111 protein-coding genes and 1 tRNA gene (2 of these 112 only partly in view) are annotated in these 110943 nt (G+C 60.4%); 49 read left to right on the top strand and 63 right to left on the bottom strand.

Annotation, left to right across the window (positions count from 1 at the left end):
* Window positions 1-894, top strand: partial view of a 2'-deoxycytidine 5'-triphosphate deaminase gene (locus tag ACS3QZ_RS03295; RefSeq protein ID WP_456036554.1) — the 3' portion only. 192 nt of this gene lie to the left of the window's left edge; the window shows 894 of its 1086 coding nt (coding positions 193-1086); its start codon lies off the left edge, out of view; the stop codon is at window positions 892-894.
* 33 nt (window positions 895-927) lie between these two features.
* On the opposite strand, the gene ACS3QZ_RS03290 is transcribed toward ACS3QZ_RS03295, so the two are convergent.
* The 7 genes from ACS3QZ_RS03290 to ACS3QZ_RS03260 all read right to left on the bottom strand — a co-directional run bounded on the left by ACS3QZ_RS03290 (window position 928) and on the right by ACS3QZ_RS03260 (window position 7690).
* Complete coding sequence (locus ACS3QZ_RS03290) at window positions 928-1143, bottom strand: hypothetical protein (protein WP_131814368.1); 216 nt, start codon at window positions 1141-1143, stop codon at window positions 928-930.
* Between the two features lie 87 nt (window positions 1144-1230).
* Window positions 1231-1887, bottom strand: a complete 657-nt coding sequence (gene scpB / locus ACS3QZ_RS03285; protein WP_456036553.1) for an SMC-Scp complex subunit ScpB — start codon at window positions 1885-1887, stop codon at window positions 1231-1233.
* Window positions 1880-2677 (bottom strand): segregation and condensation protein A, encoded by a 798-nt coding sequence (locus tag ACS3QZ_RS03280; RefSeq protein ID WP_456036552.1) that lies wholly within the window; start codon window positions 2675-2677, stop codon window positions 1880-1882. The genes scpB and ACS3QZ_RS03280 overlap by 8 nt, the downstream gene beginning before the upstream one ends.
* Window positions 2678-2689: 12 nt before the next feature.
* The gene (locus ACS3QZ_RS03275; protein WP_456036551.1) at window positions 2690-3676 is read right to left on the bottom strand and encodes a glycoside hydrolase family 3 N-terminal domain-containing protein; all 987 of its coding nucleotides are present in this window, start codon (window positions 3674-3676) and stop codon (window positions 2690-2692) included.
* Window positions 3673-4665: an SPOR domain-containing protein gene (locus ACS3QZ_RS03270; RefSeq protein WP_456036550.1), complete on the bottom strand. Its 993-nt coding sequence runs from the start codon at window positions 4663-4665 to the stop codon at window positions 3673-3675. Before ACS3QZ_RS03270 ends, ACS3QZ_RS03275 begins: the two co-directional genes overlap by 4 nt.
* 81 nt (window positions 4666-4746) lie before the next feature.
* A complete protein-coding gene (gene argS, locus ACS3QZ_RS03265; RefSeq protein WP_456036549.1) occupies window positions 4747-6492 on the bottom strand; it encodes an arginine--tRNA ligase in 1746 nt (581 codons plus the stop codon).
* A gap of 52 nt (window positions 6493-6544) precedes the next feature.
* On the bottom strand, window positions 6545-7690 hold the full coding sequence (locus ACS3QZ_RS03260) for a deoxyguanosinetriphosphate triphosphohydrolase (RefSeq protein WP_456036548.1): 1146 nt from the start codon (window positions 7688-7690) through the stop codon (window positions 6545-6547).
* A 98-nt stretch (window positions 7691-7788) separates the two neighbouring features.
* Between ACS3QZ_RS03260 and ACS3QZ_RS03255 the strand changes: the two genes are divergently transcribed.
* Window positions 7789-8112: a HesB/IscA family protein gene (locus tag ACS3QZ_RS03255; RefSeq protein WP_456036547.1), complete on the top strand. Its 324-nt coding sequence runs from the start codon at window positions 7789-7791 to the stop codon at window positions 8110-8112.
* 10 nt (window positions 8113-8122) lie between these two features.
* On the opposite strand, the gene ACS3QZ_RS03250 is transcribed toward ACS3QZ_RS03255, so the two are convergent.
* Genes ACS3QZ_RS03250 through ACS3QZ_RS03240 form a run of 3 tightly spaced genes read right to left on the bottom strand, consistent with a single transcriptional unit; the run spans window position 8123 to window position 11055 of the window.
* Window positions 8123-9064 (bottom strand): DMT family transporter, encoded by a 942-nt coding sequence (locus ACS3QZ_RS03250; RefSeq protein WP_456036546.1) that lies wholly within the window; start codon window positions 9062-9064, stop codon window positions 8123-8125.
* Window positions 9061-10140, bottom strand: coding sequence for a DUF6902 family protein (locus ACS3QZ_RS03245; RefSeq protein WP_456036545.1), 1080 nt, complete (start codon window positions 10138-10140; stop codon window positions 9061-9063). Before ACS3QZ_RS03245 ends, ACS3QZ_RS03250 begins: the two co-directional genes overlap by 4 nt.
* Window positions 10141-10197: 57 nt before the next feature.
* Window positions 10198-11055, bottom strand: coding sequence for a hypothetical protein (locus ACS3QZ_RS03240; protein ID WP_456036544.1), 858 nt, complete (start codon window positions 11053-11055; stop codon window positions 10198-10200).
* A gap of 391 nt (window positions 11056-11446) precedes the next feature.
* Between ACS3QZ_RS03240 and xth the strand changes: the two genes are divergently transcribed.
* On the top strand, window positions 11447-12226 hold the full coding sequence (xth, locus tag ACS3QZ_RS03235) for an exodeoxyribonuclease III (RefSeq protein ID WP_456036543.1): 780 nt from the start codon (window positions 11447-11449) through the stop codon (window positions 12224-12226).
* Between the two features lie 69 nt (window positions 12227-12295).
* Here the strand turns inward: xth and ACS3QZ_RS03230 are convergent, their stop codons facing one another.
* Together ACS3QZ_RS03230 and dksA are read right to left on the bottom strand one after the other, a co-directional pair.
* A complete protein-coding gene (locus tag ACS3QZ_RS03230; RefSeq protein ID WP_456036542.1) occupies window positions 12296-13480 on the bottom strand; it encodes an FAD-dependent oxidoreductase in 1185 nt (394 codons plus the stop codon).
* Between the two features lie 73 nt (window positions 13481-13553).
* On the bottom strand, window positions 13554-13976 hold the full coding sequence (gene dksA / locus ACS3QZ_RS03225; protein ID WP_456036541.1) for an RNA polymerase-binding protein DksA: 423 nt from the start codon (window positions 13974-13976) through the stop codon (window positions 13554-13556).
* 183 nt (window positions 13977-14159) lie between these two features.
* Here dksA and ACS3QZ_RS03220 point away from each other — a divergent pair, with 183 nt between their 5' ends.
* The 3 genes from ACS3QZ_RS03220 to ACS3QZ_RS03210 all read left to right on the top strand — a co-directional run bounded on the left by ACS3QZ_RS03220 (window position 14160) and on the right by ACS3QZ_RS03210 (window position 16959).
* Complete coding sequence (locus ACS3QZ_RS03220; protein ID WP_093093990.1) at window positions 14160-14999, top strand: AAA family ATPase; 840 nt, start codon at window positions 14160-14162, stop codon at window positions 14997-14999.
* A 146-nt stretch (window positions 15000-15145) separates the two neighbouring features.
* On the top strand, window positions 15146-15598 hold the full coding sequence (locus tag ACS3QZ_RS03215) for a GNAT family N-acetyltransferase (protein ID WP_456036540.1): 453 nt from the start codon (window positions 15146-15148) through the stop codon (window positions 15596-15598).
* A gap of 44 nt (window positions 15599-15642) precedes the next feature.
* A complete protein-coding gene (locus ACS3QZ_RS03210) occupies window positions 15643-16959 on the top strand; it encodes a DUF2927 domain-containing protein (RefSeq protein WP_456039300.1) in 1317 nt (438 codons plus the stop codon).
* Between the two features lie 14 nt (window positions 16960-16973).
* Here ACS3QZ_RS03210 and ACS3QZ_RS03205 read toward each other — a convergent pair whose 3' ends face one another.
* Complete coding sequence (locus tag ACS3QZ_RS03205) at window positions 16974-17138, bottom strand: hypothetical protein (RefSeq protein ID WP_456036539.1); 165 nt, start codon at window positions 17136-17138, stop codon at window positions 16974-16976.
* Here ACS3QZ_RS03205 and ACS3QZ_RS03200 point away from each other — a divergent pair.
* The 3 genes from ACS3QZ_RS03200 to ACS3QZ_RS03190 all read left to right on the top strand — a co-directional run bounded on the left by ACS3QZ_RS03200 (window position 17137) and on the right by ACS3QZ_RS03190 (window position 20335).
* Entirely contained in the window at window positions 17137-18321 is a 1185-nt protein-coding gene (locus ACS3QZ_RS03200; protein ID WP_456036538.1) for a vWA domain-containing protein, read from the top strand. The two genes, ACS3QZ_RS03205 and ACS3QZ_RS03200, sit on opposite strands and share 2 nt — an antisense overlap.
* Before the next feature lie 134 nt (window positions 18322-18455).
* Window positions 18456-19604 (top strand): M24 family metallopeptidase, encoded by a 1149-nt coding sequence (locus ACS3QZ_RS03195; RefSeq protein WP_456036537.1) that lies wholly within the window; start codon window positions 18456-18458, stop codon window positions 19602-19604.
* A 38-nt stretch (window positions 19605-19642) separates the two neighbouring features.
* Window positions 19643-20335: a M48 family metallopeptidase gene (locus ACS3QZ_RS03190; RefSeq protein WP_456036536.1), complete on the top strand. Its 693-nt coding sequence runs from the start codon at window positions 19643-19645 to the stop codon at window positions 20333-20335.
* Here ACS3QZ_RS03190 and ACS3QZ_RS03185 read toward each other — a convergent pair.
* The 3 genes from ACS3QZ_RS03185 to ACS3QZ_RS03175 all read right to left on the bottom strand — a co-directional run bounded on the left by ACS3QZ_RS03185 (window position 20332) and on the right by ACS3QZ_RS03175 (window position 23698).
* The gene (locus tag ACS3QZ_RS03185) at window positions 20332-22266 is read right to left on the bottom strand and encodes an acyl CoA:acetate/3-ketoacid CoA transferase (RefSeq protein ID WP_456036535.1); all 1935 of its coding nucleotides are present in this window, start codon (window positions 22264-22266) and stop codon (window positions 20332-20334) included. The genes ACS3QZ_RS03190 and ACS3QZ_RS03185 overlap by 4 nt on opposite strands.
* 137 nt (window positions 22267-22403) lie before the next feature.
* A complete protein-coding gene (locus tag ACS3QZ_RS03180; RefSeq protein WP_456036534.1) occupies window positions 22404-23042 on the bottom strand; it encodes a ChrR family anti-sigma-E factor in 639 nt (212 codons plus the stop codon).
* Window positions 23039-23698, bottom strand: coding sequence for a sigma-70 family RNA polymerase sigma factor (locus tag ACS3QZ_RS03175; RefSeq protein WP_456036533.1), 660 nt, complete (start codon window positions 23696-23698; stop codon window positions 23039-23041). The genes ACS3QZ_RS03180 and ACS3QZ_RS03175 overlap by 4 nt, the downstream gene beginning before the upstream one ends.
* 93 nt (window positions 23699-23791) lie before the next feature.
* Between ACS3QZ_RS03175 and ACS3QZ_RS03170 the strand changes: the two genes are divergently transcribed.
* The 10 genes from ACS3QZ_RS03170 (at window position 23792) to ACS3QZ_RS03125 (ending at window position 33121) form a co-directional block, all read left to right on the top strand.
* The gene (locus ACS3QZ_RS03170; RefSeq protein ID WP_456036532.1) at window positions 23792-25090 is read left to right on the top strand and encodes an NAD(P)/FAD-dependent oxidoreductase; all 1299 of its coding nucleotides are present in this window, start codon (window positions 23792-23794) and stop codon (window positions 25088-25090) included.
* Entirely contained in the window at window positions 25087-25839 is a 753-nt protein-coding gene (locus ACS3QZ_RS03165; RefSeq protein WP_456036531.1) for a DUF1365 domain-containing protein, read from the top strand. The genes ACS3QZ_RS03170 and ACS3QZ_RS03165 overlap by 4 nt, the downstream gene beginning before the upstream one ends.
* Entirely contained in the window at window positions 25839-26867 is a 1029-nt protein-coding gene (locus ACS3QZ_RS03160) for a cyclopropane-fatty-acyl-phospholipid synthase family protein (RefSeq protein ID WP_456036530.1), read from the top strand. The genes ACS3QZ_RS03165 and ACS3QZ_RS03160 overlap by 1 nt, the downstream gene beginning before the upstream one ends.
* An 8-nt stretch (window positions 26868-26875) precedes the next feature.
* The gene (locus ACS3QZ_RS03155; RefSeq protein ID WP_456036529.1) at window positions 26876-27457 is read left to right on the top strand and encodes a DUF3833 domain-containing protein; all 582 of its coding nucleotides are present in this window, start codon (window positions 26876-26878) and stop codon (window positions 27455-27457) included.
* Window positions 27454-28200, top strand: coding sequence for an SDR family NAD(P)-dependent oxidoreductase (locus tag ACS3QZ_RS03150; RefSeq protein WP_456036528.1), 747 nt, complete (start codon window positions 27454-27456; stop codon window positions 28198-28200). The genes ACS3QZ_RS03155 and ACS3QZ_RS03150 overlap by 4 nt, the downstream gene beginning before the upstream one ends.
* A gap of 373 nt (window positions 28201-28573) precedes the next feature.
* Window positions 28574-29278: a helix-turn-helix domain-containing protein gene (locus tag ACS3QZ_RS03145; RefSeq protein WP_456036527.1), complete on the top strand. Its 705-nt coding sequence runs from the start codon at window positions 28574-28576 to the stop codon at window positions 29276-29278.
* Window positions 29279-29346: 68 nt separating this feature from the next.
* Complete coding sequence (locus ACS3QZ_RS03140) at window positions 29347-30609, top strand: plasmid recombination protein (protein WP_456036526.1); 1263 nt, start codon at window positions 29347-29349, stop codon at window positions 30607-30609.
* 84 nt (window positions 30610-30693) lie between these two features.
* Window positions 30694-30939: a helix-turn-helix domain-containing protein gene (locus ACS3QZ_RS03135; protein WP_287262640.1), complete on the top strand. Its 246-nt coding sequence runs from the start codon at window positions 30694-30696 to the stop codon at window positions 30937-30939.
* Window positions 30939-32249, top strand: a complete 1311-nt coding sequence (locus ACS3QZ_RS03130) for a type II toxin-antitoxin system HipA family toxin (protein WP_456036525.1) — start codon at window positions 30939-30941, stop codon at window positions 32247-32249. The genes ACS3QZ_RS03135 and ACS3QZ_RS03130 overlap by 1 nt, the downstream gene beginning before the upstream one ends.
* Complete coding sequence (locus ACS3QZ_RS03125) at window positions 32246-33121, top strand: endonuclease NucS domain-containing protein (protein ID WP_456036524.1); 876 nt, start codon at window positions 32246-32248, stop codon at window positions 33119-33121. Before ACS3QZ_RS03130 ends, ACS3QZ_RS03125 begins: the two co-directional genes overlap by 4 nt.
* A gap of 9 nt (window positions 33122-33130) precedes the next feature.
* On the opposite strand, the gene ACS3QZ_RS03120 is transcribed toward ACS3QZ_RS03125, so the two are convergent.
* The 7 genes from ACS3QZ_RS03120 to ACS3QZ_RS03090 form a co-directional block, all read right to left on the bottom strand.
* Complete coding sequence (locus ACS3QZ_RS03120) at window positions 33131-34273, bottom strand: DUF4268 domain-containing protein (protein WP_456036523.1); 1143 nt, start codon at window positions 34271-34273, stop codon at window positions 33131-33133.
* A gap of 373 nt (window positions 34274-34646) precedes the next feature.
* The gene (locus ACS3QZ_RS03115) at window positions 34647-35582 is read right to left on the bottom strand and encodes an endonuclease domain-containing protein (protein WP_456036522.1); all 936 of its coding nucleotides are present in this window, start codon (window positions 35580-35582) and stop codon (window positions 34647-34649) included.
* A gap of 165 nt (window positions 35583-35747) precedes the next feature.
* The gene (locus tag ACS3QZ_RS03110; protein WP_456036521.1) at window positions 35748-36551 is read right to left on the bottom strand and encodes a metallophosphoesterase; all 804 of its coding nucleotides are present in this window, start codon (window positions 36549-36551) and stop codon (window positions 35748-35750) included.
* 56 nt (window positions 36552-36607) lie between these two features.
* Complete coding sequence (locus ACS3QZ_RS03105; protein WP_456036520.1) at window positions 36608-37105, bottom strand: hypothetical protein; 498 nt, start codon at window positions 37103-37105, stop codon at window positions 36608-36610.
* Complete coding sequence (locus ACS3QZ_RS03100) at window positions 37102-37260, bottom strand: hypothetical protein (protein WP_456036519.1); 159 nt, start codon at window positions 37258-37260, stop codon at window positions 37102-37104. The genes ACS3QZ_RS03105 and ACS3QZ_RS03100 overlap by 4 nt, the downstream gene beginning before the upstream one ends.
* Window positions 37257-37670 (bottom strand): hypothetical protein, encoded by a 414-nt coding sequence (locus tag ACS3QZ_RS03095; protein ID WP_456036518.1) that lies wholly within the window; start codon window positions 37668-37670, stop codon window positions 37257-37259. The genes ACS3QZ_RS03100 and ACS3QZ_RS03095 overlap by 4 nt, the downstream gene beginning before the upstream one ends.
* Window positions 37658-37948 carry a hypothetical protein gene (locus tag ACS3QZ_RS03090; RefSeq protein WP_456036517.1) on the bottom strand — a complete coding sequence of 97 codons (291 nt, stop codon included), beginning with the start codon at window positions 37946-37948 and terminating at the stop codon, window positions 37658-37660. The genes ACS3QZ_RS03095 and ACS3QZ_RS03090 overlap by 13 nt, the downstream gene beginning before the upstream one ends.
* A 74-nt stretch (window positions 37949-38022) precedes the next feature.
* Between ACS3QZ_RS03090 and ACS3QZ_RS03085 the strand changes: the two genes are divergently transcribed.
* From ACS3QZ_RS03085 to ACS3QZ_RS03055, 7 genes are all read left to right on the top strand, one after another.
* Window positions 38023-38247, top strand: a complete 225-nt coding sequence (locus ACS3QZ_RS03085) for a helix-turn-helix domain-containing protein (protein ID WP_456036516.1) — start codon at window positions 38023-38025, stop codon at window positions 38245-38247.
* Between the two features lie 134 nt (window positions 38248-38381).
* Window positions 38382-38630, top strand: coding sequence for a helix-turn-helix domain-containing protein (locus ACS3QZ_RS03080; RefSeq protein WP_456036515.1), 249 nt, complete (start codon window positions 38382-38384; stop codon window positions 38628-38630).
* Between the two features lie 97 nt (window positions 38631-38727).
* Window positions 38728-43629 (top strand): DEAD/DEAH box helicase, encoded by a 4902-nt coding sequence (locus tag ACS3QZ_RS03075; RefSeq protein WP_456036514.1) that lies wholly within the window; start codon window positions 38728-38730, stop codon window positions 43627-43629.
* 11 nt (window positions 43630-43640) lie between these two features.
* The gene (locus ACS3QZ_RS03070; protein WP_456036513.1) at window positions 43641-45527 is read left to right on the top strand and encodes an AAA family ATPase; all 1887 of its coding nucleotides are present in this window, start codon (window positions 43641-43643) and stop codon (window positions 45525-45527) included.
* Between the two features lie 373 nt (window positions 45528-45900).
* Window positions 45901-46101, top strand: a complete 201-nt coding sequence (locus ACS3QZ_RS03065; RefSeq protein ID WP_456036512.1) for a hypothetical protein — start codon at window positions 45901-45903, stop codon at window positions 46099-46101.
* Window position 46102: 1 nt separating this feature from the next.
* Complete coding sequence (locus tag ACS3QZ_RS03060; RefSeq protein WP_456036511.1) at window positions 46103-46306, top strand: hypothetical protein; 204 nt, start codon at window positions 46103-46105, stop codon at window positions 46304-46306.
* On the top strand, window positions 46303-47400 hold the full coding sequence (locus ACS3QZ_RS03055) for a site-specific integrase (protein WP_456036510.1): 1098 nt from the start codon (window positions 46303-46305) through the stop codon (window positions 47398-47400). The genes ACS3QZ_RS03060 and ACS3QZ_RS03055 overlap by 4 nt, the downstream gene beginning before the upstream one ends.
* Window positions 47401-47408: 8 nt before the next feature.
* Here ACS3QZ_RS03055 and ACS3QZ_RS03050 read toward each other — a convergent pair.
* Window positions 47409-47492 (bottom strand) — tRNA-Leu (locus ACS3QZ_RS03050).
* Window positions 47493-47545: 53 nt separating this feature from the next.
* The gene (locus tag ACS3QZ_RS03045; RefSeq protein ID WP_456036509.1) at window positions 47546-49162 is read right to left on the bottom strand and encodes an NAD(P)H-hydrate dehydratase; all 1617 of its coding nucleotides are present in this window, start codon (window positions 49160-49162) and stop codon (window positions 47546-47548) included.
* A gap of 174 nt (window positions 49163-49336) precedes the next feature.
* On the opposite strand from ACS3QZ_RS03045, the gene ACS3QZ_RS03040 reads away from it, so the two are divergent.
* From ACS3QZ_RS03040 to ACS3QZ_RS03025, 4 genes are all read left to right on the top strand, one after another.
* On the top strand, window positions 49337-49675 hold the full coding sequence (locus tag ACS3QZ_RS03040; RefSeq protein ID WP_093093975.1) for a P-II family nitrogen regulator: 339 nt from the start codon (window positions 49337-49339) through the stop codon (window positions 49673-49675).
* Between the two features lie 36 nt (window positions 49676-49711).
* On the top strand, window positions 49712-51118 hold the full coding sequence (gene glnA, locus ACS3QZ_RS03035) for a type I glutamate--ammonia ligase (protein WP_456036508.1): 1407 nt from the start codon (window positions 49712-49714) through the stop codon (window positions 51116-51118).
* A gap of 194 nt (window positions 51119-51312) precedes the next feature.
* On the top strand, window positions 51313-52035 hold the full coding sequence (locus tag ACS3QZ_RS03030; protein ID WP_456036507.1) for a hypothetical protein: 723 nt from the start codon (window positions 51313-51315) through the stop codon (window positions 52033-52035).
* A 165-nt stretch (window positions 52036-52200) separates the two neighbouring features.
* Window positions 52201-52686 carry a flavodoxin family protein gene (locus ACS3QZ_RS03025; RefSeq protein WP_456036506.1) on the top strand — a complete coding sequence of 162 codons (486 nt, stop codon included), beginning with the start codon at window positions 52201-52203 and terminating at the stop codon, window positions 52684-52686.
* 6 nt (window positions 52687-52692) lie between these two features.
* On the opposite strand, the gene ACS3QZ_RS03020 is transcribed toward ACS3QZ_RS03025, so the two are convergent.
* Both ACS3QZ_RS03020 and ACS3QZ_RS03015 read right to left on the bottom strand, forming a co-directional pair.
* On the bottom strand, window positions 52693-53895 hold the full coding sequence (locus tag ACS3QZ_RS03020) for a class I SAM-dependent methyltransferase (RefSeq protein ID WP_456036505.1): 1203 nt from the start codon (window positions 53893-53895) through the stop codon (window positions 52693-52695).
* Between the two features lie 91 nt (window positions 53896-53986).
* Window positions 53987-54733, bottom strand: a complete 747-nt coding sequence (locus ACS3QZ_RS03015) for a heme-dependent oxidative N-demethylase family protein (RefSeq protein ID WP_456036504.1) — start codon at window positions 54731-54733, stop codon at window positions 53987-53989.
* 124 nt (window positions 54734-54857) lie between these two features.
* Between ACS3QZ_RS03015 and dddP the strand changes: the two genes are divergently transcribed.
* Both dddP and ACS3QZ_RS03005 read left to right on the top strand, forming a co-directional pair.
* Window positions 54858-56201 carry a dimethylsulfonioproprionate lyase DddP gene (dddP, locus tag ACS3QZ_RS03010; RefSeq protein ID WP_456036503.1) on the top strand — a complete coding sequence of 448 codons (1344 nt, stop codon included), beginning with the start codon at window positions 54858-54860 and terminating at the stop codon, window positions 56199-56201.
* A 108-nt stretch (window positions 56202-56309) separates the two neighbouring features.
* Window positions 56310-57527, top strand: coding sequence for a bifunctional alpha/beta hydrolase/OsmC family protein (locus tag ACS3QZ_RS03005; RefSeq protein WP_456036502.1), 1218 nt, complete (start codon window positions 56310-56312; stop codon window positions 57525-57527).
* Here ACS3QZ_RS03005 and ACS3QZ_RS03000 read toward each other — a convergent pair whose 3' ends face one another.
* From ACS3QZ_RS03000 to ACS3QZ_RS02990, 3 genes are all read right to left on the bottom strand, one after another.
* The gene (locus ACS3QZ_RS03000; RefSeq protein WP_456036501.1) at window positions 57528-57791 is read right to left on the bottom strand and encodes a hypothetical protein; all 264 of its coding nucleotides are present in this window, start codon (window positions 57789-57791) and stop codon (window positions 57528-57530) included.
* A gap of 11 nt (window positions 57792-57802) precedes the next feature.
* Window positions 57803-58348 carry a hypothetical protein gene (locus tag ACS3QZ_RS02995; protein ID WP_456036500.1) on the bottom strand — a complete coding sequence of 182 codons (546 nt, stop codon included), beginning with the start codon at window positions 58346-58348 and terminating at the stop codon, window positions 57803-57805.
* Window positions 58349-58441: 93 nt separating this feature from the next.
* Window positions 58442-58780, bottom strand: a complete 339-nt coding sequence (locus ACS3QZ_RS02990; protein WP_456036499.1) for a hypothetical protein — start codon at window positions 58778-58780, stop codon at window positions 58442-58444.
* Window positions 58781-58858: 78 nt separating this feature from the next.
* Between ACS3QZ_RS02990 and purB the strand changes: the two genes are divergently transcribed.
* From purB to ACS3QZ_RS02955, 7 genes are all read left to right on the top strand, one after another.
* Window positions 58859-60163, top strand: a complete 1305-nt coding sequence (gene purB, locus ACS3QZ_RS02985) for an adenylosuccinate lyase (RefSeq protein ID WP_456036498.1) — start codon at window positions 58859-58861, stop codon at window positions 60161-60163.
* Between the two features lie 159 nt (window positions 60164-60322).
* Complete coding sequence (locus tag ACS3QZ_RS02980; protein WP_456036497.1) at window positions 60323-60493, top strand: hypothetical protein; 171 nt, start codon at window positions 60323-60325, stop codon at window positions 60491-60493.
* Between the two features lies 1 nt (window position 60494).
* Window positions 60495-60692 carry a hypothetical protein gene (locus tag ACS3QZ_RS02975; RefSeq protein WP_456036496.1) on the top strand — a complete coding sequence of 66 codons (198 nt, stop codon included), beginning with the start codon at window positions 60495-60497 and terminating at the stop codon, window positions 60690-60692.
* Window positions 60693-60974: 282 nt separating this feature from the next.
* The gene (locus ACS3QZ_RS02970; protein WP_110680249.1) at window positions 60975-61136 is read left to right on the top strand and encodes a carbohydrate-binding module family 14 protein; all 162 of its coding nucleotides are present in this window, start codon (window positions 60975-60977) and stop codon (window positions 61134-61136) included.
* A 77-nt stretch (window positions 61137-61213) separates the two neighbouring features.
* Window positions 61214-61756 carry a tetratricopeptide repeat protein gene (locus ACS3QZ_RS02965; protein ID WP_456036495.1) on the top strand — a complete coding sequence of 181 codons (543 nt, stop codon included), beginning with the start codon at window positions 61214-61216 and terminating at the stop codon, window positions 61754-61756.
* Between the two features lie 110 nt (window positions 61757-61866).
* Window positions 61867-62901: a flagellar motor switch protein FliG gene (locus ACS3QZ_RS02960; protein WP_456036494.1), complete on the top strand. Its 1035-nt coding sequence runs from the start codon at window positions 61867-61869 to the stop codon at window positions 62899-62901.
* A gap of 55 nt (window positions 62902-62956) precedes the next feature.
* The gene (locus tag ACS3QZ_RS02955; RefSeq protein ID WP_456036493.1) at window positions 62957-63835 is read left to right on the top strand and encodes a DMT family transporter; all 879 of its coding nucleotides are present in this window, start codon (window positions 62957-62959) and stop codon (window positions 63833-63835) included.
* On the opposite strand, the gene ACS3QZ_RS02950 is transcribed toward ACS3QZ_RS02955, so the two are convergent.
* Window positions 63832-64446: a DUF1223 domain-containing protein gene (locus tag ACS3QZ_RS02950; RefSeq protein WP_456036492.1), complete on the bottom strand. Its 615-nt coding sequence runs from the start codon at window positions 64444-64446 to the stop codon at window positions 63832-63834. The genes ACS3QZ_RS02955 and ACS3QZ_RS02950 overlap by 4 nt on opposite strands.
* 241 nt (window positions 64447-64687) lie before the next feature.
* Here ACS3QZ_RS02950 and acnA point away from each other — a divergent pair, with 241 nt between their 5' ends.
* On the top strand, window positions 64688-67372 hold the full coding sequence (gene acnA, locus ACS3QZ_RS02945; RefSeq protein ID WP_456036491.1) for an aconitate hydratase AcnA: 2685 nt from the start codon (window positions 64688-64690) through the stop codon (window positions 67370-67372).
* Between the two features lie 52 nt (window positions 67373-67424).
* Here the strand turns inward: acnA and ACS3QZ_RS02940 are convergent, their stop codons facing one another.
* The 11 genes from ACS3QZ_RS02940 to yajC all read right to left on the bottom strand — a co-directional run bounded on the left by ACS3QZ_RS02940 (window position 67425) and on the right by yajC (window position 75806).
* Window positions 67425-68573 carry a serine hydrolase domain-containing protein gene (locus tag ACS3QZ_RS02940; protein ID WP_456036490.1) on the bottom strand — a complete coding sequence of 383 codons (1149 nt, stop codon included), beginning with the start codon at window positions 68571-68573 and terminating at the stop codon, window positions 67425-67427.
* A gap of 113 nt (window positions 68574-68686) precedes the next feature.
* Window positions 68687-69223 (bottom strand): DsbE family thiol:disulfide interchange protein, encoded by a 537-nt coding sequence (locus ACS3QZ_RS02935; protein ID WP_456036489.1) that lies wholly within the window; start codon window positions 69221-69223, stop codon window positions 68687-68689.
* Window positions 69216-69365, bottom strand: coding sequence for a heme exporter protein CcmD (gene ccmD / locus ACS3QZ_RS02930; protein WP_456039299.1), 150 nt, complete (start codon window positions 69363-69365; stop codon window positions 69216-69218). Before ccmD ends, ACS3QZ_RS02935 begins: the two co-directional genes overlap by 8 nt.
* Window positions 69365-70096, bottom strand: coding sequence for a heme ABC transporter permease (locus ACS3QZ_RS02925; protein ID WP_456036488.1), 732 nt, complete (start codon window positions 70094-70096; stop codon window positions 69365-69367). The genes ccmD and ACS3QZ_RS02925 overlap by 1 nt, the downstream gene beginning before the upstream one ends.
* Before the next feature lie 103 nt (window positions 70097-70199).
* On the bottom strand, window positions 70200-70856 hold the full coding sequence (ccmB, locus tag ACS3QZ_RS02920; RefSeq protein ID WP_093093958.1) for a heme exporter protein CcmB: 657 nt from the start codon (window positions 70854-70856) through the stop codon (window positions 70200-70202).
* Entirely contained in the window at window positions 70853-71476 is a 624-nt protein-coding gene (gene ccmA, locus ACS3QZ_RS02915) for a heme ABC exporter ATP-binding protein CcmA (RefSeq protein WP_093093957.1), read from the bottom strand. Before ccmA ends, ccmB begins: the two co-directional genes overlap by 4 nt.
* A gap of 278 nt (window positions 71477-71754) precedes the next feature.
* Window positions 71755-72108: an Mth938-like domain-containing protein gene (locus tag ACS3QZ_RS02910; protein ID WP_093093956.1), complete on the bottom strand. Its 354-nt coding sequence runs from the start codon at window positions 72106-72108 to the stop codon at window positions 71755-71757.
* A gap of 10 nt (window positions 72109-72118) precedes the next feature.
* Window positions 72119-72874 carry a sulfite exporter TauE/SafE family protein gene (locus ACS3QZ_RS02905; RefSeq protein WP_093093955.1) on the bottom strand — a complete coding sequence of 252 codons (756 nt, stop codon included), beginning with the start codon at window positions 72872-72874 and terminating at the stop codon, window positions 72119-72121.
* A complete protein-coding gene (gene secF / locus ACS3QZ_RS02900; RefSeq protein ID WP_456036487.1) occupies window positions 72867-73835 on the bottom strand; it encodes a protein translocase subunit SecF in 969 nt (322 codons plus the stop codon). Before secF ends, ACS3QZ_RS02905 begins: the two co-directional genes overlap by 8 nt.
* A gap of 3 nt (window positions 73836-73838) precedes the next feature.
* A complete protein-coding gene (secD, locus tag ACS3QZ_RS02895) occupies window positions 73839-75500 on the bottom strand; it encodes a protein translocase subunit SecD (protein ID WP_456036486.1) in 1662 nt (553 codons plus the stop codon).
* 21 nt (window positions 75501-75521) lie between these two features.
* The gene (gene yajC, locus ACS3QZ_RS02890) at window positions 75522-75806 is read right to left on the bottom strand and encodes a preprotein translocase subunit YajC (protein WP_093093952.1); all 285 of its coding nucleotides are present in this window, start codon (window positions 75804-75806) and stop codon (window positions 75522-75524) included.
* Window positions 75807-76031: 225 nt separating this feature from the next.
* Here yajC and serS point away from each other — a divergent pair, with 225 nt between their 5' ends.
* Window positions 76032-77324 (top strand): serine--tRNA ligase, encoded by a 1293-nt coding sequence (gene serS, locus ACS3QZ_RS02885; protein WP_456036485.1) that lies wholly within the window; start codon window positions 76032-76034, stop codon window positions 77322-77324.
* 181 nt (window positions 77325-77505) lie between these two features.
* Here the strand turns inward: serS and ACS3QZ_RS02880 are convergent, their stop codons facing one another.
* The 4 genes from ACS3QZ_RS02880 to ACS3QZ_RS02865 all read right to left on the bottom strand — a co-directional run bounded on the left by ACS3QZ_RS02880 (window position 77506) and on the right by ACS3QZ_RS02865 (window position 82182).
* A complete protein-coding gene (locus ACS3QZ_RS02880) occupies window positions 77506-78492 on the bottom strand; it encodes a fatty acid desaturase (RefSeq protein ID WP_456036484.1) in 987 nt (328 codons plus the stop codon).
* Between the two features lie 154 nt (window positions 78493-78646).
* A complete protein-coding gene (gene der, locus ACS3QZ_RS02875; RefSeq protein WP_456036483.1) occupies window positions 78647-80128 on the bottom strand; it encodes a ribosome biogenesis GTPase Der in 1482 nt (493 codons plus the stop codon).
* Between the two features lie 49 nt (window positions 80129-80177).
* Window positions 80178-81476 (bottom strand): PQQ-binding-like beta-propeller repeat protein, encoded by a 1299-nt coding sequence (locus ACS3QZ_RS02870; RefSeq protein ID WP_456036482.1) that lies wholly within the window; start codon window positions 81474-81476, stop codon window positions 80178-80180.
* Between the two features lie 25 nt (window positions 81477-81501).
* Entirely contained in the window at window positions 81502-82182 is a 681-nt protein-coding gene (locus tag ACS3QZ_RS02865) for a tetratricopeptide repeat protein (protein WP_456036481.1), read from the bottom strand.
* A gap of 231 nt (window positions 82183-82413) precedes the next feature.
* On the opposite strand from ACS3QZ_RS02865, the gene ACS3QZ_RS02860 reads away from it, so the two are divergent.
* Window positions 82414-83658 carry an efflux RND transporter periplasmic adaptor subunit gene (locus ACS3QZ_RS02860; protein ID WP_456036480.1) on the top strand — a complete coding sequence of 415 codons (1245 nt, stop codon included), beginning with the start codon at window positions 82414-82416 and terminating at the stop codon, window positions 83656-83658.
* A complete protein-coding gene (locus ACS3QZ_RS02855) occupies window positions 83658-87410 on the top strand; it encodes an efflux RND transporter permease subunit (protein WP_456036479.1) in 3753 nt (1250 codons plus the stop codon). Before ACS3QZ_RS02860 ends, ACS3QZ_RS02855 begins: the two co-directional genes overlap by 1 nt.
* Before the next feature lie 9 nt (window positions 87411-87419).
* On the opposite strand, the gene ACS3QZ_RS02850 is transcribed toward ACS3QZ_RS02855, so the two are convergent.
* Entirely contained in the window at window positions 87420-88244 is an 825-nt protein-coding gene (locus ACS3QZ_RS02850; RefSeq protein ID WP_456036478.1) for an efflux RND transporter periplasmic adaptor subunit, read from the bottom strand.
* A 133-nt stretch (window positions 88245-88377) separates the two neighbouring features.
* On the opposite strand from ACS3QZ_RS02850, the gene ACS3QZ_RS02845 reads away from it, so the two are divergent.
* Complete coding sequence (locus ACS3QZ_RS02845) at window positions 88378-89601, top strand: 4Fe-4S double cluster binding domain-containing protein (RefSeq protein WP_456036477.1); 1224 nt, start codon at window positions 88378-88380, stop codon at window positions 89599-89601.
* A 12-nt stretch (window positions 89602-89613) separates the two neighbouring features.
* Here ACS3QZ_RS02845 and ACS3QZ_RS02840 read toward each other — a convergent pair whose 3' ends face one another.
* Both ACS3QZ_RS02840 and ACS3QZ_RS02835 read right to left on the bottom strand, forming a co-directional pair.
* The gene (locus tag ACS3QZ_RS02840; RefSeq protein WP_456036476.1) at window positions 89614-91440 is read right to left on the bottom strand and encodes an ABCB family ABC transporter ATP-binding protein/permease; all 1827 of its coding nucleotides are present in this window, start codon (window positions 91438-91440) and stop codon (window positions 89614-89616) included.
* A 76-nt stretch (window positions 91441-91516) separates the two neighbouring features.
* Complete coding sequence (locus ACS3QZ_RS02835; protein ID WP_456036475.1) at window positions 91517-93223, bottom strand: LysM peptidoglycan-binding domain-containing protein; 1707 nt, start codon at window positions 93221-93223, stop codon at window positions 91517-91519.
* Between the two features lie 98 nt (window positions 93224-93321).
* Here ACS3QZ_RS02835 and ACS3QZ_RS02830 point away from each other — a divergent pair, with 98 nt between their 5' ends.
* Window positions 93322-93873 (top strand): LOG family protein, encoded by a 552-nt coding sequence (locus tag ACS3QZ_RS02830; protein WP_456036474.1) that lies wholly within the window; start codon window positions 93322-93324, stop codon window positions 93871-93873.
* Here the strand turns inward: ACS3QZ_RS02830 and rarD are convergent.
* From rarD to ACS3QZ_RS02780, 10 genes are all read right to left on the bottom strand, one after another.
* The gene (rarD, locus tag ACS3QZ_RS02825) at window positions 93816-94730 is read right to left on the bottom strand and encodes an EamA family transporter RarD (protein WP_456036473.1); all 915 of its coding nucleotides are present in this window, start codon (window positions 94728-94730) and stop codon (window positions 93816-93818) included. The genes ACS3QZ_RS02830 and rarD overlap by 58 nt on opposite strands.
* Before the next feature lie 60 nt (window positions 94731-94790).
* Window positions 94791-95573, bottom strand: coding sequence for an enoyl-CoA hydratase-related protein (locus ACS3QZ_RS02820; RefSeq protein ID WP_456036472.1), 783 nt, complete (start codon window positions 95571-95573; stop codon window positions 94791-94793).
* Window positions 95574-95692: 119 nt separating this feature from the next.
* Window positions 95693-96292: a superoxide dismutase gene (locus ACS3QZ_RS02815; protein WP_456036471.1), complete on the bottom strand. Its 600-nt coding sequence runs from the start codon at window positions 96290-96292 to the stop codon at window positions 95693-95695.
* A gap of 90 nt (window positions 96293-96382) precedes the next feature.
* The gene (locus tag ACS3QZ_RS02810; RefSeq protein WP_456036470.1) at window positions 96383-96808 is read right to left on the bottom strand and encodes a hypothetical protein; all 426 of its coding nucleotides are present in this window, start codon (window positions 96806-96808) and stop codon (window positions 96383-96385) included.
* Between the two features lie 128 nt (window positions 96809-96936).
* Window positions 96937-97398: a hypothetical protein gene (locus ACS3QZ_RS02805; protein ID WP_456036469.1), complete on the bottom strand. Its 462-nt coding sequence runs from the start codon at window positions 97396-97398 to the stop codon at window positions 96937-96939.
* A 43-nt stretch (window positions 97399-97441) separates the two neighbouring features.
* The gene (locus ACS3QZ_RS02800; protein ID WP_456036468.1) at window positions 97442-97930 is read right to left on the bottom strand and encodes a hypothetical protein; all 489 of its coding nucleotides are present in this window, start codon (window positions 97928-97930) and stop codon (window positions 97442-97444) included.
* A 625-nt stretch (window positions 97931-98555) separates the two neighbouring features.
* Window positions 98556-99125: a sarcosine oxidase subunit gamma gene (locus tag ACS3QZ_RS02795; RefSeq protein WP_456036467.1), complete on the bottom strand. Its 570-nt coding sequence runs from the start codon at window positions 99123-99125 to the stop codon at window positions 98556-98558.
* Window positions 99118-102132 (bottom strand): sarcosine oxidase subunit alpha family protein, encoded by a 3015-nt coding sequence (locus tag ACS3QZ_RS02790; RefSeq protein WP_456036466.1) that lies wholly within the window; start codon window positions 102130-102132, stop codon window positions 99118-99120. Before ACS3QZ_RS02790 ends, ACS3QZ_RS02795 begins: the two co-directional genes overlap by 8 nt.
* Complete coding sequence (locus ACS3QZ_RS02785; RefSeq protein ID WP_093093933.1) at window positions 102129-102458, bottom strand: sarcosine oxidase subunit delta; 330 nt, start codon at window positions 102456-102458, stop codon at window positions 102129-102131. Before ACS3QZ_RS02785 ends, ACS3QZ_RS02790 begins: the two co-directional genes overlap by 4 nt.
* Window positions 102459-102597: 139 nt before the next feature.
* Entirely contained in the window at window positions 102598-103845 is a 1248-nt protein-coding gene (locus ACS3QZ_RS02780) for a sarcosine oxidase subunit beta family protein (RefSeq protein ID WP_456036465.1), read from the bottom strand.
* A gap of 187 nt (window positions 103846-104032) precedes the next feature.
* Here ACS3QZ_RS02780 and ccmI point away from each other — a divergent pair, with 187 nt between their 5' ends.
* Genes ccmI through ACS3QZ_RS02765 form a run of 3 tightly spaced genes read left to right on the top strand, consistent with a single transcriptional unit; the run spans window position 104033 to window position 105986 of the window.
* Window positions 104033-105268, top strand: coding sequence for a c-type cytochrome biogenesis protein CcmI (gene ccmI / locus ACS3QZ_RS02775; RefSeq protein WP_456036464.1), 1236 nt, complete (start codon window positions 104033-104035; stop codon window positions 105266-105268).
* The gene (gene ruvX / locus ACS3QZ_RS02770; RefSeq protein WP_456036463.1) at window positions 105268-105750 is read left to right on the top strand and encodes a Holliday junction resolvase RuvX; all 483 of its coding nucleotides are present in this window, start codon (window positions 105268-105270) and stop codon (window positions 105748-105750) included. Before ccmI ends, ruvX begins: the two co-directional genes overlap by 1 nt.
* Window positions 105747-105986, top strand: a complete 240-nt coding sequence (locus ACS3QZ_RS02765; RefSeq protein ID WP_456036462.1) for a DUF1289 domain-containing protein — start codon at window positions 105747-105749, stop codon at window positions 105984-105986. The genes ruvX and ACS3QZ_RS02765 overlap by 4 nt, the downstream gene beginning before the upstream one ends.
* A 112-nt stretch (window positions 105987-106098) precedes the next feature.
* On the opposite strand, the gene ACS3QZ_RS02760 is transcribed toward ACS3QZ_RS02765, so the two are convergent.
* The 4 genes from ACS3QZ_RS02760 to dusA all read right to left on the bottom strand — a co-directional run bounded on the left by ACS3QZ_RS02760 (window position 106099) and on the right by dusA (window position 109901).
* Window positions 106099-107049, bottom strand: a complete 951-nt coding sequence (locus tag ACS3QZ_RS02760; RefSeq protein ID WP_456036461.1) for a calcium-binding protein — start codon at window positions 107047-107049, stop codon at window positions 106099-106101.
* A 149-nt stretch (window positions 107050-107198) separates the two neighbouring features.
* The gene (locus ACS3QZ_RS02755; RefSeq protein WP_456036460.1) at window positions 107199-107957 is read right to left on the bottom strand and encodes a phytanoyl-CoA dioxygenase family protein; all 759 of its coding nucleotides are present in this window, start codon (window positions 107955-107957) and stop codon (window positions 107199-107201) included.
* Window positions 107958-107980: 23 nt separating this feature from the next.
* Window positions 107981-108808: a sulfite exporter TauE/SafE family protein gene (locus ACS3QZ_RS02750; RefSeq protein ID WP_456036459.1), complete on the bottom strand. Its 828-nt coding sequence runs from the start codon at window positions 108806-108808 to the stop codon at window positions 107981-107983.
* Window positions 108809-108890: 82 nt separating this feature from the next.
* Window positions 108891-109901 carry a tRNA dihydrouridine(20/20a) synthase DusA gene (dusA, locus tag ACS3QZ_RS02745; RefSeq protein ID WP_456036458.1) on the bottom strand — a complete coding sequence of 337 codons (1011 nt, stop codon included), beginning with the start codon at window positions 109899-109901 and terminating at the stop codon, window positions 108891-108893.
* Window positions 109902-110047: 146 nt separating this feature from the next.
* Here dusA and ACS3QZ_RS02740 point away from each other — a divergent pair, with 146 nt between their 5' ends.
* Window positions 110048-110943 carry the 5' portion of a tyrosine-type recombinase/integrase gene (locus ACS3QZ_RS02740; protein ID WP_456036457.1) on the top strand. Its footprint extends 136 nt past the window's final position, so 896 of the gene's 1032 nt are visible here — the first part of the coding sequence; the start codon lies at window positions 110048-110050; its stop codon lies beyond the right edge, outside the window.

Genomic DNA, 110943 nt, shown 5'->3' with positions numbered 1-110943 from the left:
TTCGAGATGCACCGCATCGACCTCACCGATGGGGCCGTGCTGGAAAAGGGCTGCGTCTATGTCGTGCCGCTCATGGAAGGTTTGGCGCTCCCCGACACGGTGCAGGCTGTCGCGAACGCCAAAAGCTCAACCGGTCGGCTCGACCTCCTGACCCGCACCATCACCGACGGCGGGACCGAGTTTGACCGCATCCCCCAAGGGTACACTGGCCCGCTTTACGCCGAAATCTGCCCCCGCTCTTTCTCGGTTCTGGTGCGCCCCGGCATGCGGCTCAACCAGATACGTTTCCGCGCCGGACAGAGCATCCTCACGGATGACGACCTGCGCGGCGTCCACGAGCGCACTCCCTTGGTTGATGGCGAGGCCGTGATCGACGATGGCCTGGGCTTTTCAGTCGATCTGAAACCCGCCTCGGGCACGCTGGTCGGCTATCGCGCCAAACCACACACCGGGGTGATTGATCTCGACAATATCGGCCATTACGACCCGGCCGAATACTGGGAAGAACTGCACAGCTCGGACGGCCAGATCATCCTTGATCCCGGCGCGTTCTACATTCTCGTCAGCCGCGAGGCCGTGCATATCCCTCCGGCCTATGCCGCTGAAATGGCACCATTTCTGGCGATGGTTGGTGAATTCCGCGTGCATTACGCAGGCTTTTTCGACCCCGGGTTCGGCCATGACGCCGCTGGTGGCACCGGGTCACGTGGCGTTCTGGAAGTGCGCTGTCACGAAGCGCCCTTCGTGCTCGAACATGGGCAGGTCGTCGGGCGTCTGGTCTATGAACGCATGGCGGATGTCCCGGATCAGCTTTACGGCGCGGGTATTGCTTCGAACTATCAGGGCCAGGGCCTCAAACTGTCCAAGCACTTCAAAACGCCGAAAACCGCCTGACGGCGGCTTGGCAATCCCTCAAAAAGCAAGAGTTCAGAACTTGCTGGCGCGACGCGCCATGCGCATCGCCTGACGTGCGCGCTTGGTGTCCATCTTTGGACCCTGCCCGCCGCCCTGTTTCTTGCGTGGCTGGCCACGCCCGGCGCTGTCCGGAGTCGACATGGCGTTCATGCCAGCGCGAATGCCGCCATTCACGGCCTTACGCACGAACATGCGGGTGATCATGTTGACGAGTTGATTGACGTTCATGACGCCCTCCATTTCTGCTCGTCATCCAAGATAGGGATCAATTGTGCCCAGAATAAGACCACAGCCCCACCAATCAACGGATTGTCCTCAATCCTCGAACAATTCACTTTGCCCTTCAGCCGCCTCTTCGTCGTCCTCATCTGACGGTGTCAATGGCATGGCACCGGGCGGCGGGCGGTTCTCAAGCAGACCAGCCGAGCGCAGTTCCTTTAGCCCCGGCAGATCGCGCGCGCTTTCAAGGCCGAAATGGTCAAGGAACTCGGACGTCACCACAAAGGTCACGGGTCGGCCCGGCGTCATACGCCGCCGTCCAAAGCGAATCCACTCCATCTCAAGAAGCTGATCCACTGTCCCCCGGCTTACCGATACACCCCGAATCTCTTCGATTTCAGCGCGTGTGACTGGTTGGTGATAGGCTATGATTGCCAGTGTCTCGATCGCCGCCCGCGACAGCTTGCGGGTCTCGACCATCTCTTTCTGCATCAGGAACCCAAGGTCCGGCGCCGTGCGCATCGCCCAGGCATCCCCCACCTTGACCACCCGTACCCCGCGCCCTTCATAGCGCTTGCGCAGATGCACCATGGCCTCTGCGGCATCACACCCATGCGGCATGCGGGCGTTCATTTCCTTGATCGTCACCGGTTCGGCACTGGCAAACAGAATCGCTTCACACATGCGTTCCTGTTCCGCCATCGGCGGCGCTTCAAATAGGCTTTCTTCTTGGGTTTCAATGTCTTCAGACATAACCTTCATCTTTCCTGCGCACTTGAATCGGTGCGAATGTCTCGGCCTGTCGGATCTCAACCTTGCCTTCTTTGGCCAGTTCCAGAGATGCAGCGAAGGTCGCCGCCGTGGCCGAGCGCCGTTTTTTGGGATCGCTCTCCCACCCAACGGGCAGATAGCTCAGGATATCCGTCCATGTCCCGGCAAACCCGATCATGCCCCGCATCCGCTCAAGCGCCTCTTCCATGGTGAAAACCGAATCCCGATCCATGACAAAGGGGCGAAACTCGTCCCGCGTACGAATACGCGCATAGCCCTGCATCAGGTCCAATAGCGAGGCCGAATAGGTCACCTTGCGCACCCGCATCACGTCTTCCGGGATACCCCGCACAAAGAAATCCCGTCCCATGCGATCCCGCGCCATCAGCTTGGCCGCCACATCCCGCATCGCCTGCAGGCGTTCCAGCTGAAAGGCCAGGTGCGCCGCCAATTCCTCGCCCGACGGCCCCTCTTCGGTTGGATCGGGAGGCAGCAAAAGGCGCGATTTCAGAAACGCCAGCCACGCCGCCATGACCAGATAGTCCGCCGCCAGCTCAAGCCGCAGCTGCTTGGCTTTTTCAACGAAAGCAAGATATTGCCGTGCCAGTTGCAGGATCGAAATCTTGCGCAAGTCCACCTTCTGTGTCCGCGACAGCGTCAACAACAGGTCGAGCGGCCCCTCGAACCCATCCACATCCACGATCAGGGCTTCCGCTGCCAATCGCTCGGCAACAGAAATCTGCTGTGTTTCCTCGAAGTCCGCCTCGCTCATACCCCAGCCCGTTCAGAACGCTTTAAGTTCCGCAGTGAGGGCCTCAATGTCAACCTCGTCGGGCGTTTTCCGGGCGGCAAGCACGGCTTCGGCCCGCGCCTGGGCCGCTTCGCCCATCCGCCCGGTGGCCTCTGCCACCTTGATCTTTTCGGACAAGAGGCCATTGCAATGCAAAACCACGTCGCAGCCGGCTGCAATCGCGCGCGCCGATCGCTCTGGAACGGTGCCCGAAAGGGCCTCCATCGAGATGTCGTCGGTCATGATCAACCCGCCAAAGCCGATCCTGTCGCGGATCAGTTGCATCATGACCGGCGACAGTGTCGCGGGGGCCTCTTTGTCGAAAGCTTCAAACACCAAATGTGCCGTCATGCCCATCGGCAGGTCATTCAAGGCACAAAACGGCGCGAAATCCGCTTCCAACTCGGCCTCGGATGCGGCCACAAAGGGAAGATCGAAATGCGTATCCAGCACCGAACGCCCATGCCCCGGTATATGTTTGAGCACGGGCAGAACCCCGCCATCCATCAGCCCGTCCGCCACCGAGCGCCCGATGTGCGCGACCTGCGCCGGATCATCGCCGTAACAACGGTTTTTGAGGAATTCATGGGTCTCTGCACGTGCGACATCCACCATGGGGGCACAATTGGCATCAATACCCAACGCCAGCAGCTCATGCGCGATCAGACGATAGCGCAAATACATGATCCGCGCAGCCTTGTCCCCCGCGGCCTTTACGTGCTCCAACGGCGCAGGCCAGTCAGTCGCCAGCGGCGCGCGTGCGCGTTGAACGCGCCCGCCTTCCTGATCAATCAGGATCGGCGCGTCATGTCCGACGCTCTCGCGCAGGTCTGCACAGAGGCGAATGACCTGATCACGGTCCACGATATTGCGCGCGAACAGGATGAAGCCAAAGGGGCGCACCTCGCGGAAAAAATCCCGTTCATCCGGGCGCAGCTGCGGTTCTTCGCATCCGAAGATGCACGCGCCAAATCCGCTCACCGGGTTGTCACCGGGATACAATCGGCGTTCTCCGCCTTGAGCGCCGAACACAGGCGGCGCGCATCGCTCACGTCGGCAAAGCCCATGGCACGCAGGCGATAGAACACACGCCCACCGCTCGTTGCCTTCTGGATCACGCGTGTTTTGTCGGTCAGGTAATCCTCAAAACGTGCATTCAGCTTATCCCACTCCGCGGCGGCAATCTCGGGGCTGGCAAAGGCGCCAAGCTGCACCATGCGCGTGCCAGCGGGGATTTCCGAGGCTTCAACCGCACGCGGGACGGCATCAATCGCACCTGTATCAGCCGAAGCCAGCTCGACCGGCTTCGTTTTGGTCACGGCCAGATCGGCCGGACGCGGCACCGGGCGCAAAGACCGCTTGATGCCGCCCTCGATCACCGGCTTGCGTGTTTCCACCTCGGGTTCCGACGCCGTCACATCCGCCAGCGCGGTCTTGACCGGGGGCGTCTCTACTTCTTCGGTTTGGCTCAGCGGTTTTGCCCCTGCCGCCAACTGCTCGGCCAGTTCCGCGACCGACAGGCTTTCCTTGTTCTCAAGGGGGGGGGGCGCGACAATCGCTGACGCGCGCGGCGCAGGCTTGGCAGCTTTCAACTCTTCGCTATCCACCGACGGCAGGTTCGACGGCGTGACCACGGCGTCATTTTCAGACAGCGCAATCGGCGGCGGCGCAAGCACAAGCCGATCCGCAGGCTTTTCTGCCGACCCGTCCGCAGCAACCTTGTTCACGGCCAATCCCTGATGTTCCGCGGGGAGCCCCCCCGGCGTTTCGGGTTTTTCCCGCATCGGTCCTTCGAGCGCGCGCACAACGGGCACACCGCTCACGTCCCGCATCAAGAGCTTGTAACCCCAGACACAGGTGCCCGCGACCAGCGCCATGGACAGGATCGCCCCGGCCCAGTTCGCAACCTTGCCAGCGCTATGAGTCTCATCCGGGTTGACGCCATGCGTCCCCAAGGGAATCTCTGCCATTATCGCCTCACTGCCACCGGCGATACGTTGTCGCCGGGGTTGTCTTGCCTTTGCCTCAACCCCGCGCGACGTACAGCTTGTTTACCGCATCTCCTGCGCAGGAGTTACGCCAAGAATACCAAGACCAGCAGAAATAACAACGGCTACAGCCCGCGCGAGGGCGATTTTCGCCTGACTTGTGGCGGCATCACCCTCCTGGACAAAGCGCAAGGCGGGATCGTCGTTGCCCCGGTTCCAAAGCGCATGCAGCTCGCTGGCCAGTTCATAAAGGTAGAAGGCCACGCGATGCGGCTCGTTCGTGCGCCCGGCAATTTCGACAAGACGCGGCCATTCAGCCAGCTTCTTGGCCACGGAAATCTCGGCCTCATGGTCGAGTTTCGACAAATCCGCACCGACCAGCGTAGCATCATCAGCCGCAATCCCGGCCTCTTGTGCCTTGCGCAACACCGAACACACGCGGGCATGGGCGTATTGCACATAGAACACCGGATTGTCCTTGGACTGCTCCAGAACCTTGTCGAAATCGAAATCCAGCGGCGCGTCGTTCTTGCGGGTCAGCATCACGAAACGCGTCACGTCCGGCCCCACCTGATCGACCACGTCGCGCAGCGTCACGAAATTTCCTGCGCGTTTGGACATCTTGAAAGGCTCGCCATTCTTCCACAGCTTCACCAGCTGCGTCAGCTTGATATCCAGCGGCACCTTGCCATCGCTGAGCGCCAACACGGCCGCTTTCATGCGCTTGACATAGCCACCATGGTCGGCGCCAAATACATCAATAAGAGCGTCGAACCCTCTGGAAACCTTATCATAGTGATAAGCGATATCCGGTGCAAAATAGGTCCATGCCCCGTCCGATTTCTTGACCGGACGGTCCACGTCATCACCGTGTTCCGTCGATTTGAACAGGGTCTGTTCGCGCGGTTCCCAATCCTCGGGCTTCTTGCCCTTGGGCGGCTCAAGCACGCCCTCATAGATCAGGCCCTTGTCTTCCAGCGCCTTGAGAGCCGCCTCGATCCGGCCCGTGCCGTAAAGCGACTTTTCCGAGTAGAAATTGTCCATCTCAACGCCAAGCGCCTTAAGGTCCGCACGGATCAGATCCATCATCGCCTCTGTGGCAAATTCGCGGATCTCCTCGAGCCAGACATCCTCGCCCTTGCCGACATAAGCGTCGCCGACTTTCGCCTTGAGCGCATCACCCACCGGGATCAGGTAGTCGCCCGGATAGGTGCCGTCCTCGAACGCGACCTCCTGCCCATGCGCTTCCAGATAGCGCAGGTACACCGAGCGCGCGAGCACATCGACCTGCGCGCCACCGTCGTTGATGTAATATTCGCGGGTCACGTCGAAGCCCACGAAATCGAGCAAACTGGCCAGCGCATCGCCAAATACCGCACCACGGGTGTGGCCCACATGCAGCGGCCCGGTCGGGTTGGCGGACACATATTCCACGTTCACCCGCTTGCCCTGCCCCATGGTCGAGCGTCCGAAATCAATCCCCTCTTCCAGCGCCGCCTTGACCAGCCCCTGCCACAACTCGGGGGCAAGACGCAGGTTGATAAAGCCCGGCCCGGCCACTTCCGCCGAGGTAATGCGCGCATCCCCGGCCAGAATGCTTGCCAGGTTCTGTGCAATATCGCGCGGCTTTGTCTTCGCCGGCTTGGCAAGAACCATCGCCGCATTGGTCGCCATGTCGCCATGTGCGGCATCGCGCGGCGGTTCAACCGCCACGTTGGTGAAATCCAGCTCTGCGGGCAGCGTGCCCTCGGCCTGCATGCGTTCCAGCGCGCCGATCACAAGCGCGCGCATCTCGGTAAAGAGGTTCATTTGGCCCCGTCCTTTTCGATTTGGATCGGGTTTATCACCATGGACGGTCAGGTCAATGAGGCTTGCCCAACAGGCGGTCGTGTTCCTGCAACGCAAAACGGTCCGTCATGCCCGCGATATAGTCGGAAACCTTGCGGGCCACCGCCACTTCATCATTGCAGGCCCGCAAATCGGGGTGCCAGCGTTCCGGCAGCAGCATCGGGTCAGCCATGTACAAGGGAAAAAGCGCGTTCACGACCTCTGTCACCTCGCGCCGCATCTCGACAACAGAAGGCGCCCGGTACATCCGGGTAAACAGAAAGCTGCGGATTTGCTTCAGATCGGACCACAGCGCGGGTGAAAACTGTACCACCGGCGCGCCATATTCGCGGATCTCTTCAACCGATTGCGCCCCGCTCTGCGACAGCAACCGCCGCGATGTGTCGATCACGTCCGATACCATCACCCCGAAGACCCGCCGCAGGGCCTCATGCCGCCGCCGGATATGCTCCAGCCCCGGATAAAGCCGGTCCACCTCTGCATAGGCATCTCCGACGATCGGCAGGTCCACGATTTCCTCTTCGGTGAACAAACCGGCGCGCAACCCGTCATGCAGGTCATGGTTGTTATAGGCCACATCATCAGACAGCGCTGCAACCTGTGCCTCTGCACTGGCATGAGTGTGCAGTTCAAGGTCGTGCTCGGCGTTGTAATCGGCAAGCGCATAGGGCAACTCACCCACCACCGGACCGTTATGTTTTGCAATGCCTTCAAGGGTTTCCCAAGTGAGGTTCAACCCATCAAACTCGGCATAGTGCCGCTCAAGCGAGGTCACGATTCGCACCGCCTGCGCGTTATGATCGAACCCGCCATAAGGCGCCATCAGCGCGTCCAGCGCGTCCTCTCCGGTGTGCCCGAACGGCGTATGCCCAAGATCATGAGCCAAGGCCACGGCCTCGGTCAGTTCCTGGTTGAGCCCCAGCGCCCCGGCCATGGTTCGTGCCACCTGTGCCACCTCTATGGAATGGGTCAGCCGCGTGCGAAAATAATCGCCCTCGTGTTCAACGAACACCTGCGTCTTGTGCTTCAGCCGCCGGAATGCGCCGGCATGAATGATCCGGTCCCGATCCCGCTGAAAACACGATCGGAAACTGCTTTCCTCCTCCGGAAAACGCCGTCCCCTGGCGCGCACCGGATCAGAGGCATAGGGTTCCTGCATGTCTGCTGGTCCTTGTAGCCTGTCCTTGGCCCTTCTATATTGCAGGGTGGCCCCGGTTTGAACCGGGGAAACGCGCGAAACGGCCTCAGGGTGATAAAATGCAACTGCCTCCCAAAGTGACCGAACGGGCCTTTGCCCGTCTGGCTGAAATCGGTGCCGCCTCTCAGGGGCAGGCGCTACGCGTGGCCGTCGAAGGTGGCGGTTGCTCGGGATTCCAGTACGAGATCAAGCTTGATGAACCGAAAGCCGACGATCTGGTGCTCGAACAGGACGGTGAAAAGGTATTGGTGGATTCCGTCTCGCTACCGTTCCTTGCCAACGCGACGATTGATTTCACCGAAGAACTGATTGGCGCCCGGTTCGTGATCAACAACCCGAATGCCACCAGTTCCTGCGGCTGCGGAACAAGTTTTTCCATGTAAATCCAAATATTTATTTGGCAAACTTTATCTTCTGACGAAGCGGCGGCCACAGCGCCATAATCCGCACCGCCCAGGGGTAAGGCTGTCCTTCCGGTTGCATCTGATCGTAGACAAGGAACACTCCCGACCCGATCACGATTGCAACACCGAGATAGATGTTCAGTTCGGGCGTTTCGCCAAAAAACACTGCGCCAAGAACCACCATCCAGACAAATTGCAGGTTCATGAGCGGCGTCACCGTATAGGCCGCCAAAAGCCGGAGCGCGATCACCGACACCCAGCGCGCGCCGAACAGGAACAGCCCATAGGTCAGCACCCACCCGAGGTCCGCCAACGGCATCGGCTTGTAAACAAAGGGCAAAACCACCGCCATCGACGCGGCCAAGGCAAGGTTGGGATAAAACACCTGCGCAAGTGCATTCTTTTCGTGCCGACCGATAAATCGGGCCAAAACAAGCGAAAGCGTGCCACAGACACAGGCAAACAGCGCCACCCAATGCCCTAGCGTGATCGCAGAAAGCCCACCCGGAAACAGGCACAACATGCCAACAAAGCCGGTGGCCAAGGCCAGCCACGACATCGGTCGTACATGTTCACCAAGGATCGGCGCTGAAAACAACCCAGAAAAAATCGGCATCATGCCAATGAAAACAAAGACTTCTGCGAGGGGCAGCAGCCGGAACGCATAGAAAAACGCGACCGACCCGATCACAGTCAACCCGGACCGAAGTGCCATGGCCCTGGGGCAGATCGTCCCCAGTCCCTGCCCCCCGCCGGAGAGTCGCGCCGAGGCAAGACTCAGTGCGACCACCAGAAGGCCCGACACCGCAAAAAGCTGCGGTGCCGAGTAGCCAGAGGCGATCAGCTTGGTAATCGCGTCCGCCGAGGAAATCATCAGCGTGTAAAGCACCACAAGAATAGTGCCGATCACAACCGGTCGACGCGCGGTCATCCTGCGCACTCCACCATCGTGTTGGCGCGGGCAAAGCCTTGGAAAAACTCGTCAAATACATCGCTTGAGCTTTCCGCACAGGCCACGACCACCTGTGCATCCGGGCTGAGGCTCTCGAGCACGACGGGGCGCATCTCGTCCCAGTCGCCAGAACGGTCCTCGTCCAGCCGGTACATGCATTCCGACAACTCGCGCAGCGCGCCGCCAGCGTTGTCCGGGCGGAAGAACCCGTTGCGTTCCGGCAGGAATTCCCGTTGGAACGGTGCTTTTTCCGTCGCCGCCAGCATCCAGTTGCACACGAGAAACTCGTGGTAGTCATCCTGCTGGGCCACATGATCGCCGGTTTCCACGTTAAACAGCGCAGTATGGCGCACCAGCCAGTTCTGCCAAAGCTCCGGCACCGCGATTCCGCCAAAGCGCATCGCCACACAGACCTCTGCCAACAGATCGGCATTCTGTTCCAGCAGAGCCAGAACCCCCGTGAACTCCAGTGATTTCGCCACATCCGCGTTCAATTGCGGATCTTTGCGCCCGTACTCGGAGAGATAGAACACCGCATGGGTCAACTCGTATGCCGCTTTCTTGTTGGGCATCGAGAATGTCGCGGACCGCGCCATGAAGCCCCGCATCCGCGCTTCCAACGTCCCGTCTTCAAAAAGCGGATCAACACCCCTGCGCAACATCAGGCGGCGCGCTTCCATGCGTTGAAGATCGGACAGTTCCGCCTGGGCAAACCCTTGGTCTGAAACCCATTCGCAAAGCTGCGCGCCCTTGTCGCCCGGCATGCCGAGATCTTCGAGATCAAGACAGATCGACAACAGAAAGCGATAATATTGCGGGAAGAACTGCAACCGTTTTTCCACGTTTTCATAAAAGCCCCGGTAGGCGTCCAGTGCGGGCGCATCCACGGCCGCCCCGGTGCATTCAAGAATATTGAGCAACTCCGCATTTTCCTTGAGCCAGAACACATCGTCGCCAAAGCGGCGATGGCGGGCAAAGCTCTGCATGAGCGCGCCGTGGCGCTCAGCAGGGGTTTGCCGCTGGGACGGGACGATCAGTTGCACGACATTGGACATCGGATTGTTCCTTTCTTGACCAAGGGCGCACCGCGCGCCCCGTTCCCATGCGCCAGATCACAGACCCGAGGTGAAAAGCTCGGCTCCTTCGCCGGCTTCGGCCTTGGCACCGGCATTCGGGGCAAGACCACTGGTGAACATCTGGACCAAGCCGCTGGTAAACATTTCCACCGCGTCACCGTCTTCGGCCGAAGTGCCGCTGGCCGACAGGCCGCTGGTGAACATTTCGACACCTTCGCCTTTGGTCACATCTGCCGATGCGGTCGGGGCAAGGCCGCTGGTGAACATCTGCACCAAACCGCTGGTAAACATTTCCACAGCGTCGCCGTCTTCGGCCGAAGTGCCGCTGGCCGACAGACCGCTGGTGAACATTTCGACACCTTCGCCTTTGGTCACATCTGCCGATGCATTCGGGGCAAGACCACTGGTGAACATCTGGACCAAGCCGCTGGTAAACATTTCCACCGCGTCACCATCTTCGGCAGAGGTGCCGCTGGCCGACAGACCGCTGGTGAACATTTCAAGGCCCTCGCCGCGGCTGGCATCCGCCGACGCGCTCGGAGCAAGGCCGCTGGTGAACATCTGGGCCAAGCCGCTGGTAAACATTTCCACCGCGTCGCCATCTTCGGCAGAGGTGCCGCTGGCCGACAGACCGCTGGTGAACATTTCAAGGCCCTCGCCGCGGCTGGCATCCGCCGACGCGCTCGGAGCAAGGCCGCTGGTGAACATCTGCACGAGGCCGCTGGTGAAAAGCGCGGTCGCGCCGCCATCCATCACATCGCCGGCCATTTCTGGCGAAAGACCCGACGTGAACATCTCGGTCGCCACGCCATCAAGTGGGCTGGCTTCGGTGCTGCGGGGCGAACGCTGTGCAAAGGTTTCGTTAACGATTTGAGTGGATTTTTGAGCGAGCATTTTTGAATTCCCAGTTGAGGTTTCGACCCCTTCACGCTTGCACTCATTCCGTGTTTTTCAAACTATTTTTTCTCGCTAATCGTGTTAAGCAGCGTCATATTTACATTAACTTTTGATCGCAACATTTTGTATTTAATTGAAGAAAGCACACAAAGTGCCGGGTCTATTTTTCGCCAGATTTGCGCCACATTCTCGCCGCATTTGCCGTAGTGTCCATCCAGTCCTGCACGGGTCTCGCTAAGAATCACCCCCCGAATCCGCAACGATCCGATCCAGCGCACAGGTGATTCCGGTCGGGGTTTCGGGACCCGATTCCCTCCCGCTTCCCCCCTTGCCGTCCCGTCTCATCCGGGGGATAGTCGCCCCAGACGGCGCGCAAAGGGGACACGTCATGAAGATCGCCACCTTCAACATCAACGGCATCAAGGCCCGCATCGACACCCTGCCGCGCTGGCTGGACGAGGCACAACCCGATGTCGCGCTGCTGCAAGAGATCAAATCCGTGGACGAAAACTTCCCGCGCGAGATTTTCGAAGAGCGTGGCTACAACGTCGAAACCCACGGGCAGAAAAGCTTCAACGGGGTTGCGATCCTGTCAAAATATCCGCTCGAGGATGTCACGCGCGGACTGCCCGGAGATAACGACGACGAACAGGCGCGCTATATCGAGGCCACGGTCGTGGGTGACAGGGCCGTCCGCCTCTGCGGTCTCTACCTGCCCAACGGCAACCCGACACCGGGGCCGAAATACGACTACAAGCTGGCCTGGATGGAACGGTTGATCGACCGGGCGCGCGAGCTGCTCACATCAGAAGAGCCATTCCTCATGGCGGGTGATTACAACGTCATACCCCAGGATGAAGACGCCAAGCGCCCCGACGCGTGGACCAAGGATGCGCTCGCCCTGCCCCAGAGCCGCGCCGCCTTCCGCCGCCTGCTCAATCTGGGCCTGACCGAAGCGTTCCGCGCTCGCACCCAGGGGCCGGGCCACTATTCTTTCTGGGATTATCAGGCCGGGGCATGGGACAGGAATGACGGTATTCGAATCGACCATTTCCTCCTGAGCCCGCAATGCGCCGACCTGATGCGGGACTGCCAGATCGACGCCAGCGAACGCGGACGGTCGAAACCCTCCGATCACGTTCCGGTCTGGATCGACCTCGCCGCCTGACGCCGATTGACTTGTGGGGCCAACGGCCCCTCAAGGCGCAAACCTGTGTGCCGCAGGCACGCCACTGGGTCAGGCCCCAGCGCGCTCCGAGGTGACATCGTGGCGATAGATCCAGTCGTATTGCGCCATCATCCGCCCCGGCGCGAGTGCCGATCCCAGGCGCAACCCCAAATGCGCCGCCGCCCGCAAGGGTGGTGTACTCAGGTGGTATTTCCAAGCGTTCTTTGAAGCAGTGTCGACCACCTTGCGCACCCGCCCTTCGCGACGGCGCTGATAGGCGACGAGGCCTGACGGCACGTCTTGCGCTGCAGCCAGTTCCTCGGCCAGAACCCAGGCATCCTCCATTGCCATCACTGCGCCCTGCGCCATGAAAGGCAGGGTCGGATGCGCCGCGTCTCCAAGCAGGGCAACATTGCCACGTTGCCAGACAGGGGCCACCGGATGCCGGAACAATCCCCAGCGCCGCACATGTTCCACCGCTTCCAGAAGCGCAGGCACATCCCCGCCGAAATCGGCAAACACCGCGCGCAGGTTGTCCGGGTCGTCCGCGATATGCCAGCCTTCCTCGGCCCAAGCGGCCCGTTCCTGAACCGCCACGATATTCACCAGTTCGCCGCCGCGCAGAGGATAGCTGACCACGTGACGGTGCGGTCCCATATGCACCTGCGCCACGGGGCCGTGCCCCATCGTATTGGGCACTGTCGCCCGCCAGGCGACCTGTCGCGTGAAAAACGGTGCCACCGTGCCATTCAGGGCCGCGCGCGCCCTGCTGTGCAACCCGTCGGCCCCCACCAGCAACGACGCCTTCACTTCGGAGCCATTTGCCAGATGCGCCACCGGCGCGTCTCCGGGCAGGATGTCCTGCACTTTCTGCAACAGGAAAACCTTGATTCCGGCATCGCGTACGGCGTCCGCCAACAGGTCGATCAGGTCGGCACGATGCACAAAGTAATACCCGGCGGCCTCTCCAAGGCGTCCCAGGTCCAGCCGCGTGACCAGACGTCCCCCGGCATAGTCGCGCAGTTCGACCGCCTGCGCGCGCACCGCTTTTTCCGCTAGCCGTTCTTCCAGCCCCAGCTTGCGCAGCACCGCCACACCGTTCGGGCTGACCTGCAATCCGGCCCCGACTTCGGTGATCGCGTCGGCCTGTTCCAGCACGCTGACCCGCGCGCCCTGCCGGTGCAGGGTCAACGCCGCGGTCAGACCGCCGATCCCGGCGCCGATCACCTTGGTTTTCAAGTCGTTCAATTCCATGCGCGACCTATGAAACGAAAAACGCCGGGACAAAAGCCCCGGCGCGATGTTTTTTTTCTTCATGCCCTGCGGTTTAGTCGTCGCGGTGCACTTTTTCGCGCCGTTCATGACGTTCCTGCGCCTCAAGGCTCATGGTTGCGATCGGACGTGCGTCCAGCCGCTTGAGGCTGATCGGCTCGCCGGTCACTTCACAATAGCCATACTCGCCCTCGTCGATCCGGCGCAGGGCCGAGTCGATCTTGAGCACCAGTTTGCGCTGACGGTCCCGGGTGCGCAGTTCCAGCGCCCGGTCGGTCTCTTCGCTGGCGCGGTCGGCCACGTCGGGGATATTGCGGGTGCTGTCCTGCAATCCTTCGATCGTGTCCCGGCTGCCTGCCAGCAGCTCTTCGCGCCAGGCCAGCAATTTGCGGCGGAAATATTCCACCTGGCGTTCGTTCATGAATGGTTCGTCTTCTGCGGGACGATAATCGTCGGGCAGGAAAAATTCTGCTTTCATTTCTGCTCCCTCATCGTGGTCAACGTCCATTGCGGTAGAATTCTCAGACATCGGACCCCCCTTCTCTGCGCCTGCCAATACTCGTTCGCCGTGGGATTGTCACTACCTCTTAACCCCGCATTGCGGACAAAATATGTCTAATGTAGGGTGCCGCTCGAATTAGCGAACGCGCGGGGAAACTTCATGAAATTCGAAGGCACCAAGGAATACGTGGCAACCGAGGACCTCACGGTGGCCGTCAACGCGGCCGTGGCGCTGGAACGCCCCCTTCTGGTCAAGGGCGAACCGGGCACCGGCAAGACCGAATTGGCCCGCCAGGTGGCAGACGCGCTCGGGCTGCGCATGATCGAGTGGAACATCAAATCCACGACCAAGGCGCAGCAGGGGCTCTATGAATATGATGCGGTTTCTCGCCTGCGCGACAGCCAGCTTGGCGACGAGCGGGTGCATGACATTTCCAACTACATCAAGCGCGGTAAGCTTTGGGAAGCCTTTGAGTCGGATGAAAAGGTTGTTCTGTTGATCGACGAGATCGACAAGGCGGATATCGAATTCCCCAACGACCTCTTGCAGGAACTCGACAAGATGGAGTTCCACGTCTACGAAACCGGTCAGACCATCCGGGCCAAGCAACGCCCGATCATGATCATCACCTCGAACAATGAAAAAGAACTTCCCGACGCCTTCCTGCGCCGCTGTTTCTTCCACTACATCCGATTCCCCGATGCCGACACGATGAAAAAAATCGTCGAGGTGCATCATCCGGGTATCAAGGAACAGCTGCTGACCACCGCGCTCACCCAATTCTACGAAATCCGCGACATGGCGGGGCTCAAGAAAAAGCCCTCGACCTCCGAAGTTCTGGACTGGCTGAAACTGCTGCTGGCCGAGGATATGGACCCTGCGGATCTCAAGCGCGACGGCGTGAATGCCCTGCCCAAACTGCACGGGGCCCTGCTCAAGAACGAGCAGGACGTGCATCTATTCGAACGCCTCGCGTTCATGGCGCGGTCCGGGCGCTAGGGTCCACGTAGCAGGATCGCATCTTCGGGGCGCGATATGCCCCGAGGCCACCGCGCCTTCACCGCGCAACTGCCGAACCTGCTCCAAAATCTTGCCCCAAAGCCCCCATATGCTAGGCTGACTTACCCGAGCACAAGGAATGCGACATGGCCGACCCCCAGACCAAGATTCGCCCGCTGACCCATGCTGACGAATCCGACTGGCGCCGCCTGTGGACCGGCTACCTCGCCTATTACGAAACCACCGTGCCGGAAGAGGTCTACGCCGCCACCTTTGCCCGCCTTCTGGGCGACGACCCGCAGGATTTCAACTGCCTCGTTGCGGAACAGGATGGCACGCTTGTCGGGCTCACCCACTTCCTGTTCCACCGCCACGCATGGAAGATCGAAAATACATGTTATCTTCAGGACTTATACGCCGATCCTGAAGTGCGCGGTACGGGTATCGGCCGCAAACTGATCGAGGCTGTCTATGCCGCCGCCGATGCCGAGGGCGCACCGTCGGTCTATTGGCTGACGCAGGATTTCAATACCACCGCCCGCCAGCTTTATGACCGCGTGGGCAAACTCACCCCCTTCATCCGGTACAACCGCCCGTGAAGCTGCGCTTTCTTTTCCCGGTCCTGCTGACCCTTGGCGCCTGCATGTCCACCGGCAATGTCGACACGCCCACCCGTGCCGCCATCTCGGACACGACCCTGCCCCCGATGAAGAGCTTCGCGACGCCCCAGCCGGCGCCGCCCGCGCGCTCCAATCGCGACATTGCCCGCGACTTCCTTGATCTCAGCTTCGAACTGGAAAGCGGGCGCAGCCTTGACACCCTCACCCGCTTTGAAGGCCCGATCACCCTGCGCGTCACCGGCAAGGCCCCGCCCGCCATGATGCCCGACCTCCAGCGCCTGATCACGCGTCTGCGGACCGAGGCGCGTATCGACATCCGCCTCGTGCGAGACGCCTCTGCCAAAATCACCATTCAGGCCGTATCGCGCCGCGAGATCCGCAAGGCCCTGCCCCAGGCGGCCTGTTTCGTGGTCCCCAATATCTCCAGCCTGTCGCAATACCGCTCGGCCCGGCGCAACGCCTCGACCAACTGGGCTCTACTGGAAAGCCGAGAAAAAATCGCGATTTTCGTGCCCAACGACGCCAGCCCGCAGGAAACCCGCGATTGTCTGCACGAGGAACTGGCGCAGGCGCTTGGCCCTCTCAACGACCTTTATCGCCTGCCCGACAGCGTCTTCAACGATGACAACATCCACGCCGTTCTGACCGGTTTCGACATGACGGTCCTGCGCGCCTATTACGACCCCTCCCTGAAAAACGGCATGACCCGCGATCAGGTCGCCGCCCGTCTGCCCGCCATCCTTGCGCGCATCAACCCGCGCGGTGAACACCTGTCGTCGCGCTACCTTCCTTCCACGCCCCGCGCATGGATCGACGCCGTGCAAACCGCGCTTGGCCCCGGCACACCGCCCGCCAACCGCCGCGCGGCAGCGCGCCGCGCCCTGCAGATCGCCCAGCAGCAGGGCTGGCAGGATCACCGTCTCGGCTTCTCCCACTACGCGCTTGGTCGCCTCATGCAGTCCCAGGACGGCAACGCCGCCCACGCCCATTTCCTCAGCGCAGACCGCGCCTATGCCCGCGTGACCCAGTTCGGACCGCACCGCGCTTTCGTCGCCACGCAACTGGCCGCACATGCGCTCTCGTCTGGGCGCACCCAAGAGGCGCTCAACCTGATCGCCCCCCAGCTCCCGCCCGCCGCGCAATACGAAAACGCGGCCCTGCTTTCAACACTCATGCTTTTGCGCGCCGAGGCGCTTGATGTGCAGGGCAAGCTGGACGAGGCCGGCGCCGTGCGGCTGGACAGTCTGGGCTGGGCACGTTACGGATTTGGTCCGGATTGGGCGGTACGCTCCAAGCTGCGTGAAATATCCGCGCTCAGTCCGCTGAACAGGAGATTCTGAGGCGCATGTTCGTACTAATCGGAGCCCTTCTCGGGGCCATAATCGGCGGTGGCCTTGCCAAAAAACGCGGCGGCAAACGGCTTGATATCCTTCAATATGCTGCGATCTATGCCATCGCTTTCGCGATCCTTGGCCTCTTCGTGACCATCTTCATTCACCGGATGAGTGTGTAAACCCATGTTCCTGCGCTTCTTCGAAAACCTACGATCCGGTGGCGTGCCTGTCTCGCTGCGCGAGTTTCTGGGGTTCCTCGAAGGCTTGCGCGCCGGGTTGGCCACCTATGATGTCGAGGCGTTCTATTACCTTGCTCGCACCATCATGGTGAAGGATGAGCGCAATATCGACAAGTTCGACCGCGCCTTTGCCGCAACGTTCGAGGGCCTTGGCGAGATCACCATGGAGCAGGTTCTCGAAGCCGTCGACATTCCCGAGGAATGGCTGCGCAAGATGGCCGAGAAACACCTGTCCCCCGAGGAAATGGCCGAGATTGAATCGCTTGGCGGGTTCGACAAGCTCATGGAAACCCTCAAAGAGCGGCTCAAGGAACAGGAAGGCCGCCACCAGGGCGGCAACAAGTGGATCGGCACCGCGGGCACTTCGCCCTTCGGCGCCTATGGCTACAATCCCGAGGGCGTGCGCATCGGCCAGAAAGAAAGCCGCCACCAGCGCGCGGTCAAGGTCTGGGACAAGCGCGAGTTCAGGAACTTCGACGACACCGTCGAACTGGGCACCCGCAATATCAAGGTGGCGCTCAAACGCCTGCGCCGCTGGGCGCGCGAAGGCGCCAACGAAGAACTCGACCTTAACGGCACCATCCGCGCCACCGCCGAACACGGTTACCTCGACGTGAAAACCCGCCCCGAGCGGCACAATGCGGTCAAGGTCCTTCTGTTTCTCGACGTCGGCGGTTCGATGGACCCCTACATCAAGGTGGTCGAAGAGCTGTTCTCGGCCGCGCGAGCGGAATTCAAGCACCTCGAATACTTCTACTTCCACAACTGCCTTTACGAGGGCGTGTGGCGCGACAACCGGCGCCGCTGGAATGCCCAAACCCCGACACACGAAGTTCTGCGCACCTACGGCCCGGATTACAAATGCATCTTCGTTGGTGACGCCTCCATGTCTCCCTACGAGATCGCCTATCCCGGCGGTGCCAATGAACACTGGAACGCGGAACCCGGTCAGGTCTGGCTGGAACGTGCGCGGGCTCAGTGGAACTCGAACCTCTGGATCAACCCGATCCCGGAAAAGCACTGGGGCTATACCCGCTCAATCCAGATGATCCGCGAGATATTCGAAGACCGCATGGTCCCGATGACCTTGCAGGGGCTGGAACAGGGTATGCGCGACCTGACGCGCTAACCCTTTGATCCGATAACAATACCGACGTAATACCGACACGATACCGACGTGTTACCGATCGCGGTTTTTTGCGGTTTTTCTTGCTCCAAACGCGCGCTGCGGTTTCAGTGGTTCCAACCACAGGAGCCCCAGCAATGCCGCATCACTTCAGCGAAGAAGAATACACCTCCCGGCAGTCCCGCGCCCGCTCGGCTTTGACCGAAAACGGTCTCGACGCAATCCTGCTCTTTGCCCCGGAAAGCCACTATTGGCTGACAGGCTATGACACGTTCGGATTTGCCATGTTTCAATGCATGGTCATGACGTCGAAGGGTGAAACTCACCTCCTGACCCGCGCTCCGGATCGTCTGCAGGCCCTGCAAACATCAACCCTTGCCCCGGATGAAATCCACGTTTGGATTGATCGGGAAGGTGTTGATCCTATTGAGTATTTATCGCGACTTCTCGACGACCTCGGGGTCAGATCGGGCACGCTTGGTGTTGAATCCCGCACCGCTGGCCTGACCGATTATTGGGGCCAGCGCTTGCGCGCATCCCTGCTCGATTTGCAGGACGCATCCGACATTTTCCCCGATCTGCGCCGCCACAAATCCGATGCCGAGGTTGCCATGCATCGCCGCGCCGCCGCCCTGTCTGATGACGCTTTGGATGCCGCAATTGCCCTGACGAAACCCGGCGCGTTCGAGGGTGACATCCTTGCCGCAATGCAGGGCGCCGTTCTTGCTGGCGGTGGCGATTATGCGGGCAATGAGTTCATCCTCGGGTCCGGTCCCGCCGCCCTTCTCTGTCGCTCCAAGTCTGGCCGCCAACATCTTGATAAAAATGACCAAATGACAATCGAATGGTCCGGCGCATACGCCCGGTACCATGCCGCGATGATGCAAACCCTGATCATCGGAACGCCCACCGACCAGCATCGCAAGATGCACGCTGCTGCCGAAGAAGCCCTGAACGCCTGCGAAGCCGCCATCCGCCCCGGCGCCCCCATGGGCGATGTCTTCGAGGCCCACGCAAACGTGTTCGACGCCCATGGTTTGCACCATGCCCGCCTCAACGCCTGCGGTTATGGCATGGGGGCGGTCTTTGCGCCGATCTGGGTCGACTTCCCGATGTTTTACGAAGGAAACCCCACCATCATGTTGGAAAATCAAGTCTTTTTCCTGCACATGATACTGATGGACGCGAATTCGGGCAATGCCATGTGCCTGGGCCATTCGGTTCTGGTGCGCGCCGATGGCTGTGAACGGCTCAGCCGCCATACCCCCGACCTGGTCACCTGCTAGCGCTTGCTCCGCGCCTTATCATACCCCATATCTGGAGCATGTTGCGCTTTGCCCCGATCCTGATTGCCATCGTCTATGGCCTGCTCCTGTTCCGCTTCTCTGCGTGGCGCACTGCCCGCGAACTCGATGCGCGCTCCACAGAGCTGGCCGACCCGCAACTGGTTCCCCTGATCAGGCAAATGGCCCAGGCGCTCGATCTGCCCCGCATCCGTGTGCATATCTACGAGATCGAACCGGTGAATGGCCTCGCCGCCCCGGACGGGCGCATTTTCATAACCCGTGGATTTTACAACAGATATCGCGCCGGAGAGGTCACCGCACCCGAACTTGCCAGCGTCATCGCCCATGAATTGGGCCATGTCGCGCTGGGTCATTCCCGGCGCCGCATGATCGACTTTTCCGGCCAGAACGCCCTGCGCACCGCGCTTGCCATGGTGCTCTCCCGCTTCCTGCCCGGCATCGGCCCGCTGATCGCGAACTCTGTCATGTCACTTCTGATGGCGCGTCTCTCACGTGGTGACGAATACGAAGCCGACAGCTATGCCGCCGCTCTTTTGACCAAGTCGGGTATCGGCACCGGGCCACAGAAGTCCTTGTTTCGCAAACTGGAAGACCTGACCCAATCCGGCGCCGCCCCGATGCCCGCATGGTTGCTGAGCCATCCGAAAACCCCCGAACGCATTGCCGCGATAGAGGAACTCGAACGGAAATGGGGCCTCTCCACGCCCTAGCCCTGTGTCCCGTTCCCGAGAAAGCTGCGCGCCTCTTCCGCCGTTTCGAAGATATGCGCCCCCCGGCCGCGCTCGAACACGTCGCCCAGCTTCATTCGCATGAAAGCAGAGCTGGAATACCGCGTGACCTGCCCGTAAAACCTGTCTTCCAATGCGTTCACCATGGCGCCATAGGCGTCTTCAACCTCCGGGTCGATCCGCGCCCCGTCATAGTTGGCAATCACGTCCACACGATGCCCAAGCGGTCCACATACCTCTTCTACACGGCGGCGGATCATCTCGACCTCCCTGAGTGACCTCAAGCGCAACTTGCCGAAATTGATGAACAGGACCCGCGCTGCCCCATCAAGCGCGATACGGTCCGCCAGATCGAGATGCAACAGGTCCACACGCAGTTCCATCGGCTCGGATTTGAAGATCCGCGCATCCATCTCCACCGGATCGCGCAGGATGGGGCGAAAGCCCATGTGATCAAGGATGTCGCGCTCGATATCCATGCCCGGCGCAACCTCGGTCAGTTCCACCCCTTCAGGCTTCAGCGAAAAGACACAGCGCTCGGTCACATAGAGTACGGGCTTGCCCAGCCGGGCCGCCCGCGCCCCTGAAAACGTGACCTGCTCGACCTGTTCAAGAAACTTTGCAACCTTGCCTTCGCTCCGGATTTCAAGTGCTCCATCCTTGACGCCAACATCCAGACCCACGGAGGTGAACGTACCCGCGAACACAACGGCTTGCGCGTTTTGACTAATGTTGATGAAACCGCCGGCACCGGCCAGCCGCGGCCCAAAACGTGACACGTTCACCGCACCGTCTGCACCAACCTCGGCCATGCCCAGAATGGCCAGGTCCAGCCCGCCCCCATCATAAAGATCAAACTGCTGGTTTTGTGCGACGATGGCGTCGGTATTGATGGCCGCCCCGAAATCCAATCCCGAAGCAGGCTGACCGCCGATCACACCCGGTTCTGCCGTCAACGTCAGGTGATCGAGTAGTTTTTCTTCGCTGGCAACGGCGGCCACCCCTTCGGGCATGCCGATCCCGAGGTTCACGATCCCCCCGACCGGCAATTCAAAGGCGGCACGCCGCGCAATGATCTTGCGCGCGGTCAGCGGCATGTCGCCTGCGCCATCGCCCTCGACGCGGAACTCCCCGGCAAATGCATGATTGTAAGGTGTGGCATAGGTCTGCATGTGGTCTTCGGGCGATGCCACGACCACCGCATCGACAAGCGCACCGGGAATTTCCACGTCCCGTGGGTTGAGCGCCCCACGCGCCGCGATCCGCTCGACCTGCACGATGACCACCCCGCCCGAGTTCTTGACGGCCATCGCCTGGGCCAGATTGTCGATGGTCAGGGCCTCCCGCTCCATCGTGACATTGCCTGCCGGATCGGCGGTAGACCCCCGCAACAATGCCACCTGGATGGGCCGCGCCGCATAAAACAAAGCCTCTTCACCGCCCACATCCATCAGCCGCACCACCTCTTCGGTGCTGATGTCATTGACCCTTCCACCCTGCAATCGTGGATCGACGAAGGTCTCAAGCCCTACATGGGTCAGCGTGCCGGGCTTGCCCGCCGCGATGTCACGGAACATGTGACTGATCACGCCCTGCGGCAGGTTCCAGCCCTCGATTTCACCCGCAACGGCCAGTGCGGCGACCTTGGGGATCAACCCCCAATGCCCGCCAATCACCCGCCTGAGCAGCCCCTTGTGCCCAAGACGGTTCAACCCACGCTCCTTGCCATCGCCCTGTCCGGCTGCAAACATCAACGTCAGGTCGCGTGGCGCACCGCTGTCCACAAATCGTGCCTCCAGCGCCTTGAGAAGCGCCTCGGGCACGCCGATACCGACAAAACCTGATGTGGTGATGGTGTCCCCATCCGAAACCAGCCGCGCGGCGGCCTCGGCTGAAATGATCTTGTTGGGCATGGTGCGGGTTCCTCCAGACCCCAGCCTTGCCAAGTCCGCCGCGTAAAGCAATCCCGTAGAACTCCGCGATCCGGGCAGCGCCTATCAGGCGATCCCGCCCAAATGAAAACCCCGCCAAATGGCGGGGCTTCACGAACCTAGATCTTGAATATCGGCTGCAACATGCGCGGTATCAGGCTGTTGAAGCGCAGCGGCGCATCGGTCGCCGCAAGGCAGATACAGGGCGGCCCGGTATCGGCCACCGGCGTGTGTTCAAGGTCTTCATCCCCGATTTCGACATCGCCCACACCGAACCGGCCTGTCTCATCGCTGAAACTGCCCTGCAGGACAAGGGTAAGCTCCAGCCCATTGTGACTGTGATCCGGCACCGCCCGCCCCCCGGGAATATGCAAAAGCCGCACGGACCCGGCATCGCTCGTTTCAAGAATGCATTGCTTCACGCCCATCCCTAGCGATTTCCAGCGTGGCGGACGCCCCTTCAAAGCCTCCATGACCGGCCCCGGATACACTCCCGATCGCCTGACCGGCGCCGGTTCCGGGTCAAACGGCGCATCCAGAAGCGCCAGCACACTTGCCTTGAGGTCTTTTTCAACGGGGGCCTTGACCATCTCGTCAAGCACCACCCCGCCCGCTGCCTCGTGGGCCTCAAGCGTAGCACGGCAAGTGTCACACATTGAAATATGGGTCGCGACCACCAGCGCATAGGGGCGCGGCAGGCTGCCCGCGGCATAGGCCGCCATCAGCGGCTCCGGGATATGATGACTGATCGCGCTCATTCTGCACGCATTCCTTTTAACTCGTGACGCAGTTTGTCCAGACCCAGCCGGATACGGGACTTGATCGTCCCGAGGGGCAAACCGGTTTTTTCACTCAACTCGCGATGCGACAACTCCCCGAGATAGGCCGCCTCGATCATTTCACGCTGAGCAGGCTTCAGACGCGCCAAAGCCTCTTTCAACTGTTTCGCTTCCTGCTCCATGCCAAGCACCTGGCTCGCATCCGGCTCGGCATCCGGCTCCTGTGCCAGTTCTTCCGGCATGGGACGACTTTCCTTACGGATTACGTCGATATGACGATTGCGCGCGATCTGGAAAATCCAGGCCGATACCTGCGCACGCTGCGGATCGAACATGGCCGCCTTGCGCCAAACCGTCAGCATGACATCCTGCACGATCTCGTCGGCCTGACCATGCCCGCACCCCTTGCGCATCAGCATGCCTTTCACACGTGGCGCGTAGTAATCGAACAGCGCTCCAAATGCGGCCCTGTCCTGACGGTCACGCACGGCCAGCATCCACGACGTCTGCTCCGTGTAGGATGAACTAGTTGGCAACGTCACGTTCCGACGTTCCCCGCGGGAGACCGCACGGCACGCTGCCGCGGAAGGTGCGTCATTTTCCAAAGGTTTAGTGTCATGGCTCAGTGTCAGCATACCCACTCTACGGACGCAACAAAAACCCGGATCATTTTTTGATCTGCCCTGAAATAAGGCCCGTAAACACCTTGATCAACGAGCGGAGTTTCCATGTCTTTCGACGCCCTTTCCTTTCAGCCGCAGCGCATTGCCATCGTTGGCGGCGGTATTTCCGGTCTCGCCGCGGCATATCTTCTGGCGCCACACCACGCGGTCACGCTTTTCGAAGCGGCGCCGCGCCTTGGAGGGCACGCTCGCACCGTGATGGCGGGGCGCAATGGGGATCAGCCCGTAGATACAGGGTTCATCGTGTTCAACTACGCGAACTATCCGCACCTGACGCGGATGTTTTCCGATCTCGACGTTCCGGTGATCAAGTCGGACATGACCTTTGGCGCATCGGTTGACAATGGCCGCGTCGAGTATTCTGTTCAATCGCTCGGAGCTTTGGTCGCACAGCGCCGCAACCTTGCGCGCCCCGGTTTCTTGCGGATGGTGCGCGACATCCTCCGTTTCAATGCCTGCGCCGAAGAACTGGCCCGCGATGATCTGACACCGTTGGGCGACCTCATGGATGAACTGGGCACCGGGGAATGGTTCCAGCGCTATTACCTCACACCACTTTGCGGGGCCATCTGGTCCACTCCGACAGATCGCATCCGTCAGTTCCCAGCGCAGGCACTGGTGCGCTTTTTTCGCAATCACTCCCTCTTGTCCGCGCGCGAGCAACATCAATGGTGGACGGTCAAGGGCGGCTCGATCGAGTATGTCAGCCGCCTAACCCACCACTTGCGCGGGCGCGGCGCGGCGCTGCGTCCCGGAACGCCGGTGACGTCTGTCAGACGTGGGCCCGACGGTGTATCCGTGTCGACCCGCGCTGGCGAACCCGAACAGTTCGATCAGGTAATCATGGCTTGCCATTCCGACCAGGCCCTCACCCTTTTGTCTGATGCCAACGCTGCGGAACGGGCCGCGCTATCACCGCTCAGATACCAGGACAACGAAATCTTCCTGCACCGCGATTCCCGCCAGATGCCCAAGCGGCGCAGCGTGTGGTCAAGCTGGGTCTACAAGGCGGACACCACGAAACCGGAACCCGCCATTGGCGTGACCTACTGGATGAACCGCCTGCAAAGCATTCCGGAAACCGATCCCATGTTTATCTCGCTCAACCCATCCGATCCGATCCCGGACGAGATGGTCTATGACCACAATACGTTCCGCCACCCGGTCTTCGATACCGACGCGATACGGGCGCAAGGCGCGTTGCACGCGCTGCAGGGCCGGAACAGGACATGGTTCGCTGGCGCCTATACCCGCCACGGCTTTCATGAAGACGGCTTTGCAAGCGCGGTCCGCGTCGTACGTCAGATGGACGAAATGGACCAGACACACAGGCTCCTGGCATGAATGTCTGGCCCGAACACGTTCGCGGCGTCACGACCCACACGCGCCGTGGTTCCATCAGGAACAGCTTTCGCTACGGCGTGGATTTCGTGCTGATTGATCCGGACAGCAGCGCCGGCCCGTGGCTTTTCGGGCGCAACCGCCCCGGACTGATCTCGGTTCAGGACCGTGCCCATGGCGGCGCGCTCGGTGCCGGGCGCGGCGCGGCATGGGCACGCGACGCGCTCAAGCTGCGCGGTCTTGCACCGGACAGCTACGAGTTGCGCCTCCTGACACAGCCGGGCTTTCTCGGACATGTCTTCAACCCGGTCAGCTTCTGGCTGGCCATGAAGGGGGACAATCTCATCGCTGTCATCTCCGAAGTATCTACCCCATTCAAGGACCGCCACTCCTACCTGACCCACCTGCCCGAATTTGCCCCGATCGCACCTTCCGACACACCGCGGGCGACCAAACGCATGCATGTCTCCCCGTTTCAGGACGTCGCCGGAGACTACACGTTTTCCTTTTCGATCCAACCGGACCGGATCGCCATCCGCATCCTGTTCCGTAACGGCCCTGAAGGCGTCGTCGCAACGCTTTGCGGTACGCGTCGCCGCCTCTCCAACCGAGCCATCCTTGGCGCAACGCTGCGGCGGCCATTCGGCACCATCCGCACCGTTGCCCTGATCCACTGGCAGGCGTTGAAACTCAAACTCAAGGGCGCCCTCTGGCGCCCCCGCCCGACCCCTCCGTCCGAGGAAATCTCCTGATGTCCATCTTCACCAAACACCGCAAGACCCGATTTCTGAACAACTGCGCTTCCATCTCTGACGGCGCACTGCGACTGACAACTCCGGAAGGCGATCGGTTCGACTTCGGCCAGGGCAGCAACGCAGCCGAGATGCATGTCTACGACTGGTCCGCCATCACATCGCGCTCGCTCGGGCGCACCTTTTCGGCTGGACTCTGGGACAGCCCCGACCTGCCCGCGTTGACACATGTTCTGTTGGCGAACCCGCATGCCTTCCGGACAAAGTTCCAAGCCAGCCCGAAGATCCCGAATGGCCTGGACAACGAGTTTTTCCAACCTTGGCTCGACCCCGGGATGAGTTTCACCTCCGCACTTTTTGCGCCTGGCGACACGGATCTCGCGCGCGCTCAAAAACGCAACCACGATCGAATACTGGGCATGCTAGCACCGGGAACGCGTCTTTTGGACGTTGGGTGCGCTTGGGGTGCAATGGCCGAACATGCGGCGAACGTCGGACATGAGGTGACCGGATTGACCCAATCGGCCGCCCAAAAAGGGTACGCCGACGCACGGCTTGACGGGCGGGCCGACATCCGCCGTCAGGATCCCCTGCGCGAAACCGCCATCTACGACAATATCGTTTCGCTGGAACAGCTCAACAGCCTGTCGCCCCGCATTTGGGGCCGCTATTTGGCGTCTCTCCGTTCGCGTCTTGCCAAGGGTGGGCGCATTGTCCTGCAGGTGGTGACCGCACCTCAGGCCACACTTAACACGCCCAGCCAAGCGCACCTGAACGGGATGATCCATGCCGCTGGCCTGCAGGTGCGCCACAGCTTCGCCTTCGCAGACAGCTACGCCCGTACCGCGGCGGACTGGCAGGATCGTTTGGCGGCACAATCGGCGCGCCTGTCCCACCTGGGGTTTGATCTGGAGTTACAGCGCGAATGGCGCTTCGCGCTGGCGACGCGGTCCGCGCGCTTCCGAACCGGCCAGAATGATGTGGTGCAGCTTGCCCTGTCTCACCGCGCTTCGGCCCGTAGCTCATGAGGATGACCATGTCTTTCTTCTGGATAATCGCAGTTGTACTGATCGTTGCAATCGTGCTGATCGGACGCACAAAGATCGGCTTTGCCGCGCAGGACCCTGCGCATTACGCCGACTCCAGCCCGGCCTTTGAACTGAACAACCACTTGAATGGCCCGATCCTCTGCGAAGGCGTCATCTACGGGCCACTCGGGCACGTGGCCAGCCGTTTCGTCGCCCGGATGCAGGGTAACTGGTCCAGTGAATCGGGGACGCTCGACGAACACTTTACTTACTCCACCGGAAACACGCAGTCCCGACAATGGCAGCTGGTTCTTGGCGAAAACGGGCGTTTCACAGCCACAGCCGATGACGTGATTGGCACGGCCGAGGGCATCGTGAGCGGCGCGTCCGTTCGCATGACCTATCGAATTCGCCTTACCGAAGAAGCCGGCGGTCATGTGCTGTCAGTCACCGACTGGCTCTATCTCACCGAGAACGGCACCATCATCAACCGCTCGCAAATGCGCAAATTCGGCATAAAGGTCGCGGAACTCGTCGCCACCATGCGCCCCGATCCGTCCGAACAGCAATCAGTGCGCGCCGCCGAATGAAACTTCATGGAAAAACCTATTGGATTGTCGGCGCATCCGAAGGGCTTGGGCGCGCGCTGGCGACCGGCCTTTCGCGCGAAGGCGCCCATCTTATCTTGTCCGCCCGCAACGCCGAAAAGCTCTCGGACCTTGCGGCGCGTTTGCCGAGCGCAGAGGCGTGTCCGCTCGATGTCACCGACCCGTCCTCGGCGCGGGACAAATGGATGACAGCTATCCGGGGCAATAGACTGCCGGACGGGGTGATTTATTGTGCCGGGGCCTATGATCCGATGACGGCGCAGTCTTGGGACACTGAGGCGGTGGAGCAGATGGTCCAGGTCAACTTCACCGGTGCGCTGCGCGTTCTCGGCAACCTGGTGCCTGCCATGATCCGGCGCGGTGAGGGTCATATCGTCCTCATCGGCTCCCTCGCAGGTCATCGCGGCCTGCCCGGCGCGATCGGGTATGGGGCGTCGAAAGCCGCGCTGATGCATCTGGGCGAGAACCTCCGTGCCGACCTGCGCGGCACGGGCGTTCGCGTTCAATGTCTGAACCCGGGCTTCATCCGTACCCGCCTAACAGACAAGAACAGCTTCGAAATGCCCATGCTCATGTCGCCGGAAAAGGCTGCAAACCACTGTGTTCGGGCCATGAAAACGCGCAGGTTCTCAACCTCGTTTCCTGCGCCCTTTTCATGGCTTTTCACCATCGGGCGGTATTTGCCCCTGTCGTGGTTCCAAGCGCTGTTTCGCCACGGAAGCTGACGCCAATACCGACGCAATACCGACGTTTTACCGACGCGAAACCGACCGGTGTTTTCCGTAAAAAATACGGTTCGAAATTCCGAGAAACCGTGGTGCGGGTGGAGGGACTTGAACCCCCACGCCTCGCGGCGCCAGAACCTAAATTGGGCGAAGTTCTCAGACGCTCAAACACTTGGCGGAAAAGTTTCGCAGGACATAGGCAGAACGCCTTGTGAACCTGCGAAACGCCAGATCGGGGATAAACCAAAGAAAAACCCCGACGCGCTGGCGGGCGCAATCGGGGCTCAATGCTCTTGGAAAAGCATCCTGTGTGATCAGGAGGTTATCACGCCTCGGGCCGCCCCCGCAACCTTTGTGACGACTGGAGGGTGCCATGGCTGACCTCAACCGTTACGAATGGCTCAAGGCCGTGCTCCAGCTGCCCGAGGTGGCCGCATCGACGAAGAACGTCGCAGCCGCCTTGGCGATTGAATTTGCCAATGATGAGACGGGCAAGATTTGCCCCGCGCTGCCGACTTTGGCGGAATATCTGAAGCTGTCTATTGCGACGATCAAGCGGGCGATCCGCGAACTGGTCTCTTTGGGCTGGCTGAATCGCACTGAGGGGCGTGGGGCCGGAAACTTCACCCGCTACCTGCTGAAATCCCCCTGCAAGATCATTCCGTTCCGTCACCGCAAAAAGAGTTCGTCACTGAGCCTTCAGGCGCAGGAAAAGGGGTCATCCGTGAGCGAAAAAGGGGTCAGGGGTGAGCCTTCCTATAAAGAACAATCCTTTGAACAAAAAAGCGCGGGCGGGCCGGATCGGCGGGATGGCAAGCCATCCGCCCCGCCGCGCGCAGGCTCTGCCCCCGTCTTTGTTGCGCAGTCTTCATGGGCTGGGAAATGCTGGCGAGAGTTTTGCAGTGACATGTTTGGCCGCGACCTGAATCGGCTGGTCGAGGAGATTATGTGGGACGGGAAGAGAGGGCATTTCTTGCCTTGTGCTGAGCCACCGTGGCGGCGTGCGGATTGGCCTGCGTTTCGGACAGACCTTCTGGCCGCCGGTTTTGGGCAGCCCCAATCGAGGGCCGCAGCATGAGTGGGGGCGGTTTCAAATCCTTCGTCCGCGCAGCGAATGTGAAGGCGGGATCGACGGGGAAAACGTCGATGGGCGGGATCGAAGCCCATGCCAAGCGGCTCGACAAGACCTCGTTGCTGCGCCGTGTCCGTGAGCTTGACCCCTTGGCATGGTCGAAGATGGGATCGGGTATCAACGCGGGCGGTTGCGACCTCTGGGATGCCTTCAAGCGGCGCAAAGAAGAGACCGGCGCGGTTGAACGCGGTGGCGCGTCCTTGGCCCTGCACATGCTGGTGGGCGTGTCGCGGGAGTGGCTGGAAGAGGACGGGCGCGATGCGCATTCGGCTCAGAACGACCGGATCCAGCGGCTGTTCGATGAAGCCAAGGCGTGGGCGGAAAGCTGGGCGGGCGAAGGCTCGGTCATTCACACGCGCTTTGATCTCGACGAGCAAGGCAGCGGCAATGTCGATCTGGTGGTCGTGCCGGTGCGTATGCAGCGCCGCAAGTCCCGCAAGAACGCGGCGGCAAAAGAGGTGCTGACGATCTCGACGCGGATGGCGAAGGAAGAGCTGCGCAAGGCGATGAAGGCCAAGAATTCCGGTCAGGCGATGCAGTCGAGCTGGAATGCGTGGTGCAAGGACCGCCTCGATCTGCGGATCGAACGGGGCAAAAGTTCGGATCAAACCCGCCGCAAACACATCCATGCCGATATTCTGCGCGCAGAGGGGGACAAGCAGCGGGCCGCGCATCAGGCGGCCATGGCGGCGGTGGAGGTTGAGAAGCAGGACGCTGCCGCGCGGGCAGAGGCCGAAGCCAAGGCCGCAAGCGAGGCGCTGTTCCTCTGGGCTAAGGCGGCCAGTGGCCCCTATCACGGGCTGCTGCTGGAATATCTGAGCGAGGCCGAAGAACAGGCCTATGACCTGCATCGCATGGTCGTGGGGCGCTATCGCGGGGCGCTGCGGGCGGAACGCGATGGGCGGCTTTACCCCGAGCAAAGCCGCTTTCTGTCGGAACTGCGCAATGCCGAACCGGACCCCGATCGCTATGTCGCGGCGGCCCTGACCGAGGAGACCAGCGGCGCGGGTATCGGCCTCGACATGATCGAGCGAATTTCGGAGCTGATGCGGCGGCTGTTGCAGCGCATCGTTCAGGCTGTCGATGCGCATCTGTTGCGCTATTGGACGCGCGAGGATGGCGGGCATAAATGGGATGTGACCACCGCGCGGCTGTGCTTGGGTTCCGCAGAACTGGTTGATCTGGAAGCGCGGACGGAGCGCGAGGCCGAAGAATTGCGAGCGGCGGAACCTGTCTATCGGCGCTTGGTCGATCGTGTGCGGGAGCTTGATGTATGATTTGCGGTGCGGCGTAAAATGTGAAAATTTACGTTGAGGCGTAATTCGTTTTGATTTACGCTTTGCCGTAAAAGGAGCCGCATCATGGACCTCTCAGCCAGAACTGCCGAACAGATCGGTGAAGCGATCCGGCGCGCGCGCAAGGCGCGTGGCTGGACGCAGGGCGATATCAGCGCGCGCACCAATCTGCGCGTGGCGACGATTTCGTCGCTGGAAAACGGCGATGCGGGCACCAAGCTGGCGACGCTTTTGGCCGTGATGGCCGCGCTCGGGCTGGAGTTCCGGCTGGTCGAACGTGGCGGCTCGGTCGAGATTGAGGACATCTTCTGATGGCGAAACGCGGGCGCAGCGGCACAATGCAAGTGCTTCTGAATGGGCGGCTGGTGGGGCATCTGCGCCTTGCCAGCTCCGGCGCGATCAGCTTTGCCTATGATCCGGGTTGGCTGGCGTGGGAACATGCCATGCCGATCTCACTGTCGCTGCCCCTGCGCGAGGAGGCACATCAGGGCGCGCCGGTCATCGCCTATCTGGAAAACCTGCTGCCTGACAATCAGGCGATCCGCGAGCGTGTGGCGGCGCGGGTGCGCGCGGGTGGCACCGATGCGTGGCACATGCTTGAAAAGATCGGGCGCGACTGCGTGGGGGCATTGCAATTCGTCTCAGGCGAGGTGCCGGAGGCGGGCGGGCTGGAGGGTGAGCCGGTGACGGACGCCCAGATCGCCGCCCTGCTGCGCAATCTGGCGAGCGCCCCGCTTGGCCTCGACGAGGACGAAGATTTCCGCATTTCCATTGCGGGCGCGCAGGAGAAAACCGCGCTCTTGCGCCACAACGGCGAATGGGTCCGGCCCTCGGGTATGACGCCCACGACCCATATCCTGAAAACCCAGCTTGGCGTGCTGCCGAACGGGATCAACCTGTCGGACAGCGTGGAAAACGAATTCTTCTGTATGAACTTCTGCCGCGCCATGGGCGCGGATGTGGCCGAGGTCGAGATCGTCGATTTCGAGGAGGTGCGCAGCCTTGTAGTGACACGGTTTGACCGGCGCTGGACCGCTGACGGGCGCTTGATCCGCCTGCCGCAGGAGGATTTTTGTCAGGCGCTTTCGGTACCGCCCAGCCAGAAATACCAGATGGACGGCGGGCCGGGGATTACCGAGGGCATCGGCCTTTTGGCGGGCAGCGATGATGCACTGGCCGATCAGCGCGCCTTCTTTCGCGCACAGGTGCTGTTCTGGCTCTTGGGCGCGACGGACGGCCATGCCAAGAATTTTAGCATCGCGCTGCGCCCCGGCGGCTTCCGAATGACGCCGCTCTATGATGTGCTGAGCGCGCAAAAGGCAGTCGATGGCGGGCAGATCCGCCAGAACCGGATGCGCCTCGCCATGGCGGTGGACGGGCATTATCGGATCAACGAGGTGGTGCCGCGTCACTTCCTGCAAGCCGCCAAGGCGGCGGGGTTCGGCGTGGCGCTGGCGGAAGAGGTGTTGACTGATGTTGCGGGGCGCGTTGAGGGGGCGCTGGAAGAAACGGCTGCCCGGATGCCTCAGAACTTTCCCGAAGATTTGGTGCAGACCATCGCGCAAGGCGTGAAGCAGCGTGCCAAATCTCTCCAGATCGAGGAAGGGCTCGGCGCGGAATGAAGAAGCTCGAACTCCCTAACGGTATTGTGTTGGAAGAGATAGAAGAAGGGCTTCTCGTGCGGCAAGGGGATGAGGCCTATGTCGCGCGTGATTGGTGCCTGACGGCACCTGTGATCGAGCTGGTGGAGAACGCAATGGCGGCAGGCCTGCACAGGATGATCCGCACCGATCACCCGCGCCGCAATGCGCGCTGGCCGAACCGGCGCGGTGTCGTCTATCTGGCATTCTCGCCATCAGAGCATCAGCAGTGGGCCTTGGCCATAGACACGATCCGGCCTGCAAGCGGCGACTTTGGCCATGGGGTGTTCAACGGTAAGTATCACGAGCAGTTCATGGCAGTCGGGCTGCCCTTCACTTTCGAAAAACGGAACAAAGGCGCCGGGCACTTGGTTGTCGCGCGCGAGCATGTCTTGCCGACCCTTACGGCCCTGCGCGGATTTGACCATCGGGTGCTCGATTTGGGTCGCACCGAGCGTAGTCATGCCGGTTTTACCACCGAATACGACATTCAGCGGGCCATCCTGAACCAATGGGCTGAAACGCCATTCGCCACCCGTCATGCAGTCGTGCAGGACGAATACCCCGTGGATGGCGGGCTGAACTCCCGCCGGATCGATGTGCTGGCGCAGGATCCGCAATCGGGCGACTGGCTGGTGATCGAGATCAAACGAGCCGAAGCCAATGCGGATGCCGTGCGGCAGGTCGAAGATTACCTGCTGGCACTGGGTCAGAAGGACGAATTTGCCTTTGGCAAACTTGACGGCGTGCTGATCGCTGAGCGTATATCGGCGACAGTGCGTGAGGCAGCACAACGCGCAGGGATCGCTGCATATGAGATCGAATGGCCTGTGATTCTGCGCCGGGTGGCATAGCGCAGCCGCTCAATCCTCGATCGCAACGGTTCTCAGCTTACGCGCGGCGGTTTTCAGGTCTTCGGAGATCGCCTTCTCCAGCCGCGCACGATGATCAACCAGCCATGCAATCATTTCGGGCCAGTTGTCTTTGTTGAAGCCGTCGCAGTCATGCGCGGCGACAATCCGGCTGACTTTGTTGTCGTCAAGCCGAAGCCACTTCAACGCCCCGCCAAATGCCGCCTCGATTTTGGCTTTCTGTGCTTCGAGCGCGTCGAAAATCGCTTTGTTCTGATCACGCTCCGCGCTTTCAAGGTTCAACTGAACACGGACCTCTTTGCTCGATAGAATAAGCGAATAGTGGCAGCCAGATACGCCAGAGCCGGTCGAAATCCAGTTGTCCTTCGACGGGCTGATATTGGCGTAGCGTGTTTGGCCCGCCGAACGCAGGGCGGCGAGTGTTTCCGTCCAGAACTCCAACCGCAGTCGGTGACTGCGCCGCACGGCCCCGGCTGCCTGCGCCTCACTCTTTTCCTTCCCCGCGATCCCGATCATGAATTCCTCTGCCTCGGGCGTCGGAATGATCTGCTGCATGTCGAGGATCAGCTCGTCGCCAAGGCTGTAGGGCGTTACTTTGAAGCACTGGATCGACAGCCCGTGCCCTAGCAGCCACATGACCGTGGCCGTCACCTCCTTACGGAAATTCGCCGCGACCATCATGATGCGCTGGCTGTTGCCCTCGTTCAGGACGGTTTCCTCCAGATCCGCCCCGTCGAGAAATTCGCTGATGATCGTGGCGGCCTCGCTCCCCGTGCCGCCATGGTGACGGTCGAGGTAGGAGCGGAAGATTTCGATGATCTGGCTGGTTTTCAGGCTGGAACAATAGGCTGCGTATTTCAGCGATTGCCAGACCAAATCCCGCCCGGAATCGTCGAGCTTGTTCTCGATCAGAACGAGTTGGCCGTTTTTATCGAGCGCCAGCAGGTCAAGTCGTTCGCGCGTCTCGTCGAAACCGTCGAATTCCTTCTGGATGATCAGCAGGTCTTCCCCGAAGGCATCGGGCGAACTGATCAGCCATTCCTGAAGGTTCTCCCGTTCCCGGAAGCCAAGCTCACCAAAACTGCGGTGTTTCAGGCGCGATAGACGGTTGGTGGCAGGGTCGATTTTGAACATGGATCAGGCTCGGAAAATGAAATTGGTTGCGATATTGTGTAAGAGTCTCAGGCGGATGGCGCAAATGCTCGCGCCCGGCTTTGGATCAACTTGATCCATCATGACCTATTTCCCACTTTTTAAGTGGTAACGCACTACCACTTATCCGGCGAGCCGGACCGCTCCGCTTAAGTTCATGCGCCCTGCGGGGCGGGTTTGCGCTGACAATGGCGGGGATTCCTCATTCCTCAATCTGGGTTTTCTGCTGCCGCCTCCGCCTTCCCCTGCCATGTGGGAGGCGATGTCAGGCGGGGCCGGGATGTGCAACGGTAGCCGGAAAATCCACATGAGCGAGACGCCAAGTATCGAGCGATTGTGGAGTTTCTGGCGGGCGTCAGCGCTTGCTCCCAAACTCTGCCGATAGCTGATCGAACATCTTCGCAAGCTCTGGATCGGCATCCAGTTCTGCTTGAAGGCGTTTCATTTCTTCCTCGGCTTCCTGAGCCACACGGTTGCGATCTTCTTCTATCCTTCGCGCAGCGCGCTCATTGAACCGTGCCATTTGCGCATTGAACTTGGTTACACCCGCCCCCATGCGATCAAGGCCAGTTCCAACAGAGGCCACGAGATCCGATACGCCGAATTTAGGCACCTGCGTGAGCCGCTTGTGATCGGCCATCATTCCATCCGCCACTTGCGCACGGCTGGCGCGCGCCTTTGCCTTGCGGGCCAGCCAGCCTGAGCGCGCTTGGCGAACCTGCTTGATCGCGTCTTCGGGCTTGTAGAGCGTGACTTTTGCGGGAATGCGCAGGATTTCATAGCCTTTCGCCGCGAGCGCTTTGTCTCGTTCGGCATCGCGCTCGACGGCTTCGGGCGAGGAATGCCATTGTGCGCCATCGACTTCGACGATCAGGCCGTCGTCGATCAGGAAATCTAGGCGGTAATTCATCACCGGCACCTGCATCTGCAAGGTCAGCCCGCCGCCGCGCAAGCGGCCCTTTTCAGGTGTGAGATTGAAGGCTTCGACCATAGCGTCGAGAAAGGCGACTTCCGCCGGAGATTCACAATGGTGCTGGAAATATCGGTGCCAGTCCTCGTCGTCTGCGGTCAGCGTTTCAAGCTTGCTGGGCGGATCGGGTTCATCTTCGTCTTTCGGCCTGATCCACGCGGTGACGCCCCAAATCACCACGAGCTGCAAGAGGATGAGCGGGGACGCGAACACGAAGGCAAAGGTGAAGGCGGTCCAGCCGAATGCGGCCCAGAAAAGCCAATCGGGCTTATTGTTCGCGGCCCCCAGAATTCGTGCCACGACCAGAGACGCGGCGATCATTGCCTGAAATCCAATTACTGCCAGTGAAAGCACAAAAATCCCCAATGCTATCGGCTAAATTTTTGGATCATCTTCATTAGCTTTGTGTCATTTCCAAGAAGATCAGCGGGTTATGTTCGGTCACTGCCCAATAGCGCTATAGCACTATCGCCCTATCTACCGTGCTCAGACCTCCAGCACGAAGGTCGGATCGAACGCCACCTCCTCGCCCGGATATCCCCGTTGGTTCGTGACGAAGCGGATCGGGCCGTGGTCGCCTTCGAATGTCCGGCTCTCTCCCTCGTGGCTGTGACCCCAGATCCATGTGTCGATGTTGAGGCCCCGGATTTCGTCCCATAAGTCGCAGGCAAACCCGTTACTCATCGCGCGCTTCTCATGGCCGCCGATGGTGCGCCACGGGGCGATCAGGTCGCGCAGCGGCAGGTGGTGGGTCATAACCACGGTCGGGCCGTCGTGCGGGGTGCGCAGGGCGGCTAGGATCGCAGTCTTGTCCTGCGCATGACGTTCCAGCATGTCGTCGATGGTAAAGTAGGTGTCGGGCGCGGTGCGAATGGCGCGGTAGTCCTGCATGTAGGCCAAGACCATGATCCGCGCGAGGTCGTCGAACTCGGGGTAGAGTTGCAGATCCGTCCAGAGCGTCGCGCCGATGATGCGGACGCCTGCGATTTCGGTCGCGGCACCATGTAGCACGCGGATATCAAGGCCTTCGGCGCGCAGTTCGGCAAGCTGGCGCTCTTCGTCCGCCAACAGTTCCGACCAGACCGAGCCATAGGCCTCATGATTGCCCCAGATCACGACGATCGGGCAGTCATATTTGCGTGCGGCCCGCGCCGGGATCTCCAGATGGCGCCCCCGCGTGTGCGTATCGCCCGCAATCAGAACCCCGTCCACCGGCGCGGACAGGTCAGGCTGATCGAAGCCGCCCCAGAATTCGTCATGCAGGTCGCTCCAGACCAAAAACCGCGCCATGCGATGCCCTCGTTGATCGTGTGATAGTGCTATCGCCCTATATCACCATCGCGCACCTAGCGTAGATACGCCCTGATCGCATCCAGTGCCTTCGCCGATCCCGTAAGGCTGAACCTGTGCGCCCGCCCGCCGAAGCTGACCTCGACCCATTCCGCTGCGCGGATGTTCTCGACGAACAGCGCGGTCGCGCCGATGCCTGCGGTGGAATAATTGTCGAACAGAACCTCACCGCCGCGCGCCTCAAAGTCCAGTGCCTCGCCGTTCGAGAACGTTATCTGCACCCGCTCTCGTGCCGCAGGAACCTGCCCGCCCAGCATCACTTTCACCGCGCAGTTGTCAAAGGTGCAGGCCCCGTTCGGACCAAGCTCGCTCACCTCGTCCGAGCGGATGATCCAGATTTCATCGCCCATCTGGCGGCGGGGGCTGACATCGCCTGTGGCGTTGGTGAAGGTCCAGAATTCGGCCCCGCCTTCCAGCGATGCCTCGAAATACCAGCCCTCGGCCATAATGGGGGAGGCAAGCGCCATCAGCGCGGCGGTGAACAACGATTTCATTTCTTTAAATCCTCTGCCGGAATATCGACGCCTGCATCGGCCAGCGCGCGGGCGATGAGCTGGCTCATCGACAGGCCGCGCTTGATCGCCTCCAGCCGCAGGGCCTTGTGGCCCTCGGCGCTGATGTAGAACGAGGTGTGTTTCTGCGCGCTCATGCGGCCGCCTCGCGGTGCAGGGCGGCGAAACTGCGCAGCGCCATGGTCAGGGCTTCAAAGCTCATCGCGTGGTCGGTGAACACGGTGTTGCCCACCGTGACGCGCAGATCATAGCCACCGCGCGCGCCCACGCGGATATCGAATTGCGCACCCGTTTCCGGCGCGTGCAGACGGCGCGGGCTGTGCCAGAATTGCGCGTCATCGGCGGGGACCAGATCGGCCACCAGCCCGAGGTGTGCATCGAGCAGGATATCCAGAACGATGTCCAGCACCTCGGCGGCGCGTTCCTGATCTTCGATCGTGGCGTCGGTCTGGGTCTGCGTGACCCATTGCGGCGCGGTGAATTGGACAAGAAAGGCCTGCAATCGGCGCTGAACGCCGTCCGGGTCGTGAAGGTTCAGCGATACCATTTTTCGCGCCCCTCCGATGCGACAAAGATCCCGGAGGCGATAGCGAAGGGGATCGCGGCAAGGCCAGCTAAAAGCATGAAGCCAATGACGTCGCCTGTGACAAGAAAACCAAGCCCGACGAGGAGCGGCAGCAGGCCAATCGCCGCCACAATGCCAGCTCGCACCTTCAGATCACGCCCGGTGAACCCTGCGCCCAGAACACCCTTCTTCGCGCCGCAGGACGGGCAAACGCGCGCCTCTTCGTGGACCTCGGTCATGCAGTGGGGACATTGGGGCATGGGAACTCTCCAACTCGTCGAATGTATGTTAAAACAGGTAGAGTTAAAAGCGTCAAAGCACAATAGCATTGTGCATGAAGACGACGCCCAAAAGCCCCCTGCGAGACATCGTTGCGCGCAACATGCGCAAGCTGCGCGCCGAGCGTGGCTGGTCGCAGGAGTATCTGGCAAACGAGGCCGGGCTGAACCGGACCTATCTCAGTGCCGTAGAGCGCTCGGAGCAGAACATCTCGATCGACAACCTGTATCGGGTAGCCGAGGGGTTTGGCGTTGAGGCTTGGACGCTGCTGAAGCCTTAAGGCCAGCCATCCTGTGCGAACGTGCGTCATCATGATCAAGTGCCTTGGTGCTTAAACACCAGAAGACATAACCCAAAATGGGATAATCCTCAAGCGGGATTATCCGAATTCCGGATTTATTCGGAGTTCAAAACATGGGAAGAACCCTACGCAGTCCGGGGCATCTGGCCCTCATGGCGGCATTGAAACAGGCGCGGTTGGATGCGGGGCTGACGCAGACCGAGCTGGCAGATCGCCTCGAACGGCCCCAGTCTTTCGTCGCGAAATACGAGAATGGCGAGCGGAAGGTGGAGGTCGTCGAATTCGTCCAGATCGTGACAGCCATCGGCTGTGATGGCCAAGTGATCCTCGATGCCGTAACGCGGGCTGAGGCCAGAGGCTGACACAATCACTGGTGGATTCCGATTGTCGTGCCCGCTAGAAATATGAGTGGTAGGAGGAGAATCCTGCTCACAAAAACACTTTGAGGCAGACGAGCAGATGTCGTTACAGGATTTGTTGAATTCATACCGGAGCGCCGCGCGCACCGAGCGCGACAAGGGAACCTACTTTGAGCGCTTGGCGGTCGCATTTCTTGCGCATGATCCGGTTCAGGTCGAGCAGTATTCTGACGTCAAACATTACGCCCAGTGGGCGCTCGAAAATGGCTGGGATGGCCGTGATACAGGTATCGACCTTGTAGCGAAGCTGCGTGACGAAGACGGTTTCGCGGCGATCCAATGCAAGTTTTACGACACGAATTATCGCATCCGCAAAGAGGACATCGACAGCTTTATCTCTGCCTCCGGCAAGGATCCGTTCAAACGCCGCGTTATCATCGACACCACAGAGAAGCCTTGGAGCGAAAATGCCGAGGCGATGCTTCGTGGCCAGAACATCCCGACAATTCGCATTGGGTTGAATGATCTTCAGGAAAGCCCGATCCTTTGGGAACGCTTCGGCGATCAGGGGACTGTCGTTCTGGCCGACAAAAAGCGCTTGCGTCCCCATCAGGAAGAAGCGCTGCGCGATGTTCGTTCCGGGCTGACGGATGCCGACCGAGGCAAGCTGATCATGGCCTGTGGGACGGGTAAGACGTTCACCAGCCTTAAGATCGCAGAAGATCTTGCCGGTGCCGGTAAGCAGGTTCTTTTCCTCGTGCCTTCCTTGGCCTTGATGGCGCAGACCGTTCGGGAATGGACTGCGGACACCGAAACGCCGCTTCGATCCTATGCTGTTTGCTCGGATACGCAGGTCGGCAAGCGGCGTGTCGGAGCCGATGATATTGCCGAAATCGATGTGCTTGATCTTGCCTTCCCCGCGACGACCGATCCGCGCAAACTTGCCGAAGGCGTCCTGCACCCCGCATCTGACAAGATGACGGTCATCTTTGCGACCTATCAGTCGATTCAGGTCATCGCAGACGCCCAAGGTGATCACGGACTCCCTGAATTCGATCTCATTGTTTGCGACGAGGCGCATCGGACAACCGGCGTGACGCTGGTGGGCGAGGACGATTCCAACTTCGTCAAGGTCCACGACAACAGCGTCATTCAGGGCAAGAAACGCCTCTACATGACTGCGACCCCGCGGATTTTTGGGGAGAATGCCAAGTCCAAAGCGGATGATGTTGGGGCCGAACTCTGCTCGATGGATCGCACCGATCTGTTCGGCGAAACGCTGTTCTATCGCGGGTTCTCGTGGGCGGTGCAAAACAACCTGCTGACCGATTACAAGGTAATCGTGCTGGCCATGGACGAACAACTGGTTTCGGACAGCGTGCAAAAGCGCCTGAACGATGGCGGCAGCGAACTGCGCCTTGATGACGCCACCAAGATCGTGGGGTGCTACAAGGCGTTGACCAAGGCTGATTTGCAGGCCGATGTGTCCACCGATCCCCATCCCATGCGCCGCGCCTTGGCCTTCTGCAAGGACATCAAAAGCTCGAAGCTGATCGAGACCGAATTCTCAGCCGTGGTCGATGAATTTCTGGGGAACGATCCGGTGCTGGATGACGACCCGGACGATGACAGCCTGCGCTGCGAGATTGAGCATGTGGACGGCACCTTCAACGCCAAGGAGCGCGGGCGTTTGCTCGATTGGCTCAAGGCAGATGCCCCGGACCATACCTGCCGGATCCTGACCAATGCGCGCTGCCTGTCCGAAGGCGTGGATGTGCCCGCGCTCGATGCGATCATGTTCCTGCATCCGCGCAAAAGCCAGATCGACGTGGTGCAATCGGTCGGGCGCGTGATGCGTCGGGCTGAGGGCAAGAAGATGGGCTATGTCATCCTGCCAGTGGGCGTGCCCGCCGGTATCCCGCCCGAACAGGCGCTGGCCGATAACGACAAATACCGCGTCGTCTGGCAAATCCTGAACGCCCTGCGCGCCCACGACGAAGACGGCATGGGTGCGACGATCAACCAAGCCTCGCTTGGCCAAGACATCAGCCACAAGGTCGAGATCGTCGGGATCACGGCCAACCACCCGGAACTGGCCGCCGTCACCGCAGTGGTCGATGATCTGCCGACCCGTGCGCAGCCTGCCAGCGCCAGTATCGGCACACCTGGGCGCGATCCCGTCACGACAGGGCCGGTGCAGGCCGAGATGGTCTTTTCCGTCGATGAGTTTTCGCGCGCGATCATGGCGAAGATCGTCAAGAAATGCGGAACGCGCGACTATTGGGAAGACTGGGCGGGCAACATTGCCGAGATCGCAGGCGACCACATCGTCAGACTGAAAAGCCTGCTGGACGCGCCCGACACCCGCGCACGCGAAGCCTTCGACGCCTTCCTTGAAGAGTTGCAAGACGATCTGAACGAAACCGTCACCCGTGAAGACGCGATCGAGATGCTGGCCCAGCACATCATCACGCGCCCCGTCTTCCAGACCCTGTTCGAGGGCCACCAGTTCACCTCAGAGAACCCTGTTTCCCGCGCCATGCAGCGGGTTCTGGATGTCTTGGATGAGGCCAATCTGGACAAGGAATCCGAAGACCTCGACAAATTCTATGCCGATGTTCAGCGCCGCGCCAAAGGCATCACCGATCCGGCGGCCAAGCAGAACCTGATCAAAGAGCTTTACGAGAAGTTCTTCAAAAAGGCCTTCCCGCGCACCACGGACAAGTTCGGCATCGTCTACACCCCGCCCGAGATCGTCGATTTCATCATTCATTCGGTCAACGATGTGCTGCAAACCGAGTTCGGCCAGACGCTCGGGTCCGAGGGCGTGCATATCATGGACCCGTTCACCGGCACGGGCACCTTCATCACGCGGCTCTTGCAATCGGGCCTGATCGCGCCCGAGGAGATGGAGCACAAATTCCGCCACGAGATCCACGCCAATGAAATCGTGCTGCTGGCCTATTACATTGCCGCGATCAACATCGAGGCGGTCTATCACGGGCTTCAGGGCGGGGACTATGTGCCCTTCGAAGGCATCTGCCTGACCGACACCTTCCAGATGTATGAAAGCGACGATCTGATCTCGCATTACATGCCCGACAACTCGGAACGGCGCAAACGGCAGAAGGCGACCGATATCCGAGTGATTCTTGGCAACCCGCCCTATTCCAAAGGGCAGGACAGCGCCAATGACGACAATGCCAATGTGGACTACCCCACGCTGGATGGCCGCATCCGCGACACCTATGCCGCGCTGACCGAGGCGCAGAACAAGAACGGCCTTTACAACAGCTATCTGCGGGCTTTCCGCTGGGCCAGTGACCGGATCGGCGATGATGGTGGTGTCGTGGCCTTTGTGACCAATGGCGGTTGGCTGGATGGGAACGCTACAACGGGCGTGCGCAGGAGCTTCGCCAGTGAGTTCTCCGACCTCTACATCTTTAATCTGCGGGGTGACGCACACCTGACCGGTGAACGCCGCCGCAAGGAAAAGGGCAACGTCTTTGGTGCGGGCACCCGCACGCCGATCACGATTTCGGTCCTCGTCCGCAACCCCGAGGCCGCACATCGCGGTCGCATCCATTACCGCGACATTGGCGATTACCTTGAAGAAAAGGAAAAGCTGGCGATCATCCGCGACTTCGGCTCGACGCGCGGCATTGCCGAGGCCGATGGCTGGACCCGGATCGAGCCCGACGAACATGGCGATTGGCTGAACCAGCGGGATGCGTCTTTCGATCAGTTCATCAAGATCGGTGACAAGAAGGACAAGACCGCTGAAACGCTGTTCGAGACATATTCCGCAGGGGTGAAAACCCAGCGGGATGCGTGGTGCTACAACCGCTCTCGTGCCGATCTGGAGCGCAACATCGGGGCGATGATCGACACCTACAATGATGAGCTGGCCAAGGCACGGCAGGCGCAGGATGCAGGCAAGCCAGCGCCGAAACTATTGGGCGATCCGAGGCAGGTAAGCTGGACGCGGGCGCTTTTGGCGGATCATGGCCGTGGCAAACCCTTGTCGATCGAGGACGGCCAGTTTGTGCCGTCGATCTATCGTCCGTTCGGGAAGGAATGGTTGTATTTCAGCCGCCGCCTGAACGAGATGGTTTATCAGATCCCGCGCCTGTTTCCTGATGCCGACAGCCCCAATCGCGTGATCGCCATGTCGAGCCCCGGCGCGCGCGGATCGGTTTCGGCGCTGATGACGGATTGCATCCCGAGCCTTCACGCCGCCGATATGAGCGGTTCGCAATGCTTCCCGCTCTACATTTACAACGATGCCGACACGGGCGCGGATGACCTGTTTTCGGGCGCGGATCAGGCCGCCCGCCGTGATGGCATCACCGACGCAGGCCTGCGCCATTTCCAAGCGGCCTATCCGGGCCAGCAGATCACGCGCGAGGATATCTTCTATTACACCTATGGCCTGCTGCATTCCGAAGACTATCGCGCCCGCTACGCCGATAACCTGACCAAGGAACTGCCCCGCATCCCATGCGTGAAGAAGGTCGAGGATTTCCGCGCCTTCGCGCAGGCGGGCCGTGATCTGGCCGATCTGCATGTGGGTTACGAGACGGTCGAACCCTATCCCGTCACCTTCAAGCAGGGCCATCCCGACACATGGGTCATCGACGATCCGCAGGCCTTCTACCGCGTCACCAAGATGAAATTCGCGGGCAAGCGCCCGAACCTCGATAAATCGACGGTGATCTACAACGCCAACATCACCATGCAAGATATCCCGTTGGCAGCCTATGACTATGTCGTCAACGGCAAGCCCGCGCTGGAATGGGTGATGGAACGGCAAGCGGAGCTGAAGGACAGCTACAACCCCAAGACCAAAAAGGGCAGCGACATCGTCAACGACGCCAACCGCTACGCCAATGAGACCGTCGACAACCCCGCCTATCCGCTGGAATTGTTCCAGCGCGTGATCACGGTCAGCCTGCGGACGATGGAGATCGTGCGGGGTCTGCCGAAGCTGGATATTGATTGAGGAATAACGCCATGGAACTAAAGAAATTTCGCGTCACGAATTTTCGCTCGATTGTTGATAGCGGCTGGATCGACGCGTCGGATGTCACCGCTCTGATCGGTGAGAATGAAGCAGGTAAGACCAACCTCTTGCTTCCCCTCTGGAAACTAAACCCGTCTGGCAATGGCGCAATCAATCATCTCGATGACATGCCTCGGTCGCGCTATGCCGAGATGCGCGAGGAACCTGAGAAACATAATTTCATCCGCTGCATTTTTGAACTGAGTGATGCTGAGCGCGATAAAGCAGCAAAATTTGGAGCGGATCGGAGCAAGACAGAAACCGTAGAAGTGGTTCGCGACTTCAAGGGGCGTTTTGGTATCTGGTTTTGTAACGACCGCACACTCAAACCCAGCGATATGTTCGAGGTGAAAGAGGCGCCAGAAGTCGCGGAAGGCGAAGAAGCCCCCGCCCCAGAAAAAGGCCCGAGCCTGTTTGCGCACTTGAAAGCTTGGCTCCCGAAGTTTGTCTATTATTCAAACTACGGCAACTTGGACGCCCAAATCTATCTGCCCCATGTCGTGGATAACATGAAGCGGGATGATCTGAGCGCAAAGGAAGCCGCAAAGACCCGCACTCTTCAGGTTCTCTTTGATCTTGTGAACCTCAGCCCAGAGGAAGTGCTAGAGCTTGCACGAGCGACAGGCGTCACTGAACGGATCAATCAGCATGGGCAACGCGTTGACGTTATTAAGAAAACAGATGAACAAATTCAGATCGACGACGAACAATTGCGGACACGTGCCGCTTTGCTTCAGTCAGCGTCATCCAAGCTGACAAAATCTTTCCGGGACTGGTGGAAGCAAGGCGACTACCAATTCAGATTGCAAGCTGATGGTAACTATTTCCGCATCTGGGTTGCTGACGACAGGCGACCAGAAGAAATTGAGCTGGAAAATCGCAGCACCGGTTTGCAATGGTTCCTGAGCTTCTTCCTCGTTTTCACATATGAGAGCGAGGACACGCACGACAACGCGATCGTACTGCTGGACGAGCCGGGACATTCGCTGCACCCGCTAGCCCAACGTGATCTGTCGGCCTTCTTTGACAATTTGTCGAAGACACATCAGATCGTGTTCACCACCCATTCGCCCTTCATGATCGACGCTGACCGTCTCGACCGAGTTCGTAAGGTCTATGTCGATGGAGACGGCGGCACAGTCGCGTCGAGCAATCTGGCCGCGAACAAGGGCAAGGGTGCAGATAAGGGCGCAGGAGCCACTTACGCGGTGCACTCGGCTTTGAACCTGACCGTTGCTGAAAGCCTATTGCTTGGATGCACTCCGGTGATTGTCGAGGGGCCGTCAGACCAACATTATTTGTCTGCGATCAAGAACATCCTGATTGCAAAAGGGCGTATCAATCCGACTGCCGAACTGGTGTTTCCGCCTTCAGGCGGGGCGAAGACGGCCAAGATCATCGCGGCAATTTTGATGGGGCGCGACGATGCACTGCCCTATGTCCTGCTGGATGGTGATGCTGCCGGCAGGCAGGCAGCAAAAGCGCTCCAAGACGGTCTTTATCAAGGGGCAAAGGACTTGGTCTTTACCATCGACGCCTTCACCGGGAAGTTGAAGGACACCGAGATCGAAGACCTGCTTCCCCCGCAACTTTTGATCCAAGTGTTGGATCGACTGGAGCGCCGCGCGGATCGTGACTTCGAGGATTTCTATGAAGCAGGCAAGCCAATTGTTCCTCAGATCAAGGCGTGGGCCGCTGGAGAGGGCTTTGATCTCGCTGACGACTGGAAAGTGCAGCTCGCACTGGGCGTGAAATCAAAACTACTGGCAAACCCCGACAAGCAAGTAGATGACGAAATGCTCGACCTTTGGGCATCGATTTTTGAGAAATTCAAATAGTTACCCTGTCGGCGTTTTGACTTGCTTCCTCTGCTATGCGGAGGCCGATGCAAATCGGCTTCGGCTGGAGGCGGCTATCTTCCGCTGGCTAACGAGCCTCGATTTGAGAAAAATCTCAAAAGCTTCTCCTGTTGGTTGAAAATTTAACGGTTTCGTATAAATGTTTGACAACGCTACAAAAATTTAAAAATACCTTGATCTCAAACTGCGCCCGCGCTATCAAAGCTCAGGCATCATTGAAATTCAGGTAGAGAGGGGCTTGCCCCTCGACAAGCGATCAAAAGTTGTAGCGTGAGAGCACTGCTCTCAAATCCCCATCAAGACATTGAGCGAAAACCGGTGCCTCTCCAGTAATTATATGGGCGGGCGAGCTATGCTTGATCGAAACACCTTGCAGCAGACATCTATCTATCTGCCGAAACATCTCCACGCCGCGCTGCGGATGCACTCTCTGAGCGAGAGCGCGACCATGTCAGAGCTGATCATCAGGGCTCTGGAGGGACCATGGAACCTGAGCGACAGCGAATTTGCGACGATCCTGCTCGAACGCGCTGCCAAGGCGCAGGGAGCATGACATGGCCAAACTCGAAAGGCTCGCCGTAGAGGCGAAAAGGGCGGCGGGGATGTTGTCGCTGACCGTGGGGGAGTTCCTGTTTCTGGTCGAACAAGGCGCGCTTCCGCCGCCGATCCGGCTTGGAAAGCGCACCCTCTGGGTGGTAGCCGAGATCGAGGCGGTCCTGACGGGCAACAAGATCGAGCCGGAGGCCTTTGTCGTATGAAACGGCCAGATCTCCCCTATCTCGAATTTCAGACCGTCAAGGGCAAGACCTACATCTACTTTCGCAAGGGCAAGTTCCGGGAGCGGCTGCCTGACGACCCGGACACCGAGAAATTTGCCCTGAAATACTGGTCAATTCGCAACGGAAAGACCCGGTTGATCACCACGACCTCGTGGGAAGCGCTGATCGTCAGTTACTATTCCAGTGCCGAATTCAAGGAGTTGGCCGCTGGCACCAAGAAGAACTATCGCCGTCATTGCGAGGATATCCGTGAGAAGAACGGCTCCAAGGATGTGCGTCACTTCAAGCGGGCCGACGCGCTGCGTGTACGGGATGAGCTGAAGGAGACGTGGTCGAAGGCCAATGAACGGATCGCCGTGCTGTCGATCCTTTTGCGGCGGGCAGTGGATATTGAGTGGATCGAACGAAACCCGGTGGTGGGTATCCGCAAGCTGAAGGGGGCGGCCTATGAGGCTTGGCCTGCGGACAAGCTGGAGGCCTATGAGCGGTATTGCGACGAGCATGGGCTGTCGGTCGCGCGCACGATTTACGAGCTTGCGATCGGCACGGGCCAGCGGCTTGGGGATTGCGTGGCAATGAAGTGGGATGATTTCGACGGCGAGTATATGTCGGTCGTTCAACAAAAGACGGGCGCGAAGATCGACGTTTACTGCCCTGCACGGTTGCAGGCATACCTCGCGGGACTTCCCCGGCGCGGAAAGCACATCCTTGCCAAGACCGCGACCGAGCCGCTTGGCAAGCGGCAGGTGCAGAAAGCTGTAGAGGACGTGCGCGAAGCGATTGGTGTCAAGGAGGGGCATGACAGGCTGGTGCCCCACGGATGGCGCTACACGGCAGCCAAGGAGATGGCAGATGCCGGTGTCGATATCCGCGACATCCAAGCCGTCACAGGGCACAAGACCCTTGAGATGGCACAGAAATATGCCTCGGGCGCGGATCAGAAAAAGGCGTCGAAACGGGCTCAGCAGAAGCGGGAACGAAACAGCGACAAACCGGGAAAGTGCGAAACAAATTGCGAAACTTTACCCGGGTCGCAGGACCAGACAGAGGAAGAACCCCAGAATGACAAATGATTTCAAAGTGGTGCGGGTGAAGGGACTCGAACCCCCACGCCAAAGGCGCCAGAACCTAAATCTGGTGCGTCTACCAATTTCGCCACACCCGCACGGTTCGCGCGTCTTAGCAAAGCCAATTGCCGGATGCGAGCAGAAAATGCGCCTAGAGCTCCAGTTTCCGGAATACTGCGGGTAGTTGTTCGGGCAGGTCTTCCGCGATCAGTCCCGGGCCAAATTCCAGCGCACATTCCACATGTAGATATGCCGCTGTTTCCGCCGCCTGCATCGGAGAAAAGCCGCGCGCCAGAAGCCCCGTGATGAACCCGGCCAGCACATCCCCCGACCCCGCCGTCGCCAACCAAGGCGCGCTGCGCTCATAGTGTGCCGAATTGATGCTGCATTGCCCCGTCGGGTCCGCAATCACCGTGTCCGGCCCCTTGAACAGAACGGTGCACCCTGCCCGCTTTGCCGCCTCGCGCGTGGCATCCACCTTGGAATAGGCCGGACCCTTGGTTGGCACCTCGACCAGCTTGGCATGGAGGTCCGGAAACAGCCGCCTGAACTCCCCTTCATGTGGGGTCAGTACACAACGCGCGTGTAACAGATCAAACAATTGTGCCGGGTCATCTGCAAAAGCGCTGAGAGCATCCGCATCCAACACAACGTAGGGTGCGCGCTTGGCACGCACCGCCACCGGAACCAGCTCCCGCGCCCGCTCCTGACCCAGCCCCGGCCCAAGGCAAAGTGCGTTGAAGCGCGCGTCCTCCAAAGCGCTTTCCAGCCCTTCCGAACCGTCCACCCGCCGCAACATAAGCGCGGTAATCTGGCTGGCAACCTCCATCTGCGCGCTTGGCGGCACGCCCAGTGTCACCAGTCCGGCCCCGATCCGAAGCGCCCCCCGTGCCGCCAACCGAGCCGCACCCGTCTTGCCGGGGCCGCCGGATAGGATCAGGGCGTGGCCGTGGGTGTACTTGTGGGCGTCTTCTTCACCCTTTGTGATTTGAAAAGTTTCATCCGTTAAATGGACTTTCTCCCTGTAAGACGGCACCTTTTGGGGTGAATTACCTTGGCTCATTAGAATGAGAATGTCCCGAGATAGTCCGATGCCCTTACAAACGACTCCCCCAGTGGCCGCTGGCCCGTTGGCAACAAAGTGACCTAATTTTCTTTGATGAAAAGTCACCGTTAGCGAAAACCTATCCAACCAAAAGCAATCATCCCCCCCGCCCAGTAATTTTCCGCTATCAGCACAGAGACCGCTCGGAATGTCGACAGCGATCCATTTGGCTTGGGACGGGAACACGCTATTTAGATTGTTGAGAGCCTGTTGCAGTTGGTCAGATAATTTCCGGGTCAAACCTGTCCCGAATATTGCATCGATCACGAGGCTTGGCTCATAATGCAATGGAAACGTGGAAGGAAAAGCCTCGTCGCTTGCCACGACAATCTGAGTACCGCCGCCTGAAGCCTCCCAACGCTCATAATTCACCTTCGCATCCGGCGGCAGTTTCTGGGCGTCTCCATAGAGAAATACCTCCACCTGCCAGCCCCGTTCCTTCAAAAGCCGCGCGACAACAAACCCGTCACCACCATTGTTGCCCGGCCCGCATAGCACCACGGCACCATGGGACCCATTCGCCAGTTCCGGCCACTCTTCAAAGATCGCCTCAACCACGCCCTTTCCTGCGCGCTCCATCAGCTCCAAACCGGTCACCTCACCCGACTCGATGGCCGCCTGTTCGATGGCGCGCATTTGTGCAGCGGTGAGTATTTCGCTCATTTCCAAATCCCTTGCGATTCAATTCAGCGCGTTTTTCGAGCGTACCGCCTAATTTTTAGGCATACCTATGAAATCCAACCCTTGCGCCCCGTCCGCGTCACCATAGCCAATTGTAGGCCGCCAATGAAAGTGATCTGAGCGTTGCCAAGGTATCAGGTGAGGAGGCATCTCCAGATGAAAAAGATCGAGGCAATTATCAAGCCGTTCAAGCTCGATGAGGTCAAGGAAGCGCTGCAGGATTTCGGCATCCAGGGGCTCAGCGTCATCGAGGTCAAAGGGTTCGGCCGCCAAAAGGGCCATACCGAGCTTTATCGCGGCGCGGAATATGTCGTCGACTTCCTGCCCAAGGTCAAAATCGAGGTCGTCCTTGATGACGACCAGGTGGACGGTGCGATCGAAGCCATCGTCGATGCCGCCAAAACAGACAAAATCGGCGACGGTAAAATTTTTGTCAGCCCCGTCGAACAAGCCATCCGCATCCGTACCGGTGAATCCGGCCCGGACGCGTTGTAACCCACTCCCTTTTCAGTAATCAGAAGGACAAAGAGAATGAGCGCAGACGCAGTTCTCCAGATGATCAAAGACGAAGGCGCAGCCTATGTTGACATTCGCTTCACCGACACGCGCGGCAAGCTGCAGCACGTAACCGTGGACGTGGACCTCGTGGACGAAGACTTCCTCGAAGAAGGCTTCATGTTTGACGGGTCGTCGATCGCTGGCTGGAAATCGATTGAAAACTCTGACATGAAACTGATCCCCGACACCACGTCGGCCTATGTGGATCCGTTCTATGCCGAGAAAACCATCTGCATTCACTGCTCGATCGTTGAGCCCGACACCGGCGAAGCTTATGAGCGCGATCCGCGCGGCACCGCCGAGAAAGCCGAAGCCTACCTGAAGTCCTCGGGCATTGGCGACGTGGCCTACATGGGTCCCGAAGCGGAATTCTTCCTGTTTGACGATGTGCGCTTCTCAAACACGATCAACAAAGTGTCTTACGAAGTCGACGCGATCGACGCTTCGTGGAACACCGACACCGAGTACGAAATGGGCAACACCGGCCATCGTCCGGGTCTCAAGGGCGGTTACTTCCCCGTGAACCCGACCGACGACGCACAGGATCTGCGTTCGGAAATGCTCTCGACCATGAAGCGTCTGGGCATGAAAACGGACAAGCATCACCACGAGGTGGCGTCCTGTCAGCACGAGCTGGGTCTGATCTTCGACACACTGACCAAGCAAGCCGACGAACTGCAGAAGTACAAGTACGTCATCCACAACGTGGCACAGTCCTACGGCAAATCGGCAACCTTCATGCCCAAGCCGATCTATGGTGACAACGGCACCGGCATGCACGTGAACATGTCGATCTGGAAAGACGGCAAGCCTCTGTTTGCAGGCGACAAATATGCCGACCTCAGCCAGGAAGCGCTGTACTTCATCGGTGGTATCCTGAAGCACGCGAAGACGCTGAACGCCTTCACCAACCCGTCGACCAACTCCTACAAGCGTTTGATCCCGGGCTTTGAGGCCCCCGTGCTGCGCGCTTACTCAGCACGTAACCGTTCGGGTTGTGTCCGTATTCCGTGGACTGAATCGCCGAAAGCCAAGCGCGTTGAAGCACGTTTCCCCGATCCGTCGGCGAACCCCTACCTCGCCTTTGCCGCTTTGCTGATGGCTGGCCTGGACGGTATCCAGAACAAGATCGATCCGGGCGAAGCCATGGACAAGAACCTGTACGACCTGCCCGCCGAAGAACTGGCTGGTATCCCGACCGTCTGCGGCAGCCTGCGTGAAGCACTGGAAGCCCTCGAAGCCGATCACGACTTCCTGCTGGCTGGCGACGTGTTCACCAAGGACCAGATTGAAGGCTACATCGAACTCAAGATGGAAGAGGTTCAGCTCTACGAGCACACCCCGCACCCGGTTGAGTTCGGCATGTACTACAGCTGCTAAGCCACGCTGGGACAGCGACTAAACACAGGGCGCCTCTCGGGGCGCCCTTCTTTTTTAGGTGGTCTTCGACAAACGTCTGTTTTGTGAGACTTAGCCGCCACTGACACTTTTCGAAATAAGTCTGCATTTTCTAATACGCTGCACATTAGATTGGTTTATCAGAACGGAGAAACCCGGGAAAAAGGACCAAAAGCGTGAATTTTCTTAAGTCTCTTTTTCAACGAAGGAAGCGAAATCACACGCTTCGGCAACTGAACACGGCCAATACCTTTCAAAAACACCAGCAAGAAAACATGTCGGCGCAACAGATCGAAAAGCGTCGTTGGCGTCAGGCAAATTCTCATCACAGACAGGAATGGCGTGAAAACGCGCGCGTATTGAACTTGCATGAAGTCACGCCGGATAGTGACGAAGGTCGCGCTTTTTTGGCCAAATTGGATGCAGGGGATATCCACTATCTTGCCAGCAACATCTATTTTGATGGCCCTTTTGATGAAGACTGGGCGATGGCCTGCCTGTTGCACCCAAAATGCGATCTTGGCACGGGATGGCTATTGTTTCTCGGCTCCGGCTCACCGCTGTCGATCGAAGAATATCTCTGGCAAATAGCTGCCAAGGACAAATCCTTGGCAATATTTGAAGCGGACGTACGTCGCAACGATGCCATTCTGAAGCGCATGAACGCCGAGAGTTTTGAGTCGCGAGACTACGCGCCGGCAAAGCCAGAACTTGTCCTGGCCTACAAAAAGGAAATGTATGCTGCGCTCTCAGAGGGCAAGGAATTGAGATGGCATATTCCAGAAAATGCGTTCACTGGTCTGAAAGGGTTAGATGCGAAATCGCGTTTCGAAAGAGTCGGGGATGACATCCTCGAAGCTTTTGAAGTCTGGCTGGCCAAGATTGGCCCAGATCAATGAGTGCGGCTATTCCTGCCGTACGCGCATACGAAAAAATGGGCTCGGCGCCGAAAATCGCCAAGTTCGCATCCCTCTTCCACATTGCATTCTGAGCAACAAACCCGCCCCTTCCCCTTCGCCCGTCGCCTGATATCCTGCGGCCCGCAACCGCCGGAACCGACCACAATGTCTGAACTCCTCATCGTCTATCATTCCCGCACAGGGGGCAGCCGGCAGATGGCAGAGGCCGCCCATGCTGCCGCCCTCAGCGAAATCCCAGCCACTCTTCTAACCGCCGACGCCACCCGACCGGACCACGTGCTTGGCGCTGACGGATACATCTTCTGCGCGCCCGAAAACCTCGCTACGCTGTCAGGGGTGATGAAAGACTTTTTTGACCGTTGCTATTACCCGGTTCTGGGCCGGATCGAAGGTCGCCCATATGCCCAGATGATTTGCGCCGGATCAGACGGTCAAGGTGCAGCCCGGCAACTGGCCCGGATCGCGACCGGCTGGCGTCTCAGAGAGGCGCAGCCGCCCCTGATCGTGAACACTGACGCCCAGACACCCGAGGCAATACTCGCGCCCAAAACCCTTGACGAACAAAAGCTTGCCCCCTGCCGTGAGCTTGGTGCGGCAATGGCTGCGGGACTGGCGCTCGGGGTGTTTTGAGTTTTCTCAGACCAGTAGCTTGGAATAGTTCAGCTCGTTCCATGGAACAAGCGCATCATGAACATGTCCCCAGAGCGATCCAAACAGCATTTCGTCCAGTCCGGTACGTTCACGCAAAACGCCCAGTGGAGTGCGCCCATCCACCAGAGACACGATCTGCGCAGTTTCTCTTGGCAGTTTGAGAACGGCGGTTTCCGTCTGGAAATCGAGCACGATCTTGCCTTTCTTGGCCACCAGTCCGGCAAGTTGCGGCCCAGCGAGACTCTTGAAATGCGGAACCGCCCAAGGATCCTTCGGGTTGGCCTGGGGCACGTCGCGCGCGGCTGGAACGGCATAAACGACATGGGTCTTGATCGTTCCGCGCAGTTTTTCGGCCACGTCCATGGCCGCAATGGCATCCATGCCCTCGGGGCGCTCAACACCCTCCGGCAACAGCCGGTCCAGATCATACTGGGCTGCCGGAAGAAATCCGGCAGGCTTGAGATCTGCTAGCCTCAAAGCCTCAGCCAGTTCGCCTACTGTGTAGGGACGATCCTGGGAATGCAGCAGCAGATCGTAGAATCCCGCATCACTTTTCTTATGGTCTACAAGCACCTGATTTCGTTTGAAAGAATGCGCGTCCGGCACGGCCTTGAGAACCGCTTTTCCAAGCTTGAGCCGATCCTTGGCCGACATTCCCTGTGACAAGGTGCCAAAGGCCGATTGCAACTGATAGACCCCTGCCCGTCCATATGGCGCATAGACCATCAAACCCATCCCCCCCTCGGGCGACAAGGCTGCGGACAAGGCCCGGAACCCCGCATCCGGATCAGGCAAGTGGTGCAGGACACCGCAACAGTCGATGTAATCAAACGTGCCAAAATCCGGCGCATCCAAAAGGCTGGCCGTGTGAAAGGTGACGTTTGAAAGCCTGCGCTCGGCAATCCGGGCCTCGGCAATCTCGCGCGCCTTGGTCGACAGGTCCAGATAGGTGATTTCATAAGGGCGCTTTGCGCTTGTGAGTGTTTGCGCCAGTTGTACAAGTGCATCCCCAGTTCCGCCGCCGGCCACCAGAATGCGAATGGGCGTCCGCCAGTTGCGTTTGCCTCCAAACAGGAAGTGATCCATCTCGACGGGATGCGACGGCGACCCACGGACCAGCCTTTTACGCTCATCTTTCGGATCGCGGGCTGGGTATGGGTAGGTGTCGTATTGTTCGGTAATGCTCATTCCGTTCCCCTGATTGTCAGGCGCCACATTTGCAGAGCGTCGATCTGGCGCCAAGCCTGTTTCGGACAGAAACTGGCGTACAGAAGAGCGCTCATTCTGTCGCCACGTTTTCACGGGCGAGGACGAAGGTGTGAATGGAAAACACAACGGCCTCACTCCGGGGCAAACGAAGTATGCTCTGACGTTCGGATCTCAAGTACGGCGCGCGGGTTATGTCCACGGGCGTGCGTCTTTCGTGTTCGCTGCGAGGCTGAAACAGGTCGGGGTTGTTGTACCAAAGCACATTCTTGCGCCACATGGGCCTTTCTGCCCGCACCCCATCAAACAGGCGCTGAACACGACGCGCGATGTTGTCGTCATAGCTGTCGACCGGCACATGAATTCCCGTCAGCGGTTTTCCGAATTTCTCGGACAAAGACCAGCTGGCCGGAAAGCACAACACCGCGCCCGTCAGCACGTGCTGATCCCCTTGGCGCTCCAGGATACACATGTCCTCCTGCACAAGCCGCGCGACGGTGCCCAAAGGGTCCTGACCATCAAGGGTGACCTTTCGTCCATCCGGACACGTAACAACCTTGCCAGACACCAAGAACCCTTCCTTCTCCTCAAGCAGCTCAAGGATCACGTCCAACAGTTCTGCTGCCGCAGGGCAAGCGCGTTCATCAAGTGCAAGAACATCCCCGCGTCGCCTTACCAGCAGTTCCTCTCGCAACGCCATCTGCCCGGCATAAGCCTCGTCGATGATCAACCAGTCAGTCATTTTCATCGGCGAGATGCCCGGCAAGGCCACTTCGGCAAGGGCGTCATAGGGGATGTGTGTCTGCAAAATATCCGTCATGAGACCTTTCTTAGCCGCGCGCCATCCGCCCTGCATCCCAAAACGGACATCCCGCGTCGGAAACAGGCACGACCTTGATGATTCGCCAGATCAGACTGGCCTTGTGGGAAAATGGGAGGCCATGATGAACGACCACTATCGCGACGTACGGAAGATCGACCCGACCCGGGGGTCCCTCCTGGGTGACAACACCCCAAATGACGGCGATCGGGTCGAAATCGGCCCGACGCGGCTGGCGTTCGGCGAATGGGCTGATGCAGGTTTGCACCTTCCCGACCTTCCAGCCATGCGCCGCCACCGTTGGCAGCGCCTCACGCAACATATCGTTGATCGAGACTATGCCGGTCTTCTGATGTTTGACCCGCTCAACATCCGCTATGCCACCGACAGTACCAACATGCAGCTTTGGAACACGCACAACCCGTTCCGCGCCGTGTTGCTTTGCGCCGACGGCTACATGGTCATCTGGGACTACAAGAACGCCCCTTTCCTAAGCAGTTTCAACCCCTTGGTGCGCGAAGTTCGTTCGGGCGCCGACCTGTTCTATTTCGACCGGGGAGACAAGATTGACGTGGCCGCAGATGCGTTCTCGAACGAAGTGCGCGCGCTTTTGCAGGAGCATGCTCCGGGCAACAAGAGGCTTGCCGTGGACAAGGTCATGCTTCACGGGCTGCGCGCGCTCGAGGCGCAGGGGTTGGAGATCATGGAAGGTGAAGAGGTCACGGAAAAGGCCCGCGCGGTCAAAGGGGCGGACGAGATCCGTGCCATGCGCTGCGCTCATCATGCCTGCGAGACCGCTGTTTCCGAGATGGAGCGTTTTACCCGCGAAAACGTCCCCCTTGGCAATACCAGCGAAGATGACATCTGGGCTGTTTTGCATGCCGAAAACATTCGCCGCGGGGGTGAATGGATCGAAACCCGCCTCCTCGCATCAGGTCCAAGAACCAACCCCTGGTTCCAGGAATGCGGGCCCCGCATCGTCCAGAATAATGAGATCGTCGCGTTTGACACGGATCTGATCGGGTCCTACGGAATCTGCATCGACATCAGCCGAACGTGGTGGATCGGCGACCAGAAGCCAACGAATTCAATGATCTACGCCATGCGCCACGCACATGAGCATATCATGACCAACATGGAGATGCTCAAGCCAGGGGTGACCATTCCTGAACTGACGGCCAACGCGCACAAGCTTGACGATAAGTTCTGGAACCACAAATACGGCTGCCTGATGCATGGTGTGGGCCTTTGCGATGAATGGCCATTGGTTGCCTATTCCGACAAGGCTGTGCCAGGGGCCTTCGACTATCCGCTCGAACCGGGGATGGTACTTTGTGTCGAGGCGCTGGTTGGGGAGGAAGGCGGCGATTTCGCAATCAAGCTCGAGGACCAGGTACTGATTACAGAAGATGGCTATGAGAACCTGACGACCTACCCGTTTGACCCTGTCCTCATGGGAGAGTCATGATACACGGCGCCTCCCATTTCGTCACCATGGCGTGAGATTGGCGACAAGGCCCTTGGCCAGATGGGCGGCGCGTAGCAGTTTGGCGGGGCGCAGATCAAAGGACCGCCCATGCCCAAAAAACGCCTCTCGTTTCCCGGACACGGCGGCGATACGCTCGCCGCTCGGCTGGACTTGCCCGAGGGCCCGCACCTTGCGACGGCCCTGTTTGCACACTGTTTTACCTGTTCCAAGGACATTGCCGCCGCCCGCCGTATCTCGGCCCGTCTCTCGGCGATGGGAATTGCCGTTCTGCGGTTCGATTTCACGGGATTGGGACACAGCCAGGGGGAGTTTGCCAACACCACATTCACAACCAACGTGGCCGATCTTTTGGCTGCAGCCTCGCATCTCGAAGCACAGGGCATGGCGGCGTCGCTCCTGATCGGGCACAGCCTGGGCGGCGCGGCGGTATTGCGGGCAGCGGCAAGCCTTGAAACCGTAAAGGCCGTTGCAACGATTGGCGCCCCTTTCGATCCCGGCCACGTCATCCACAATTTCGGGGCGGCACTTGAAGAGATCCGCCAGAACGGCGCGGCGGAAGTCAATCTGGGCGGCCGCCCATTCACAATCCGGAATTCCTTTATCGAAGACATATCGGCAGAAAACCTTGCCCCTTCCATCGCCAACTTGCGCCGTGCGCTTTTGGTACTGCACGCCCCGCAGGACGACATTGTGGGAATCGAAAACGCATCCGAGATTTTCCGAGCGGCAAAACACCCCAAGAGCTTTGTGACACTTGACAAAGCCGATCACCTGATAACCGCGCCGGAAGACGCCGAATATGTTGCAGAGGTCATTGCGGCTTGGAGCGCGCGTTATCTCGATCTGCGCGCCCCCGCGCCGCCTCCAGGCGCTCCGGAAGGGATCGTGCGCGTGGCCGAAGCCGATCCGAACGGCTTTCTGCAGGATGTGAATGCCGGGCCGCGCCATCATGTGCTCGCCGATGAACCGATGGCTTATGGCGGGACCAATCGCGGCATGACCCCTTATGGCTTCCTGTCGGCAGGGCTTGGCGCCTGCACGTCCATGACCGTGCGTATGTATGCCCGCCGCAAGGGCTGGCCTCTGGAACATGTCTGGGTCGATGTCAGCCATGACAAAGTACATGCGCGCGATGCAGAAGCCGGGCAGTCAGCCAAGGTGGATACGTTTCGCCGTGTCGTGCACCTGATCGGTCCGCTGGAAGAAGACCAACGCGCCCGGTTGCTTGAAATCGCCGACAAATGCCCTGTGCATCAGACATTGGAACGGACCAGCCGGGTGATCACCGAACTGGCCGATCCCTGATCAACGACGCGGCATCGGGCGGGCAACGGGCGGTCTTGGCGCTATCGGATGCACCGGGCGTGGTGGCGGAGCGATTGGATGGACCGGGCGCCCGGGGGGGGGCGGGGGCTTCGGGCGATAATAGTCGTTCCACATCATCGAGTCGTAATAGATTCCGACATGGGCGCCACCGGACACGTAGGGATCATCGCAGGCCGACAGGACCAGCCCCCCCGCCAAAGTGAGACCCATCGCGCGCAAAAGGAAATATCGTTTGGATTTCATTTGCATCTCCCTCACCGCGCCCGAATGGAATTGTAAATTGCGTTCACGTCCTCAAGCGCATCAGCCCTGTATCCCGGATGGAGCGCCGTCATGCTGAAAATCACGTTGCCGTTGGGTAGGTCGATGAGCGATACCGTGAAATGCACTGTCGTACCATTGCGCCGCCCCGTCCCGCGATACACGCGCGCGGGGTAACCCGCGATACGGCGGGACTCGAACTCGGTCACTTCGGTGTCCTTGGCGATCTGCGGTGCCAGCGAACGGGCATAGTCCGCCGCCTCATCCAGCGTACGCAGGCCTTCGGGCACGACAAAACCAACCCAGACACCGCTGTCGCTTTCCGGTTCAAGGCCGATAACACGCTCCACATCGCGGGGCGCGTCCTCGCCCGGTGGGGTTAATGTGCGAGCTCCCCCGACACGCACCGTCCAGAAATCGGGCACGTCCACGCTGAAGATCGTCTCGCTTCCATCCCTGTAATGAACCGGGGTATCCGCCAACGCAGCACTCGCAGGCATCAATCCCGCAATCAGCGCAACAACCCCCTGTAAACTCATGATTTTTCTCATACTTTCCCACCAATTGCACTTCTCGAACGAGGACCATACTAGACAGTGTTTGCCACCTGTCCAGCCTTACAGGCGCCTCTATCAAGGTGAATTTCGTCTCCGCCCCTTTGATATCGAGCCATCCTTGCCCACAAATCTAATTTCATCTTCGCCACGACGTTCGACCCCGTAGCAGTCCCAAATGCCGCTTGGCGGCCACTGGCTGCAATACTGCCCATCCCGCTCGGTCCAGTACCCCCAACTTTCCTGGCCCGCATTGTAAAGCGTTCGACCCGAGGCATAGAACCGTTGCCACGCCGCGTCGTATTCGACCATCTGATCGTTCAGGAAACCCGTCAGGTCCTCGCCGCGAAGCGGCACCCAGTCGTCCGCCATGCCGCTCCCTGCCCAGACCATCAAAACAAGGGCAATCCGTCTCATGTGTGCGCTCCTGCCTTGCCGCGACGATGCTGACAGTCTAAACCGCGCGCAATTGCTCCCAATACACAAGGCCGTGACATGATCCCTCGCTATGCCCGCCCCGAAATGGTTGCCATCTGGTCGCCAGAAACCAAGTTCCGCATCTGGTACGAAATCGAGGCGCATGCCTGTGATGCCATGGCCGATCTGGGGGTGATTCCACGAGAAAACGCAGACGCCGTCTGGAAAGCCAAGGATGTCGAATTCGACGTCGCGCGCATTGACGAGATCGAAGCTGTCACCAAGCATGACGTGATCGCCTTTCTCACCCACCTTGCCGAACATGTGGGTTCGGAAGAAGCCCGTTTCGTGCACCAGGGCATGACCTCGTCAGACGTGCTCGACACCTGCCTCAACGTCCAGCTGGTGCGCGCCGCCGATATCCTCCTGGAAGGCATGGACAAGGTATTGGCCGCGCTGAAGAAACGCGCTCTGGAACACAAGGACACCGTCCGCGTCGGCCGATCCCACGGCATCCACGCCGAACCCACCACCATGGGCCTGACCTTTGCGCGTTTCTACGCCGAGATGGACCGCAACAAAAACCGTCTGGAAAAAGCCCGCTGGGAAGTCGCCACGGGTGCGATCTCGGGCGCGGTTGGCACCTTTGCCAACATCGACCCGGCCGTGGAAGAGCATGTCTGCGAAAAGCTGGGACTGCGCCCCGAACCGATCTCGACCCAAGTTATCCCGCGTGACCGCCACGCAATGTTCTTTGCCACACTGGGCGTCATTGCCTCGTCGATCGAGAACATCGCCGTCGAAATCCGCCACATGCAGCGCACCGAGGTGCTGGAAGGTGCGGAATTCTTCTCGATGGGCCAGAAAGGTTCGTCAGCCATGCCGCACAAGAAGAACCCGGTGCTGACCGAGAACCTCACTGGTCTGGCCCGCCTTGTGCGCATGACGGTGATCCCGGCGATGGAGAACGTGGCCCTCTGGCACGAGCGCGACATCTCGCACTCCTCCGTGGAACGCGGCATCGGCCCCGACGCCACCGTAACGCTTGATTTCGCCCTGAACCGTCTGGCCGGCGTGGTCGACAAGATGCTGATCTTCCCTGAGAACATGCTCGACAACATGAACAAGTTCCCCGGCCTCGTGATGTCCCAGCGCGTTCTGCTGGCCCTCACACAGGCCGGCGTGAGCCGGGAGGACGCTTATTCCATGGTCCAGCGCAATGCACTCAAGGTCTGGGAAGAACGCCTTGATTTCCGAGAACTGCTGCTGGCGGACGCCGAAGTAGTGGCTGCGCTTGGCGAAGATGGTATCAACGAAAAGTTCGACATGGGCTATCACACCAAACATGTTGACACGATCTTCAAGCGGGTGTTTGGCGAGTAAGCCTTACCGCAGCTGAGATTTGGGGCCGTTGCACATGCTGTGCAGCGGCCCTTTTTCCTTTGATGACACCAACGTGATGCATAGGTGATCAGCTGCGGTGATCCGGCAGATGAGCCTCTTCGTACAGTGCTCAATAACCCTTAAACTCTTGGAGACATCATGCGCATTCCCCTTATTTTCACGGCTGTTCTCGTCGCCACCCCGGTTCTGTCGGAACCTCTGCACAGCACACCACTCACGATCCATTCGGAAGCCATCAAGGAAAACTGCAATGATGGGTACTGGTGGAACGCATCTGAAAATATGTGCATGTCGGGGAACGGACGGTAAGATGACACTCCAGTGCGGCAAACTCCACAGCATGTTTGCAGCAGGGCTATTGATCCTGTTCCTGACGCTGCCGTCGGTCGCTCTGGCCGGCGGCGCAAACACCAAAACCGGAGTCGGCAAAGGCAATGGAAAATCCTGCCCGGCGGGCTTTTACCATGATGCAGATTCCGGGAAATGCGTTGCCGCGAACTGGATCTGATCATCTAGAGGCGTATGGCACGAAACGCTCGGCCTGCGCCACGAAACCATGGAGATTTCCGATGTCCAAGTTGTTAAATGTGACGCTCCTGACAGCCTTTTTGGCCGGTTCAATTCTCGCGACCGCGGCAAGCGCCGACCAGCGCAAGAAATGAGCGCCCGGCAGCTATTGGGACCCGCGGGATCAAAAATGCATCTGGGGCAACGGGCGTTGACGCGCGCGTGATTTTGGCTGGGGCCGCATCCATGTTAGTCTGGCGGCACACGCAATTCGGAGGTCGTCATGATGATACGAAAAATGGCACTTGCAATGATCATGGTGGTCATGCCTGTGACCGCTTATGCAATTGGGTGTTCCAGCCAAGAGCAGCAAGTCATGTCCTGTGGCGAGGGCAAGGTTTGGGATGCATCCAGCCGCAGCTGTGTAGAGCAGGTTTCCAGCTAAGAACTGCCTGCCTGATGAAATCCGTATGAGGGCGCAAGGACCGCCCCGGTTATTTTTGTGTTGAGGAAACAGTTGAGATGATTTTGAGAACCTCCCTTTCTGCGCTTGCTATCGTGGGCCTTCTGCCCTTTTCCGCTTTTGCAGCGGGCGGTGACGAACCGGCCCCACAACCGACGCAGACCACGAAGGAATGCAAGAAGGGCAAGGTCTGGAGCGAAAAGAAAAAACGCTGTGTGAACCCGGACAACGCGCAACTGGGAGATGATGTGCTGTACGGGGCCGTGCGTGAATTCGCCTATGCAGGTCAGCTGGAAAATGCGCAGCGGGTCCTGTCGGCGATGTCCAATCAGAATGAAGACCGGGTTTTGACCTATTGGGGCTTCACCCATCGGAAAATGGGACATGCAGAGCTTGGCATGGCTTTCTATGAAAAAGCGCTTTCGGCAAATCCCGATAATTACCTTGCCCGATCCTACAAAGGGCAAGCTCACGTAGAAGCAGGCGACCTTGTTCTTGCGCGCAGGGAACTCGTGCAGATCCGCAAACGGGGCGGTGCCGGAACCTGGGCGGAACAGTCGTTAGCCGCGGCCATCGAGACCGGCGTGACCTACAACTTCTGAGAAGCGCGTTGAGGGTTTCTTTAGTGTTGGGTGCTTAAGTGTGCCCAATACCAAGGAGCCTGAAATGAGCAACCAGAACTCAGCTTGCCCGTCTCACACCGCCAGTGTCGATGGACCCTGCGCCGTCGCGTGGCAAAGTTCTCAAACTGAGCAAACGGCATAAGGCGGCGGTTATTGTTCGTTTTCTTCTGAACGAAGGCGCAGAGGTGTCCCTGAGCGATCTGCCCGATGATCTGCAAGCCGAGTTGACCTATCTGATGGGCGATATGGGTTATGTCGACCGCGATACGCTGGCCACGGTCTTGATGGAGTTTGCCCACGAGCTCGAGTCCATTGGCCTCTCGTTCCCCGGGGGGCTTTCCGGGGCGCTGTCCGCCCTTGACGGACGGATCAGCCCGATGACCGCCGCGCGCCTTCGCAAGGAAGCCGGGGTGCGCCAATATGGCGACCCATGGGACCGACTGCGCAATCTTCCGATTGTAGCTCTTCGTGACCTGATCGAGGCAGAAAGTATCGAGGTGGCCGCCGTAACAATTTCCAAGCTCGATGTCGGCAAGGCCGCCGAGTTGCTCAGCGCCCTGCCCGGTGAAATCGCACGCCGCATCACCTATGCCGTGTCCATGACGGGTGCCATCACCCCCGAAGCGGTGGACCGGATCGGGTTGACCCTGGCGAGCCAGCTTGACGATGAGCCGCCCAAGGCATTTGCAGAAGCTCCGGTGGAGCGCGTGGGGGCAATCCTGAATTCCTCGACTGCCGCGACTCGCGATGACCTGCTGCAGGCGCTGGAAGACACGGATGCCGACTTTGCAGGAGAAGTGCGCAAGACGATTTTCACCTATGCTCATATTCCGACCCGCATCTCCCCGCGCGACATGCCCCGCATCGTCAAGGAACTTGACGAAGACACGCTTGTGGCCGCGTTGGGCTATGCCACCGAAGGCGATGCCGGTGCGACAACCGAGTTCATTCTCGAAAACATTTCGGCGCGCCTCGCCGATCAACTGCGCGAATCCGTCGAGGAGCGTGGAGCGGTGACTGCGCGTGACGGCGAGGCCGCGCTCTCCGGCGTGACGACCGTGATCCGGGAATTGGAAACGAATGGAGAGATCAAACTAATCCGTCCCGAGGATCAGGAGGGCTAGACAGCACCTCGAAGGATGCTTAGCACATTCACTATATGTGAATGATCGGCTTCCCATGTTCTTATTGCCCTCCCGCGATACCCGTGCACGTGCCATCCTGCTCATGATCGGTGCGATCTTTTTCTTTTCGGCCATGGACAGCACGGCAAAGGCGCTTGCGCAGGAAATCGGCGTGCTGCCCACGCTTTGGGCGCGCTACGCCGGTCAGACGCTGTTTGTTCTGGCTTTGGTGGCGCGCCGTTTTCCCGGTGTTCTCAAGACCCGCTATCCGAAACTTCAACTGGCTCGCTCGCTGTTTCTGTTGCTTGCAACAGCGAGCTATTTCGTCGGCATCTCGAATATCGGGCTGGCCGAGGCCGCTGCCATCATGAACATAAACCCCGTCCTGATCACTCTTGGGGCGGCAGTGTTCCTTGGCGAAGGGTTGGGCATCCGCCGTATTCTGGGCATTGCCGCGGCCATGACCGGTGCACTGATCGTCATTCGCCCCGGCGGAGAAGTTTTCACGATCTACGCAGTCTTTCCGCTGGCCGCGGCTTGTTGTTATTCGGCCTATGCCCTGACCACCCGCTTTGTTGGCCGGGATGAGGATGTCTGGACATCGCTTGTCTATACTGGCCTGATCGGGGCCGGCATCCTGACCTTGATGGTCATTCCTGTCTGGATCATGCCCTCGACCAAGCAGCTGGCTTTAATGGCGCTGATCGCCTTGTTCGGCACGATTGGGCAGCTTTGCCTGATCCGCGCACTGTCACAGGGTGAAGCGGGCATGTTGGCGCCATTCGCCTATACCGGGCTGATTTTTGCGACCTTTTGGGGGTTAATCTTGTTCGATGAATGGCCCGATGAATATTCGCTTCTGGGCGCGGCCATCATTGCCTGCGCTGGCACTTATGTCTGGTACCGGGAAACATTTGGCGCGCGCCGCCCCTAGCGCAAGCGCGCCGCGGCAAGGATCGGACCGCTATCCACACCTTGAATCAAAACAACAACCGGCGCATCCCCCTTGACCCGCATTTCCATATCCAGCGGAGCCTTGCCGTTCCAGTCGGCGGCCACCTTCCAGTCACTGACAATATTGCCGTAAATCACCATACGCCCAGCATTTTCGCCACGCTTGATCGACACTTTTTCTTCGGGCTTATAGCGGACAACATGCACCTGCATGGCTTGTTGGCGCGACGCGGTTGCGGCAATCCTGATCCGGTTTCCCTGTCGTGACAGGTCCAGATCGACAGGTCCTGCCTGCCCGCTGTGCCGGCTGATCAGTTTCTCTACTTTTTCAGGGTGGGTGCCGACCACATGATCCTTGCCGTTGACAATCATCTGGGGCGTATAGACCGACCGGTGCCCCGAGGCGCGGGCATAGTTCTTCTGGCGAGCGGTATAGGCCGGGTTCGCGAAACTGTCCTTCCAGCCGATGTAATCCCAGTAATCCACGTGCAGCGCGAGCGCGATCACGTCATCGCGATTGGCCAGTTCCTTGTGAAAATAGTCATCTGCCGGAGGACAGGACGAACATCCTTGGGAGGTATAGAGTTCCACGACGACGGGCTGCTCCTGAGCGACCAAAGCGCCTGCCCAGCAAATCAACGATAAAACGAGTGCTGCAAAGGTTCGGTTCATTATCCTGCCCGTGTTCTGGTTTTCATCCCCACCCCTTTCTAGGCCCATGCGACGTTACAAGCCAATCAAGGTTTTGCGATCCGCGCTTGAATGCAGCAGGGTGATGGGCCACAATTTTTTCCAGCGAGACCCAACTATTTCTGATCTGCAGGAGGCCACAATGCCCATCAAAGTCGGACAGGATACTGCCAAGGCCCGCAAGACACTTACGGTCAACGGACAGTCCATTTCCTATTATTCGATCCCCGCCGCCCAAGAGGCTGGAATGGGAGATTTTTCCAGATTGCCGGCAGCGCTCAAGGTAGTGCTGGAAAACATGCTTCGGTTCGAAGATGGCGGGTTTTCCGTTTCGACCGAGGACATTCGCGCCTTTGCCGAATGGGGCACCAATGGCGGCAGGAACCCCCGCGAGATTGCCTATCGCCCTGCCCGCGTTCTGATGCAGGACTTTACCGGTGTGCCCGCCGTGGTGGATCTCGCGGCGATGCGCGACGGGATCAAGGGGCTCGGGGGCGACGCGCAAAAGATCAACCCACTGAACCCCGTGGACCTTGTCATCGACCATTCGGTGATGATCGACGAATTCGGCAATCCACGCGCGTTCCAGATGAACGTGGACCGCGAATATGAGCGCAACATGGAACGATACCAGTTCCTGAAATGGGGTCAGAGCGCATTTGACAATTTTCGCGTGGTGCCACCGGGAACCGGGATTTGCCACCAGGTAAACCTAGAATACCTGGCCCAGACCGTCTGGACCGATACAGACCAGAATGGCGAAACCGTCGCCTACCCGGATACGCTTGTGGGCACCGACAGCCACACGACCATGGTCAACGGCATGGCCGTACTGGGCTGGGGCGTCGGCGGGATCGAGGCCGAGGCCGCCATGCTGGGGCAACCGATCTCGATGCTCATTCCCGAAGTTGTCGGTTTCGAGCTGACAGGGGTAATGGTCGAAGGCACGACGGGCACCGACCTCGTGCTGAAAGTGGTAGAAATGCTGCGGGAAAAGGGCGTTGTGGGCAAGTTTGTCGAGTTCTTTGGCGAAGGCCTGGACCGACTGCCGCTTGCCGACCGGGCGACCATTGCCAATATGGCCCCGGAATACGGGGCCACCTGCGGCTTTTTCCCGATCGACAATGAAACCCTGCGCTACATGCGGACCACGGGGCGCGACGAGGGTCGGATCGCGTTGGTCGAAGCCTATGCCAAGGAAAACGGGTTCTGGCGCGGCGCGGATTATGCGCCGATCTATACCGATACACTGAGCTTTGATATGGGCACGATTGTTCCCGCGATTTCAGGCCCCAAACGCCCGCAGGATTTTGTCGCCCTGACCGAGGCCAAGAGCGCCTTCCGCCGCGAGATGGAAGAGACATTCAAGCGCCCCATGGACAAGGAAGTCACCGTCGAAGGAGAGGACTATACGCTTTCGTCCGGGGACGTGGTGATTGCCTCGATCACCTCCTGCACCAACACTTCGAACCCTTACGTGATGATTGGCGCCGGACTGGTCGCGCGCAAGGCCGCCGAATTGGGGCTGAACCGCAAACCTTGGGTGAAAACCTCGCTCGCGCCGGGCTCACAGGTGGTGACCGAATATCTGGAGGCCGCAGGACTGCAGGACGATCTCGACAGGATCGGGTTCAACCTTGTCGGCTACGGCTGTACCACCTGTATCGGCAACTCGGGCCCGATCCAGCAAGAGTTGTCCGAGGCCATAGCCGAGGGCGATCTTGTCGCGGTGAGCGTGCTATCGGGCAACCGCAACTTTGAGGGACGGATCAGCCCGGATGTGCGTGCCAACTATCTGGCCTCTCCGCCGCTCGTGGTTGCCTATGCGCTGGCCGGGACGATGGATATCGACATTGCCAACGACCCGATTGCCCAGACGCCTGATGGCAAGGATGTCTATCTGAAAGACATCTGGCCCAGCACCCGGGAAATCGCCGAGCTGGTCGAGAAAACCGTGACGCGAGAGGCGTTTGTCAGCAAATACGCCGATGTGTTCAAGGGCGACGACAAGTGGCGCAGTGTCGAGACTGCAGACAGCGAGACTTATGACTGGCCACCGACCTCGACCTATATCCAGAACCCGCCCTATTTCCGGGGCATGGCGCCGGAACCGGGCACGATCAGCAATATCGAAGAGGCCAAGGTGCTCTTGATCCTTGGCGACATGGTCACCACCGACCATATCTCGCCCGCCGGGTCTTTCGCGCAATCCACTCCTGCGGGGCAGTATCTGATCGAACGTCAGGTCGAACCGCGCGAATTCAACTCATACGGCTCACGTCGAGGCAATCACGAGATCATGATGCGCGGCACATTCGCCAATATCCGAATCAAGAACGAGATGCTCGACGGGGTTGAAGGCGGTTACACCAAGGGGCCGGATGGCCAGCAGACCAGCGTGTACGAGGCGTCGATGGCCTATCAGGGCCTTGGCACGCCGCTGGTGGTGTTTGGTGGCGAACAATATGGGGCCGGATCGTCTCGCGACTGGGCGGCCAAGGGGACGGCGCTTTTGGGCGTCAGGGCGGTGATTGCCGAAAGCTTTGAACGCATTCACCGGTCCAACCTTGTGGGTATGGGTGTGATCCCGTTCGAGTTCACCGGGGGCGACACGCGCAAGACGCTGGGATTGCGCGGCGATGAAACCGTGTCAATCCATGGGCTGGACACGATCGAGCCGTTGCAGGAAGTGCCCTGTGACATCACCTATGGCGATGGCACGACCAGAACCATTACGCTCAAATGCCGGATCGATACCGCGCCCGAAATCGAATACATTGAACATGGCGGTGTTCTGCATTACGTACTGCGCAACCTCGCCAAGTAAAGCTTTGAATTTGTGGGGAAAGTCCTGGTTCGGCGCCGGGGCTTTCATCGTGTCAAGTCGTGAGTTCTTGCGCCACCTGCTGAAACAGGGCCAGCGTTTCCAGCGTGCGCATGGGCCCATCATGGGTATAGTTCGGATAGGCCGCGTTCATGGCAATCACCACCTCGCGCGCCGGGTTCACATAAAGAAACTGACCATAGATTCCGATGGCGGCAAAGTCCCCGCCATCCTGTCGCGCCGGAAGCCACCACTGGTTCTTGTAGCCATAGGTGCTTTCAGCAAGGGGAGGCCCGACACCGGGCATCAGCGGCGTCCGGTCAGGCACCGCCATACAGCATAGCCAACCTGACGGCACAATCCGTGTGCCATCCGGCGCACACCCGCCATCCAATACCATCTGGCCGATCCGCGCCATGTCACGAAGTTGCATGAACATACCGCCGAATACCACCGGCTCTCCGGCCCGGTCGATCAGGACGTGCATATCGCCCTCGACCCCGAGCCGATCCCAGAGCCGCGTCGCCAAATACTCCGCGATTGGTACTCCCGTGGCGCGCCGCAGCACCCAGCCAAGAACATGGGTTTCGATGCTGGCATATTGGTGAAAACTGCCTGGCGCGCGGGCGCGGATCATCTGGCGCGCAAAATCATCCTGCGCCCCCAGTTGAAAAGACGTTACCGAGCGGACCACTTCGGAAGTGGGATCGTCATAGACTTCGCGCCATTGGATACCGCTCAGCATGTCCATGACCTGCTGCACGCTCACGCCTTCATAGCCCGTCCCAGAAAGCTCGGGCACATAATTGGTCACCGGCACGTCGAAATCCGGCAGCACCCCTTCCCCGTGCGCGATTCCCAGCAACAGCGCCGTGACCGATTTGCTGACCGACCAAAGAATCGACACGTCCGTCGCGGCGCGCCCGCGCCCGTAATCCTCGAACACCAACTGGCCACGATGCAAAACCGCCAAACCGCTCGTCCGCATGGTTGCCAGATGTTTGCCGGTATCCAGCGCGCGACGACCAACCCTAAACTGCTCCGGTAAAGAAAGTGTTGCGCCGTCGGGCAAATCCAGAACCCTGCCCGTCCGGGGGATGGTCACAGACGGCCATTCACGCCAGAGATTGCGGAAATTCCCGTCAATGCGATTGGGGGCAAAGATGCCGTCCCACCGTGCCACGGCCCTTGTGACGTCGTCCATGTTCACCTGCGCGCTTGCTGTTGCCCCCAGAGAACCAGCCCGCCCGGCATTTGCCAACCAAAAAGGCCGGCGTCATCCAGCGAGCCGGCCTTTTTGAGAATGATGAAAGACGCCTAGCGGGTCACATCGGCCATGGCCGGGCGTAGACGCTCGGTCAGCTCGCGCTCGGTCAACGGACCGGCAACCCGGAGGATGATCTTGCCTTCGCCATCAATCAGGTAGGTTTCCGGAACGCCATACACGCCCCAGTTCAGCCCCATGCGACCTTCGGGATCGGCGCCCACCGCGGCATATGGATCGCCCAGTTCTTCAAGAAAGCTCAACGCATTGCGCGCCGGATCCTTGTAATTGACCCCATAAATCGCGACACCCTCGTCCTGCAGGGCTTCAAGCGTGGGATGCTCTACCCGGCAGGGCGCGCACCAGCTGGCCCAGAAGTTCACCAGCTTGACCTGCCCGTCCGCCAGCGTTTCGTCGCTCCACATGGGCTTGTCGCCAAGCGGAACAATCTCAACGGCGGGGGCTTGTTTCCCGGCCAACGCCGAGGGCAGCTCATTCGGGTTCTCCCGGTTCATGCCGACAAGAAACAGCGCGGCCAAAGCCGCGAAAGCCACCGGCGGCGCCAGCATCAGCGGTGAGACCTTAGCCATTGCGGCGGCCCTCCACCTTGTCGAGTTCACGGCGCGCCTTGCGGGCGGCGACAATGCTCCACCAGACCAGCGCGATCAGCAGGAGGATCGACACGGCATATGCGCTCAGCACCGTGTCAGCGTATTTTCCAAGATCGGGCATCATCCCAGTCTCTCCCGTGCCAGCAGCGCCTTGGCGCGGCGCTTGTGGATTTCAGTGCGTGTGCGCAGGAACACCAGCGCGATGAACAGCAGAACGAAACCGGCGATACAGACATAGAGCGGAGTCGAAAACACGTCCGCCACGTTTTCTTTCTTGTCCAGCGACAACGATGCGCCCTGGTGCAGGCCCTGGTTCCAGAAATTGACAGCATAACGGCTAAGCACGGCAAAAACGGATCCGACGATACACAGGACCGCGGTCAGGTCTGCCGCCGTGTCCGGATTATCAATCGCCTCCCAGAGCGCCATGTAGCCAAGGTAGAACAGGAACAGGATCAGGAACGAGGTCAGACGTGGGTCCCACGCCCACCAGGTGCCCCACATCGGCTGGCCCCAGATCGCCCCTGTCACCAGCGCAACCAGCGTCATGACGATCCCCACCGGGGCCGCCCCCTTGGCGGCAAGCGCGCTGACGTGATGGCGCCGCACCAGCCAGACAAGCGAGGTGACGAGCATCATGAACCACACGTTGATCGCCATGAGCGCAGCGGGCACATGCAGGTAGATGATCTTAACCGTCGATCCCTGACGGTAGTCGTCCGGTGTGAAAAAGAAGCCCCAGATCAGGCCCACGATAAGCGTCACTGTCGCAAGGACGGACACCCAGGGCAACACGGCCCCCGCCGTGCGGCTGAACTTGACCGGATTGGCATATTCCCAGATTGATCCCATGAAGTCTTCCTAACTGCCTATCGGCCTCTTTTGCACTTCACATCGCCGTTAGCGGCGCACACGTCTTTGACATTCATCAACCACGCACTTCAACACATGCCGATTATCGCAGATTGACCCGCAGCACCAAGGCGCTGGCAAAGGGCAAAAGCGCGATGACACCAAAGGTGATCCCGGCCAGCATGAGCAGGGGCGTGGTTGTGGCAAGCCCCTCGGCCCCGCGCCGGGCCAGTTCCGCGCCAAAAATCAACGTCGGCACGTAGAGTGGCAGAACCAACAGCGACAATAGCAGCCCGCCCCGCTTGATACCCACGGTCAGCGCCGCCCCGAAGGTGCCGATCACGCTGAGCGCAGGCGTACCCACCATGAGCGACAACACCAGCCAGAGGTATCCCCCTTCCGGCAGGCTGAGCAACAGACCGAAAAGCGGTGCGGCCAGGGTGAGCGGTAACCCGGTGGTCAACCAATGCGCCAGCGACTTGATCGTCACCACCCCTTCGAGCGGCAGGGGCGACGTCGCCAGCAGGTCAAGCGAGCCGTCCTCCCAATCAAGCGCAAGGATGCGATCAAGTGACAACAAGCAGGCCAACAAGGCCCCGAGCCACAGGATTCCCGGCGCGATCTTGGACAACAAGACGCTGTTCGGGCCAACGCCAAAAGGCACAAGTACTGTCACGATAAGGAAAAAAGCCAAGCCGAGGCCAAAGCCCCCACCGGCGCGAAAGGCCAGTTTCAAGTCGCGGATCAAAAGAGAGATCATAGGAACCCCTCGTCGAACGCGCCCGCCTGCGCCGCGCGCGGCTTGGCCCGGAATGGCCCGACATCGAACACGTCGGCCTCTTCCAGCCCAAGGTCGATATGCGTCGCTATCAAGGCACTGCCGCCACCCTTGAGATGCGCGCGCACCGCTTCGGCAAACATCTGCACCGATGCTGTATCCAGCGAAACCGTCGGCTCGTCCAGCACCCAGATCGGTCGCCCTGTCACAAGCAGCCGTGCCAATCCAAGGCGCCGCTTCTGGCCGGCGGACAATGTGCCCGCCATGCGATCGGCCAGCGCCTCGAGATCAAAAGCAGAAATCGCGGCAGAAATATCTTTCTGTCCAAAGACATCCGCCCAGAACCTCAGGTTTTCGGTCACGCTCAGCATGGCCTTCAACCCATCGCTATGCGCGGCATAGGCAATGGTTTCCGGAGGGCAGTCGACACGCCCCTCAAGTGGTGGCTGCAACCCTGCCACGGTCCGCAGCAAGGTCGTCTTGCCGACACCGTTCGGGCCGCGCAATACCAGCGCCCGGCCGGGCTCCAGCGCGAAATTCAAACCCTCCAGCACGGGAATCCCGCCGCGGGTGATCGTCAGGTCTTGAACGCTCAAAATCATGGCTTCGGATTACCCGAAATACCCCCCCAACAAAAGCGAAATGGCACCGGCGCGGCCATGAAGTGCGAATCACACCCGAAGCGCCTGTGTTAACAGGCAAAACCGGCTTCGGTATCACATCGGTATGACGTCGGTATCGCGCCGGTATTTGCCTACGAAAGCGCCGGCATGAACGCACCGGGCGCAATCGCAACGCCCCCTTCATACTTTTCTTTTTCCAGAAATACCCCGGGGGAGTCGCAGCTTGCTGCGGCGGGGGCAGCGCCCCCTGCCCCTGCTCAGAGCGGCAGGACCACCGCGGCCACGCGCCGCCCTTCGGAGACCAGCACGTTATAGGTGCGGCAGGCCGACGGCGAGGCCATGGGTTCCACCCCGATACCGGCCTCTTCCAGTGCCACGCGGAACGGTGTTGGAACGGGGGCCATCTTTTCTCCTGTGCCCAGAAGGATGAAGTCGATCTCGCCTCGCATCGCCAGAACCGTGGCCGTGTCCTCGTACCCCCCCCAGCTGCGCGCACCGGCGGCGTGAAACATTGCGCCGCCTTCGATCACCTGCCCGTCGATGCGAAAGAACCCCGGACCATAGCTTTCGATGGGCAGCGCTTCGGCATAGGTGATCTCAGTCAGTTGCATGTGCAAACCCTCAACTGGTCCAGAATGGCAGGCCGGATATGGCCGACACCGCAATAACAAGATACGCCACCCGGCGATAGAGCCGTTCCCGCTCGGGATTGAAAATCGCGGTGCCAAGCGCAATCCCGGCAATGCTGGGCGGAATCAGGACGATCCCAAGCCAGATCGCACCCACCTCCAGAACCCCTTGAAGCCCCAGCGTGGCCAGCAGCAATACATCGAAGCCCCAGAGATACAGAAGCGTATTGGCGCGAATGACCGCCGGTCCATGCGGGCTGGCCATGTAGAACAGGATCACCACCGGCCCCGGCAAGCCCGCGACGCCCCCCAGAAAACCTGCGCCGCCACCGATGCCATAGACGCCGCGCGGGCTGACCGTGCCGCGGTAGCGAAAGCCGCTGATCAGAAGGCCGAGCATGGCAAGCGCAATGAGCGAAATCGCATAACGATAGATCGCCGGGTCGGTCACGCGAAGCACCAGCACCCCGAATGGTACCGCCACCATCGTCGCCAGCAAAAGCCGCCCGAGATCCCTGCGGTGACAGGCCCGCCATGCGCCACGCGCCGCCGGAAGCGGGCCGAAAACGTCCATCACAGTAAGGGTGATCACCGCCCAGATCGGCGGCATGACCTGTGCGGCGACAGGCAGATAGATCAGGGCCGTGCCAAACCCCGAAAAGCCGCGAACGATCCCGGCCACGAACGCGGCCAGGATCGCCCAGTACACGCCCGGCAGGTCAAGGACCTGCCAGAGTGCGTCAGGCATCAATGTTGGCGTACTGGTTGCCGGCCGTGTTGGACGGCTTGGTCCAGTCCCGTTTCACGCCAAGCTTCAAAAGCACGGCAGACGCAATGAAGATCGACGAATAGGTCCCGACAATCACACCCCAGATCATCGCAAAGACAAAGCCACGGATCACGTCCCCGCCCAGGACAAAGAGCGAAATCAGCGCCAGCAGGGTCGTGACCGAGGTCATCACCGTCCGGCTCAGGGTTTCGTTGATCGAGAGGTTCAGAACCTCTTTCAGGTCAAGCTTCTTGTACTTGCGAAGGTTTTCCCGCACCCGGTCGAACACGACCACGGTGTCGTTGAGCGAATAGCCGACGATGGTCAGAAGGGCTGCGATGATGGCGAGGTCAAAGCGGATCTGCAGTTCCGAGAACACGCCAATGGTCAGAACCACGTCATGCACAAGTGCGGCCACGGCCCCGAGCGCGAACTGCCATTCAAAGCGCAGCCAGATATAGACCAACACCGCACCGATGGCGAGCAGCACCGCGATCACGGCGGTCTTGATCAGCTCGCCCGAGACTTTCGGGCCAACCAATTCAACGGATACGAAGGTGATGTCCGGAGCAACGGTCTTGAGCGCGGTTTCGACGCTACGGATGATATCCGCGGAGACTGACTCGGCCCCTTCCTGGGCCTGGATGCGGATCATGGTGACATTCTGGTCATCCGCAAAGGTCGGGTCGAACACCTCGGTGATCGACACATCGCCAAGACCGAGCGGCTGGATTGCTTCGCGATAGGCGGCCACATCGACAACCTGCGCGCTTTCGGTACGGATCGTGGTCCCGCCCCTAAAGTCGATGCCGAAGTTCAGGCCCTGAATGAAGAAGCTGACCAAGGCCAGCACCATCAGCACACCGGAAATACCGAGCCAGAGCACGGGGCGTGAGAAGAAATCCCACTTGGTTTCCTTGGGAACAAGTCTCAGGCGCATGGCTTATACCTCGATTGTCTTGGGACGGCGGCGTTCGAACCACATCACGATCATCAGCCGCGTCACGTAGATCGCGGTGAAGACCGAAGTCAGAATGCCCAGCCCCAGCGTGATGGCAAAGCCGCGTACCGGGCCGGAGCCCACGGCAAACAGGATCACGGCGGTGATGAAGGTTGTGATGTTGGCGTCCAGGATCGCGGAAAGCGCCTTTTCATAGCCAAGCTCGATGGCGCGGGCCGGACCCTTGGCGGATTTGAGCTCTTCCCGGATACGCTCGAACACCAGCACGTTGGCGTCCACCGCCATACCGATGGTGAGCACGATCCCCGCAATCCCCGGCAGGGTCAATGTGGCCCCGATGAGCGACAGCAAACCAAAGATAAGGCCCACGTTCAGGATCAGGGCAATATTGGCGAATACGCCAAAAGTGCCATAGCTGAGGAACATGAAGACCAGCACTGCGGCAAAAGCCACGATACAGGCGATACGGCCCGCTTCGATGCTGTCCTGCCCCAGTTCCGGGCCGATGGTGCGTTCTTCGAGGAATTCCAGCCCCGCAGGCAGCGCCCCGGCGCGCAGCAACACGGCAAGGTTGGTCAATTCCTCGACCGAGAAACGCCCGGTGATGATGCCGGACCCGCCCGAGATATGCGCCTGGATGACCGGCGCACTCACGACTTCGCCGTCCAGCACGATGGCAAAGGGTGACCCGATGTTTTCCGCCGTGTAATTCCCGAACTTGCGCGCGCCCGTCGGATTGAAACGGAAAGACACAGCCGGAGAGCCGTTCTGGTCGAACGCGGGCTGGGCATCGACCAGCTCTTCGCCGGTCACAACCGGTGCGCTTTCGACCACGTAATATACGCCCTCTTCGTCCAGCGACGGGAAAAGATCGTTTCCGGCCCCGGGGTTGGTGTCTGCAGTCGTCGAACGGCTGACAACCGGGTGAAAAGTCAGCTGCGCCGTGGTGCCGATAATGTCCTTGAGTTCCGCCGCCGAGCCGATGCCCGGCACCTGAATCAGGATGCGATCCGCACCCTGACGCTGGATCGTCGGCTCGCGTGTGCCGACCTCGTCGATCCGGCGACGAATGATTTCCAGCGCCTGTTGCACGGTGCGCTCGTCCGTGGCCAGTTTCTCGGCCTCAGAGAGTTCGACCACGACCACGTCACCTTCGGTAGAGACCACGATATCGGATTGCCCCGCCCCGGTGAGCGAGGTCACAGGTCGCGCAAGGCCACGCACCAGAGAGGCGGCGCGCTGAATTTCCTCGGGCTTGGAAATCTTGACGCGCAGCTGGTCGTTCTCGGACGGTTGCAGGCGGATCGTGCCGATCGTTGCACGCTCCTCACGCAGCATATCGCGGATTTCCGGCCACATGGTCTTGACGCGGGTTTCATACACATCCGCAACCTGCACCTCGGCCAACAGATGCGCGCCGCCGCGCAAATCCAGCCCTAGATTGACCAGCGAAGACGGCAGGAAAGACGGCCACATTGCCGCCTGTTCCTCAAGTCCGTTGCCGCCATGGCCCAGCTCGATGGCCGCGACAGCGTCATTGCGCGCCTCGACCCTCTGATAAAACGCGTTGGGCATCGCCAGAAGCAGCCCCAACGCACAGACGGACCAGATGAATATCCGTTTCCAAAGGTCGATTTGCAGCATGATCGCGGCCCTGTCGTTGACTTAGCTGTTTGCAGCCGGTTCGGTCTTGCTCAGCACCTGTGCAATGGTGGCCTTGACCACGCGCACCTTGACGCCTTCGGAAATCTCGACCTCGATTTCGCCATCATCCTTGACCTTGACGACCTTGCCGATCACGCCACCCTGGGTGACAACCTGATCGCCGCGACGCAGCGCCTCGACCATCGCCTGATGTTCTTTCACTTTCTTCTGCTGTGGGCGGATAAGCAGGAAATACATGATCCCGAAGATCAGGATGAGGGGCAGAAACTGGCCAAATGCTTCCATTTTGGATGTCCTTTGTGTTGGCGGGGAACCCCCCGCGAAAGTCGCAGGGAACCTATGGGGCATTCACGCCAATGGCAAGGCGGGAAAAGAGCCGGAAATGCCCGCCATGCAACACCCGAGCGGGAATGGCGCTTTCCGGTGCTTACGATCCGTCAAAAAATCCGTCATAAGCTGCCCATCGAAGTGAATCACCCACCGCCCCCCAATGCATGAAGGACAGATGAGATGCATGACATTAAAGCGATCCGCGAGAACCCGGCCGCTTTCGACGCCGCCCTGACCCGCCGTGGGACAGAGGCCGTCTCGTCGTCCATCCTCGCGCTGGACGAAGAGCGCCGCGCTAAGATTGCCGCCGCCGAGACCGCGCAGTCCGAACAGAAGAAAGCCGCCAAGGAAGTGGGCGCCGCCAAGGCAAGCGGCAACGAGGCCGAGTTCGAGCGTCTGCGGGCACTGGTGGGCGAGAAAAAGGCCGAGGTCGCGGCGATGCAGGCCGAGGCCAAGGCGCTCGATCAGCAGCTGACCGACATGCTCATGGGCATCCCCAACCTGCCCTTTGCCGACACGCCCGAAGGCGCGGACGAAGAGGACAACGTGGAAATCCACCGCTGGGGCACCCCGCGCGAGTTCGATTTCGACGCGGTCGAGCATTACGAGCTGGCTGGCGTAAAACCCGGCATGGATTTTGAAACCGCCGCCAAGCTGTCGGGCGCGCGTTTTGTCGTGCTGTCGGGTGCCGTGGCGCGCATCCATCGCGCGCTGGCACAGTTCATGATCAACACCCATGTCGATGAAAACGGCCTGACCGAAACGTGGACGCCGGTGCTGGTGAAGCCCGAGATGATGTATGGCACCGGGCAATTGCCGAAATTCGGTGAAGACAGTTATGAAACCACCAATGGCTGGTGGCTGGTACCAACCGCTGAGGTGACGCTGACCAATATCGTCAACGGTGTCACGGTCGAGGAAAACTACCTGCCGCGCCGCTATGTCGCCCATACCCAGTGCTTCCGCTCCGAAGCGGGCAGCGCGGGCCGCGACACCTCGGGCATGTTGCGCCAGCACCAGTTCGAAAAGGTCGAGATGGTCTCGGTCACGCACCCTGAGAATTCGCGCGAAGAACTTGACCGCATGACCGGCTGCGCGCAAGGCATCCTTGAGAAACTTGGCCTGCCCTATCGCACCGTGGTGCTCTGCACCGGGGACATGGGTTTTGGCGCACAGCGCACGCATGACATCGAGGTCTGGTTGCCCGGTCAGGGCAAGTATCGCGAAATCAGCTCGGTGTCGGTCTGCGGCGATTTCCAGGCACGGCGCATGAATGCCCGCTTCAAACCGGCCGCCGGCGGCAAGCCGGAATTCGTGCACACGCTGAACGGTTCGGGCCTCGCCGTGGGGCGCTGCCTGATCGCGGTGTTGGAAAACGGTCAGCAGGCGGACGGCTCGGTCGTCCTGCCGGACGTTCTCGCCCCTTACCTTGGCGGCAAGACCACGCTAAGCCCAGAGGGTAGATTGACCTGAGCCAGGCGCCAGCGTCCAAAAACACCAGACCGTTCCGCTGGGGGCGGCCTATTTCTTGAGTATTTTTGGCAAAATGAAGAGCAGACCTGCCCCCTTCATTTTGCCGGAAATACTCCGGGGGTGAAGTTTGGAAATGCCTACATTTTCAAACGAGGGGGCAGCGCCCCCTTGCCACCTTGCCTCACGCGACGGGCGTGGCTGTTGCCCCGCCAACCTGGGCCTTTGGAAACGGGACCAACCGTTGCTGATCCTCATCCCACAACTTCAAGGAAAATGACCGCAGCGCCTCGGGCCACTTGATCGTCGGAAGGTCGTATTCCTCGCGGATCATCTGGTGGCATTTGCGCAGGTTGTAATGCGGGATGCGTGCATTGAAATGGTGGATGTCATGATAGGCGATATTGGCCGAGATGATGTCCATCCAATGGCCGAGATCCAAGGCGGATGAGCCCTGAAGCGCGGCAATGCGCGGATCAAGATCCGGTTTGCGGTCCCAGTAAGTGTCTTCGAAGTTGTGCTGAAGATAGACCATGAACACACCAAGCATGCCGCCGAGAAACGAAGACAGGAACCAGATGAGCACGCCGACCCACCCAAAAAGCGCATAGATACCAAGCATGTACAATGCAATGGCAATGTTATGCAGGATCACGCTTGTCGCCATCTCTCCGGCGTTCTTGGGCCAGCGGTAGCGGATGAAATAGGTAAACAGGCTGCCTGCCGGGATCAGGATGAAAGGGTTGCGGTAAAGCCGGTATTGCAACCGTTCCCAGAACCCGGCGGCGTTCCATTCCCGCAAGGTCATGGTGTGGATTTCCCCGGTTTCACGCGCTTCGAGATTACCCAAATGCGCGTGATGCAGGTTGTGATTGTGGCGCATGGCGGCGTAGGGCGCGAAGGTCAGGAGCGAGAGCGCCTCGCCGGCCCAATCGTTATTCCTGCGCGACTTGAACAGGGAGGCGTGACCGCAATCATGCTGCAAAACATAAAGACGCACCGCAGAGGCGCCATTGATCAGCATCATCGGGATCAGGATGAACCAGGAGTCGACATGCGTGATCGCAAGGTAGAGCGAGGCGAAATAAACGACAAATGTCGGAAAAAACGCAAGCGCTCCGATACGGTCGTCCTTCACGGTAAATGGCTTCAATCGTTCGCGAATTTCCATCGCCCTGCCCCCGGATACGTCAATTCTCGCTGGCCCGCCAATCCTGCAGGCCTATCAAACAAATACGAAACCGAAGCGTGACAGGATCACGCCTCGCTGCAGAATATAACGTCAAACCGGCGCTTGCCAAACCCCGGCGGCGCGAAAGCCTGTTTTAGTCGGCGCTGCGCCCTTTGAGATGCTTGCGCAAGCGGCTGGGGGTCGACTTCTTGCGCCCCTTGTAAGGGTTCTTGTCACCCTGCCCCCGCATGGTGAGCCGGATTGGCGTGCCGGGCATTTCGAAATCCTCGCGCAAGCCGTTCACGAGATAGCGTGAGTAGCTGTCGGGCATCTTGTCGGGGTGTGAGCACATCACGACGAAGCCCGGCGGGCGGGTCTTGGCCTGGGTCATGTAGCGCAGCTTGATGCGCTTGCCCTGCGGTGCGGGCGGCGGGTGCTGTTCAAGCATGCCCGCGAGCCAGCGGTTGAGCTGGGCGGTGGAGACGCGACGGTTCCACACGTCATAGGCGCGCAGGATCGCATCGTGCAGCCGCTCAAGCCCCCGGCCCGTCTTGGCTGAAACGGTGATCAGTGGCGCACCGCGCAGCTGGGGCAGAAGGCGTTCAAAGGCCTCCTTCAAGTCTTTGAGTTTCTGCTGTTTTTCGTCCTCGATGTCCCACTTGTTCACGGCCACCACGACGGCGCGGCCCTCGCGTTCGGCGAGGTCGGCAATGCGTAGGTCCTGTTGTTCGAAGGGAATGGCCGCGTCCAGAAGCACCACCACGACCTCGGCGAACTTGACCGCGCGCAACCCGTCCGAGACCGACAGCTTTTCCAGCTTGTCCTGAACCTTGGCCTTCTTGCGCATACCCGCCGTATCGAAAATCCGCACTGGGGTGCCGGACCAGTCGGTGCGCAGCGAGATCGCATCGCGGGTGATCCCGGCCTCGGGCCCGGTCAAAAGACGATCCTCGCCGATGATCTTGTTGATCAGGGTGGACTTCCCGGCATTCGGGCGGCCCACGACGGCAATCTGCATCGGTTTGTTGGGGCTGATGCTGAGCGAGGGGCGCGCTTCGAAATTGTCTTCGTCCTCGTCCTCCTCGTCGAGGTCGATATCCACTTCGACCTCTGGCGCGTGGCTTTCGGCGCGTTTTGCAAACTCATCGGCCAAGGGCATAAGCTGGGTGTAAAGGTCGTTCAGACCTTCACCATGTTCGGCGGACAGGCGGATCGGTTCTCCCAGCCCCAGCGACCAAGCTTCGATCACGCCGGCATCTGCTGCCGCGCCTTCGCCCTTGTTGGCGGCAAGGATCACGTGGGCCGACCTTTTGCGCAGGATCTCGGCAAATATCATGTCGGTCGGTGTCACCCCGGCGCGGGCGTCGATCATGAAAAGGCAGATATCGGCCATGTCCACGGCGCGTTCTGTCAGGCGCCGCATGCGGCCCTGAAGGCTGTCATCGTTGGCATCTTCGAGTCCAGCGGTGTCGATCACGGTGAATTTCAGGTCGCCCAGACGCGCCTCGCCCTCGCGCAGGTCGCGCGTGACGCCGGGCTGGTCGTCGACCAACGCCAGTTTTTTGCCGACAAGGCGGTTGAACAGGGTGGATTTGCCCACATTGGGCCGCCCCACGATGGCGAGTGTGAAACTCATGTCCGAAACTCCGAAACGCTCGAAGACGCTTCGTTACAGCATTTGTGCGTCAACGGAAAGCGTGCAATTCGCCCTTGCTACCGACGACATAAAGAACACCACCCGCGACCACCGGGTTGGTGGTGGCGCCTCCGGGAATCTCGGTGCTGTAGAGCAAAGCGCCGGATTTCGGGTCAAACATCCGCAGCAGGCCATCAGATGACGCGACGGCCAGACGTCCCCCCGCAAGCACCGGCCCGTAATGGGCGAAGATGCGCGACTGTTTCTTGGGCTTTTCCTTGACGAACAGCGGCAGGTCCTGGGACCAGATCACGGTGCCATCCGATGCGTTGATCCGCACCAGCGTATTGCGTTCGCTGACAAGGAAGAGCGACCCGCCCGCCGGGAAGACCGGGCTGAGCGCGCCTTCGCTCGCCGTCCACAGGCGGTTGCCGGTATCCACGTCCAACGCGACAAGCCGCCCGGAGTGGTTGGACACATAAACCGTGTTGCCCACAATCACGGGGTCGCCCGAGAGATCGCCGACGGTATTGATGGCGCGGCCCGCACGCTGTCCCGAGATGCTGACATTCCAGCGCCCGACGCCGCCACGGCGGAAAGCCGCCTGCACTTCACCCGATCCGTAGGCAAAGATCGCAAGCCGGTCGTTGATGGCCGGGGCCGAAGGGCTCTGGACGTTCTGTACATCCGGGAGCGACAGCAACTGCCATTCGACCTTGCCGGTATTCTTGTTGATGGCCCAACCAGTGGAATCGCCGGACACGGCATAAACGAGGTCACCATAAACGGTCGGGGTGCCGCTACCCACGGCCTCGAACCGCTGCTCCCAGAGATCGTTGCCGGTGCGGGCATCAAAGGCGCGCAGGCTGCCGAACCCGGTGGTCACGAACAGCTTGCCCCCTTCAAAGGCGATACCGCCGGTCGAGGCTTCGCCTGGCTTGTCGCGCGCGGTGGCGAGGTCGCGTGTCCAGAGCGTTTGGCCGTTCAGAGAAGTCGCGGTGAGCGTCGATTCGGAATCGACCGTGTAGATGCGCCCGTCGCCGACAACCGGATCGGCCGTGATGCGGGTCTTGCGGGATTCGCCTTTGCCGATGGGTGCCGACCACGCCAACACTGGCGTGGGCGACAGGGCGGCGTGGGCCACGCGATATTTCGGGGTGCCAATCCGGTGGGTCCAGCTGGCATTGCGCGTCTGTTTCGGCAGGCTGATCGCGGGGGAAGCGTTCTGGATTTCTTCTTCTGCCGGGCGCAGGTCTTCACGTTCACCGGGAAGAATGCGCTCGGGTTCCGAACAGGCTGTCAGAACGGCCATGCCGACCGTCGCCATGATCAAGATCTTGCTATTCACCGCTCCGGCCCCCACCAGACTTGTTCTATTGGTCGGCAGCCGCGCCTGTTGTACCGGCAAGCGTACCGCCCAGTGACACAATCAACTGAGATGCGCGCTGACGCAAGCCCGCAGACACGTTCGCGTCAGCGATAATGGCATTCAGGCGTGAAATCGCCTCATCTGATTTGCCTTCCTCGATATCGGCCATGGCCAGTTGTTCCTGTGCCAGAAGGGCCAGCGGCATGCCAGGGGCGGCCATTGCTTCGAGCGCAATGCGGCGGTCGGCCATCGGCATGTCGGACCCACGTGCGAGGATCGCCTTGAAGGCGGCGATCTGGCGATAGATTTCGGGCACATCGCCACCGGCGCTGGCGATCCCGTCCAGCGTGGCAGCCGCGCCGGCGGAATCTCCGTCGGTGATTTGGTGGGTTGCCAGCAGGAAGTCGGCAATGATCTGCGCCTGGGGCGAGGCGATATCGGCCTCTTTCAGTGCAGCGATGCGGGCGGCGTCGTCATTGGCCTCGATCGCGGCAAGGAGCGCATCCCCTGTCGCCTCGGCGGCGGCGCGGGCCTGGGCCTTGTTCCATTCGTTCCAGGCCGCGGCCCCTACGATCAGAACGATCACCACAACCGCGATCCAGCCATAACGGCGGATCATCGCAAAAAGCCGGTCGCGGCGGACCTCTTCGGTGACTTCCTCGATGAAACTGTCGGTATCGCTCACGCCCGCTCTCCCTTTGATTTGCCCCCTCTTATCGCGTTGTTCCGGGACTGCCAAGTCATCGCGGGCCTGCCCCGGAGTGTGGCAAAGACGCGACAAGTTGACTTGCAGACAAGGGGCGAGGGCCATAAACTGAACAGATCGGTTCAGAAATTGGCCCTGGGCGCTTGTTTCTTCCGTCTGGCACGCCAATATGTCAGCCCAACACGCGCGAAATTTGCAAGGACGTACATCATGCGCTTGATTCCGGCTTTGACCGCAATCCTCGTGACAGTTTTCCTCTTTTTGATTGTGGTCGAAAGAGACCACCTGCTTGCCTTTGCTTCAGGCGGGGGCACCAAGGATGCCGCCACCACCACGCAGGATGGCGATACCGGCGCAGATCCGGCCACGTTGGCGGCACAGGAGAATGTCGTGCGCGTCGTGGCCATTCATTCCAAGGCACAGATGATCGACAGCGCCGTTGTGCTGCGCGGCCAGACCGAGGCCGACCGACAGGTTGAGATGCGGGCCGAAACATCGGCCCAGATCGTGTCTAACCCATTGCGCCGAGGCGCGCATGTCAAGGAAGGTCAAGAGCTGTGCCGTTTGGACATAGGCACGCGAGAGGCCGTTCTGGCCGAAGCAAAAGCGCGGTTGGCGGAAGCCAATGCGCGCGTTCCATCGGCACAGGCTGCCCAGATCGAGGCGAGCGCCCGGCTTGAGGAAGCGCTGATCAACGACAACGCAGCGCGCAAGCTCTCCGAAGGCGGCTATGCCTCTGAAACCCGCGTGGCCTCGGCCCGCGCCGCGGTGCGGTCCGCAGAGGCGGCAGTGCAATCGGCCAAGGCAAACCTTGAATCAACGTTGGCGGGGATCGAATCCGCACAGGCGCTGGTGGCTACGGCGCAACGCGAGATGGAACGTCTGTCGATCACCGCCCCCTTTGACGGCCTGCTGGAATCCGATACCGCGGAACTCGGCAGCCTGATGCAGGCGGGCAGCGTCTGTGCCACGGTGATCCGTCTGGACCCGATCAAGGTCGTGGGCTTCGTGCCGGAAACCGAGGTCAACCGCGTCAAGCTTGGCGCACTGGCCGGGGCGCGGCTGACCACGGGTCAGCAAGTCGCCGGACAGGTGACATTCCTGTCGCGCTCGGCCGATCCTCTGACCCGGACCTTCCGGGTCGAGGTGGATGTACCCAACCCCGATCTCAACATCCGGGACGGTCAGACGGCGGAAATCCTGATTGCCTCGGACGGCGCGAATGCCCACCGCATTCCGCAATCCGCCCTTACGCTGAACGATCATGGCACGCTGGGGGTACGCCTTGTGGGGGCCGAGAATATCGTGGCCTTCAATGCCGTCACCCTGCTGCGTGATGCGCCCGAGGGCGTCTGGGTCGAGGGCCTGCCGGATGAGGCCGACATCATCATCATCGGTCAGGAATATGTCGAGGAAGGCGTGCGTGTCCTTCCGGTGTTCGAGGAGCCCGCCTGATGATCGGTATCGTCGACTGGGCCGCCAGCCGGGCCCGCATGGTCATGGCCTTTATCCTCCTATCGCTTGCGGTGGGGGGATATGCCTATTGGGGCCTGCCCAAGGAAGGCGAGCCGGACATCCAGATCCCGGGCCTCTTCGTATCGGTCCCCTTCCCCGGCATCTCGGCCAATGATTCCGAAACCATGCTGGTCAAACCGATGGAGACCGAGCTTTCGGACATTGACGGGCTGAAAAAGATGTCGGCCACGGCGGCAGAGGGCTATGCCGGGATCTTTCTCGAATTCGAATTCGGCTGGGACAAATCCCGCGTGATGGCGGACGTACGCGAGGCGATGAACACCGCCGAGGGCAAGTTCCCGGACGGGTTCGAGAAATACTCGATTAACGAGATCAATTTTTCCGAATTTCCGATCATCATCGTCAACCTGACTGGCGACGTGCCGGAACGCACCATGTTCCGCATCGCCAAGTCCCTGCAGGACAAGCTGGAATCGCTGGACGCGGTGCTGGAAGCCGGGATCGCGGGCAATCGGGACGAGATGGTCGAAGTGGTGATCGACCCGCTGCGCCTTGAAAGCTACAACGTTACGGCAACCGAGCTGATCAATGTCGTGGTCAACAACAACCAGCTGATCGCGGCAGGCGAGGTAGACTCGGCACAAGGCTCATTCGCGGTCAAGATCCCGTCGAGCTTTGACAAGCCGCGCGACATCTACGACCTTCCGGTCAAGACCAATGGCGACCGGGTTGTCACGCTGGGCGATCTGGCCGAGATCAACCTCACCTTCGAAGACCGCGCCGGAACCGCGCGGTTCAACGGTGAAAACACGGTTGCCCTGCAGGTGGTCAAACGCAAGGGGTTCAACCTGATCGACACGGCGCAACTGGTCAAGGAAGTGGTCGCGGCCGAAGAGGCCGACTGGCCGGATGAGCTGCGCGCTGCCGTAGAGGTGGGAACCTCGAACGACCAGAGCCGCGTTGTCGGCTCGATGGTGAGCCAGCTTGAGGGTTCGGTTCTGACCGCGATTGCGCTGGTGATGATCGTGGTGCTGGCCGCGCTTGGCACACGTGCGGCGCTGTTGGTGGGCTTTGCGATCCCGACCTCGTTCCTGTTGTGTTTTGCGCTTCTGGCGATGATGGAAGTGACGATTTCGAACATCGTGATGTTCGGTCTGATCCTTGCCGTGGGGATGCTTGTCGACGGCGCCATCGTGGTTGTCGAATATGCCGACAAGCGCATCAACGAGGGCATCGGCCCGATGCACGCCTATGTCGAGGCCGCAAAGCGCATGTTCTGGCCGATCGTCTCGTCGACCGCGACGACGCTTTGTGCCTTTCTGCCGATGCTGTTCTGGCCGGGTGTGCCGGGCGAGTTCATGGGCATGCTGCCGGTCACGCTGATCTTTGTGCTGTCGGCCTCGCTGGTTGTCGCGCTGATCTACCTGCCGGTAATGGGTGGTGTGTCGGGGCGGCTCAGCCGCCTGTTCCACCGCGCCTCCGAAGGGCTGCGTGCTCGTACGCCCTATTGGCTGCGCGCGTTGCTTGTGCCGCCGTCTCTGTACCTGATCTTTGTCGGTGCCATGCAGACCCTGAACCCCGCCTACCTGCTTGGTGACGCGGCGCCCCAGGGTGGGCTGATGGCCTTCTTGCCTGGGTTCATCCTGTTCATGGCCGGGGCCTTTGCCGCGTCGATCACGCTGGATGCGGCGCGTATCGAGCGCAAGCGCAAGACGGTCAAGGCGGGTTTCCGCCTGACCCCGTTCGGCTGGTTCATCAAGCTGATCGCGGGCAACCCGATCATGCCTCTGGTCAGCATTGGCGCGGTGATTGCGGTAGTGATCGCGGTGTTCGGCTACTTTGGTGAAAACAACAAGGGTGTCGAGTTCTTCGTGGAATCCGAACCCGAGCAGGCCATCGTCTATGTCAAGGCGCGCGGAAACCTGTCGCTGGAGCAGAAAGACCGGCTTGTCAGCCAGGCGGAAGAGGTCGTGCTGACCCATCCCGGTGTGAAGACGGCCTTTGCCTTTGCCGGCGAAGGGGGGCTTGATTCCAACACCGGCGGTGCGCAGGCGCCCAAGGACATGATCGGGCAGATCCAGCTTGAGACAATCCCGTGGGAAGACCGCCCCGACGTGCATGAGCCGTGGTTCACGATCCCGATCCTGAACTACACTGTGACCCGTGCCATCAAGGATGAACGCTGGGACGGGAACACGGTTCTGGATGAGCTGACAGTCGAGCTTGACAAGATTGCCGGTGTGCAGATCGAGATCCTCGAAGCGTCGCGCGGCCCGGCCTCGGCCAAGCCCGTGCACCTGCGGGTCAAGGGCGACAACTGGGAAGATCTGCTTGCCGCGGCCACGATTGCGCGGGAAAAGATGGATGCCACCCCGGGGCTGACCCTGATCGAAGACACACGCCCCCTGCCCGGCATCGACTGGGAAATCAACGTGGACGTGGCCAAGGCCGGCCGCTATGGCGCGGATGTGCGCACCGTGGGGGCAATGGTGCAGCTCGTGACGCGCGGCATCCTACTTGACACGATGCGAGTCGACAGTTCGGACGAGGAAATCGAGATCCGCGTGCGCCTGCCCGAAAGTGATCGGGTGCTGAGCACGCTCGATACGCTCAAGGTGCGCACCACCGAAGGGCTGGTGCCCCTGTCCAACTTCATCACCCGCGAACCGGTCGAAAAGCTGGCAGAGATCAACCGCGTGGACCAGACCCGTTACTTTGACGTCAAAGCCGGGATAGAAAGCGGCATGATGGTGCTGCACAACGCCGAAACCGGCGAACGCGAGGTACTGTCTGCCGAGAGCTGGAATAATGACACCGCGCTTCAGGAAGACTGGCGCGCCAAGGGGTTCAAAGCCACGGTACTGACCCCGAACGAGCGGATCGCCACCCTGACCGAATGGCTTGAGACCGACCCGTTCCCCCGCAGCATCGACTATGAATGGACCGGGGATCAGGAAGATGAGGCCGAAAGCCAGGCCTTCCTGCAAACCGCCTTTGCCGGGGCGCTGGGGCTGATGTTCATCATCCTGCTGGCGCAGTTCAACAGTGTCTACAACTCGGTGCTGGTGCTTTTGGCGGTGGTGTTGTCCACGACGGGGGTTCTGATCGGGATGCTGGTCATGGATCAGGCGTTTTCGATCATCATGACCGGAACCGGGATCGTGGCGCTTGCCGGGATCGTGGTGAACAACAACATCGTTCTGATCGACACCTATCAGGAATACAGCCAGTACATGCCCCGGATCGAGGCGATCGTGCGCACCGCGCAAAGCCGTATCCGCCCCGTGCTTTTGACCACGATCACCACCATGGCGGGCCTCGCCCCGATGATGTTCGGCCTGTCGCTGGACTTTATCAATGGCGGTTATTCGATCGACTCGCCCACCTCGCTCTGGTGGAAACAGCTGGCTACGGCGGTGGTGTTCGGACTTGGCATTGCGACGGTCCTGACGCTGGTCTTCACCCCGTCCATGCTGGCGCTGCGGGTCTGGGCAAGCACCTATTTCCACTGGTTGATGATGCTGTTGGCGCGGCTGTCGTTTGGGCGCACCAGCAAGGCAGGTCAGGATTGGGCGCTGCGTCGTGCGGCGCGCAAGCTCAGAGGGCCTGTCATCATCTGGGACGACATCCCTGCCCCGGAGAAGACGCCTGAAGCCGATGACAGCGCCGAGGGCGAAAGTGAAAGCCCCCCGTCACCGAATGCGCCGGACGCTTTGCGCGCGGCGGAATAAGCGCCGTGTTCAGCGGTCTGCGCGTGCGATAACCACGCGCAGACCGGGACGTAGAACGCCTTTGGGATTGGGGAATTCGATGATCAGGGTGCCTTCGCCGGTTTCCCGGTTGATATCGTTGCCGATGCCGCTGAGGTGACCCATTTCTTGATAGGGCGTGCCATCGGGAAGCGACAAGGCCACGGGAATGCGCCGCAGCTCCTCGGCCGAATAGGTCCCGCGTTTCAGCTCGCGCAGAACCCACTCCAGATCGACCGCCACACGTACATCGATCGGATCGAGCTGAGCGACGGTGGCGATGGAGCCGCTTTCGACCACATTGAAATTCGCCCGCTCGTTGAGCCGTGGCGCGGAAATGATACCATTGGCCGGGGCCGTCAATCGCGTCGCCGCAAGCTCGGCTTCGGCGCGTTTGACATCAATTTCCGCGGTCTTGACCAAGAGCTTCGCGGCCTCGACGGCAAACTCGGCATCCAGATAGCTCGCCTCTGCAACCGCTTCGCGTTCGCGCAGTTCCTGCATCCGTTCCAGATCATCTTCAAGCTGCTGCAACTCGGCCCGTTGGATGTCCAGAAGCGATTGAACGCGCTCAAGTTCCAAACGCCGGAAGTCGTCCACGAGTTCCACCAGCAGATCACCCTTGGCCACGATGTCGCCTTCGACGAAATGCAATTTTTCGATCTGCCCGTCAATCACGGGTGCGATGTCCCAGCTGCGCGTGGGTGTGACATAGCCGGTGCCTCTGGCGACCCTCTCCTCGGCCTGCAACATTGCAGGCAGGACGACCGTGCAAAGCGCAGTTATGGCCGTCATTCGTTTCAGTTTAGAGATCACGGTTATTCGCCCCGATTGCGCCCATGTTGGCGCAAGCTTGCCGCGAGACGCACTTTCAGACAAGCCTGTTGTCCGACCAAAGCATTGACAATACCAACAGTTTCGCCCTCCTTTCTCAGAAAAGGAGTGTGAAATGCCCTGGCCCGCCAATTCTGGTACAACCGACAGCGACCGCAAATCTTGGCGCGACAGATATGGCAAAAGCGATGCCGAGGCCGGGATCGAAACGACCGAGAATTTCGAACCCTTTTCGCAGCGCAACGACCTGTTTACCCGCGCCTTCTGGGACCCGGAGGTGCGCAGCAAGCAGACCGACGCGTTCTTTGAGAGTTACCGGATGAAGGCCAGCTATCGCAAAGGGGATGGCTTCCGGCAAAAGGACTTTGCCCTGCGCAACGCAAGCTGGCTGATCTCGGACATCATCTCGAACCGCAGCGCCGCCGAAGGGCGAAGGGAAGGATTCCAAGCCCCGATCGGCTGTGACACGCCCGTGGCCGAGGTGCGCGAAGAGATCGACAATCCGGCCGCAATGAGCGTCGAGATCAAGCGGATTGCGCGGTTCTTTGGTGCGGATCTGGCCGGGGTGACGGAGTTGGACCCGCGCTGGCTTTATTCGGCGCGGGTGGATGTGCGCGATTTCTCCGAGGCCGAGAACACGCTTCCCGAAGGTCTGACAAGCGTCATTGTTCTGGGACACCAGATGGACAAGGAACTGGTCGCAACCTACCCTTCGGCGCTGGCGGGGGCCGCGACGGGGCGGGAATACAGCCATGAAGCCGCCATCGTGATCCAGCTTGCCGCCTATATCCGCAATCTGGGCTATGAGGCGGTGCCGTCGATGAATGACACCGGGCTGGTGATCCCCTATGCGGTCAAGGCGGGGTTGGGCGAATATGCCCGCAACCAGATGGTGATCACACCGGAGTTCGGCCCGCGCCTTCGGTTTTCCAAGATTTTCACCAATCTGCCGCTGGCTCATGACACGCCCAAACGCCCCGGTGTGGCCAGGTTCTGTGACATCTGCACCGCCTGCGCCGATGCCTGCCCCGCCAAGGCGCTGCCGTTGGGGCCGCCCGGGGAAAGCCCGCCCGATGATGTCTCGGCCATTCGTGGCGTGCGCAAGTGGACCTCGGACGCCAAGGCCTGTTTCGGCTATTGGGCCAAGCTGCAGTCGGACTGTGCGATCTGTATGCGGGTCTGCCCGTTCAACCGCGATTTCGACACGTGGCAGGACCGGCTCTGGTTGCGGGTGGCTCTGTCGCGGCTCCGCAAATTCGCGCTTTGGTGGGATGCGCGGTCAGACCGGGCCAAGCGGTTGAAGCCAAAGGATTGGTGGGACAGCGCCCAAAGGCGCTGAACACGCTAAGGCTTAGGCTGCTGCTGCGTCATCATCTGATGCCTGCCGCTGCCAGAGCTGAGCATAGCGCCCGCCCTTGTCCAGAAGTTCGGTATGGGTGCCCCGTTCCTTGATCACGCCCTGCTCCAGAACGATGATCTGGTCCGCCTCGGCAATGGTCGACAGACGGTGCGCGATGGTGATCACCGTGCGCCCCTGCCCGGCCCGTGCCAGCGCGCCCTTGATCTCCTGTTCGGTCTCGGTATCAAGTGCGGATGTGGCCTCGTCCAGCAACAGGAGCGGCGGGTTCTTGAGAAGCGTGCGGGCAATGCCGACGCGCTGTTTCTCGCCCCCTGACAATTTCAGCCCCCGTTCGCCCACCATCGTGTCATAGCCTTCGGGCAGGCTTTCTATGAAGTCGTGTATCTGGGCCGCGCGCGCCGCCTCGACAATCTCGGAGTGGCTGGCCCCGTCGCGCCCATAGGCGATGTTGTAGCGGATGGTGTCGTTGAACAGCACTGTGTCCTGAGGCACGACGCCAATGGCGTCATGCAGGCTTTCCTGGGTCACGTCGCGCACGTCCTGGCCGTCAATGCGCAGCGCGCCGTTGTTGACATCATAAAAGCGGAACAAGAGCCGTCCGATGGTCGACTTACCGGACCCCGACGCGCCGACAATGGCCACGGTCCGCCCGCCGGGCACCTCGAGGCTGACCCCATGCAGGATCGGACGTGTTTCTTCATAGCCAAAATCGACTGCATCCAGTTCGATCCGCCCTTCGGTCACAGACAGCGGCTTGGCATCGGGCTTGTCCGAAACCTCGGCGGGTTGTTCGAGAAGGTCGAACATTTCCCCCATGTCCACAAGGCTTTGACGGATTTCGCGATAGACCGTGCCAAGGAAGTTCAAGGGCATGGTGATCTGGATCATGTAGGCGTTGACCATGACGAAATCACCCACGGTCAGGGTACCGTTCTGTACACCAATCGCGGCCAGAACCATGACCCCGACAAGGCCGGAAGTGATCAGGAGGGACTGGCCGAAATTCAGGAATGCCAGCGAATAGGAGGTTTTGAGCGCAGCGCGTTCATAGCCCTGCATGGCCGCGTCATAGCGGGCGGCCTCGCGCTTTTCGGCGCCGAAATACTTGACCGTTTCAAAGTTCAGCAGGCTGTCGATGGCCTTCTGGTTGGCATCGGTGTCCTGATCGTTCATCTCGCGGCGCAGTTTGACGCGCCATTCGGTGACCTTAAATGTGAACCAGACATAGGCCGCGATCGTTACCGCGACGACGACCAGATACCAGACATCGAACAGCCAGAAGAGCACGGCCGCGATCAGAAAAAGTTCCAGCACCAGCGGCCCAATCGAGAACAAGAGGAACCGCAACAGGAACTCGACACCCTTCACGCCGCGTTCGATGATGCGGGACAGCCCGCCGGTCTTGCGGGTGATATGATAGCGCATCGACAGGCGGTGGATGTGTTCAAAAGTCTGCAGCGCCAGCGTGCGCAGCGCGCGCTGCGCCACCTTGGCAAAGATCGCATCGCGCAACTGCTGAAACCCGTTGGTCATCAGACGCGCCATACCATAGGCCACGGTCAGCCCGACGGCGCCAAGCGCGAGCGGTGGCACGCCCTCGCCCGCCAAAGCATCAACGGCGGCCTTGTAGAGCATCGGCGTGCCCACGGCGATCAACTTGGAGGCCAGCAGCGCGACCAGCGCCAGTACGACGCGGATCTTGACCCAGTTCTGGTCCTCGGGCCAGAGATAGGGTGCAACCCGGCGGATCGTGCGCCAACCAGATCGCTGTTCGTTGCGCGCAAGTTCCTCTTCAGAGGCCGTATGCCACTTTGTCATGCTGCCATTCCCGGTTGCTGGTCGCTAAGACCTAATATCTGCAACCGGAAACTACCACCCTTCACGAGACAACAAATCAGTCCCGCACAGGCACTTCAAAAATCTGACCCGGATAGATCAGGTCAGGGTCACGGATTTGATCCTTGTTGGCCTCGTGAACATGCACGAAATGCACGCCGCTTCCGTAATGTTCGGTGGCAATCGCCCAGAGCGTGAAGCCCGGTTGAACAGTGACAAGCTTGACGCTTGGGGCGGCGGGTTCAGGCTCGGCCGGTTGTTCCGGCGCGGGCGCTGGCGTCGGTGTCGGAACAGCTTGGACCGTTTCGCCCGAAGTTTCCGCCTCTGCGGCTACGACGACCGTGCTGTCGCTCGATGCCACCTCTTCCGACGCTGCTTGGGTCGAGGCGGCTTCCGCGGTTTGCCGCGGTTCGGGATCCGGCGTTGCCGCCGGGACGGATTCCGCCGTCTCCTGCGGTTCTGCGTCTGCCGTGTCCGCCGGTTTGGCGTTGGCAGTTTGCGTCGATGCTGTTTCCTGAGGTTGGTCGGTGACAGCTTCCGCCGTCTGCTCGGGTTCGGTCGCCCCGCTCTCATTCGCGGCGGGGGCCTCGGTCTCTGCCTCCGGTTCTGCCTCAGCCTTGGGCGCAAGGGCCGCCAGAACTTTTTCCTGTGTCTCACGCTGGAACGGGATCTCGACGCGCGACATCACTTTTCCGGTCTCATCAACTTCGTCGACCCGCATCTGATACAGACCGGGGTCGACATCGGTCAGCAGTACCTGCCACTGTCCGGCCGTCGAAATCGCAGCTTCGTCGGCCAGATCGTTATCAAGATACAGGCGAACAAACTTGTTTGCCTGTCCCCGCCCCGAGACCGCGACGTCTCCGGTTTCGGAATAGCTGATCCCGTCTATACTCACGGCCTGCAGCACTTCGGGTGCGTCGGTTTCGGGCGCGGCAGGTTGCACCACCCGAACGCCGCCCTCATCCGCCACCAGCACCGCAGGGGCGCGTTTGGGTGCAGTTTCTTCGACGTCTGACTGCACCATGTCGGTTTCTGCCACCTGTTCCGGGGCCGTTTCCTCGGCGGCTTCTGCCGTCTCAGGTGCCGCTGGCGCTTCTGCCTCGGCCACAACAACGGGCGTCTCGTCCACGTCTGGCGCAGTCGGAGCCGCGGGGGTCGGGATCACGGGCGCGATAATAAAGCTGGCGTCCGAGAAGAGATCCCCTTCTTCGCGCCGTTGAACAAGGGTTAGCACACGTGGTTGCGGGCTCGGTTCGATCAGGAGGATGCTCGCGAATTTACCCGCTTCGTCCGCGGAAGCCTGCGCCACCTCATCCCCATCCAGAAGAATGCCAATCAGTGCCCCCGACGCGGCACGACCGGCGATCACGGTGTTGCCCTCGCCGTCCACGCGCACCACATCAAAGGCGGGCAGGATCGGCGCGGCTGCCTCATCCACCTCGGCAGGTGTGGTCTCGGCCTCTGCGGTCGCCTCTTCTGCTGCGGGAGCGCTCTCCTGCGGCGACGGGGCCTCGGTCGTTTCCGTCGGAGTTGCGGGCGCAGGCGCGGAGGGCGCTTCGGCCTTTGATTCCGGCGCGACTTCCGGTTCGGGCTTGGGTTCCGGCGCACTTGGCGCGACGGCCACGGCGGGCGCCGGCTTGGTCGGTTCCACAGGCTCTGGTTGCTTCAATACGCCACTGGCGACCAGAGCCACGCCAATCACAACGGCCCCACCGCCCACAAGGGCTGCATTTCCCCCCAGAAGAGATGCTAATTTGCTCATCGCCGATTATCCCCCGAATTCGGCTGTCATAAGGTTGAGCGACCTTATCAACGCGCGTATCACTGGTCAAAAGCGCTTTGAACATATTGGAGAAATTCATGACAACGCACTCGGTCTGTGTCTTTTGCGGCTCACGTTCGGGCCAGGACCCCGCTTATCGCGCAGGCGCAGAGGCGCTTGGCGAGATTATCGCCGAACGCGGATGGCGTTTGGTCTACGGTGCGGGGGACATCGGGTTGATGGGGGCCGTGGCCAACAGCTGCCAGATGGCGGGCGGTGACACGTTCGGCGTGATCCCGACGCATCTTCTCAAATGGGAGGTAGGCAAGACCGACCTCAGCCGCTTTATCGTGACCGAAAACATGCACGAGCGTAAAAAGGTCATGTTCATGAACTGCGACGCACTGGTGGTACTGCCCGGCGGGGCGGGATCACTCGACGAGTTCTTCGAAGTGCTGACATGGCGGCAGCTTGGCCTGCACCAAAAACCGATCATCATTCTCAATATCAACGGTTTCTGGTCGCCGCTGGTGGCGCTGGTGGATCATGTGATCGAACAGGGCTTTGCCGAAGACTCGCTGCGTGAGTTCTTTCACGTTGTTGATGACGTGGCCGGGGCGACCGAAGTTCTCGACGCGACCTTTTCCTGACGCCACGAGGACAGGGAATAGAGCGCCAGCGCCGCCCAGATCATCGGGAAGGCAATCATGTGCCAAAGGCTGAACGGCTCGGCAAAGATCACGACAGCGCACAGGAATTGCAGCGTGGGGTTGAGGTATTGCATCAGCCCCACGGTAGACAGCGGCAATTGCCGCGCCGCGCGTGAAAACAGGATAAGCGGCGTTGCCGTCAGGGCCCCTGAAAACACCAACAGAACAGAATCCTGCAAGGATTGGCCGAAAACCCCACCCCCGGAACTGTGGAAATGCCACAGCACGAGGATCGCGATGGGACAAAGCAGCAGCACCTCGGCGGTGACGGACACCACGGGGCCAAGCGGCAGACGTTTCTTGAGCAGACCATAGAGCCCAAACGTGCCCGACAGGATCAGCGCGATCCAAGGTGCGACGCCAAGCCCGACCGTGAGCACCACAACCGCCAGCCCGGCCAGACCGACCGCCAGCCATTGGGCCGCTGATTGGCGTTCCCCAAGAACAACGCGCCCAAGAAGCACGGACACCAGCGGAAACAAGAAATACCCCATGCTTGCTTCGGTCGCCTGATCCGAGCCGACGGCGCTGATGAAGACAAACCAGTTGGTCGAGATGAGAAGTGCGGCGATCAGCACCCCGCCGCCCTGTTTCAGCGGACGCCCGGCATGCGCCAGTTCCCGCAGCCGTCCCTGTACCATGAGCAGCCCGGCAAAAAGCGTTGCGGACCAGATCGTGCGATGGGCCAGAACCTCGATCGGAGCAATATGGGCCAGAAGTTTGTAGTAGAGTGGCGACAGGCCCCAGATGACGCAGGCCAAGATCATCGCCAGAAATGCCCGCTTGCGTTCGCTCATGCCCCTGCTTCCTTGTCCAACGCCTGTTGATGGACCGGGCAAGCCGGGTTGGCAAGTCGCCTAGAGTTTTTTCGCCCAGCTTTCGCGTTCTATGGCAATGCGTTCCGGGTCCATGAAGTGATCCAGCATCGCCGCCCCGGCCACCTCGTAGGCCTGTTCCAGGGGCAGCGCGATCTGCGCATCAAAGGCCGCCTTGCCTTGGCGGATTGCGGGGGCGTGTTGCGCGGCCAGTCGCCGGGCAAAATCACTCACCGTGTCTGCAAGGCACTCGGGGGTCGAGACCCGGTTGATCAGCCCGACCCGATGCGCCCAGACCGCGTCGACGGTCTCGCCCGACAAGGCCAGTTCCATCGCGTGACGGCGCCCGATCGCCCGCGCCACCGCCACAAGCGGTGTTGAACAGAAACCGCCGTTTGTCACACCGGGCAGGCAAAAGCGCGCCTGATCTGAAGCAAAGGCCAGATCGCAAGTGGCCACCATCTGCAACCCCGCCGCCGTGGCGATGCCCTCGACTCGCGCAATGGTTGGCCTTGGAAACGTCGCCAGTGCCGTCATCATCGCCGCGCAATTGTCGAACAGGCGGCCAAGATACGCCCGCCCGTCATCAACCTCGGCGCGGCAGGCGGCGATTTCCTTGAGGTCATGGCCGGCGCAAAAGATATGGCCCGGCCCATAAAGCACCAGAACCTTGACCTCTGCATCCTGCCGCGCGCGCGCCAGCGCCGCATGAAGCGCGCCGATCATCTGGCTGGACAGCGTGTGCGCAACGCCACCGCCAAGTGTCAGCGTGAGTACGCCTTTCTCAAGCGTCTCTGTCACAAGCTTGGACTGGTCTTTGGCCATTGCGTTATCCTCCCGCCGCGCAGAATGCACAGGCCGCCCTGCCCTGACAATCCCTCGTGCGGAAACGAAAAAGGGCCAGCCCCATGGCCAGCCCCTTCCAATTCCATATCGCCCGCGGCTTACATGCGCGAGGCGACGTTTTCCCAGTTCACGAGGTTGTTCAGGAAGTTGTCGAGATACGCAGGACGCTTGTTGCGGAAGTCGATGTAGTAGGAATGCTCCCACACGTCGCAACCCAGAAGCGCGGTCTGACCAAAGCAGAGCGGGTTGACGCCGTTCTCGGTCTTGGTCACGGCCAGCGAACCGTCGGCGTTTTTCACGAGCCAGCACCAGCCCGAACCGAACTGGCCTGCGCCTGCGGCGGCGAACTGCGATTTGAACTCGTCAACCGAACCAAAGCTCTCGACCAGTGCTTTTTCCAGCTCACCCGGCATGGCCGACGCGCCCGGCCCCATCATTTCCCAGAACTGGTTGTGGTTCCAGAGCTGCGAGATGTTGTTGAAGATGCCGTTCTGAGCAACCGCGCCCGCGTCGTAGGTGCCGGTGATGATCTCTTCCATCGACTTGCCGTCCCACTCGGTCCCGGCGATCAGCTTGTTGCCGTTGTCGACATAGGCCTTGTGGTGCAGGTCGTGGTGATATTCGAGCGTTTCGGCGCTCATGCCTTTGTCGGCAAGGGCGTCGTGGGCATAGGGAAGATCGGGAAGTTCGAAAGCCATTTCAAAGTCCTCTTGGTTGTTCGAGCGTTAAATGATGGCCCCCAGATGCGGGGGATTGGCGGGGAAGGTCAAGGGAAAAGCGTCACATGCCTAGCGCGGTGTGCAGGTCCCGCCCGCGCTGTATTGGCCTGGCGAAAACGGCGATCTGGTCGGCTCATCCACGAGCGGTGCGATGGCGTTGGCGTTGGCCTGCCCGGTTTGTTTGAGATAGGAAAGCGTGTAGTCGATCGACGGCGCAAAGCCCACGCGGGTCTGGACGTTGCGCAGACGCCAGCGCACGGTCAGGCGCTTGTCGTTATTGGTGCTGACCTTGGCGGCGATGGGGGCGCCGAATTCCTGGTTGATCAGGCTGTCAAACACCGATGCGGTCTGAGTCGCGGGATCGAACTTGACGATGATCTGGCCCCGGATCCAGCTATTCACGCCCTGCTTGGGAAAGGTGCAGTTGAACTCCTGCGCGCCTGCCGCGCCCGCGGCCAGCAGCACGCCGGACAGGATTGTCGCCAGAAACTTCATGCTTTCGCCCCCCAACAGGCCCTTGTGACCCTTCTGTCCTAGATTTGGTCACGACCGAGGGGGGATTTCAATAGGTTGGCGCAGGATTTTCCAGGTAATCCTTGCCCGTACACCTGTTGCACCACAGCTCATCGCATCCCGCGCGGCAGCTTGCCGGGAACGCAGCGTCCGTTGGCGGCATCAAAGGCATGGGCCCCGGAGTAGGACCGCACCATCAGGCGTTTCTGCTTCTTGAAATAAGTCGCCTTGAAGGAAAAATCTCGATGGTCCCGCACCGCACCGGTCCGCGAGTCCTTCATCGGAATTTGGCGCACTTTCCACTTGAAGTGGAGCCGTTCATCCGTGTTGCGCGTGATCTTGGCTAAGACGGGCGTTTTCGCCACAATGAGTGTCACCTCGTCCATCACGACGACGCGGTTGTTCCCGGTATCATGGGAAAAGAAATACCGGCTCGTTGCTGCACCGGTACGCGGCAAGTCAGTCATGGTGCAATCCATCACGGTCTGCGCCTGTGTCTGACCGGCAAGCACCGTGGAGAAGGCCATGGTTGCGGCCATGGCCGCGCCCCGGAGGGAGATTAGCTTTTTCATTGTGCAGTACCTGTTTGGAGAAAGTTGCGTGTTTTGTCGATCATCAGGGGCACCAGCGATTACTGCTGGGACCATCTTGCGCGCTCGTTGACCCCACGCCGGCGCCCTGTTTCAAGCACCCATCGTCAGAACTGCGTGCTTGCTTTCGAGCCTTTGCGGCCCGCGCGTCTTGCTGCAACTTCGCAAGAACACGTGGGTCCTTGATGGCTTTGCAGGACCCACGGCCCAGATGCGTTCTGGAGTGAAGGCCGTTATGCATCGTTTGCCCGGTTGCTTCCAACGTCGCGGTCAAATCCTTCTTGTACACGACAAACCGGTAGACCGGACGGTTCATCACGGTCGTGCCGCCGGGTTTGGCGGCGACAAGATCCCAACGCGCGACAAGCGTGTCCGCCCGGTTGCTCAGGATTTCACCCTCTACCGGACCGCCCTGGTTCCTGGTCATCTCGTCCGAGACAACGACACTGCCATAGCTGGTCACGCCGACCACGATTTCCTTGGGGATTGCGCCCTTCTTGTGGGTGCTTTTCATCGTGCATTGCAGGGTGACGCCGCGTTTTTAGGTCTCTGCCTGCGCGGGCGCGAACAAAACGCTCATTGCGGAGCCAAAAAGCGCAATGCAGACAAGCGTTGCCCGCACCGAACGCGGCAAATTGTTTTCTGGTCGTATCAATTTGATCCTAATGCGCCGTCGTGCCCGGTGCAGCATAGATGATTAACCCGACAACCAGCAGAATAGCGGCTACCCGGAGCAGATTTTTCGATGTCATTTTCATTCGACGCCCTCTTCACGCGCCCCCACAAGAAACACTCAAAACGGCCTTTTCACTCTGGAATATTCCCCAAAAAACATCCCGGAGCGGCGTGCACCCGGCCCACAAATGACCCGGCGAACCCCATTGACCGACGCAAGACAAAGAAGCGAAACGCCTTCTGGGCGGCCTGTCCGTATGGATTTCATCCCGGCAGCAGAATGAAGACCCAAGACACCCAAAGGGGGAATGCCCCCCTCAGAAAAAGCCAACTCTCTGAACAATAACGATTCTAATACACCTCTGCGTTGTAATGATTTTGCACCGTCGCTACTTGGCGTCAACACAAAAAAATGCGCGGCCCTTGCGTCAGGACCGCGCATCACATGCAGATTCGTGTATTTATCAGGCCAAATGCCCGACTTCCCCTCCGGGCGTTGCCGACAACCTGAGAATGTCGAACACGTATTGCGCCACGGACCGGAAGCAGATCACTTCGAGACTGCCATCGTCATTGGCCCAGAACGCGCCGGCCACCTGCGCAAGGCGTGTGCGGCGGATGTCGCCTGCGCCAAAGGCGTCCGGCGACAGGTCGACCGGGGCAAGCTTGGCCAGAACCTCGCGGGCACCCTGCCCCGAAACGCGGAACACCGCCCGCGCGTCCGACACGTTGACCACCAGCGCATGCTGCCCGGCCAGTTCCGCCTTCAACGCGGCCACGATGTCGTTGGCCGACCCGTGCGCGACCATGACCAACAGTTCGTCTGGCGACATCCACGCCACCGCGCCGCTCTTGCCAAAGGCAACCTTGCGGGTTTCGGGCATCGCCGCGCCAATGACGTTCTGGACAGCCGCTGCCATCTCCTTGGACGCCAGATCACCGCGCACGGTGATCATGCCACGCAACCCGGTTTCCTCGACACGGGCGAACCCGTCAAAGCTTGCCCCATTGAGGGCGCTCACAGCCTCAGACATTCTGCTTCTCCCCGTCCTTGTCATAGAACACCGGATCGACGATCTTCGCCTTCACCGTGCTACCATCCACCTTGTTGAACTCGATCACCTCGCCCATGCGTTCAGGCCCGCGATGCACGATCCCCATGGCGATGCCCTTGTCCAGCGTCGGCGAATAATAGGTCGAGGTGACGCGGCCCTGGGTGTTGCGTTGACCGTTGGTATTGGTGCCCTCTGCAATCGCATAAGAGCCGTCCGGGATCACCGAGCGATCAAGCGTTTCCAGCCCGACCAGCTTCCAGCGGTTCGGATCGGTCATGTGCGGACGCTGTTGCGCGCGTTTGCCAAGGAAATCTTCCTTCTTCTTGGAAATCGCCCAGTTGAGCCCAAGATCCTGCGGGATCACCGTGCCGTCGGTTTCATCCCCGATCATGATAAAGCCCTTTTCGGCGCGCATAACGTGCAACCCTTCGGTGCCATAGGGCATGATGTCGAACTCTTCCCCGGCCTTCAGCAGAGCATCCCAGAAGGCGCGGCCCTGGCTTGCGGGCACGGCGATCTCGTAAGACAGCTCACCCGAGAAGGAAATCCGGTAGGCCCGCGCGTCAAAATCGCCGATCTTGCCGTCTTTCCACTCCATGAAGGCCAGCGCCTCTTTGCTGACATCCATGTCGCCGCCCAGCTTCTCGATCACCTTGCGGGCATTTGGCCCCACAACGGCGATCTGGGCATATTGCTCGGTCACGTTGGCGGTATAGACCTTCCAGTCCCACCATTCGCATTGCAGCCAGTCTTCCATCCAGCCGTGAATGCGCTCGGCCCCGCCGGTGGTGGTGTGGCAGAGGAACGTGTCTTCGTCGATGCGCGCAACCACGCCATCGTCGATCAGGAAGCCGTTCTCGCTACACATCAGCCCATAGCGGCATTTGCCGGGTTTCAGCGTCGACATCATGTTGGTGTAGAGCAAGTCGAGGAACTTCCCCGCATCCGGCCCCTTGACGATGATCTTGCCCAGCGTCGAGGCATCCAGCAGCCCGACAGAGTTTCGGGTTTGCAGGATTTCCCGTTTCACTGCGTCGCCGTGGCTTTCGCCTTTGCGCGGATAGCAGTACGGGCGGCGCCAGTGGCCGACCGGCTCGAAGAAGGCGTTCTGTTCTTCATGCCATTCGTGGATCGGTGTGCGACGCAAAGGCTGGAACGCCTCATCACGCGCTTCACCGGCAATCGCGCCAAAGCTGATCGGCGTATAGGGCGGGCGGAACGTGGTCGTGCCAACGGAAGGGATCGGCGCGTTGAGCTGACCAGCAAGCGTTGCCAGACCGTTGATATTGCTGAGCTTGCCCTGATCCGTCGCCATGCCAAGCGTGGTATAACGCTTGGTGTGCTCGACGCTTTCATAGCCTTCCTGCGCGGCCAGACGCACGTCCGACACCTTGACGTCGTTCTGATAATCCAGCCACGTCTTGATGCGCAGTTTCGGCCCCGCGCCCTGCGGCATGAGCCAGACCGGCTCCATCGCCGCTTCGGGCTGTGGTTCGGCCTTGGCCGGGTCCCAGTCACCGGGTTCAAAGCCACAGGCCTTGGCCGCGGCCAGACCCGCCGCACGGGCATCAGACAACACATCGGCCATGTCAAGCGGGCCGTTGGCGCTGCCTGCGGGGATGACGAACCCTTCGCCGTCCTGGTTGGTCGGCGGGCGGGTGGCGTCGGGCCGGAAATGGGCCTGATCCTCGTCCCAGACCAGCTTGCCGCCGCAATGGGACCAAAGGTGCACCACGGGCGACCAGCCACCCGACATGGCGACCGCGTCGCACTTGATCTCTTCCAGCACGCTGCCTTCGCCCGCCTGCGTGCAGATTGCCACGCTGGTGACGCGTTTGCCGCCCTTGACCTTGGCGATGCCTTTGCCGTTCTCGATCCGAATGCCAAGCGCGCGCGCCTCTTCGGCCAGCGCCCCGCCGCCCATGTTGCGGGCGTCCAGAATGACGGGCACTTCCAGCCCGGCCTTCTTGAGCGCAATCGCGGTGCGATAGGCGTCGTCATTGTTGGTGACGACCACGGTGCGGTCGCCAGCCGACACGCCCCAGCCGTCCACGTAATCGCGCATCGCTCCGGCCAGCATGACGCCGGGAATGTCGTTGCCTGCAAAGGACAGCGGGCGTTCGATGGCGCCGGTTGCGGTCACGATCTGTTTCGCGCGGATGCGCCACAGGCGGTGGCGCGGCGCATTGGCCAGCGGCGTGTGATCTGCCACGCGTTCATAGCCCAGCACATAGCCGTGATCATAGACCCCTGCCCCCATCATCCGGGTGCGGATGGTGACGTTCGACATCGCCTCGAGCGCCTCTGCGGCCTCGGTGACCCAGCCATCCACCGACATGCCGTCGATCTCACCCCCATCAATACGGGCACGCCCGCCCAGATGCGAGGTCTGTTCCATGATCAGCACCTTGGCTCCGGCGGCCCCGGCGGCCAACGCCGCCTCAAGACCGGCAATCCCGCCGCCGACGACGACCACATCGAAGAAGGCATAGAAATGCTCGTACCGGTCCGCGTCGCGGTCTTTCGGCACTTTGCCAAGCCCCGCCGACTGGCGCACGATCGGTTCAAAGACGTGTTTCCACGCGAAACGCGGGAACATGAAGGTCTTGTAATAGAACCCCGCCGGGAAGAAGCGGGTCATGTGGTTGTTGATCGCGCCCACGTCGAATTCGAGGCTCGGCCAGTGATTCTGCGAGGTGCAGGTCAGCCCGTCGAAAATCTCGGTCGTGGTGGCGCGCTGGTTTGGTTCGAACTTGCCGCCCTCGCCCATGTTGACCAATGCGTTCGGCTCTTCGGCGCCCGAGGCCACCACGCCGCGCGGGCGGTGATACTTGAACGACCGGCCCATCATCATCTGGTCATTGGCCAGAAGCGCCGAGGCCAGCGTGTCGCCTTCGTACCCGGCAAACTGCTTGCCGTTGAAGCTGAACTTTACCTGTTTGTTGCGGTTGAGATACTTACCGCCGGATGCGAGACGTGTGCTCATGAGAATTCCCTCCAGCGCCAGCCGGGATATTTCGCGGAAATCTTGTCCTTGATGTCCTTTGGCGGTTCCAGCGTCTGCGCCGGATAGGTGCCAAAGACCTCAAGCGTTGTTGTCGACCGGGCAGCATGGAAGAACTTGCCGCAGCCGTTGGAATGCCGCCAGCGCTCGAAATGCACGCCCTTGGGGTTTTCGCGCATGAAAAGATAGGTTTCGAACTCGTCATCGGTTGAGCCGGGGCCAAAACGCTTGAGGTGCGCTTCGCCTTCGGCATGCAGTTCGGTTTCCTCGGCATGAACGCCGCAATAGGGGCATTGAAGGGTTAGCATGTTGCGTCCTCCTGCAAAAAGTTGAGGGCAGCGCCCGAGCTTGGGCGAGTGCTGAAAGCGCCCTCCCGTGGGGAGGGTCGGGCGCTGCCCGGCATTGCCGGGCATGTAATTGCCGGGCATGTAACGGTCACGTCAAACATCAATGCGCCACCCCTGCGGCCACTGATTCATCAATAAACCGGCCTTCGATAAAGCGTTCCATGCCGAACTCGGCGCAAAGCGGACCCGGTTCGCCCTTGGCGATCAGCTCGGCCGTGGCCCAGCCGCCACCGGGAATGGCCTTGAAGCCGCCGGTGCCCCAGCCTGCGTTAATGAAACAGTTGCCCAACGGCGTCTTGCCGATGACGGGCGAGCGGTCGCCGGTCACGTCCACGATCCCGCCCCACTGGCGCAGCATCTTGAGGCGGCTGACCATCGGGAAGGTTTCGCACAGCGCGCGCACGGTTTCCTCGATATGGTGGAACGATCCGCGTTGGGTGTAGTTGTTGAATCCATCGGTGCCGCCACCAATCACCATTTCGCCCTTGTCCGACTGGGACATGTAGCCGTGCACCGTATTGGCCATCACCACGACGTCCATGCAAGGTTTGATCGGCTCGCTGACCAGCGCCTGAAGGGCGACGGATTCCATCGGCAGGCGGAACCCGGCCATGTTCGCCAGATCGCCCGAGTTCCCGGCCACGACAAGGCCCAGCTTGTCGCAATCAATCGGTCCTTTGGTCGTGTCGACGCCTTTGACCACGCCGCCTTCGGAACGGACGCCGATGACTTCGCATTTCTGGATGATGTCCATGCCCATATCCGAGCACGCCCGCGCATAGCCCCAGGCTACGGCGTCATGCCGCCCGGTGCCGCCGCGCTCCTGCCAGAGCCCCCCCAGAACCGGGTAACGCGGCCCATCAATATTGATGATCGGCACCAGCTCCTTGACCCGCTCCGGTCCGATGAACTCGGTCTGAACGCCCTGAAGCGCGTTGGCATGCGCCGTGCGCTGATAACCGCGCACCTCGTGCTCGGTCTGGGCAAGCATGATCACGCCGCGCGGGCTGAACATAACGTTGTAGTTCAGGTCCTGGCTCATGGTCTCGTAGAGCGAACGCGCCTTTTCATAAAGCGCCGCAGAGGGATCCTGAAGATAGTTCGAGCGGATGATCGTGGTGTTGCGGCCGGTGTTGCCGCCCCCCAGCCAGCCCTTTTCGATGATCGCCACGTTGGTGATCCCGAAATTCTTGCCAAGGTAAAAGGCGGTGGCAAGGCCATGCCCCCCGGCCCCAACGATGATCACATCGTATTTCTTCTTCGGTTCGGGCGAACGCCACGCGCGTTCCCATCCGGTATGGAACCGGGCGGCTTCGCGGGCGATGGCAAAGGCTGAATAGCGTCTCATGGGCAGTGATTCCGATTAGGGAGAGTCCTGATACGATCTTATTGAACTGCTGCGCCCTCGGACAGGCGGTTCAAACCGCCGCATTGCCGTTCGGTTGCGACATACGCTGTCGTGATCACGATTTGCCCTTTTTCCCGCGCCCCTCCGCCTATAGATGGGGGACACTTGCAGGAGGCATCGAGGCATCATGGTATTCTGGATCACGGCAGGCGCTCTGGCCCTTGTGGCAGCAGGCATCATCGCGCTGGCGGTTCGTCGGCAACGCGGCAACAGCGAACATCCGGCGGAATATGATCTGCGCGTGTATCGCGACCAGCTCAAGGAAGTCGACAAAGATCTCGCACGCGGCGTGATCGACGAGGCCGACGCCACACGCATCCGCACCGAGGTGTCGCGCCGCATCCTTGCCGCCGATGCCCAGCTCAAGGCGGAACAGGCCGGTGAGACCACAAAATCGCGCGGTGGCATGGCGTTGATCGTCGCCATGGGCGTGGTTCTGATCGGGTTGAGCTTTCTTGGTTACTGGCAACTGGGCGCGCCTGGCTTTCAGGACCAGCCGCTGTCGCTGCGCATGGAAGAAGCCCGCGCGCGCATGGACAGCCGCCAGAGCCAGGCCGAAGCCGAGGCCGAAGTGCCCGCCTCTCCCGGCCCGACGCCGGACGCGGATTTCGTCGCCCTGATGGAAAAGCTGCGCCAGACCGCCGCCGAACGTCCCGACGACCTGCAGGGACAGGAACTGCTGGCCAGAAACGAAGCCTCGATGGGCAATTTCAAGGCCGCCTATACCGCTCAGCAACAGATCATCCGCATCAAGGGTGACCGCGCAAGTTCCAGCGATTACAGCATCTTGGCCAACATGATGATCGCCGCCGCCGATGGCTATGTCTCGCCCGAGGCGCAAGCCGCGCTGCGCCGGGCGATGGAGATCAACCCGGCAAACAACCTCGCCCGCTATTACTGGGGCCTGATGCTCTTGCAGAATGACCGCCCGGACCTGACCTTCAAGATCTGGGATCAGGTGCTGCGCCAGAGCCCGCCGGACGCGCCCTGGGTGCCCGCGATCCGCTCGCGGATCATGGATCTGGCGTGGTTTGCCGGCGTGGAATACCAGATGCCCGCCGCGCCGCACTCCGGCGACGGTCTGTCCGGCCCAAGCAGCGACGACATGGAAGCGGCCAGCGAAATGTCGGCCGAAGACCGCCAGGAAATGATCCGCGGCATGGTCAGCAACCTCGCCGAGCGTCTCGCCACAGAGGGCGGCACACCCGAGGAATGGGCGCGGCTCATTTCTGCCTATGGCGTTCTGGGTGACAGCGAACGCGCACTGGTGATCTGGGAAGAGGCCAAGGGTGTCTTTGCGGAAAACCCCGAGGCGCTGGCTATCGTGCGCGCGGGTGCGGAACGTGCCGGGGTCGCGGACTGATGAACACGATCTTCGAGACCATCGAAGAAATGGCTGCGGTGCTGCCGCCAATGCAGGCGCTGATGGGGCTGGACCTTGGCACCAAGACCATTGGCGTTGCGGTATCGGACAGCTTCCAATCGGTGGCCTCACCTCTGGAAACCGTCAAGCGCAAGAAGTTCGGCATCGACGCCGCGCGCCTGATCGACATCATCGACAAGCGCTCGATTGGCGCGATCATCCTTGGCCTGCCGCGTAACATGGACGGCTCCGAAGGGCCGCGCTGCCAGTCGACCCGCGCCTTTGCCCGCAATCTTGCGCCCCTCGTGGCGATTCCGATCGGGTTCTGGGACGAACGCCTGTCCACCGTGGCCGCCGAACGTGCCCTTCTTGAGGCGGATACGACCCGAAAACGTCGCGCCGAGGTGATCGACCACGTCGCGGCGTCGTATATCCTGCAGGGAGTGCTGGACCGTCTCGGACATATCAGGAGCGCGCAATGACCAAGGACGCCGTGTGGAAACGCAACGAGATCGAAAGCCCCTGTGTGCAGGTCTGTGTCGTGCATCCCGAGGAACGTATCTGCACCGGCTGCCTGCGTTCGATTGACGAGATCACGCGCTGGTCCAAGATGGATGCCGACGAACGCAGCGCGATCATGGCCGAGTTGCCGTCGCGCGCGCCGCGTCTGAAGAAGCGCCGTGGCGGACGGGCCGCGCGACAGGCGCGCGGCGCCTAAGGCCGTCAGCCGCCGTAGATCCGCTGTGCCAGCGCCCGCGCTTCCTCCCACAGGGTCGCCCCCTTGATCAGGATAATGGCGTAAAGAAGGGTCAGGAAAATGGCAAAGTCGATCATGATCCCACCGCCATGACAAACTCGCTCTCCACGACTTCGATGTCTTCCGCGCTCAGGTCTGGAAAACCGCCCTCGACCCTTGCAATGATCTTGTCGGCATAGAGCACCAGCGCCACACCGGCATTGTCGGGATCTTCCGCCACCGACACTTCGCCGTCGTCCCCCACCGGGGCCAGCACCATCAACTGATCTTCCGCGCCGTTATAATCGCTGATCCACGGGCTGGTGAACTCGGCAACCCAGGGGCCGATCACGAAGGTATCTTCGCCTTCACCGCCCTCGGCCTGATCGCCGGTTCCAAGATAGAGCATGTCATCGCCATCGCCGCCCTTGAGCGTATCCGCATCAGGTTCGTCGGTTGGACCCCACATGTCATCGTCGGTCCCGTCCTCGATGCCATAAAGCACGTCGTTGCCATGCCCGCCCTTGATAACATCCTCACCCGTGCCGCCTTCGATCGTATCGTCACCCTGCTGGCCCAGAAGCGTGTCATCACCGTTGCCGCCGCGCAGGCTGTCCTCGTTGGCGCCCCCTTCAATGTCATCATCACCGGTGCCGCCGCGCAGTTCGTCATGCCCGTCACCGCCACGCAGGATATCATTGCCAGCCTGACCGTTGACAAAATCGTCGCCATTTCCGGCGCGCACGATGTCCGCGCCATCACCCGAGGTAATTGCATCGTCCCCGGTGCCGCCCTCGATGCTGTCGTCCCCGGCCCCGCCGTCGATCGAGTCATCCCCGGCCCCACCATTCAGGGTATCATCTCCGCCTTCACCGCTGATTGTATCGGCATTGTCCGTCCCGTTGAGCAGATCGTCCGCAGAGCCACCGATAACCATTTCTCCCTGAGGGTCGCCGTGATTGTCATTGTCATCATCGTCGTCGATCCAATCGACAACGGCATATGCAATGGCAATCCCCCCAAGTATCATCAAAGCCGTCAACATGGCGCTAATCCTCAAACAAAAGCAGACGCCAAAATGTTAACACATTCTTGCCCCATTCTGAGGAAATTGAGAAATCCGTTTCGCCATCAGGGACAGTTCCCCGCCACAAGCAAAACCTGTTTCCCCAGACGAGACAAAAGGCTCTCAAATCACGGTTGAACAAGCCACTCCGCAACGCTCACCGCCACATTCGGACGGAAATAGGCAACAATTCTAAGCGCGTTTTCGGGCGCTGATTCTGCGGACCACGGGGCAACACCGTGCAGGCAGAGACGATGCAGCAGATAGGCTTCTCCGGGTTTCGCACAGACCGGAACGCGCGGACAGGACTCAAAAATCCTGCGACGCGTGGTCTGGTAAACATCGGTGATGTCGACCTTTTGCCAATCCGTTTCCGGATAGGGCAGCAGCGCGGCCTGCAACGCCGCGCGCATGATCTCGTGGCTGCCCTCCCACACCACGAGCGGCGCTTCCTCGGGGGTGTTTTCCGTCAGCGGCAAACCGAGGATCCATGCGTGGCGCTCGTCAATGCGGCGGCGCCGATCCGTGCCAACGGCCTTGATCCCGTCCACATGCGCTGCATCGCGGTTTTCACGATAGCGGAACGCCGCCGCGCTCTCCCCATCGCGCGGCTTGGGATATCCCGGCCTCACCACCGAAAGCTGTGCCTTGTGAAGGTGTGGCAAAGCCCCGTATAGCGCCTCGATGGCGCTTTGCGGGGCGCCCCCGAGCGGCGCGCCGCCGGGCAAGGCCCCACGCCCGTCATTGGGCAGGGCATCCACTCCGACAAACCATGTCTTCTCGCACACCCACCAATGGGAAAGCGCCGGGTCGCGCATGGCGACCTCTCCGGCCTTCCGCGCGATCCCGGCCCAGCCCAACACCCCCGCATCAAACGGGATCTTCATCCAACCTTTTTCGGAAAACGCCGTCACCAACCCAGCGCTTTTCGCAGCATGTTCAACGCCACCAGCGTCAGGAACAGCGCAAATACCCGGCGCAGCGGTTTGGGGTCCATGGCGTGGGCGATCCTGACGCCGATGGGCGCGGTCAAAAGGGTCATTGACACGATGATGGCAAAGGCCACGAGATTGACCGCCCCAATGGTCAGCGGCGGTCGGTGCGCGGCATCGATTTCAAGAAACAGGAAGCCGATCACCGAGGGCACCGCGATCAGCACGCCAAACCCCGCCGCCGTCGCCACCGCCCGATGGATCGGCGTATTGAACAGGGTCATCACCGGCACGCCAAAGCTGCCCCCACCAATCCCCATCAGCACCGACATGAAACCCATGACCGTGCTGAGGACCCGCTGCAAGAGGCCCTTGGGCATCGCCTGTCCCAGCCGCCATTCGCTGCGCCCGAACCCCAGATAGGCCCCGATCACGATGCCAAGGCAGCCAAACACGAATTGCAGCGTCACCGAGCGCAGGTTGGCCGCGACAAGCACACCGATAATGGCCCCCACGGCAATCCCCGGTGCCCAGCCGCGCAGGATCTCCCAATCCACCGCGCCCTTCTTGTTGTGGCTCATCACGGACCGCACGGATGTCACGATGATCGTCGCCAGCGAGGTCGCAAGGCAGATCTGCATCAGCTGCGGCCCGCCATATCCCAGCGCCTGGAAGGCATAGAAAAACGCCGGCACCAGAACAATGCCGCCCCCCACACCCAACAGCCCCGCCAGCACGCCGGCCAGTCCGCCAATAGCAAGCAACAGGACAAACATCTGTATCAACAGGCTGGCATCAGCGGTCATGTAGGGGTCTCCGGGTCTGTTCGCTTGCGCGATGTAAAGCGGATTTCGCCCGCTCCCGCAAGCGCAGTGGGCGAACAAGAACTCAGGCCGCAGCCGCCCCACTTACATGACCAAGCGCCTCTTCGACCAGTTCCGGCCCCGCGCCGGGACGCGTCGCACGTTCCGAAAGCGTGCGCCGCCATGCCCGCGCGCCCGGGCGGCCCGCGAACAGCCCCAGCATGTGCCGCGTGACCTGGTTGAGCTTGCCCCCGGCGCTCAGGTGGCGCTCGATATAAGGCAGCATGGCGTGCGCCACGGTCTCAGCGTCGGTCTCCCGGTCAACGCCATAAATCCGGCGATCCGCCCCAAGCAGGATATCGGACGGGCTATGATAGGCTGCCCGCCCGATCATCACCCCGTCCAACCCCGCCGCGAGATGCTGCTCGGCTTCGTCCAGTGTCGCAATGCCGCCGTTGATCGAGATATGCATGTCCGCGAAAGCGGTTTTCATCTCATGCACCAACGCATAATCCAGCGGTGGGATGTCCCGGTTTTCCTTGGGGCTCAACCCCTTGAGCCATGCCTTGCGCGCGTGGATCGTGACCCGCGTCACGCCCACGGCGCGGATTTTTTCAAGGAAAGCAGGCAGCACGTCGCGCGGTTCCTGATCATCGACGCCGATCCGGCATTTCACCGTCACCTCGACCGGGCTGGCCTCGGCCATCGCCGCCACGCAATCGGCCACGAGATCCGGCGTCTTCATCAGAACCGCCCCAAACGTACCCGACTGCACCCTGTCCGACGGGCACCCCACGTTCAGGTTGATCTCGTCATACCCCGCTGAAGCCCCCAGACGGCTGGCCGCGGCCAACTCTTCCGGGTCGCTCCCGCCAAGCTGAAGCGCGACCGGGTGTTCCTCGGGGTTGTAGTCCAGAAGATGCACCGCCCCGCCCCGCACCAGCGCCGGGGCCGTCAGCATCTCAGTATAGAGCAACGTCTCGCCCGACATCAGCCGATGCAGATACCGGCAATGGCGATCGGTCCAGTCCATCATGGGGGCAATGGACAGCCGCGCGCCCCTTGAAACATTGGGTTTTTCATTCTTTAGCAGCACGTTACGATCCGCTCCGATGTAGTTTCGATTGCAGTCGATGTAGTGCAAACATGGTCTCGATGTGCAAACGATTGCAAACGCCATGCAAACAAGTCTATGAAGTGCAAACAACTCTCACACCGTTTGCAAACGAAAAACTCATCTGCATGGCAAGCATCTATAAATCACGCAACAAATGGACTGCGCAAGTGAACTTGGACGGCAAGCGCCGATCCCGGACATTCTCGCACAAACGAGACGCCGAACGCTGGGCACGACAAGAAGAAGCGACACAAGACACCACAGGCACCGTTGTGTCCGTTATTACCGACCTGCGCTTTAACGATGTCATCGAAGCCTATCTTGATGAATTCGGCGATCAGGCCAGCCGGTCGAAGCTGGGCACGATCCGCCACATCTCGGAACTGATTGGCCGCACGCCCCTGCCGGATCTGACATCCGCGCGCATCCGGGAATTTGCAAAGATGCGCCGGGCCGAAGGCGCTGGCCCCGCCACGATTGGTCAAGACCTGACCTATATCCACACGATCCTGAAAATGGGCGGCGCGGTGATGGATATTAACACCGACACGGCGCTTGGAGCCTACACCAAGGCCCGCGCTATCCTGAACGCATCCGGCGCGGTAGGACGCCCCAAAGAGCGCGACCGACGCCCCACCGACGTGGAACTGGTGGCCCTACGGGAACAGTGGTCGAAAAGTCGTCGGGTGGTGCCGATCTGGGACATCACGCAATTCGCCATTTGCACCGCAATGCGCCTCTCCGAGATTACGCGGATCACATGGGATGATCTGGATGAAGCCGGGCGCATGGTCACAATCCGGGATCGGAAACACCCGCGTTCCAAGATCGGCAATGACCAGAATGTTCCCCTGCTACTCGGTCCTGTTGTGATCGACGGCGAGGTGATCGACCCGCTGGAAATCATCCAACGTCAACACCGTGTCGATCCCCGGATATTCCCACACGATCCGCGAACGGTATCGACCACCTTCACCAGAGGCGTCGCGTCTTGTGGCATTTCCGATCTGCGGTTCCACGA

This window comes from Shimia sp. W99 (assembly GCF_053851455.3).
Note: the sequence above shows the minus strand (reverse complement) of the source record. Positions and strands in the feature narration are given on the sequence as shown.

Excerpts from the sequence above, each read along its gene's own strand:
- ACS3QZ_RS03290 (WP_131814368.1), bottom strand. The coding sequence starts at position 1,143 with ATGAACGTCAATCAACTCGTCAACATGATCACCCGCATGTTCGTGCGT.
- scpB (WP_456036553.1), bottom strand. The coding sequence starts at position 1,887 with ATGTCTGAAGACATTGAAACCCAAGAAGAAAGCCTATTTGAAGCGCCG.
- ACS3QZ_RS03280 (WP_456036552.1), bottom strand. The coding sequence starts at position 2,677 with ATGAGCGAGGCGGACTTCGAGGAAACACAGCAGATTTCTGTTGCCGAG.
- ACS3QZ_RS03270 (WP_456036550.1), bottom strand. The coding sequence starts at position 4,665 with ATGGCAGAGATTCCCTTGGGGACGCATGGCGTCAACCCGGATGAGACT.
- argS (WP_456036549.1), bottom strand. The coding sequence starts at position 6,492 with ATGAACCTCTTTACCGAGATGCGCGCGCTTGTGATCGGCGCGCTGGAA.
- ACS3QZ_RS03260 (WP_456036548.1), bottom strand. The coding sequence starts at position 7,690 with ATGCAGGAACCCTATGCCTCTGATCCGGTGCGCGCCAGGGGACGGCGT.
- ACS3QZ_RS03255 (WP_456036547.1), top strand. The coding sequence starts at position 7,789 with ATGCAACTGCCTCCCAAAGTGACCGAACGGGCCTTTGCCCGTCTGGCT.
- ACS3QZ_RS03250 (WP_456036546.1), bottom strand. The coding sequence starts at position 9,064 with ATGACCGCGCGTCGACCGGTTGTGATCGGCACTATTCTTGTGGTGCTT.
- ACS3QZ_RS03245 (WP_456036545.1), bottom strand. The coding sequence starts at position 10,140 with ATGTCCAATGTCGTGCAACTGATCGTCCCGTCCCAGCGGCAAACCCCT.
- ACS3QZ_RS03240 (WP_456036544.1), bottom strand. The coding sequence starts at position 11,055 with ATGCTCGCTCAAAAATCCACTCAAATCGTTAACGAAACCTTTGCACAG.
- xth (WP_456036543.1), top strand. The coding sequence starts at position 11,447 with ATGAAGATCGCCACCTTCAACATCAACGGCATCAAGGCCCGCATCGAC.
- ACS3QZ_RS03230 (WP_456036542.1), bottom strand. The coding sequence starts at position 13,480 with ATGGAATTGAACGACTTGAAAACCAAGGTGATCGGCGCCGGGATCGGC.
- dksA (WP_456036541.1), bottom strand. The coding sequence starts at position 13,976 with ATGAAAGCAGAATTTTTCCTGCCCGACGATTATCGTCCCGCAGAAGAC.
- ACS3QZ_RS03220 (WP_093093990.1), top strand. The coding sequence starts at position 14,160 with ATGAAATTCGAAGGCACCAAGGAATACGTGGCAACCGAGGACCTCACG.
- ACS3QZ_RS03215 (WP_456036540.1), top strand. The coding sequence starts at position 15,146 with ATGGCCGACCCCCAGACCAAGATTCGCCCGCTGACCCATGCTGACGAA.
- ACS3QZ_RS03210 (WP_456039300.1), top strand. The coding sequence starts at position 15,643 with ATGTCCACCGGCAATGTCGACACGCCCACCCGTGCCGCCATCTCGGAC.
- ACS3QZ_RS03200 (WP_456036538.1), top strand. The coding sequence starts at position 17,137 with ATGTTCCTGCGCTTCTTCGAAAACCTACGATCCGGTGGCGTGCCTGTC.
- ACS3QZ_RS03205 (WP_456036539.1), bottom strand. The coding sequence starts at position 17,138 with ATGGGTTTACACACTCATCCGGTGAATGAAGATGGTCACGAAGAGGCC.
- ACS3QZ_RS03195 (WP_456036537.1), top strand. The coding sequence starts at position 18,456 with ATGCCGCATCACTTCAGCGAAGAAGAATACACCTCCCGGCAGTCCCGC.
- ACS3QZ_RS03190 (WP_456036536.1), top strand. The coding sequence starts at position 19,643 with ATGTTGCGCTTTGCCCCGATCCTGATTGCCATCGTCTATGGCCTGCTC.
- ACS3QZ_RS03185 (WP_456036535.1), bottom strand. The coding sequence starts at position 22,266 with ATGCCCAACAAGATCATTTCAGCCGAGGCCGCCGCGCGGCTGGTTTCG.
- ACS3QZ_RS03180 (WP_456036534.1), bottom strand. The coding sequence starts at position 23,042 with ATGAGCGCGATCAGTCATCATATCCCGGAGCCGCTGATGGCGGCCTAT.
- ACS3QZ_RS03175 (WP_456036533.1), bottom strand. The coding sequence starts at position 23,698 with ATGCTGACACTGAGCCATGACACTAAACCTTTGGAAAATGACGCACCT.
- ACS3QZ_RS03170 (WP_456036532.1), top strand. The coding sequence starts at position 23,792 with ATGTCTTTCGACGCCCTTTCCTTTCAGCCGCAGCGCATTGCCATCGTT.
- ACS3QZ_RS03165 (WP_456036531.1), top strand. The coding sequence starts at position 25,087 with ATGAATGTCTGGCCCGAACACGTTCGCGGCGTCACGACCCACACGCGC.
- ACS3QZ_RS03160 (WP_456036530.1), top strand. The coding sequence starts at position 25,839 with ATGTCCATCTTCACCAAACACCGCAAGACCCGATTTCTGAACAACTGC.
- ACS3QZ_RS03155 (WP_456036529.1), top strand. The coding sequence starts at position 26,876 with ATGTCTTTCTTCTGGATAATCGCAGTTGTACTGATCGTTGCAATCGTG.
- ACS3QZ_RS03150 (WP_456036528.1), top strand. The coding sequence starts at position 27,454 with ATGAAACTTCATGGAAAAACCTATTGGATTGTCGGCGCATCCGAAGGG.
- ACS3QZ_RS03145 (WP_456036527.1), top strand. The coding sequence starts at position 28,574 with ATGGCTGACCTCAACCGTTACGAATGGCTCAAGGCCGTGCTCCAGCTG.
- ACS3QZ_RS03140 (WP_456036526.1), top strand. The coding sequence starts at position 29,347 with ATGGGCGGGATCGAAGCCCATGCCAAGCGGCTCGACAAGACCTCGTTG.
- ACS3QZ_RS03135 (WP_287262640.1), top strand. The coding sequence starts at position 30,694 with ATGGACCTCTCAGCCAGAACTGCCGAACAGATCGGTGAAGCGATCCGG.
- ACS3QZ_RS03130 (WP_456036525.1), top strand. The coding sequence starts at position 30,939 with ATGGCGAAACGCGGGCGCAGCGGCACAATGCAAGTGCTTCTGAATGGG.
- ACS3QZ_RS03125 (WP_456036524.1), top strand. The coding sequence starts at position 32,246 with ATGAAGAAGCTCGAACTCCCTAACGGTATTGTGTTGGAAGAGATAGAA.
- ACS3QZ_RS03120 (WP_456036523.1), bottom strand. The coding sequence starts at position 34,273 with ATGTTCAAAATCGACCCTGCCACCAACCGTCTATCGCGCCTGAAACAC.
- ACS3QZ_RS03115 (WP_456036522.1), bottom strand. The coding sequence starts at position 35,582 with ATGATCGCCGCGTCTCTGGTCGTGGCACGAATTCTGGGGGCCGCGAAC.
- ACS3QZ_RS03110 (WP_456036521.1), bottom strand. The coding sequence starts at position 36,551 with ATGGCGCGGTTTTTGGTCTGGAGCGACCTGCATGACGAATTCTGGGGC.
- ACS3QZ_RS03105 (WP_456036520.1), bottom strand. The coding sequence starts at position 37,105 with ATGAAATCGTTGTTCACCGCCGCGCTGATGGCGCTTGCCTCCCCCATT.
- ACS3QZ_RS03100 (WP_456036519.1), bottom strand. The coding sequence starts at position 37,260 with ATGAGCGCGCAGAAACACACCTCGTTCTACATCAGCGCCGAGGGCCAC.
- ACS3QZ_RS03095 (WP_456036518.1), bottom strand. The coding sequence starts at position 37,670 with ATGGTATCGCTGAACCTTCACGACCCGGACGGCGTTCAGCGCCGATTG.
- ACS3QZ_RS03090 (WP_456036517.1), bottom strand. The coding sequence starts at position 37,948 with ATGCCCCAATGTCCCCACTGCATGACCGAGGTCCACGAAGAGGCGCGC.
- ACS3QZ_RS03085 (WP_456036516.1), top strand. The coding sequence starts at position 38,023 with ATGAAGACGACGCCCAAAAGCCCCCTGCGAGACATCGTTGCGCGCAAC.
- ACS3QZ_RS03080 (WP_456036515.1), top strand. The coding sequence starts at position 38,382 with ATGGGAAGAACCCTACGCAGTCCGGGGCATCTGGCCCTCATGGCGGCA.
- ACS3QZ_RS03075 (WP_456036514.1), top strand. The coding sequence starts at position 38,728 with ATGTCGTTACAGGATTTGTTGAATTCATACCGGAGCGCCGCGCGCACC.
- ACS3QZ_RS03070 (WP_456036513.1), top strand. The coding sequence starts at position 43,641 with ATGGAACTAAAGAAATTTCGCGTCACGAATTTTCGCTCGATTGTTGAT.
- ACS3QZ_RS03065 (WP_456036512.1), top strand. The coding sequence starts at position 45,901 with ATGCTTGATCGAAACACCTTGCAGCAGACATCTATCTATCTGCCGAAA.
- ACS3QZ_RS03060 (WP_456036511.1), top strand. The coding sequence starts at position 46,103 with ATGGCCAAACTCGAAAGGCTCGCCGTAGAGGCGAAAAGGGCGGCGGGG.
- ACS3QZ_RS03055 (WP_456036510.1), top strand. The coding sequence starts at position 46,303 with ATGAAACGGCCAGATCTCCCCTATCTCGAATTTCAGACCGTCAAGGGC.
- ACS3QZ_RS03045 (WP_456036509.1), bottom strand. The coding sequence starts at position 49,162 with ATGAGCGAAATACTCACCGCTGCACAAATGCGCGCCATCGAACAGGCG.
- ACS3QZ_RS03040 (WP_093093975.1), top strand. The coding sequence starts at position 49,337 with ATGAAAAAGATCGAGGCAATTATCAAGCCGTTCAAGCTCGATGAGGTC.
- glnA (WP_456036508.1), top strand. The coding sequence starts at position 49,712 with ATGAGCGCAGACGCAGTTCTCCAGATGATCAAAGACGAAGGCGCAGCC.
- ACS3QZ_RS03025 (WP_456036506.1), top strand. The coding sequence starts at position 52,201 with ATGTCTGAACTCCTCATCGTCTATCATTCCCGCACAGGGGGCAGCCGG.
- ACS3QZ_RS03020 (WP_456036505.1), bottom strand. The coding sequence starts at position 53,895 with ATGAGCATTACCGAACAATACGACACCTACCCATACCCAGCCCGCGAT.
- ACS3QZ_RS03015 (WP_456036504.1), bottom strand. The coding sequence starts at position 54,733 with ATGACGGATATTTTGCAGACACACATCCCCTATGACGCCCTTGCCGAA.
- dddP (WP_456036503.1), top strand. The coding sequence starts at position 54,858 with ATGAACGACCACTATCGCGACGTACGGAAGATCGACCCGACCCGGGGG.
- ACS3QZ_RS03005 (WP_456036502.1), top strand. The coding sequence starts at position 56,310 with ATGCCCAAAAAACGCCTCTCGTTTCCCGGACACGGCGGCGATACGCTC.
- ACS3QZ_RS03000 (WP_456036501.1), bottom strand. The coding sequence starts at position 57,791 with ATGAAATCCAAACGATATTTCCTTTTGCGCGCGATGGGTCTCACTTTG.
- ACS3QZ_RS02995 (WP_456036500.1), bottom strand. The coding sequence starts at position 58,348 with ATGAGTTTACAGGGGGTTGTTGCGCTGATTGCGGGATTGATGCCTGCG.
- ACS3QZ_RS02990 (WP_456036499.1), bottom strand. The coding sequence starts at position 58,780 with ATGAGACGGATTGCCCTTGTTTTGATGGTCTGGGCAGGGAGCGGCATG.
- purB (WP_456036498.1), top strand. The coding sequence starts at position 58,859 with ATGATCCCTCGCTATGCCCGCCCCGAAATGGTTGCCATCTGGTCGCCA.
- ACS3QZ_RS02980 (WP_456036497.1), top strand. The coding sequence starts at position 60,323 with ATGCGCATTCCCCTTATTTTCACGGCTGTTCTCGTCGCCACCCCGGTT.
- ACS3QZ_RS02975 (WP_456036496.1), top strand. The coding sequence starts at position 60,495 with ATGACACTCCAGTGCGGCAAACTCCACAGCATGTTTGCAGCAGGGCTA.
- ACS3QZ_RS02970 (WP_110680249.1), top strand. The coding sequence starts at position 60,975 with ATGATGATACGAAAAATGGCACTTGCAATGATCATGGTGGTCATGCCT.
- ACS3QZ_RS02965 (WP_456036495.1), top strand. The coding sequence starts at position 61,214 with ATGATTTTGAGAACCTCCCTTTCTGCGCTTGCTATCGTGGGCCTTCTG.
- ACS3QZ_RS02960 (WP_456036494.1), top strand. The coding sequence starts at position 61,867 with ATGGACCCTGCGCCGTCGCGTGGCAAAGTTCTCAAACTGAGCAAACGG.
- ACS3QZ_RS02955 (WP_456036493.1), top strand. The coding sequence starts at position 62,957 with ATGTTCTTATTGCCCTCCCGCGATACCCGTGCACGTGCCATCCTGCTC.
- acnA (WP_456036491.1), top strand. The coding sequence starts at position 64,688 with ATGCCCATCAAAGTCGGACAGGATACTGCCAAGGCCCGCAAGACACTT.
- ACS3QZ_RS02940 (WP_456036490.1), bottom strand. The coding sequence starts at position 68,573 with ATGGACGACGTCACAAGGGCCGTGGCACGGTGGGACGGCATCTTTGCC.
- ACS3QZ_RS02935 (WP_456036489.1), bottom strand. The coding sequence starts at position 69,223 with ATGGCTAAGGTCTCACCGCTGATGCTGGCGCCGCCGGTGGCTTTCGCG.
- ccmD (WP_456039299.1), bottom strand. The coding sequence starts at position 69,365 with ATGCCCGATCTTGGAAAATACGCTGACACGGTGCTGAGCGCATATGCC.
- ACS3QZ_RS02925 (WP_456036488.1), bottom strand. The coding sequence starts at position 70,096 with ATGGGATCAATCTGGGAATATGCCAATCCGGTCAAGTTCAGCCGCACG.
- ccmB (WP_093093958.1), bottom strand. The coding sequence starts at position 70,856 with ATGATCTCTCTTTTGATCCGCGACTTGAAACTGGCCTTTCGCGCCGGT.
- ccmA (WP_093093957.1), bottom strand. The coding sequence starts at position 71,476 with ATGATTTTGAGCGTTCAAGACCTGACGATCACCCGCGGCGGGATTCCC.
- ACS3QZ_RS02910 (WP_093093956.1), bottom strand. The coding sequence starts at position 72,108 with ATGCAACTGACTGAGATCACCTATGCCGAAGCGCTGCCCATCGAAAGC.
- ACS3QZ_RS02905 (WP_093093955.1), bottom strand. The coding sequence starts at position 72,874 with ATGCCTGACGCACTCTGGCAGGTCCTTGACCTGCCGGGCGTGTACTGG.
- secF (WP_456036487.1), bottom strand. The coding sequence starts at position 73,835 with ATGCGCCTGAGACTTGTTCCCAAGGAAACCAAGTGGGATTTCTTCTCA.
- secD (WP_456036486.1), bottom strand. The coding sequence starts at position 75,500 with ATGCTGCAAATCGACCTTTGGAAACGGATATTCATCTGGTCCGTCTGT.
- yajC (WP_093093952.1), bottom strand. The coding sequence starts at position 75,806 with ATGGAAGCATTTGGCCAGTTTCTGCCCCTCATCCTGATCTTCGGGATC.
- serS (WP_456036485.1), top strand. The coding sequence starts at position 76,032 with ATGCATGACATTAAAGCGATCCGCGAGAACCCGGCCGCTTTCGACGCC.
- ACS3QZ_RS02880 (WP_456036484.1), bottom strand. The coding sequence starts at position 78,492 with ATGGAAATTCGCGAACGATTGAAGCCATTTACCGTGAAGGACGACCGT.
- der (WP_456036483.1), bottom strand. The coding sequence starts at position 80,128 with ATGAGTTTCACACTCGCCATCGTGGGGCGGCCCAATGTGGGCAAATCC.
- ACS3QZ_RS02860 (WP_456036480.1), top strand. The coding sequence starts at position 82,414 with ATGCGCTTGATTCCGGCTTTGACCGCAATCCTCGTGACAGTTTTCCTC.
- ACS3QZ_RS02855 (WP_456036479.1), top strand. The coding sequence starts at position 83,658 with ATGATCGGTATCGTCGACTGGGCCGCCAGCCGGGCCCGCATGGTCATG.
- ACS3QZ_RS02845 (WP_456036477.1), top strand. The coding sequence starts at position 88,378 with ATGCCCTGGCCCGCCAATTCTGGTACAACCGACAGCGACCGCAAATCT.
- ACS3QZ_RS02840 (WP_456036476.1), bottom strand. The coding sequence starts at position 91,440 with ATGACAAAGTGGCATACGGCCTCTGAAGAGGAACTTGCGCGCAACGAA.
- ACS3QZ_RS02835 (WP_456036475.1), bottom strand. The coding sequence starts at position 93,223 with ATGAGCAAATTAGCATCTCTTCTGGGGGGAAATGCAGCCCTTGTGGGC.
- ACS3QZ_RS02830 (WP_456036474.1), top strand. The coding sequence starts at position 93,322 with ATGACAACGCACTCGGTCTGTGTCTTTTGCGGCTCACGTTCGGGCCAG.
- rarD (WP_456036473.1), bottom strand. The coding sequence starts at position 94,730 with ATGAGCGAACGCAAGCGGGCATTTCTGGCGATGATCTTGGCCTGCGTC.
- ACS3QZ_RS02820 (WP_456036472.1), bottom strand. The coding sequence starts at position 95,573 with ATGGCCAAAGACCAGTCCAAGCTTGTGACAGAGACGCTTGAGAAAGGC.
- ACS3QZ_RS02815 (WP_456036471.1), bottom strand. The coding sequence starts at position 96,292 with ATGGCTTTCGAACTTCCCGATCTTCCCTATGCCCACGACGCCCTTGCC.
- ACS3QZ_RS02810 (WP_456036470.1), bottom strand. The coding sequence starts at position 96,808 with ATGAAGTTTCTGGCGACAATCCTGTCCGGCGTGCTGCTGGCCGCGGGC.
- ACS3QZ_RS02805 (WP_456036469.1), bottom strand. The coding sequence starts at position 97,398 with ATGAAAAAGCTAATCTCCCTCCGGGGCGCGGCCATGGCCGCAACCATG.
- ACS3QZ_RS02800 (WP_456036468.1), bottom strand. The coding sequence starts at position 97,930 with ATGAAAAGCACCCACAAGAAGGGCGCAATCCCCAAGGAAATCGTGGTC.
- ACS3QZ_RS02795 (WP_456036467.1), bottom strand. The coding sequence starts at position 99,125 with ATGTCTGAGGCTGTGAGCGCCCTCAATGGGGCAAGCTTTGACGGGTTC.
- ACS3QZ_RS02790 (WP_456036466.1), bottom strand. The coding sequence starts at position 102,132 with ATGAGCACACGTCTCGCATCCGGCGGTAAGTATCTCAACCGCAACAAA.
- ACS3QZ_RS02785 (WP_093093933.1), bottom strand. The coding sequence starts at position 102,458 with ATGCTAACCCTTCAATGCCCCTATTGCGGCGTTCATGCCGAGGAAACC.
- ACS3QZ_RS02780 (WP_456036465.1), bottom strand. The coding sequence starts at position 103,845 with ATGAGACGCTATTCAGCCTTTGCCATCGCCCGCGAAGCCGCCCGGTTC.
- ccmI (WP_456036464.1), top strand. The coding sequence starts at position 104,033 with ATGGTATTCTGGATCACGGCAGGCGCTCTGGCCCTTGTGGCAGCAGGC.
- ruvX (WP_456036463.1), top strand. The coding sequence starts at position 105,268 with ATGAACACGATCTTCGAGACCATCGAAGAAATGGCTGCGGTGCTGCCG.
- ACS3QZ_RS02765 (WP_456036462.1), top strand. The coding sequence starts at position 105,747 with ATGACCAAGGACGCCGTGTGGAAACGCAACGAGATCGAAAGCCCCTGT.
- ACS3QZ_RS02760 (WP_456036461.1), bottom strand. The coding sequence starts at position 107,049 with ATGTTGACGGCTTTGATGATACTTGGGGGGATTGCCATTGCATATGCC.
- ACS3QZ_RS02755 (WP_456036460.1), bottom strand. The coding sequence starts at position 107,957 with ATGAAGATCCCGTTTGATGCGGGGGTGTTGGGCTGGGCCGGGATCGCG.
- ACS3QZ_RS02750 (WP_456036459.1), bottom strand. The coding sequence starts at position 108,808 with ATGACCGCTGATGCCAGCCTGTTGATACAGATGTTTGTCCTGTTGCTT.